107 protein-coding genes, 1 tRNA gene, 1 pseudogene, 1 riboswitch and 1 other annotated feature (2 of these 111 cut by a window edge) are annotated in these 115343 nt (G+C 41.2%); of the genes and pseudogenes, 102 read left to right on the top strand and 7 right to left on the bottom strand.

Annotated elements, in window-relative coordinates:
• From ldcB to A6J31_RS01355, 7 genes are all read left to right on the top strand, one after another.
• Window positions 1-2523: the 3' portion of an LD-carboxypeptidase LdcB/DacB gene (gene ldcB / locus A6J31_RS01325; protein WP_080610293.1), read on the top strand. It extends 1557 nt beyond the left edge of the window; 2523 of the gene's 4080 nt are visible here — the last part of the coding sequence; its start codon lies beyond the left edge, outside the window; the stop codon is at window positions 2521-2523.
• 132 nt (window positions 2524-2655) lie between these two features.
• On the top strand, window positions 2656-3438 hold the full coding sequence (locus A6J31_RS01330) for a carbon-nitrogen family hydrolase (RefSeq protein ID WP_080610294.1): 783 nt from the start codon (window positions 2656-2658) through the stop codon (window positions 3436-3438).
• A gap of 9 nt (window positions 3439-3447) precedes the next feature.
• A complete protein-coding gene (locus A6J31_RS01335; protein ID WP_080610295.1) occupies window positions 3448-4629 on the top strand; it encodes a pyridoxal phosphate-dependent aminotransferase in 1182 nt (393 codons plus the stop codon).
• A 126-nt stretch (window positions 4630-4755) separates the two neighbouring features.
• Entirely contained in the window at window positions 4756-5778 is a 1023-nt protein-coding gene (gene argC, locus A6J31_RS01340; RefSeq protein WP_080610296.1) for an N-acetyl-gamma-glutamyl-phosphate reductase, read from the top strand.
• A 28-nt stretch (window positions 5779-5806) separates the two neighbouring features.
• Window positions 5807-7000, top strand: coding sequence for a bifunctional ornithine acetyltransferase/N-acetylglutamate synthase (gene argJ / locus A6J31_RS01345; protein WP_080610297.1), 1194 nt, complete (start codon window positions 5807-5809; stop codon window positions 6998-7000).
• Between the two features lie 26 nt (window positions 7001-7026).
• Window positions 7027-7764, top strand: coding sequence for an acetylglutamate kinase (argB, locus tag A6J31_RS01350; RefSeq protein ID WP_070654859.1), 738 nt, complete (start codon window positions 7027-7029; stop codon window positions 7762-7764).
• A 3-nt stretch (window positions 7765-7767) separates the two neighbouring features.
• Window positions 7768-8898, top strand: coding sequence for an acetylornithine transaminase (locus tag A6J31_RS01355; protein ID WP_070654861.1), 1131 nt, complete (start codon window positions 7768-7770; stop codon window positions 8896-8898).
• Between the two features lie 40 nt (window positions 8899-8938).
• Here the strand turns inward: A6J31_RS01355 and A6J31_RS01360 are convergent, their stop codons facing one another.
• Entirely contained in the window at window positions 8939-9817 is an 879-nt protein-coding gene (locus A6J31_RS01360; RefSeq protein WP_080610298.1) for a polysaccharide deacetylase family protein, read from the bottom strand.
• A 174-nt stretch (window positions 9818-9991) separates the two neighbouring features.
• Here A6J31_RS01360 and A6J31_RS01365 point away from each other — a divergent pair, with 174 nt between their 5' ends.
• The 33 genes from A6J31_RS01365 to A6J31_RS01535 all read left to right on the top strand — a co-directional run bounded on the left by A6J31_RS01365 (window position 9992) and on the right by A6J31_RS01535 (window position 41921).
• Entirely contained in the window at window positions 9992-11278 is a 1287-nt protein-coding gene (locus A6J31_RS01365) for a homoserine dehydrogenase (RefSeq protein ID WP_002885943.1), read from the top strand.
• Between the two features lie 83 nt (window positions 11279-11361).
• Window positions 11362-12222 carry a homoserine kinase gene (thrB, locus tag A6J31_RS01370; protein ID WP_080610299.1) on the top strand — a complete coding sequence of 287 codons (861 nt, stop codon included), beginning with the start codon at window positions 11362-11364 and terminating at the stop codon, window positions 12220-12222.
• A complete protein-coding gene (gene rarD, locus A6J31_RS01375) occupies window positions 12215-13099 on the top strand; it encodes an EamA family transporter RarD (RefSeq protein WP_080610300.1) in 885 nt (294 codons plus the stop codon). The genes thrB and rarD overlap by 8 nt, the downstream gene beginning before the upstream one ends.
• Before the next feature lie 112 nt (window positions 13100-13211).
• Window positions 13212-13829 carry a PepSY domain-containing protein gene (locus tag A6J31_RS01380; protein WP_080610301.1) on the top strand — a complete coding sequence of 206 codons (618 nt, stop codon included), beginning with the start codon at window positions 13212-13214 and terminating at the stop codon, window positions 13827-13829.
• Window positions 13830-13961: 132 nt separating this feature from the next.
• The gene (locus A6J31_RS01385; protein WP_002886082.1) at window positions 13962-14165 is read left to right on the top strand and encodes a hypothetical protein; all 204 of its coding nucleotides are present in this window, start codon (window positions 13962-13964) and stop codon (window positions 14163-14165) included.
• Window positions 14166-14619: 454 nt separating this feature from the next.
• Entirely contained in the window at window positions 14620-14898 is a 279-nt protein-coding gene (locus A6J31_RS01395) for a hypothetical protein (protein ID WP_142390723.1), read from the top strand.
• Window positions 14899-15294: 396 nt separating this feature from the next.
• On the top strand, window positions 15295-15873 hold the full coding sequence (locus tag A6J31_RS01405) for a flavin reductase family protein (RefSeq protein WP_080610304.1): 579 nt from the start codon (window positions 15295-15297) through the stop codon (window positions 15871-15873).
• Window positions 15860-16420 carry a GNAT family N-acetyltransferase gene (locus A6J31_RS01410; RefSeq protein ID WP_080610305.1) on the top strand — a complete coding sequence of 187 codons (561 nt, stop codon included), beginning with the start codon at window positions 15860-15862 and terminating at the stop codon, window positions 16418-16420. The genes A6J31_RS01405 and A6J31_RS01410 overlap by 14 nt, the downstream gene beginning before the upstream one ends.
• The gene (locus A6J31_RS01415) at window positions 16420-16998 is read left to right on the top strand and encodes an AAA family ATPase (RefSeq protein ID WP_073950242.1); all 579 of its coding nucleotides are present in this window, start codon (window positions 16420-16422) and stop codon (window positions 16996-16998) included. The genes A6J31_RS01410 and A6J31_RS01415 overlap by 1 nt, the downstream gene beginning before the upstream one ends.
• Complete coding sequence (locus A6J31_RS01420) at window positions 16991-19639, top strand: valine--tRNA ligase (RefSeq protein WP_080610306.1); 2649 nt, start codon at window positions 16991-16993, stop codon at window positions 19637-19639. The genes A6J31_RS01415 and A6J31_RS01420 overlap by 8 nt, the downstream gene beginning before the upstream one ends.
• 133 nt (window positions 19640-19772) lie before the next feature.
• Window positions 19773-21509, top strand: coding sequence for an ATP-dependent nuclease (locus tag A6J31_RS01425; protein ID WP_080610307.1), 1737 nt, complete (start codon window positions 19773-19775; stop codon window positions 21507-21509).
• Between the two features lie 759 nt (window positions 21510-22268).
• Window positions 22269-22466, top strand: coding sequence for a F0F1 ATP synthase subunit C (locus tag A6J31_RS01430; RefSeq protein WP_002890193.1), 198 nt, complete (start codon window positions 22269-22271; stop codon window positions 22464-22466).
• A 32-nt stretch (window positions 22467-22498) separates the two neighbouring features.
• Window positions 22499-23206, top strand: coding sequence for a F0F1 ATP synthase subunit A (gene atpB, locus A6J31_RS01435; protein ID WP_080610308.1), 708 nt, complete (start codon window positions 22499-22501; stop codon window positions 23204-23206).
• Between the two features lie 20 nt (window positions 23207-23226).
• The gene (atpF, locus tag A6J31_RS01440) at window positions 23227-23724 is read left to right on the top strand and encodes a F0F1 ATP synthase subunit B (RefSeq protein WP_014634008.1); all 498 of its coding nucleotides are present in this window, start codon (window positions 23227-23229) and stop codon (window positions 23722-23724) included.
• On the top strand, window positions 23724-24260 hold the full coding sequence (locus tag A6J31_RS01445) for a F0F1 ATP synthase subunit delta (protein ID WP_080610309.1): 537 nt from the start codon (window positions 23724-23726) through the stop codon (window positions 24258-24260). Before atpF ends, A6J31_RS01445 begins: the two co-directional genes overlap by 1 nt.
• A 15-nt stretch (window positions 24261-24275) precedes the next feature.
• Entirely contained in the window at window positions 24276-25781 is a 1506-nt protein-coding gene (atpA, locus tag A6J31_RS01450; protein ID WP_002885972.1) for a F0F1 ATP synthase subunit alpha, read from the top strand.
• 18 nt (window positions 25782-25799) lie between these two features.
• On the top strand, window positions 25800-26678 hold the full coding sequence (locus tag A6J31_RS01455; protein ID WP_002886026.1) for a F0F1 ATP synthase subunit gamma: 879 nt from the start codon (window positions 25800-25802) through the stop codon (window positions 26676-26678).
• Window positions 26679-26755: 77 nt separating this feature from the next.
• Window positions 26756-28162 (top strand): F0F1 ATP synthase subunit beta, encoded by a 1407-nt coding sequence (atpD, locus tag A6J31_RS01460; protein WP_002885994.1) that lies wholly within the window; start codon window positions 26756-26758, stop codon window positions 28160-28162.
• Window positions 28163-28174: 12 nt separating this feature from the next.
• Window positions 28175-28591: a F0F1 ATP synthase subunit epsilon gene (locus A6J31_RS01465; protein ID WP_002890211.1), complete on the top strand. Its 417-nt coding sequence runs from the start codon at window positions 28175-28177 to the stop codon at window positions 28589-28591.
• A gap of 260 nt (window positions 28592-28851) precedes the next feature.
• A complete protein-coding gene (gene ftsW, locus A6J31_RS01470; protein WP_037620423.1) occupies window positions 28852-30132 on the top strand; it encodes a cell division peptidoglycan polymerase FtsW in 1281 nt (426 codons plus the stop codon).
• A gap of 237 nt (window positions 30133-30369) precedes the next feature.
• Window positions 30370-31566 carry an elongation factor Tu gene (gene tuf, locus A6J31_RS01475; protein WP_002886182.1) on the top strand — a complete coding sequence of 399 codons (1197 nt, stop codon included), beginning with the start codon at window positions 30370-30372 and terminating at the stop codon, window positions 31564-31566.
• A 254-nt stretch (window positions 31567-31820) separates the two neighbouring features.
• Window positions 31821-32579, top strand: coding sequence for a triose-phosphate isomerase (gene tpiA / locus A6J31_RS01480; protein WP_002885895.1), 759 nt, complete (start codon window positions 31821-31823; stop codon window positions 32577-32579).
• Between the two features lie 265 nt (window positions 32580-32844).
• Window positions 32845-34830 carry a transketolase gene (gene tkt, locus A6J31_RS01485; protein WP_080610310.1) on the top strand — a complete coding sequence of 662 codons (1986 nt, stop codon included), beginning with the start codon at window positions 32845-32847 and terminating at the stop codon, window positions 34828-34830.
• Between the two features lie 93 nt (window positions 34831-34923).
• Window positions 34924-34996: transfer RNA gene (locus tag A6J31_RS01490), tRNA-Thr, on the top strand.
• Between the two features lie 122 nt (window positions 34997-35118).
• Window positions 35119-35748, top strand: coding sequence for a dTMP kinase (gene tmk, locus A6J31_RS01495; RefSeq protein WP_070576472.1), 630 nt, complete (start codon window positions 35119-35121; stop codon window positions 35746-35748).
• A gap of 8 nt (window positions 35749-35756) precedes the next feature.
• Window positions 35757-36632, top strand: a complete 876-nt coding sequence (locus tag A6J31_RS01500; RefSeq protein WP_080610311.1) for a DNA polymerase III subunit delta' — start codon at window positions 35757-35759, stop codon at window positions 36630-36632.
• Window positions 36629-37435 (top strand): regulatory iron-sulfur-containing complex subunit RicT, encoded by an 807-nt coding sequence (gene ricT / locus A6J31_RS01505; RefSeq protein ID WP_049545797.1) that lies wholly within the window; start codon window positions 36629-36631, stop codon window positions 37433-37435. Before A6J31_RS01500 ends, ricT begins: the two co-directional genes overlap by 4 nt.
• Window positions 37422-37742 carry a DNA replication initiation control protein YabA gene (gene yabA / locus A6J31_RS01510; protein ID WP_002887582.1) on the top strand — a complete coding sequence of 107 codons (321 nt, stop codon included), beginning with the start codon at window positions 37422-37424 and terminating at the stop codon, window positions 37740-37742. Before ricT ends, yabA begins: the two co-directional genes overlap by 14 nt.
• A 2-nt stretch (window positions 37743-37744) precedes the next feature.
• Window positions 37745-38611, top strand: coding sequence for a 16S rRNA (cytidine(1402)-2'-O)-methyltransferase (gene rsmI, locus A6J31_RS01515; RefSeq protein WP_049545796.1), 867 nt, complete (start codon window positions 37745-37747; stop codon window positions 38609-38611).
• Window positions 38612-38747: 136 nt separating this feature from the next.
• Window positions 38748-39983 carry an ammonium transporter gene (locus A6J31_RS01520; protein ID WP_080610312.1) on the top strand — a complete coding sequence of 412 codons (1236 nt, stop codon included), beginning with the start codon at window positions 38748-38750 and terminating at the stop codon, window positions 39981-39983.
• Window positions 39984-39993: 10 nt separating this feature from the next.
• Window positions 39994-40335: a P-II family nitrogen regulator gene (locus A6J31_RS01525; RefSeq protein WP_080610313.1), complete on the top strand. Its 342-nt coding sequence runs from the start codon at window positions 39994-39996 to the stop codon at window positions 40333-40335.
• 90 nt (window positions 40336-40425) lie between these two features.
• Window positions 40426-41082: a glucosaminidase domain-containing protein gene (locus A6J31_RS01530; RefSeq protein ID WP_080610314.1), complete on the top strand. Its 657-nt coding sequence runs from the start codon at window positions 40426-40428 to the stop codon at window positions 41080-41082.
• A gap of 17 nt (window positions 41083-41099) precedes the next feature.
• Entirely contained in the window at window positions 41100-41921 is an 822-nt protein-coding gene (locus A6J31_RS01535; RefSeq protein WP_080610315.1) for a Cof-type HAD-IIB family hydrolase, read from the top strand.
• A 17-nt stretch (window positions 41922-41938) separates the two neighbouring features.
• Here A6J31_RS01535 and A6J31_RS01540 read toward each other — a convergent pair whose 3' ends face one another.
• Complete coding sequence (locus tag A6J31_RS01540; RefSeq protein ID WP_105291386.1) at window positions 41939-42448, bottom strand: YgjV family protein; 510 nt, start codon at window positions 42446-42448, stop codon at window positions 41939-41941.
• A 224-nt stretch (window positions 42449-42672) separates the two neighbouring features.
• Between A6J31_RS01540 and A6J31_RS01545 the strand changes: the two genes are divergently transcribed.
• The 8 genes from A6J31_RS01545 (at window position 42673) to A6J31_RS01580 (ending at window position 53644) form a co-directional block, all read left to right on the top strand.
• Window positions 42673-43749, top strand: a complete 1077-nt coding sequence (locus A6J31_RS01545; protein WP_037599645.1) for an SH3 domain-containing protein — start codon at window positions 42673-42675, stop codon at window positions 43747-43749.
• Window positions 43750-43886: 137 nt separating this feature from the next.
• Window positions 43887-45518, top strand: coding sequence for a Na/Pi cotransporter family protein (locus A6J31_RS01550; RefSeq protein WP_080610316.1), 1632 nt, complete (start codon window positions 43887-43889; stop codon window positions 45516-45518).
• An 84-nt stretch (window positions 45519-45602) separates the two neighbouring features.
• Complete coding sequence (gene nagA, locus A6J31_RS01555; RefSeq protein WP_080611228.1) at window positions 45603-46751, top strand: N-acetylglucosamine-6-phosphate deacetylase; 1149 nt, start codon at window positions 45603-45605, stop codon at window positions 46749-46751.
• A gap of 105 nt (window positions 46752-46856) precedes the next feature.
• Complete coding sequence (locus A6J31_RS01560) at window positions 46857-48101, top strand: hypothetical protein (protein ID WP_080610317.1); 1245 nt, start codon at window positions 46857-46859, stop codon at window positions 48099-48101.
• 456 nt (window positions 48102-48557) lie between these two features.
• The gene (glyQ, locus tag A6J31_RS01565) at window positions 48558-49475 is read left to right on the top strand and encodes a glycine--tRNA ligase subunit alpha (protein WP_002886077.1); all 918 of its coding nucleotides are present in this window, start codon (window positions 48558-48560) and stop codon (window positions 49473-49475) included.
• 283 nt (window positions 49476-49758) lie between these two features.
• Window positions 49759-51795 carry a glycine--tRNA ligase subunit beta gene (glyS, locus tag A6J31_RS01570; protein WP_014634025.1) on the top strand — a complete coding sequence of 679 codons (2037 nt, stop codon included), beginning with the start codon at window positions 49759-49761 and terminating at the stop codon, window positions 51793-51795.
• Between the two features lie 33 nt (window positions 51796-51828).
• Window positions 51829-52086 carry a DUF896 family protein gene (locus tag A6J31_RS01575; RefSeq protein ID WP_002886085.1) on the top strand — a complete coding sequence of 86 codons (258 nt, stop codon included), beginning with the start codon at window positions 51829-51831 and terminating at the stop codon, window positions 52084-52086.
• A 169-nt stretch (window positions 52087-52255) separates the two neighbouring features.
• Complete coding sequence (locus A6J31_RS01580; protein WP_037599650.1) at window positions 52256-53644, top strand: amino acid permease; 1389 nt, start codon at window positions 52256-52258, stop codon at window positions 53642-53644.
• Window positions 53645-53713: 69 nt separating this feature from the next.
• On the opposite strand, the gene A6J31_RS01585 is transcribed toward A6J31_RS01580, so the two are convergent.
• Entirely contained in the window at window positions 53714-54349 is a 636-nt protein-coding gene (locus A6J31_RS01585) for a nucleotidyltransferase (RefSeq protein WP_080610318.1), read from the bottom strand.
• A 306-nt stretch (window positions 54350-54655) separates the two neighbouring features.
• On the opposite strand from A6J31_RS01585, the gene A6J31_RS01590 reads away from it, so the two are divergent.
• Entirely contained in the window at window positions 54656-56557 is a 1902-nt protein-coding gene (locus A6J31_RS01590) for a beta-glucoside-specific PTS transporter subunit IIABC (protein WP_037599652.1), read from the top strand.
• Window positions 56558-56593: 36 nt separating this feature from the next.
• Here A6J31_RS01590 and A6J31_RS01595 read toward each other — a convergent pair whose 3' ends face one another.
• On the bottom strand, window positions 56594-57352 hold the full coding sequence (locus A6J31_RS01595) for a peptidylprolyl isomerase (RefSeq protein ID WP_037599655.1): 759 nt from the start codon (window positions 57350-57352) through the stop codon (window positions 56594-56596).
• 287 nt (window positions 57353-57639) lie between these two features.
• Between A6J31_RS01595 and A6J31_RS01600 the strand changes: the two genes are divergently transcribed.
• From A6J31_RS01600 to A6J31_RS01720, 25 genes and pseudogenes are all read left to right on the top strand, one after another.
• Window positions 57640-59007 carry a hypothetical protein gene (locus tag A6J31_RS01600; protein ID WP_037599657.1) on the top strand — a complete coding sequence of 456 codons (1368 nt, stop codon included), beginning with the start codon at window positions 57640-57642 and terminating at the stop codon, window positions 59005-59007.
• A gap of 55 nt (window positions 59008-59062) precedes the next feature.
• Window positions 59063-59848 (top strand): hypothetical protein, encoded by a 786-nt coding sequence (locus tag A6J31_RS01605; protein ID WP_037599658.1) that lies wholly within the window; start codon window positions 59063-59065, stop codon window positions 59846-59848.
• Window positions 59849-60245: 397 nt separating this feature from the next.
• Complete coding sequence (locus A6J31_RS01610) at window positions 60246-60482, top strand: hypothetical protein (RefSeq protein WP_037599660.1); 237 nt, start codon at window positions 60246-60248, stop codon at window positions 60480-60482.
• Window positions 60483-60503: 21 nt separating this feature from the next.
• Entirely contained in the window at window positions 60504-60971 is a 468-nt protein-coding gene (locus tag A6J31_RS01615) for a helix-turn-helix transcriptional regulator (protein WP_037599662.1), read from the top strand.
• 86 nt (window positions 60972-61057) lie between these two features.
• Window positions 61058-61387, top strand: coding sequence for a hypothetical protein (locus A6J31_RS01620; protein WP_048790465.1), 330 nt, complete (start codon window positions 61058-61060; stop codon window positions 61385-61387).
• Window positions 61388-61605: 218 nt separating this feature from the next.
• On the top strand, window positions 61606-62844 hold the full coding sequence (locus tag A6J31_RS01625; protein ID WP_037599664.1) for a CD20-like domain-containing protein: 1239 nt from the start codon (window positions 61606-61608) through the stop codon (window positions 62842-62844).
• A gap of 115 nt (window positions 62845-62959) precedes the next feature.
• Window positions 62960-63865 (top strand): LysR family transcriptional regulator, encoded by a 906-nt coding sequence (locus A6J31_RS01630; protein WP_002886225.1) that lies wholly within the window; start codon window positions 62960-62962, stop codon window positions 63863-63865.
• Between the two features lie 8 nt (window positions 63866-63873).
• Window positions 63874-64335: a signal peptidase II gene (gene lspA / locus A6J31_RS01635; RefSeq protein ID WP_014634033.1), complete on the top strand. Its 462-nt coding sequence runs from the start codon at window positions 63874-63876 to the stop codon at window positions 64333-64335.
• Window positions 64319-65209 (top strand): RluA family pseudouridine synthase, encoded by an 891-nt coding sequence (locus tag A6J31_RS01640; protein WP_002886027.1) that lies wholly within the window; start codon window positions 64319-64321, stop codon window positions 65207-65209. The genes lspA and A6J31_RS01640 overlap by 17 nt, the downstream gene beginning before the upstream one ends.
• A 220-nt stretch (window positions 65210-65429) precedes the next feature.
• The gene (gene pyrR / locus A6J31_RS01645) at window positions 65430-65951 is read left to right on the top strand and encodes a bifunctional pyr operon transcriptional regulator/uracil phosphoribosyltransferase PyrR (RefSeq protein WP_002886175.1); all 522 of its coding nucleotides are present in this window, start codon (window positions 65430-65432) and stop codon (window positions 65949-65951) included.
• A gap of 305 nt (window positions 65952-66256) precedes the next feature.
• Complete coding sequence (locus A6J31_RS01650) at window positions 66257-67534, top strand: uracil-xanthine permease family protein (RefSeq protein ID WP_037599667.1); 1278 nt, start codon at window positions 66257-66259, stop codon at window positions 67532-67534.
• 24 nt (window positions 67535-67558) lie between these two features.
• Window positions 67559-68485, top strand: a complete 927-nt coding sequence (locus tag A6J31_RS01655; protein WP_002890256.1) for an aspartate carbamoyltransferase catalytic subunit — start codon at window positions 67559-67561, stop codon at window positions 68483-68485.
• 162 nt (window positions 68486-68647) lie between these two features.
• A complete protein-coding gene (locus tag A6J31_RS01660; protein ID WP_002885900.1) occupies window positions 68648-69736 on the top strand; it encodes a carbamoyl phosphate synthase small subunit in 1089 nt (362 codons plus the stop codon).
• Between the two features lie 230 nt (window positions 69737-69966).
• Entirely contained in the window at window positions 69967-73146 is a 3180-nt protein-coding gene (gene carB / locus A6J31_RS01665) for a carbamoyl-phosphate synthase large subunit (protein WP_080610319.1), read from the top strand.
• A gap of 118 nt (window positions 73147-73264) precedes the next feature.
• A complete protein-coding gene (locus tag A6J31_RS01670) occupies window positions 73265-74020 on the top strand; it encodes a class I SAM-dependent methyltransferase (RefSeq protein WP_080610320.1) in 756 nt (251 codons plus the stop codon).
• 63 nt (window positions 74021-74083) lie between these two features.
• Window positions 74084-75337 carry an efflux RND transporter periplasmic adaptor subunit gene (locus tag A6J31_RS01675; RefSeq protein ID WP_080610321.1) on the top strand — a complete coding sequence of 418 codons (1254 nt, stop codon included), beginning with the start codon at window positions 74084-74086 and terminating at the stop codon, window positions 75335-75337.
• 10 nt (window positions 75338-75347) lie between these two features.
• Window positions 75348-76034, top strand: coding sequence for an ABC transporter ATP-binding protein (locus A6J31_RS01680; protein ID WP_282184555.1), 687 nt, complete (start codon window positions 75348-75350; stop codon window positions 76032-76034).
• A gap of 9 nt (window positions 76035-76043) precedes the next feature.
• Entirely contained in the window at window positions 76044-77252 is a 1209-nt protein-coding gene (locus A6J31_RS01685; RefSeq protein ID WP_080610323.1) for an ABC transporter permease, read from the top strand.
• A 121-nt stretch (window positions 77253-77373) separates the two neighbouring features.
• Window positions 77374-77510 (top strand) — a sequence feature (ribosomal protein L10 leader region).
• Window positions 77511-77541: 31 nt separating this feature from the next.
• On the top strand, window positions 77542-78045 hold the full coding sequence (gene rplJ / locus A6J31_RS01690; protein WP_003095623.1) for a 50S ribosomal protein L10: 504 nt from the start codon (window positions 77542-77544) through the stop codon (window positions 78043-78045).
• Window positions 78046-78119: 74 nt separating this feature from the next.
• Window positions 78120-78488: a 50S ribosomal protein L7/L12 gene (gene rplL, locus A6J31_RS01695; RefSeq protein ID WP_004183006.1), complete on the top strand. Its 369-nt coding sequence runs from the start codon at window positions 78120-78122 to the stop codon at window positions 78486-78488.
• A 208-nt stretch (window positions 78489-78696) separates the two neighbouring features.
• Entirely contained in the window at window positions 78697-78819 is a 123-nt protein-coding gene (locus A6J31_RS11765) for a hypothetical protein (protein ID WP_002269975.1), read from the top strand.
• Between the two features lie 116 nt (window positions 78820-78935).
• Complete coding sequence (locus A6J31_RS01705) at window positions 78936-80489, top strand: BCCT family transporter (protein WP_037605638.1); 1554 nt, start codon at window positions 78936-78938, stop codon at window positions 80487-80489.
• Between the two features lie 9 nt (window positions 80490-80498).
• Window positions 80499-80654: pseudogene (locus tag A6J31_RS11715) on the top strand (LysR family transcriptional regulator); the annotation flags it as partial.
• 196 nt (window positions 80655-80850) lie between these two features.
• A complete protein-coding gene (locus tag A6J31_RS01715) occupies window positions 80851-82587 on the top strand; it encodes an ABC transporter ATP-binding protein (RefSeq protein ID WP_080610324.1) in 1737 nt (578 codons plus the stop codon).
• Between the two features lie 12 nt (window positions 82588-82599).
• The gene (locus A6J31_RS01720; protein WP_080610325.1) at window positions 82600-84387 is read left to right on the top strand and encodes an ABC transporter ATP-binding protein; all 1788 of its coding nucleotides are present in this window, start codon (window positions 82600-82602) and stop codon (window positions 84385-84387) included.
• Between the two features lie 96 nt (window positions 84388-84483).
• On the opposite strand, the gene queA is transcribed toward A6J31_RS01720, so the two are convergent.
• Window positions 84484-85527 carry a tRNA preQ1(34) S-adenosylmethionine ribosyltransferase-isomerase QueA gene (gene queA, locus A6J31_RS01725; protein ID WP_080610326.1) on the bottom strand — a complete coding sequence of 348 codons (1044 nt, stop codon included), beginning with the start codon at window positions 85525-85527 and terminating at the stop codon, window positions 84484-84486.
• 151 nt (window positions 85528-85678) lie between these two features.
• On the opposite strand from queA, the gene A6J31_RS01730 reads away from it, so the two are divergent.
• Window positions 85679-86380, top strand: coding sequence for a glucosamine-6-phosphate deaminase (locus A6J31_RS01730; protein WP_080610327.1), 702 nt, complete (start codon window positions 85679-85681; stop codon window positions 86378-86380).
• Window positions 86381-86545: 165 nt separating this feature from the next.
• Here the strand turns inward: A6J31_RS01730 and A6J31_RS01735 are convergent, their stop codons facing one another.
• A complete protein-coding gene (locus A6J31_RS01735; protein ID WP_080610328.1) occupies window positions 86546-87841 on the bottom strand; it encodes a GHKL domain-containing protein in 1296 nt (431 codons plus the stop codon).
• A complete protein-coding gene (locus tag A6J31_RS01740; RefSeq protein WP_080610329.1) occupies window positions 87841-88551 on the bottom strand; it encodes a LytR/AlgR family response regulator transcription factor in 711 nt (236 codons plus the stop codon). Before A6J31_RS01740 ends, A6J31_RS01735 begins: the two co-directional genes overlap by 1 nt.
• 154 nt (window positions 88552-88705) lie before the next feature.
• Between A6J31_RS01740 and A6J31_RS01745 the strand changes: the two genes are divergently transcribed.
• The 27 genes from A6J31_RS01745 to A6J31_RS01875 form a co-directional block, all read left to right on the top strand.
• Window positions 88706-89617, top strand: a complete 912-nt coding sequence (locus A6J31_RS01745; RefSeq protein WP_080610330.1) for an ABC transporter ATP-binding protein — start codon at window positions 88706-88708, stop codon at window positions 89615-89617.
• A 1-nt stretch (window position 89618) separates the two neighbouring features.
• A complete protein-coding gene (locus tag A6J31_RS01750; protein ID WP_080610331.1) occupies window positions 89619-90341 on the top strand; it encodes an ABC transporter permease in 723 nt (240 codons plus the stop codon).
• 189 nt (window positions 90342-90530) lie between these two features.
• Entirely contained in the window at window positions 90531-91514 is a 984-nt protein-coding gene (locus A6J31_RS01755) for a rhodanese-related sulfurtransferase (RefSeq protein ID WP_021152191.1), read from the top strand.
• A 178-nt stretch (window positions 91515-91692) separates the two neighbouring features.
• The gene (locus tag A6J31_RS01760) at window positions 91693-91890 is read left to right on the top strand and encodes a helix-turn-helix transcriptional regulator (RefSeq protein ID WP_004182985.1); all 198 of its coding nucleotides are present in this window, start codon (window positions 91693-91695) and stop codon (window positions 91888-91890) included.
• Between the two features lie 13 nt (window positions 91891-91903).
• The gene (locus tag A6J31_RS01765) at window positions 91904-92398 is read left to right on the top strand and encodes a DUF6773 family protein (protein ID WP_080610332.1); all 495 of its coding nucleotides are present in this window, start codon (window positions 91904-91906) and stop codon (window positions 92396-92398) included.
• Between the two features lie 78 nt (window positions 92399-92476).
• Window positions 92477-93247 (top strand): nucleoside phosphorylase, encoded by a 771-nt coding sequence (locus A6J31_RS01770; RefSeq protein ID WP_013990974.1) that lies wholly within the window; start codon window positions 92477-92479, stop codon window positions 93245-93247.
• A gap of 90 nt (window positions 93248-93337) precedes the next feature.
• On the top strand, window positions 93338-94021 hold the full coding sequence (locus A6J31_RS01775; RefSeq protein ID WP_013990973.1) for a VIT family protein: 684 nt from the start codon (window positions 93338-93340) through the stop codon (window positions 94019-94021).
• A 132-nt stretch (window positions 94022-94153) separates the two neighbouring features.
• Window positions 94154-94873 carry a 16S rRNA pseudouridine(516) synthase gene (locus A6J31_RS01780; RefSeq protein ID WP_013990972.1) on the top strand — a complete coding sequence of 240 codons (720 nt, stop codon included), beginning with the start codon at window positions 94154-94156 and terminating at the stop codon, window positions 94871-94873.
• Between the two features lie 245 nt (window positions 94874-95118).
• Entirely contained in the window at window positions 95119-96264 is a 1146-nt protein-coding gene (locus tag A6J31_RS01785) for an amidohydrolase (RefSeq protein WP_080610333.1), read from the top strand.
• 467 nt (window positions 96265-96731) lie between these two features.
• Complete coding sequence (gene ald / locus A6J31_RS01790) at window positions 96732-97844, top strand: alanine dehydrogenase (RefSeq protein ID WP_037601550.1); 1113 nt, start codon at window positions 96732-96734, stop codon at window positions 97842-97844.
• Between the two features lie 210 nt (window positions 97845-98054).
• Window positions 98055-98417 (top strand): hypothetical protein, encoded by a 363-nt coding sequence (locus A6J31_RS01795; protein WP_225791443.1) that lies wholly within the window; start codon window positions 98055-98057, stop codon window positions 98415-98417.
• Between the two features lie 36 nt (window positions 98418-98453).
• A complete protein-coding gene (locus A6J31_RS01800; protein WP_070439151.1) occupies window positions 98454-99254 on the top strand; it encodes an alpha/beta fold hydrolase in 801 nt (266 codons plus the stop codon).
• Window positions 99255-99417: 163 nt separating this feature from the next.
• Window positions 99418-99978, top strand: coding sequence for a PepSY domain-containing protein (locus A6J31_RS01805; protein WP_037602048.1), 561 nt, complete (start codon window positions 99418-99420; stop codon window positions 99976-99978).
• A gap of 102 nt (window positions 99979-100080) precedes the next feature.
• On the top strand, window positions 100081-100755 hold the full coding sequence (locus tag A6J31_RS01810) for a response regulator transcription factor (protein ID WP_037602124.1): 675 nt from the start codon (window positions 100081-100083) through the stop codon (window positions 100753-100755).
• Window positions 100727-102070 (top strand): sensor histidine kinase, encoded by a 1344-nt coding sequence (locus A6J31_RS01815; protein ID WP_037602050.1) that lies wholly within the window; start codon window positions 100727-100729, stop codon window positions 102068-102070. Before A6J31_RS01810 ends, A6J31_RS01815 begins: the two co-directional genes overlap by 29 nt.
• A 180-nt stretch (window positions 102071-102250) precedes the next feature.
• Complete coding sequence (locus A6J31_RS01820; protein ID WP_002890311.1) at window positions 102251-103567, top strand: FAD-containing oxidoreductase; 1317 nt, start codon at window positions 102251-102253, stop codon at window positions 103565-103567.
• 242 nt (window positions 103568-103809) lie between these two features.
• Window positions 103810-104688, top strand: a complete 879-nt coding sequence (gene mvk / locus A6J31_RS01825) for a mevalonate kinase (RefSeq protein WP_080610334.1) — start codon at window positions 103810-103812, stop codon at window positions 104686-104688.
• Window positions 104670-105614: a diphosphomevalonate decarboxylase gene (mvaD, locus tag A6J31_RS01830; RefSeq protein ID WP_080610335.1), complete on the top strand. Its 945-nt coding sequence runs from the start codon at window positions 104670-104672 to the stop codon at window positions 105612-105614. Before mvk ends, mvaD begins: the two co-directional genes overlap by 19 nt.
• On the top strand, window positions 105607-106602 hold the full coding sequence (locus A6J31_RS01835) for a phosphomevalonate kinase (protein ID WP_080610336.1): 996 nt from the start codon (window positions 105607-105609) through the stop codon (window positions 106600-106602). Before mvaD ends, A6J31_RS01835 begins: the two co-directional genes overlap by 8 nt.
• 49 nt (window positions 106603-106651) lie before the next feature.
• On the top strand, window positions 106652-107656 hold the full coding sequence (fni, locus tag A6J31_RS01840) for a type 2 isopentenyl-diphosphate Delta-isomerase (protein ID WP_080610337.1): 1005 nt from the start codon (window positions 106652-106654) through the stop codon (window positions 107654-107656).
• A gap of 149 nt (window positions 107657-107805) precedes the next feature.
• Complete coding sequence (locus tag A6J31_RS01845; RefSeq protein WP_080610338.1) at window positions 107806-108645, top strand: ABC transporter ATP-binding protein; 840 nt, start codon at window positions 107806-107808, stop codon at window positions 108643-108645.
• The gene (locus tag A6J31_RS01850) at window positions 108638-109357 is read left to right on the top strand and encodes an ABC transporter permease (protein ID WP_080610339.1); all 720 of its coding nucleotides are present in this window, start codon (window positions 108638-108640) and stop codon (window positions 109355-109357) included. The genes A6J31_RS01845 and A6J31_RS01850 overlap by 8 nt, the downstream gene beginning before the upstream one ends.
• A 188-nt stretch (window positions 109358-109545) precedes the next feature.
• Window positions 109546-109701, top strand: a riboswitch (M-box (ykoK) riboswitch).
• 224 nt (window positions 109702-109925) lie between these two features.
• On the top strand, window positions 109926-112586 hold the full coding sequence (gene mgtA / locus A6J31_RS01855; protein ID WP_080610340.1) for a magnesium-translocating P-type ATPase: 2661 nt from the start codon (window positions 109926-109928) through the stop codon (window positions 112584-112586).
• A 284-nt stretch (window positions 112587-112870) separates the two neighbouring features.
• Entirely contained in the window at window positions 112871-114253 is a 1383-nt protein-coding gene (glmU, locus tag A6J31_RS01860) for a bifunctional UDP-N-acetylglucosamine diphosphorylase/glucosamine-1-phosphate N-acetyltransferase GlmU (protein WP_080610341.1), read from the top strand.
• A 75-nt stretch (window positions 114254-114328) separates the two neighbouring features.
• Window positions 114329-114877: an NUDIX hydrolase gene (locus A6J31_RS01865; RefSeq protein WP_080610342.1), complete on the top strand. Its 549-nt coding sequence runs from the start codon at window positions 114329-114331 to the stop codon at window positions 114875-114877.
• A gap of 3 nt (window positions 114878-114880) precedes the next feature.
• Window positions 114881-115141: a cell wall synthase accessory phosphoprotein MacP gene (gene macP / locus A6J31_RS01870; protein ID WP_080610343.1), complete on the top strand. Its 261-nt coding sequence runs from the start codon at window positions 114881-114883 to the stop codon at window positions 115139-115141.
• A 66-nt stretch (window positions 115142-115207) separates the two neighbouring features.
• Window positions 115208-115343, top strand: the start of a protein-coding gene (locus A6J31_RS01875; protein WP_080610344.1) for a 5'-methylthioadenosine/adenosylhomocysteine nucleosidase. The gene runs 557 nt beyond the window's last position; 136 of the gene's 693 nt are visible here — the first part of the coding sequence; it begins with the start codon at window positions 115208-115210; its stop codon lies beyond the right edge, outside the window.

Consider the following 115343-nt stretch of genomic DNA (forward strand, 5'->3'; position numbering starts at 1 on the left):
GAAACTAAAGCTACAGTCCCTCAATCTACAGAATCTCAAGTTACAGGGAAATTGACCATCAACAATCAAACCTCTAATGGCTTTGATGTAGTCGTAACCAATGTTTCAGGTGGCGGCAAGGCAGTCCAAGAAGTGCGTGTTCCAATTTGGTCAGATAAAAATGGCCAAGACGACCTTACTTGGTATCATGCCGATAAACAGTCAGATGGAAGCTACAAGGTTCATGTAGACACAGCTAGTCATAAGGGGGATGCTGGTACTTATTCTGTGCATCTTTACTATATGTTAGATGGTAAGAGAACCTATATCACAGAAACTAAAGCTACAGTCCCTCAATCTACTGAAACTCAAGTTACAGGGAAATTGACCATCAGCAACCAAACGTCTAATGGCTTTGATGTAGTCGTAACCAATGTTTCAGATGGTGGCAAAGAAGTTAAAGAAGTCCGTGTTCCAATCTGGTCAGATAAGAATGGTCAAGATGATCTTACATGGTATCATGCCGACAAACAATCAGACGGAAGCTATAAGGTTCATGTCGACACAGCTAGCCATAAGGGCGATGCTGGTACTTATTCTGTGCATCTTTACTATATGTTGAATGGTAAGAGAACCTATATCACAGAAACCAAAGCTACAGTGCCTCAAGCTACGGAATCCCATGTAACAGGAAAATTGACCATCAGCAACCAAACGTCTAATGGCTTTGATGTAGTCGTAACTAATGTTTCAGGTGGCGACAAGGAAGTTAAAGAAGTGCGTGTTCCAATCTGGTCAGATAAGAATGGCCAAGACGATCTTACATGGTATCATGCTGATAAACAATCAGATGGAAGCTACAAGGTTCATGTAGACACAGCCAGTCATAAGGGTGACGCTGGTACTTATTCTGTGCATCTTTACTATATGTTGAATGGTAAGAGAACCTATATCACAGAAACTAAAGCTACAGTCCCTCAATCTACTGAAACTCAAGTTACAGGGAAATTGACCAATAACGGTTCTTACTACAGTGTTCGTGGTAAATACGATGATATTATCATTGTCAATAAGAAACATGGTCTTTCTAAGGACTATAACCCAGGTGAAAATCCTACAGCTAAGGCAGCCTTTGTTCGTCTTCGTGACGATATGATTAACCAAGGTTTGAATGTTGGACGTTCATACAGTGGTTTCCGTTCTTATGACTATCAAAAGACTCTTTACGACAACTATGTTAGCCGTGATGGTCAGGCAGCTGCGGACCGTTACTCAGCTCGTCCTGGATATAGCGAACACCAAACTGGATTAGTCTTTGATTTGACCGATAAATCTGGTAATTTGCTTGAAGATTCACGTGCTAGTCAATGGCTTAAAGACAATGCACATAACTATGGCTTTATCGTGCGTTTCCAAGCAGGTAAAGAAGCTTCAACTGGCTACATGCCAGAAGCATGGCACATCCGCTATGTGGGTAAAGAAGCTAAAGACATCCACGATTCAGGTTTGAGTTTGGAAGAATACTTCGGTATCGAAGGTGGAGATTATTCTGCTAGCAGCAAACCTGCTGAAAGCAAACCAGCCACTACAGGTGCTGTCAACCTTCCAGCGACAGGAACTTATACTTTCACAGGTCGTGCGTCAATCAAGGCGGAAGCCAAGGTTTCAAGCCCAGAGTTGGCCTACTATGACAAGGGCATGAGTGTAAACTACGATAAGGTTTTGACAGCCGATGGTCATCAATGGCTTTCATATGTGACAACAAGTGGTGCGCGTCGTTACGTTGATATTGCAACAGTTAAAGCGACAGAAACTAAACCAGAAGTTAAACCAGTTGCTAAGCCAGCGGATAAACCAAATCTCCCTGAATCAGGAACTTATACCTTTACAGGTCGTGCCTCAATTAAGGCAGAAGCTAAGGTTTCAAGTCCAGAGTTGGCCTACTATGACAAAGGTATGACTGTTAACTATGATAAGGTTCTCACAGCCGATGGTCGTCAATGGCTCTCATATGTAACAGCAAGTGGTGCTCGTCGTTACGTTGATATTGCAGCAGCCAAGTCAGAAGCTAAACCAGAAACAAAACCAGTTGCGAAACCAGCGGATAAACCAAGTCTGCCAGAATCAGGAACTTATACCTTCACAGGTCGTGCGTCAATCAAGGCAGAAGCCAAGGTTTCAAGCCCAGAATTGGCTTACTATGACAAGGGCATGACTGTTAACTATGATAAGGTTCTCACAGCCGATGGCCGTCAATGGCTTTCATATGTGACAACAAGTGGTGCTCGTCGTTACGTTGATATTGCAGCAGCTAAGCCAGAAGCAAGTCAACCAGCCGCAAAACCAAGTCTCCCAGAATCAGGGCGTTATACCTTCACAGGACGTGCGTCAATCAAGGCAGAAGCTAAGGTTTCAAGTCCAGAGTTAGCCTACTATGACAAGGGTATGAGTGTTAATTATGACAAAGTTTTGACAGCCGATGGTCACACATGGCTCTCATACATGACAGTGAGCGGTGCTCGTCGTTACGTTGATATTGCTTAATGAAGGAATGAATCAGGTTGGACAATGTGTCCAGCCTTTTTTGATAGCCTTTCTTTATCATGAGATTGAATTTTTCAATTTTTGTGACGTCTTTTGGAGTGCTATAATGGTTAATATAGAATCGAGGTTACTATGAAAATCGCATTGGTACAGATGGATGTTGCTCACGGACAGCCTGTGGAAAATAAAAAGCACGTGAAAGAGATGTTGGAAAGGACGCTTGATGACAATCCCGATGTTATTGTGCTTCCTGAAATGTGGAATACAGGCTATGCTTTAGATGAACTGAATGGGCTTGCAGACAAGGAAGGTTTGGACTCTCAAGAACTCTTGTCTCATTTTGCTAGGAAACATGCTGTGGCTATTATCGGAGGGTCCGTTGCTATTGAGAAGGACGGCAAATTCTACAACACGACCTACGTCTACAATAAGTCTGGGGACCTAATCAATACCTACAGCAAGGTCCATCTCTTTGGCCTCATGGCAGAGGACCAGTACATGTCTGCTGGGTCTTCGGAGTCTGTATTTGAGCTTGATGCTGTGACAGCTGCTAGTGTCATTTGTTATGATATTCGTTTTCCTGAATGGGTGCGAACACAGATGGCACAAGGGGCCAAGGTGCTTTTTGTGGTAGCGCAGTGGCCAGAACCTCGTGTGCAGCAATGGGAGATTTTGTTAAAGGCGCGTGCTGTTGAAAATCAAGCTTTTGTAGTTGCTGTTAATCGTGTTGGAACAGGACCAGACGATGTCTTTTCAGGACATTCTATGGTTATTGATCCACTTGGAAATGTGGTCTTGCAATCCAAGGAGCATGAGGAGGGCATTTTTACGGCCGATATTAATCTTGAAGAGGTAGATAAGGTTCGAGGTCAGATTCCTGTTTTTGAGGATCGTCGCACGGACTTGTATCATTAAGGAGCGTTTATGTTATTTGAAGAATCGGACTTATTGAAGGCATTGCCAGAACAGTTTTTTGCAGGTTTGGTTGCTAAAGTTAATGCCAAGGTAGCGGAAGGAGCAGATGTGATCAATCTCGGTCAGGGCAATCCCGACCAACCGACCTATGACCATATTGTTGAGGCGCTGTGCGTCTCAGCGAAAAATCCTGCTAGCCATAAGTATTCACAGTTTCGAGGCAATCGTCCCTTTAAGGAAGCAGCTGCTAGTTTTTACGAAAAACATTATGGGGTCAATTTAGACGCAGAGCGTGAGATTTGTGTCATGGGTGGAGCTAAAATTGGACTAGTGGAATTGCCTCTAGCTTTGATGAATCCTGGCGACCTCCTGCTCTTGCCTGATCCAGGTTATCCAGATTACTTGTCAGGAGTGAGTTTAGGCCGTGTGACCTATGAAACCTTTCCTTTGACGGCTGAAAATGATTTCTTGCCAGATTTGGATGCCATTCCTGAGGAGACAGCTCGCCGAGCTAAGTTTATCTATATCAATTATCCGAATAATCCGACGGGGGCTGTGGCGACTAAGGCTTTTTATGAAAAGTTAGTTGCCTGGGCGAAGACCTACGAAGTAGGAGTGGTGAGTGATTTGGCTTACGGAGCTTTGGGTTATCAGGGCTATGAGAATCCTAGCTTTTTATCAACGCCTGGTGCTAAAGATGTGGGCATTGAGTTCTATACTTTCTCGAAAACTTTTAATATGGCTGGTTGGCGTCTGGCCTTTGCGGCTGGGAATGAGCAAATGATTGAAGCCTTGAATCTGATTCAAGACCATCTTTTTGTGGGAATCTTTCCTGCCTTGCAGGAGGCTGGGATTGCAGCCCTCTTAGACCCTAAATCTGAGGAGGCTGTTGCTCAACTGAATGCGACTTATGATGGCCGTCGAGATGCTTTTGTCCAGGCAGCTGCTAAGATTGGCTGGCAGGCCTTTCCATCCAGAGGTTCTTTCTATGCTTGGATGCCTGTTCCAGAGGGGGACACCAGTGAGAGTTTTGCGGATCTTTTGCTTGAGAAGGCCCATGTTGCTGTGGCACCAGGTAAAGGCTTTGGTCCCGCGGGTGATGCTTATGTTCGTATTGGGCTTTTGGTAGAGCCAGAGCGTCTAGTCGAAGCAGTCAATCGTATTGCCAACTTGCATTTATTTAATAACTAGATAACAATCATGAAACAAGTAGTTGAAAAAGACTGCTTGTTTTTTCATATTAATTTCAATTTCTCCTTGACAAATGAATAAAAATGCAATAAACTAGTTACATATTTATACAAAAGGAGTGCATAAATGAAAGTTTCAATCGTTGGTATCACTGGTTATAGTGGTTTAGAGTTAGTTAAAATTTTGAATAATCATAAAAAAGTGGAACTTGTTTCTATTCACGCAACCAAGGAAGTGGGCCGACGATTGTCTGATGTGTATCCCTATCTGAAAGGTGTTTGTGACTTAGACATTGAAGCTTATGATGCGGAGAAGATTATGAAAAAGGCGGATTTGGTTTTCTTTGCTACACCTTCAGGAGTCGCTAGTTTGCTAGCAGAGGAATTTGTTCTGGCTGATTTTCCTATTATTGATCTGTCTGGGGATCATCGCTTGCTGGCAGATGTTTATCAAGAATGGTATAAAAAATCACCTGCCAAGCAGAGTGTTTTGAATAAATTTACATACGCATTATCAGAATATACAGATGTGAAGGATAAGAAATTTATTGCCAATCCTGGATGCTATGCAACAGCGACGGAGTTGGCCTTGCTTCCTTTGGTTGCTTCTGATCTGATTGAGACGGATAGTGTCATTGTGGATGCCAAGTCTGGTTTAACTGGTGCGGGTAAGGCTTTGAGTGAGTCTAGTCATTTTGTCAATGTTCATGATAATTACGTGACTTATAAACTTAATCATCATCAGCATATTCCTGAGATTGTTCAAACCTTGCAGACCTTTAATCCGGAAATGCCTGAGATTCAGTTTTCAACGTCGCTTTTACCAGTTAATCGCGGAATCATGGCTACGGTTTATTGTAAGTTGAAGAAGGACGTGACTGTAGCTGATGTGACTTCAGCATTCACAAAGGCTTATAGCGATAAACCCTTTGTACGTGTTCAAGATAGCTTGCCAGAACTGCACAACGTTATCGGATCGAATTTTACAGATATTGGCTTTGCCTACAATGAAAAAACCAATGTTCTGACAGTTATTTCGGTTATTGATAATCTGCTTAAAGGAGCAGCTGGACAGGCAGTGCAAAATCTCAACCTCATGCAGGGATGGGATGAGACGGAAGGTTTGCTTATGACACCGTCATACTTGTAGATGAAAGCATAGAGTTAGGAGAAAAAATATGAAAGTCATAGATGGAACAATTGCTAGTCCGCTGGGGTTCTCAGCAGATGGGCTACATGCCGGATTTAAAAAGAGAAAAATGGATTTTGGTTGGATTGTCTCTGAAAAGCAAGCCAGTGTGGCAGGAGTTTACACGACCAATAAGGTGATTGCAGCTCCTCTGATTGTGACCAAGACCTCAGTTAAAAAGGCTGGAAAAATGAAGGCTATCGTTGTTAACTCAGGTGTAGCCAATTCTTGTACAGGGACTCAAGGTTTGGAGGATGCTTACACCATGCAGGAGTGGACCGCTGAAAAGCTAGGTGTTGAACCAGACTTGGTTGGTGTAGCTTCTACAGGGATTATCGGTGAGTTGCTACCAATGGATACCTTGAAAAATGGTCTTTCCAAGATAGTGGTTAATGGTAATGCTGATGATTTCGCCAAGGCGATTTTGACGACTGATACAGCGACTAAGACTATTGCTGTGACGGAGACCTTCGGACGTGATGTGGTCACTATGGCTGGTGTCGCTAAGGGTTCAGGCATGATTCACCCTAATATGGCGACCATGCTTGGATTTATCACTTGTGATGCTAATATTTCTAGTGACACCCTTCAATTGGCCTTGAGCCAAAATGTGGAAAAGACCTTTAATCAGATTACGGTTGATGGGGATACTTCGACTAATGATATGGTTCTTGTTATGTCAAATGGCTGTACCCTCAATGAAGAGATTCTGCCAGATACACCAGAGTTCGATAAATTTTCGAAGATGTTGAATTTCGTGATGCAAGAGTTGGCTAAGAAAATTGCCAAGGACGGTGAAGGTGCCAATAAACTCATCCAAGTTGATGTAGTCAATGCCCCTAATGCCCTTGATGCACGTATGATGGCCAAATCTGTTGTTGGTTCAAGCCTGGTTAAAACAGCTATCTTTGGTGAAGATCCTAACTGGGGACGTATTTTAGCCGCTGTTGGCTATGCTGGTGTGGATGTCCCTGTGGATAATGTTGATATTATGCTTGGCGGTCTGCCAGTTATGTTGGTCTCTAGTCCTGTTTCCTTTGATGATGAAGAAATGAAAGACATCATGCATGATGATGAAGTCACTATAACGGTAGATCTTCATGCTGGACATGAAAAAGGAACTGCATGGGGGTGTGATCTTTCCTACGATTACGTTAAGATTAATGCCCTCTACCATACTTAAGTTATCTATGACAAAGGAGTTAACTGATGACTACTGAATATATTGTAATCAAGATTGGTGGAGTAGCCAGTAAGCAGCTAACTCCTGAGATATTGGCTAAACTGTCAGAATGGCAGCAGGCTGGTCAAAAAATTGTTATTGTCCATGGGGGCGGTTTTGCTATTAATCAGCTGATGGAGGAGAATCATATTCCAATTCACAAGGTCAATGGTCTTCGTGTGACGGGTCAGTCAGATATGGCCTTGATCAAAGAAGCCTTGGTTGACATAGTTGGGAAAAACTTAGCAGATGAGCTGACAACTGCAGGTTTGCCAGCCTATCAGCTTGTAGATGAATTGCCAGACCTTGTCCATGCTGATTTCTTAGATCAAGAGACCTATGGTTTTGTGGGTGAAGTCAAAAACATCACTAATCAAACCCTAGTGAGCCTCCTATCTCAAGGCAAACTTCCCTTGATTCCTAGCCTAGGTTATAGTGAGCAGGGGGATTTGCTCAATATCAATGCCGATTACCTTGCCAGAGCTGTGGCGATTAGTCTAGGTGCCAAAAAACTTATCCTTATGACAGATGTCAAGGGCGTTTTAGAAAATGGTCAGGTTTTGGAACATCTGAACTTTGTGGACGTTCAGAAAAAAATAGATTCAGGTGTGATAACTGGAGGCATGATTCCTAAAATTCAAAGTGCTGTTCAGACAGTTCAAGCTGGTGTCGAGCAGGTCATTATTGGTGATAACCTAACAGATGGTACCATAATCAAGGAGTAAGAGATGACAAAACTATTTTCAAATTATAAACGGGCAGCGATTGATTTTGCTTCGGCTCAGGGCAATTATTTGATAGATACAACTGGCAAGACCTACTTGGATTTTTCATCAGGTATTGGGGTAACCAATCTGGGCTACCATCCCCATGTCAATCAGGCTTTGACAGAGCAGGTGGGCAAGATTTTGCACCAGCCTAATCTCTATCACAATCAGTTGCAAGAAGATGTTGCTGACCTTTTAATTGGTGATAAGGACTATCTGGCCTTTTTCTGTAACAGTGGTGCAGAGGCCAATGAGGCAGCCATCAAAATTGCCCGTAAGGCTTCAGGTAAACAAGAAATCATTACCTTCCAAAATTCCTTCCATGGTCGAACGTTTGGATCTATGTCTGCCACTGGTCAGGATAAAATCAAACAAGGTTTTGGTGAAGGTGTGCCCCACTTTAGCTATGCCGTTTTTAACGATATCGACAGCGTTAAGACCCTAGCTAGTGAAGAAACTGCAGCTATTATGCTAGAGTTGGTTCAAGGGGAATCAGGTGTGCAACCTGCGGATAAGGACTTCGTTAAGGCTTTGTCTGATTTTTGTAAGGAGACAGGTATTTATCTCATTGTAGATGAGGTTCAGACAGGAATTGGTCGTACTGGTAAGCTTTATGCTTATGAGCACTACGATATTGAACCAGATATCTTTACATTGGCCAAAGGTTTGGCCAATGGGGTACCAGTTGGTGCTATGCTTGCCAAGTCATCTCTTGGAGGGGCTTTTTCTTACGGAAGTCACGGCTCTACCTTTGGAGGAAATAAACTGGCTATGGCGGCGGCCAAGGCTACGCTTGAAGTTATGTTGGCTCCAGGTTTTCTGGATACTGCTCTTAAAAATGGAAACAAGCTACAAGAAAAATTGCAGGCAGCTTTATCTGATAAAGAGACGGTTACCACTGTGCGTGGCTTGGGTTATATGATTGGTATAGAGACCACTGGCAATCTGGGAGAATTGGTTCAGGCGGCTAGAGATAAGGGGTTAATTGTCTTAACTGCAGGGACAAACGTGATTCGTCTTTTGCCACCAATCACCCTAAGTGATGCTGAAATCGAAAAGGGTGTGGCTATCCTATCAGAAATATTTGACTAGAACATAAAAATCACTTGATTCAAGAATCAAGTGATTTCTTTTATTCATTGTCAGTAGCAATCTCGCTAAGAAGCCCTTTAGCTGTTGTCGTTGGCAGAATACGGACACGATTGAGTGAGAGGAGGCCATCCTTGGCACTAGCTAGCCCTTCGTTGGTTGTTAGTCCTAACTTGTATGTTTTCTTAGCTAGGTCCAGTGTCGTTTGATTGTAGCGACCTGATGGGTAAGCAATGGTATTGACCTTGGTATTGAGTTTGTTTTCAAGGAAGTCGATAGAATCCGTTAATTCAACCTTTTGTGTTGCCTTGTCAGTGGCTGACAAATCAGGGTGGTTAACCGTATGAGACTGGAAGCTCATGCCGTGCGCCATCATTTCTTTCATCTGCTTGACGGTAAGATTTCCAGCATTTCCCTTCTTAACAAAGCCAGTGATTACATTGTTGGTTGCCTTAGCTTTGTATTTTTTGAGAATCGGATAGGCGATGGTATAGAAATCTTCGTTACCATCATCAAAGGTCAGCCAAACAACCTTCTTAGCAGGCAAGGCATTTTCGGTAAAGGCTTTATAGGCTTCTTCAGGCGTTAGGAAATAGTAACCTGCCTTTGACAAAGCCTTGATTTGTGCCTCGAAGAGGTCTGGGTCAACGATAAGGTTGGCGTTAGAAGCTTCAGAGGGATCCATGACGTGTACGGCATGATACATCAGGATAGGGATTTGGACAGGTTCGTCATAGGTTTTCCATTTAGCTGTCGTCTTAGACTGACTGGTCTGAGTCTGTTGTTGTTTGCTTTTCGACTGGTTTGGGCGGTTTAACATAAAAACTGCCAGTAAGCCAAGAAGGACTAGGTTTAGTAAAAGCAGAAGAAGGTTCAGTTTCTTTCTGTTAGCGTTAGTTGATTTTTTCTTTTGAGAAGTCATTGTATCCCCTTTCAAATAGGTCTAGCTATTATTCTAACAAAAATGGAGTGGAAATGCACAGAATTTTCAGTAAAAAAAGAATACTTAGCTCCTTAAATGGCAACAATATTCTGTCAATTCCGATAGAAATATGTTACAATTAAAAAAATGTATGTTTTTAAGGAGAAATCGTAAATGTCTATTAAAATTGGATTGCTTGGCTTTGGTACAGTAGCTAGCGGTATTCCTTTCCTTTTGAAGGAAAATGGTGAAAAGGTTCTTGCAGCCTCACGTGACCAACTCGAAATTGCGAAGGTTTTGGTTAAAGATGACGAGGAAAAAAATCGTCTTATCGCTGCAGGTAACGACTACAATTTTGTCACAAATGTTGACGAAATCCTTAACGATGACGAGATTCAAATCGTTGTTGAATTGATGGGACGTATCGAGCCAGCTCGTACCTTTATCACAAAAGCACTTGAAGCAGGAAAAAACGTAGTTTCTGCTAACAAAGACTTGATTGCAACTCACGGCAAAGAGTTGATTTCTCTTGCCCAAGATAAGGGCGTGGCTTTCTACTATGAAGCTGCTGTTGCTGGTGGTATTCCAATTTTGCGTACTTTGGCTAATTCTTTGACATCTGACAAGGTGACACGTATCCTTGGTGTGCTCAACGGAACATCTAACTTTATGATGACTAAGATGGTTGACGAAGGTTGGTCATATGAGGATGCTCTTAAGACTGCCCAAGAACTTGGTTATGCTGAGAGTGATCCAACCAACGACGTTGAAGGTATTGACGCTGCTTATAAAGCTGTTATCCTTAGCCAATTTGGTTTTGGTGCCACAATTGATTTCGACGATGTGACTCACAAGGGGATTACAAACATCTCTACTGATGATGTAGCTGTCGCTCAAGAATTGGGCTATGTCATCAAATTGGTTGGTGATGTGCGTGAAGTAGAATCAGGTATCTCTGCAGAAGTATCACCAACATTCTTGCCAAAAAATCACCCACTTGCTAGCGTCAACGATGTTATGAATGCAGTCTTTGTTGAATCTATCGGCATTGGCGAATCAATGTACTACGGTCCTGGTGCTGGTCAAAAACCAACAGCAACATCTGTTTTGGCAGATATTATCCGTATTGCTCGTCGTCTTTCAGATGGCAATGTTGGGAAACCATTCAACGAGTTCCGTCGTGACTTGCCATTGGCTAATCCAGCGGACGTTAAGAGCAACTACTACTTTGCCCTTGATACGCCAGATGAAAAAGGAAAAATCCTTCACTTGTCTGAAATCTTCAACTCAGAAGATATTTCATTTGAACAAGTCTTGCAACAAAAAGCAAATGGCACAACAGCTCGTATCGTTGTGATTACACATGCTATGTCTAAAACTCAACTTAAAGCTGTTACCGAAAAACTTGAAGCAGCAGAAGACTTCACAGTTGTCAACACATTGAAAGTTTTGTCTAATTAATTGATAAGCCCATACTGGTGCATATAAGAAAGGTATTCAAGGAGAAAAGTCGCTGATGGCTTTCCTCCTTTTGGTGTATTATTATGAAAATTACTGTCCCAGCAACATCTGCCAATATTGGTCCAGGTTTTGACTCTGTGGGTGTTGCGGTTTCTAAATATTTGACAATCGAGGTGCTTGAACCAGCGGATGCATGGCATATCGAACACGATTTGGGAGATATTCCTTCAGATGAAAATAACCTCCTCATTTCAACAGCCTTGCAAGTGAAGTCTGATTTGCAGCCTCATAAATTGGTGATGACATCAGATATTCCCTTGGCGCGTGGTCTCGGTTCTTCAAGTTCTGTTATTGTCGCAGGAATCGAGTTGGCCAATCAATTGGCAGACTTGAAGCTCTCAGACGATGATAAACTTGATATTGCGACCAAGATTGAAGGTCACCCGGACAATGTTGCCCCAGCTATTTTTGGGAATCTTGTTGTGGCATCTTATGTGGACGAACATGTTAATAGTATCGTTACAGATTTTCCAGAGTGTGCTTTTATAGCCTTCATCCCGAGCTATGAACTTAAGACGTCTGATTCACGTGGGGTGCTTCCAAGTGACTTGTCTTACAAAGAAGCTGTAGCTGCATCATCTATTGCCAACGTTGCCATTGCTGCCCTCTTTGTAGGTGATTTGGTTAAGGCGGGACGTGCTATCCAAGGAGACATGTTCCACGAACGCTACCGTCAAAAACTGGTTAAAGAATTTGCGACTATTAAGGAACTGTCAGGTCAATATGGTGCCTACGCTACCTATCTCTCAGGTGCTGGTCCAACAGTTATGACCTTGACGCCAAATGATCAGGCTGAAGCTCTTAAAACAGCTATCGATGGTCTTGGTTTAGATGGTGAAACCTTCATCCTATCTGTGGATAAAGCAGGTGTTGTCGTTGACTAGAAAAAATCAAGGGCTACTCTTTGGTCTAGCGACTTATATTCAATGGGGATTTTTATCCCTTTTTTGGAAGCTTTTAGCAGGTGTTTCGGCTTATAATACCTTCTCATGGCGGATTGTTTTTACTGTAGTGACTATGTTGCTCTATGCCCTAGTTGCTAAGCAAAATGCACGTTTTAAAGATGAGTTAGTCGAGCTTTGGGAGGATAAGAAAGCCTTACTTCGCATGCTGCTTGCCAGTTTTCTCATAGCAGCTAACTGGTTGATTTATATCTATGCTGTGGGTCATGGTCAAGCGACGCAGGCTAGCCTGGGCTATTACATTATGCCTATTGTTTCTATCCTGTTTGCCCTCATTTCTCTTCGTGAATCATTGAGTAGGACCATGTGGGCAGCAGTAGTATTGGCCTTTATAGGAGTACTGGTTCTTGTTGCCAATACAGGAAAACTTCCCATGGTTTCATTGGGGTTAGCTCTGAGCTTTGGTTTCTATGGTCTAATCAAAAAAGGGGTTAGGCTCTCCAGTGACGTAGCCATGCTAGTAGAAAGTGGCTTGCTACTACCTTTTGTAGCTATCTATCTCGTTTTCTTTTCTCCAGAATCATTTTCTTCCTATTCGAGCATGGAAATGTTTCTCCTAGCCATATCCGGTGTGGTGACGGCTGTTCCATTGCTTTGCTTCTCAGAAGCAGTCAAAAGGGCACCGCTTAACCTTATTGGTTTCATCCAGTATCTTAATCCTACGATTCAACTTTTCGTAGCCATCCTCATTTTTGGTGAGACGGTCAGCTTTGGAGAGTTGAAAGGCTTCCTCTTTATCTGGATGGCCATACTAGTCTTTATAACTGGCCAAATAGTAACATTTCGTAGAAGTTCCTGATAGCTATCGGGAACTTTTTATGATATTGTCCTAAAAATGAGCCAAGTTTATCTGACAATTTTAGAACTTTAAGATATAATAGTAGTATTAGATTAAAATAGCGGAGAATTTTATGCGAAAAATGAAAAAGCTAGCGGGCTATCTGCTTCTGCTCGCTATCCCAGTTGCCATCGCTGCAGGCTTGTTTATCTTTAACGGTTCAGGTTATCGCTTGTCAGAACAAGATGCGGCAGACATTGCTTACAAAAATGCAGGTGTCAAAACTTCTGAGATTTCCCAATCAACAGTTTCGAAAGCACGTTCTGGGCTTCACGGAAGTTATGAGATTAGTTTCACAACGTCAGACAACCATTTTGAGTATACAATTGATGGTCAGTCAGGATCTATTTTGAAACATAAGAGTGACCATCCAACAACTAAGGATGAGGATGACGCTCAAAAAAGTGAAGAACCTAAAGACGAGACTCAACCTAGTGAAAGCAAGGAAGAGACAGCTGTATCAAAAGAGACTGCGCAAACAACAGCTCTTAACCATGCTGGCCTAGCTGAAGGTTCTGTGACAAACTTGAAAACGGATTTGAAGACTGAAGGAGACGGTAAGGTCTACAATATCAGCTTTGACTATGCTGCTAGCGGTCTACGTTATAAATACGCGGTAAATGCTGATTCGGGTGCTATCGTAGCCTATACGACTGAGTATCTCACAGGGGCTGCGGCTCCTGCTCAGTAGGTCGCAGATAGAGTGAAAGCCCTCCTTATTATTAAGGAAAATCCTTGCAATTTCTCTGAAATGGTGTAAACTTAAAGTGAAAACGGTAACAGTAGCTGTAGAGGTTGCCGTAGAATCAAGGAGGCTTTGACCATGAAAGAATTCCAAGCATTTAAAGACACGCTTAGCAATAAGGCTCTCAAAGCCATTTACGAAGAAAGTAAATTGGAAGTCCAAGACGAAACAACTGAAGGTACAGAAGCCTTCTCACTAGCCTTGGCAACCCAAATGGCTATCAATCTACTCGAAAGCTATGAAAAATGGCTAAAAGAAGAAAGAGCTAAGGAAGAAAAATAAGATGAAATCCTTGTCGGAAGACAGGGATTTTTCTAATGGAAAATAAAGTTATCTAGAATGTAGATTATCTGTCTTGAAATATATATAATACCATCATTCATGTACTCATAATAAAATAAATGATTTTACTTATGATAAATGAGCCATTTCTTGTGAAAAAGGTCTCGATTTTAGCCGATGTTTTGTTACAATGGTTTCAGCAAGTTCCTTAAGAGAGGAGTAGAGAGATGATTTTCTTGGTGGTTAGGATAATTACTATGATGTTAGGGGTTATAGTTACTTACCTGCTATTGTGTTATTTTATTAGTCATACACAGTCCGAACATGTTTTAATAAGAGCACATCAAAGACGAGTTGCAGCTGGGAAAAAGCTCAAAGATGTTTGTGGGCTTGAATTAAAAGTTCATAAAGAACATTTTCAGAAGGATTTTGAAGGAAAGTGATGGTGAACTTCATGGAGTTAATTAAATCATTTCTTGTGGCGCCCTATTTTCTTGGGATGATTCTTGGTGGTGTATTTTTAGGGATTTATGTGTTGATAGATAAGATTATTAAGAATCCGATAAAAGATATCGATTATTACAAAAAGTTTGTAGAATCTTACAAAGAAGAAGCAGATTTTTATCAAATGTCCTCCGAAGAGTATAAAACGATGGCAATAACTTACCGTAAGAGATATTTGGAAAGCCAAGCAAAGTTAGAACTTGTCATGAAAGGCAATAGTAGCCATTGAAAATTGTAAGGAAAAGTAAGACGGAGGACATACTTTCAAATTCAAAAATCAATAAGATTTCCATCATAATTTCATTTGTCTTGGTCTTAAAATTGTGATAAAATAAGACCATTCAGAGGTGCTTTGAAGCCCATTTGTCACAGGAAGCGGTGGTACTGAGAAATCCGCACAAATGTCAAAGCTGGTTGCTGATGGTCAAATTGAATCAAGAAAGCTGTGAGTGGTTGCCACTCAAAATTGGGTGGTACCGCGGATACACATTCGTCCCTGTCATAGTTATGGCAGGGATTTTCTATAGCTTTTAAATAACCAAGACCGAAGGTCACAGGTGAATTTAGAGATATTGATGCAGACGGAGCGCAAGCGAGGTCTACGTTCCTATTAAAGGAGGGTGACATGAAGCAATCTTTTGAGACCAGTAAATTGTACTATGGTTTTCCAATTTTTATCTTGGGTTACCAGGACCAGACACATGGCTATAATGTGACGACTTGTAGTTCTTCCTATAGTCTAGGAGATTGGCTCGTAATCGGGGTTGGTAGCGAGGAAAATGCGGCAGACCAGATTAAACATTATCAGAAGTTCACAGTGAATATACCTGATGAGGGTTTAATGCTTGAGATGGAACAGGCTGGTTTTATTAGTCATCGGGAAAAGATTGCTAAACTCGGCTTAGATTTCCAACCTTCTAAACTGACACAAGCACCTATACTGGATGCTTGCCCAGTCGTATTGGATTGCCAGGTAGATCGGATTATCGAGGAAGATGGCATCTGTCATATCTTTGCTAAGATCCTAGACCGCCTTGCTGATCCTGGTTTGCTAGATGACAAGGGACATTTCCGTAATGATTCTTTTGCACCGACTTACTTTATGGGAGATGGTCATAAACGTGTCTATCGCTATCTAGATAATCGTGTCGACCCCATGGGAAGCTTTATCAAGAAAGCGAGGAAGAGGGATGAAAAGAGCTGAGTTGCTAGAACGAATCGAGACGGAGCGACTGGTCTTGCGAGTCCGTACAGTGGCGGATGCAGAGGCAATCTTTGACTTTGCCAGTCGTCCAGAAGTCTCCTACCCAGCTGGTTTTCCACCAGTCAAGACCTTGGAAGATGAAATCTATTACCTAGAACATCTCCTTCCCGAGCGCAATCAAAAAGAAAATCTTCCAGCAGGCTATGGGATTGTGGTCAAAGGGACTGATAAGATTATCGGCTCTGTTGATTTCAACCATCGACACGAAGACGATGTGCTTGAGATTGGCTATACCTTGCACCCAGATTATTGGGGCCGAGGTTATGTACCAGAAGCAGCACGTACCTTGATTAATCAGGCTTTTAAAGAACTGGGGCTTCATAAGATTGAACTGTCTTGCTTTGGTTACAACCTTCAAAGTCAACGAGTCGCTGAGAAACTTGGCTTTACTCTCGAAGCTCGCATCCGAGACCGCAAAAATGCCCAAGGCAATCGCTGCGACAGTCTGATATATGGCTTGCTGAAGAGTGAGTGGGAGGTGGATTGATGCATGTTTTTATCATTGGAGCTCCAGCCTCAGGGAAAATGACCATTGGTCAGGAACTTTCGAAACTCACCGATGCGACTCTCTTTTTCAACCATCAACCAATTGATTTCGCACTCGAAATCTATCAAGATTTTACAGAGGAAATGTGGGAATTTGTTCGTGGAATTAACTTTTCTTTTCTTGGAACAAGCGCCAGGAATCATCGGTCGGTGATTTTAACAGGCGTAATTGACTTTTCAAATCAATACCAACTGATGTATTTGAAGAATATTCAAGATTTGTTAAATGAGTATCATCAAGAGATTCTTTTTGTTGAATTAGAAACGTCTCTTGAGGAGCGCTTACGTCGAAATCGGACGGAGAATCGGTTGAAGTATAAGCCCTTGAAACGGTATGTTGAGGTATCTGAAAGAGAGATTTTAGAGACTGATAAAATGAATCAACTTAATTCTCAAAAGCGACCGAGAGGTCTTCACCACTACCTTAAAATTGATAATACGAATCTGTCCGCAGAAGAAGTTGCAAAGCAGATTCAAGAAAAAATGAAAACAATAGAGAAAGGACACACACATGTCTAAAGAACTTTCACCTAAATACAATCCAGCCGAGGTTGAGGCTGGTCGTTACCAAAAATGGCTTGACGAAGATGTTTTCAAGCCTTCAGGCGATAAAAAGGCTAAGCCTTATTCAATCGTCATTCCACCACCAAACGTAACTGGTAAACTTCACCTTGGTCACGCTTGGGATACAACTCTTCAAGATATCATCATCCGTCAAAAACGTATGCAAGGTTTCGATACGCTTTGGCTTCCAGGTATGGACCACGCAGGTATTGCCACTCAAGCTAAGGTTGAAGCGCGTTTGGCTGAAGACGGCATTTCTCGTTATGACCTTGGCCGTGAAAAATTCCTTGATAAAGTTTGGGAATGGAAAGACGAGTATGCCTCAACTATCAAGCAACAATGGGGTAAGATGGGGCTCTCTGTAGACTATTCTCGTGAGCGTTTTACCCTTGATGAAGGTCTATCAAAAGCTGTTCGTAAGGTCTTTGTAGAGCTCTACAAAAAAGGTTGGATTTACCGTGGTGAATTTATCATCAACTGGGATCCAAAAGCTCGTACAGCCCTTTCTGATATCGAGGTTATTCACAAGGATGTGGAAGGTGCCTTCTACCACATGAACTACATGTTGGAAGACGGTTCACGTGCCCTTGAAGTGGCAACAACACGCCCTGAAACCATGTTTGGGGATACTGCCGTAGCGGTTAACCCAAACGATGACCGTTATAAAGATTTGATTGGTCAAAATGTTATCTTGCCAATCTTGAACAAGCCAATCCCAATCGTTGGGGACGAACACGCAGACCCTGAATTCGGTACTGGTGTGGTGAAAATCACTCCTGCTCATGACCCTAACGACTTCTTGGTTGGTCAACGTCATAACTTGCCACAAGTCAATGTCATGAACGATGATGGTACCATGAATGAATTGGCTGGTGAATTCAACGGCATGGACCGCTTTGAAGCACGCAAGGCCGTTGTTAAGAAATTGGAAGAAATCGGTGCCCTTGTTGAAATTGAGAAAATGACTCACTCAGTTGGTCACTCAGAGCGTACAGGTGTGCCTGTTGAGCCACGCTTGTCTACACAATGGTTCGTTAAGATGGATCAATTGGCTAAAAATGCTATTGCCAACCAAGATACAGACGACAAGGTTGATTTCTACCCACCTCGTTTCAACGATACCTTCCTTCAATGGATGGAAAATGTCCACGATTGGGTTATTTCTCGTCAGCTCTGGTGGGGTCACCAAATCCCTGCTTGGTACAATGCTGAGGGTGAAATGTACGTTGGTGAAGAAGCACCAGAAGGTGACGGATGGAAACAAGATGAAGATGTTTTGGACACTTGGTTCAGTTCTGCCCTTTGGCCATTCTCAACTATGGGTTGGCCTGATGTGGAAGCAGAAGACTTCAAACGTTACTTCCCAACGTCAACCTTGGTAACAGGTTACGATATCATCTTCTTCTGGGTGTCTCGTATGATCTTCCAATCATTGGAATTCACAGGACGCCAACCATTTAAGAACGTCCTTATCCATGGTCTCATCCGTGACGAGCAAGGGCGTAAAATGTCTAAATCTCTCGGAAACGGGATTGACCCAATGGATGTTATTGAGAAATACGGTGCTGATGCCCTCCGTTGGTTCCTTTCAAACGGTTCTGCACCAGGACAAGACGTGCGCTTCTCTTACGAAAAAATGGATGCGTCTTGGAACTTCATTAACAAGATCTGGAACATCTCTCGCTATATCCTTATGAACAATGAAGGTTTGACCTTGGATGTAGCACGTGAAAATGTAGCTAAAGTGGCTGCTGGTCAAGCAGGTAACGTGACAGACCGTTGGATTCTTCACAACCTCAACGAAACTATTGGAAAAGTGACTGAAAACTTTGACAAGTTTGAATTCGGTGTGGCTGGTCACATCCTCTACAACTTCATCTGGGATGAGTTTGCGGACTGGTATGTTGAGTTGACTAAGGAAGTGCTTTACAGCGACAATGAGGACGAAAAAGTCATCACTCGTTCGGTTCTTCTTTACACCTTGGATCAAATCTTGCGTCTCCTTCACCCAATCATGCCATTCGTGACTGAAGAAATCTATGGCCAAATCTCTGAAGGAACAATCGTGACTGCTGAATACCCAGTGGTTCGTCCAGAGTTTGAAAACGAAGCAGCAGCAGCTGGTGTAGAAGCTCTTAAAGACGTGATTCGCTCCGTTCGTAACTCACGTGCTGAAGTGAATGTAGCACCAAGCAAGCCAATCACCATCTTGATCAAGACTAGTGATAGCAAGCTCGATGCCTTCTTCAATGACAATGTCAACTACATCAAACGCTTCACAAACCCAGAACACTTGGAAATTGCAGCAGATGTCGAAGTACCTGACTTGGTTATGTCAAGCATCATCACAGGCGCAGAAATCTACTTGCCACTCGCTGACCTTCTTAATGTCGAAGAAGAATTGGCCCGTCTTGAAAAAGAATTGGCTAAATGGCAAAAAGAACTGGCTATGGTTGGTAAGAAACTCTCTAACGAGCGCTTCGTAGCCAATGCCAAACCAGAAGTCGTCCAAAAAGAACGCGACAAACAAGAAGATTACCAAGCTAAATACGATGCGACAGTCGTACGTATTGAAGAAATGAAGAAATTGGTGTAATATTTTAATGATATAAAGTGACCATTTAGTCTAATCGCTTGTGAGTTTGACTTGCAATGTATACTAAATGGTTTTTTTAGTTAAATTTTATATAATCAGATGTTAATTAAGCCATCTTTAGGAGTGAGTTTTAATGTTAGAAAAAATTCAATTTATAAATTATAAATGTTTTGAAGATGCAACAATTCCTTTAAGAGAAATTACAATTGCTGTGGGGAAAAATAATGCTGGTAAATCTACTATGATAGAGGGGTTGAGATTGATTGCATTAGCAATAAAAAGTGGTAAAAAACATAATTATAAAGATTTACCTCCTATTTTTCAGCAGAGAAACAAGAAGTCGAAGAAACTTAATTTAGATTCTTTAAAAATTGATCTACGTACAGTGTCTCATTTTTACAAAGAAGATATTATTTCAAAAATAATAGGATATTTTAATGATAAAAATAAGATTGAAATTTATATTTCAGATGATGTTGCTTATGCTTGTTATTATGATAAATCGGGAAGAAATATAAAAAGCGCAAATAAATTTCTAGTAAGTAGCTTTTCAAGAGTTGAGATATTACCTCAAATTGGATTAATTAAAGAAGAAGAAAGACAGTTAGCTGGAAGTACAATTGTTAATGGTCGAGATACTTATTTGTCTAGTAGGCATTTTAGAAATGAGATATTAGATGAGAAAACAAAGGATATAACAGTTTACGAAGAATTTTGTCAGTTAGCAGAGCAAACTTGGCAAGGGTTGAAAGTAAAAGAATTGATTGCACCGTCGAGAGGATTTATAGGGGATAGCACTCCTCCAATCCAATTAATGATAGAAGCAGATAGATTTACTTCGGAGATAGGCTATATGGGGAGTGGTCTTCAAATGTGGCTTCAGATTATTTGGTTTATTTGCAAATCTGCAGAGTCAGAGACTGTGATACTAGATGAACCTGATGTTTATATGCATCCAGACCTACAGAGGAGTTTAGTAAAAATTGTAAAGAATAGATTTAAGCAGGTAATTATTGCTTCACATTCAGTAGAAATTTTATCAGAGGTTAATCCCGAAAATGTACTAATGATTGATAAATCTAAACAAACCATGAAATTCTCTTCAGACATCATTTCTGTACAAAATACATTGGAGGACTTAGGCAGTTCGCAAAACATTACATTGTTAAGGATTGCGAATTCTAAAAAATGCATTTTTGTCGAGAATTCAAGTGATTTAAAAATCTTAAATAAAATTTATGAAAAATGTTACCCAGAAAATAACGATTCACTACTAACACTTCCATTCGTGGAATTAAAAGGAGCAAGTAATCTACCACAAGCTTTTGGGTTATCAAAACTATTTGCGGGTGAAACTAAAGGTAGTATACAAGTAAAATGTATTTTAGATAGAGATTATTTCCCGCAAACTTGGTTAGATAAAAAGATATTTGAAGCAAAAGATGCTGACTTAAATTTAAAATTCTGGAATAAGAAAGAAATTGAAAATTACTTTCTTATTCCAAAAGTTTTATTTGCCATCTCAGGGATGGAAAATGAAATAATTTTTTATCAATATTTGGATAAAAAAATTGATGAAAACTTCAAAGATGAAGTGGCAGATTCATTGTCAACAAAACTAAAAGAATTAAATAGTAAGTGGGACATTGTTAAGGCTAATTCTGAAGCAAGAAAAATACGTGATAAATCATGGAATACTTTAGAAGAAAAGTTATCTATTATTGGTGGAAAGAAAGCCTTAACAATGATAAGAGCTTGGTTCCAGAGTGAGTTTAAAAGGTCCTGCTCGATTGATGATATAATAAAAAACGCTCAAAAAGAAGATTTTGATAAAGAAATTATTGAAATGATTGAATGGCTTAGAGAATAGATTATGGTTTTCACAATTGAATTTATTATAATTAACAATTGAACTCTGGTACTCCTTAGTTTTCAAGTATAGTGGAAGAAGTTTATTACTATTAAAAAACTAACTTACTCATCTTTTTATTAATTTCTATTTTCAAATTACTATTTAATCGTATTGGAAGAAATAGATATTTCAGTAAGCATAGTACCGGATGATAGATTCTATAAATTTATGTCAATTTGAGGAGGATAAAAGTATTGCTTGTTTCTCAGGTGTCTAGAATAGTTAGTTGGCTTTATAAGGCTATGATTTTGAGATATTTTAGGTTTTTAGTGTCACGATTATCATAAAGTTTTCGAAGATTGTAGAAAAAATTCCCTTTAGATACTTTGTATGAATGTAGAGCGCAATCCTCGTTTGATTTTCGTTGAAAATATAAAATCCCCTTCAGTTTTCTTTAAGCAACCAAAGCTATACTATAGTCATCCTAATAAGTATTACTGAACGTCGTTCGGTAGCGCTCACATGTTCTGGTTTTAAGTCAGACAGTGTATCTTTCTTTTTTCATAAATCTCCCAAACAAGTCTAATCTCACAAGGTTAGGCTTGTTTTTATGAAATAAGCAGAAAGTTTTTCATTAAAAGTAAACGCCTGTGTAAGTAAAATGAAAACGTTAGGCAAAGTCAGTGAAAACGTCTAAAAAACCGTCAATTCATTGACTTTCGTGGAAAATAGGACTAAAATAGCAGGGTAAAAATAATTAAAAAGGAGAATTCTACTATGAATCTAACTATCTTAGCCCTCGGTTTGGCCGTTATGGGTGTATCTGTTGGTGAGGGTATCCTCGTTGCCAATATCGCTAAAGCTGCAGCTCGCCAACCTGAGATGTTTAGCAAACTTCAAACATTGATGTTTACTGGTGTTGCCTTTATCGAAGGTACCTTCTTCGTATTGTTTGCCCTTAGCTACATTGTCTAATAGACAAATAAAAGATGAAGGAGGGATGAGCAGTGGAAACTACAAGTAATCCAACCGTCTCATTATTTGGGATTGATTTTGACTTGACTGTCCTTGCCATGTCTCTCTTGACAGTAATTATCGTTTTTGGAGTGGTTTTTTGGTCAAGTCGTAAGATGACCATTAAACCAAAGGGAAAACAAAATGTGCTTGAGTTCATCTATGAGTTTGTGAACAGTACCATTTCTCAAAGTCTTGGGAAATTCACGAAGAATTATAGTTTGCTCTTGTTTGTAATTTTCACCTTTGTTTTTACAGCAAACAACTTAGGTTTGCTTGTGTCTATAAAAAGTGAGCATTACAATTTTTGGACTTCTCCAACATCGAACTTCGGTGTTACTATCACTCTTTCTTTGATTATTACCCTCATTAGTCATATTGAGGGGATCCGTAAAAAAGGGTTTAAAGGCTATCTAAAGGGCTACCTTTCACCATACCCAGCTATGCTCCCAATGAACATTTTGGAACAATTAACCAACCTTGCTTCATTGGCCTTGCGTTTGTTTGGTAACATTTATTCTGGTGAGGTACTTACTGGCTTGATTCTTCAATTGGTGACCTGGTCTGCTTTTGCAGCACCTGTATCCTTTGCTTTGAACCTTGTCTGGGTTGCCTTTTCAGCCTTTATCGGCTTTATCCAAGCCTATGTCTTTATTATCCTAAGTTCAAACTATATTGGTGATAAAGTCAACGAAGAATAATTAAGAAAGGGAGAAATGAAATGTCAATACTTATTAATAGTACGACACTTGGTAATATCATTATCACACTCGGCTCAGTTTTTCTCTTGTATTACCTCATCCGTAAATTCGCATGGGATCAAATTACAGGAATCTTTGCTGCTCGTGAAAAGAAAATTGCCACAGATATTGATAGTGCTGAAAATGCTCGTCAAGAAGCAGAAAGCTTGGCACAAAAACGTCAAGATGAGTTGGCAGGTGCTCGCACTGAGGCAGCTCAAATTATTGATGGGGCCAAGGAAACTGGTAAAACTCAAGAATCAAAAATCATTGCAGAAGCACATGATGAAGCTAAACGCTTGAAAGAAAAAGCAAATCAAGACATCGCCCAAAGCCGTGTGGAAGCACTTGCTGGCGTTAAAGGTGAAGTTGCAGACTTGACTGTCCTCTTGGCGGAAAAAGTTATGAAACAAAACCTTGATGCTAAAGCGCAATCTGACTTGATTGATAGCTATCTTGATCAATTAGGAGATGCTTAATGGATAAGAAAACACAAGCTCTTGTTGAGCAGTATGCCAGAAGCCTGGTAGAAGTCGCTTTTGAACAAGACGCCGTGTCAACAATCCAAGAAGAAGTAAGGCAAATCCTAACAGTTTTTGCTGAAACAAATCTAAAAACCTTCTTGTCGCAGGAAAATGTGACAAGTGAAGCTAAAAAAGAAAGTTTGAGCTTGTTTCAAGAGTCTTGTTCAGTGTATATGAACAATTTTCTTGAGGTAATCTTACTCAATGACCGTGCCAACATTCTCTATGATGTGTTGAAATTGGTCCTTGAGCTCTTTGAACAAGAAGACAATACTTACGATGTTACAGTGACATCAGCAAGTCCCTTGTCTGAGGAACAAAAAGCCCGACTTTTGGCGATTGTTTCACAAAAATTTGAGATTAAGACACGTCGTTTAGTAGAAAAAATTGATGAGGACCTCATCGGAGGATTCGTCATCAAAGCAAAAAATAAGGTTGTTGACACGTCAATTCGCAGTCAATTGCAAACCTTTAAAACGAATTTGAAATAGAAAGTGGTGTGACTTTTGGCAATTAACGCACAAGAAATTAGCGCTTTAATTAAAAAGCAAATTGAAAACTTCCAGCCAAACTTTGACGTCACTGAAACTGGTGTCGTTACCTATATCGGTGACGGTATCGCACGTGCTCGTGGTCTTGATAACGCTATGAGTGGTGAGTTGCTCGAATTTGAAAATGGTGCCTATGGTATGGCCCAAAACCTTGAAACTAATGATGTCGGTATCATTATCTTGGGGGATTTCGTAGCAATTCGTGAAGGCGATATTGTTAAACGTACTGGAAAAATCATGGAAGTTCCAGTTGGTGAAGCCCTTATTGGTCGTGTAGTAAACCCACTTGGGCAACCAGTTGATGGTCTTGGTGACATCGAAACAACAGGTTTCCGTCCAGTTGAAACACCTGCTCCAGGTGTTATGCAACGTAAATCAGTTTCTGAGCCATTGCAAACTGGTCTTAAGGCCATTGATGCCTTGGTTCCAATTGGACGTGGTCAACGTGAGTTGGTCATCGGAGACCGCCAAACTGGTAAAACTTCAGTAGCCATTGATGCTATCTTGAACCAAAAAGGACAAGATATGATCTGTATTTATGTGGCTATTGGTCAAAAAGAATCAACAGTTCGTACACAAGTAGAAACTCTCCGTAAACATGGTGCTCTTGATTACACAATCGTTGTGACTGCCTCAGCATCACAACCATCACCATTGCTTTACATCGCACCTTACGCTGGTGTTGCAATGGCTGAAGAGTTCATGTATAACGGAAAACACGTCTTGATTGTTTATGATGATTTGTCTAAACAAGCCGTGGCCTACCGTGAACTTTCATTGCTTCTCCGTCGTCCACCAGGTCGTGAAGCCTACCCAGGGGATGTCTTCTATCTCCACTCACGTCTTTTGGAACGTTCAGCTAAAGTTTCAGATGATCTTGGTGGTGGTTCAATTACTGCCTTGCCAATCATCCAAACGCAAGCCGGAGATATCTCAGCTTATATCGCAACAAACGTTATCTCAATCACAGATGGACAAATCTTCTTGCAAGAAAACTTGTTTAACTCAGGTATTCGTCCAGCCATTGATGCGGGTTCTTCCGTATCACGTGTAGGTGGATCAGCGCAAATTAAAGCGATGAAGAAGGTTGCTGGTACACTTCGTCTTGACTTGGCTTCATATCGTGAACTTGAAGCCTTTACGCAATTTGGTTCAGATTTGGATGCTGCGACTCAAGCGAAATTGAACCGTGGTCGTCGTACAATCGAAGTTTTGAAACAACCGCTTCATAAACCACTTCCAGTTGAGAAACAAGTTGTTATCCTATACGCTTTGACACACGGTTTCTTGGATAGTGTTCCGGTTGATCAAATCTTGGACTTTGAAGAAGCACTCTATGACTACTTTGATAGTCACCATGAGGATATCTTTGAAACTATTCGTACAACTAAGGATCTTCCTGAGGAATCTGTACTTAATGAAGCTATCCAAGCTTTCAAAGATCAGTCAGAATACAAATAGAAATAGGGAGGACAGCATATGGCAGGCTCTCTAAGAGAAATCCAAGCAAAAATTGCTTCAACAAAGAAAACGAGTCAAATCACAGGAGCCATGCAAATGGTTTCTGCCTCAAAATTGACACGTTCTGAGCAAGCTGCTAAAGATTTCCAAATCTATGCCTCAAAAATTAGACAGATCACAACAGATCTTCTACATTCAGAATTGATTAATGGTTCGTCAAATCCAATGTTGGACGCACGCCCAGTTCGTAAGACAGGTTACATTGTCATTACTTCAGATAAGGGACTAGTTGGGGGTTATAACTCAACAATTCTTAAAGCTGTGTTAGACATGATTAAACGTGACCATGATTCTGAAGATGAATATGCTATCATTTCTATTGGTGGAACAGGTTCAGATTTCTTCAAGGCTCGTAACATGAATGTTGCTTTTGAACTTCGTGGCCTTGAAGATCAACCTAGTTTTGAACAAGTCGGAAAAATCATTTCTAAAGCTGTAGGAATGTATCAAAATGAACTTTTTGATGAACTCTATGTGTGCTACAACCACCATGTTAATAGTTTGTCTAGCGAAGTTCGCGTGGAACAAATGCTTCCTATCGCTGATTTGGATCCCAATGAATCAGAAGGTCATGTGTTGACCAAGTTTGAATTGGAACCAGATCGTGACACTATTTTGGATCAACTCTTGCCACAATATGCTGAGAGTCTTATCTACGGTGCTATCGTAGATGCCAAAACAGCTGAGCACGCAGCTGGTATGACTGCAATGCAGACAGCCACTGATAATGCTAAGAATGTGATTAACGATTTGACAATCCAATATAACCGTGCGCGTCAAGCTGCCATCACTCAGGAAATTACTGAAATCGTTGGTGGTGCAAGTGCACTTGAATAGCTAGAGATTTGTCTTAATTAGACACACATGAAAAAAAGGATGATTGTCATCCAGAAAACTATCATAAGGAGAAAACAATGAGCTCAGGCAAAATTGCTCAGGTTGTTGGTCCTGTTGTAGACGTAGCGTTTGCAGCTGGTGATAAACTTCCTGAGATTAACAATGCATTGGTCGTTTATACTGATGAACAAAAGTCTAAACGTATCGTGCTCGAAGTAGCTCTTGAACTTGGAGAAGGTGTGGTTCGTACCATTGCCATGGAATCTACTGATGGATTGACTCGTGGACTAGAAGTTCTGGACACTGGTCGTCCAATCAGCGTTCCTGTTGGTAAAGATACCCTTGGACGTGTCTTTAACGTTCTTGGTGATACCATTGACTTGGAAGCACCTTTTGCAGACGATGCAGAGCGTGAACCAATTCACAAAAAAGCACCAACTTTCGATGAATTGTCAACATCTACTGAAATCCTTGAAACAGGGATTAAAGTTATTGACTTGCTAGCCCCTTACCTTAAGGGTGGTAAAGTCGGACTCTTCGGTGGTGCCGGTGTTGGTAAAACCGTTCTTATTCAAGAGTTGATTCACAACATTGCCCAAGAGCACGGTGGTATTTCCGTGTTTACAGGTGTTGGTGAACGTACACGTGAAGGTAATGACCTTTACTGGGAAATGAAAGAATCTGGCGTTATCGAGAAAACAGCCATGGTCTTCGGTCAAATGAATGAACCACCTGGAGCACGTATGCGTGTTGCCCTTACTGGTTTGACAATCGCGGAATACTTCCGTGATGTCGAAGGTCAAGACGTGCTTCTCTTCATCGATAACATCTTCCGTTTCACTCAAGCAGGTTCTGAGGTTTCTGCCCTTCTTGGTCGTATGCCATCAGCCGTTGGTTACCAACCTACACTTGCTACTGAAATGGGTCAATTGCAAGAACGTATCACATCAACTAAAAAAGGTTCTGTTACATCAATCCAAGCTATCTACGTTCCAGCCGATGACTATACTGACCCAGCGCCAGCTACAGCATTTGCTCACTTGGATTCAACAACCAACCTTGAACGTAAGTTGACACAAATGGGTATCTACCCAGCCGTTGACCCATTGGCATCAAGCTCACGTGCCCTTTCACCTGAAATTGTTGGTGAAGAACACTATGCTGTTGCGACTGAGGTTCAACGTGTGCTTCAACGTTACCGTGAATTGCAAGATATTATCGCTATCCTTGGTATGGATGAATTGTCAGACGAAGAAAAAACATTGGTTGGACGTGCTCGTCGTATCCAATTCTTCTTGTCACAAAACTTCAACGTTGCTGAACAGTTTACAGGTCAACCAGGTTCTTATGTTCCAGTTGCTGAAACCGTTCGTAGCTTTAAGGAAATCCTTGAAGGTAAATATGACAATCTTCCAGAAGATGCCTTCCGTAGCGTAGGTCCAATTGAGGATGTAGTAGCTAAAGCTAAAGCTATGGGCTACTAATGAGGTGAAGATATGGCACAAATGACCGTACAAGTGGTAACTCCGGATGGTCTCAAATATGACCACCATGCCAGCTTTATCCACGCGGTTACTAAAGATGGTCAAATTGGTATCTTGCCAGGCCATATTAACTTGATTGCGCCACTTGAAGTGGATGAACTCAAGGTTCGTCGTGTGGATGACGAGAGTCACGTCGATTGGATTGCCGTAAACGGTGGTATCATCGAAGTTAAAGATGATTTTATTACTATCGTTGCCGATTCAGCAGAACGTGAACGCGACATTGACGTTTCTCGTGCCGAACGTGCCAAGCAACGTGCCGAACGTGACTTGGAAGAAGCAACTAAATCTGACCGTATTGATGAAGTTCAACGTGCTCAGGTTGCTCTCCGTCGAGCACTTAATCGTATCAGTGTCGGTACAAAATAAGATAAACAAAAAACGAGACTTAGGTCTTGTTTTTTGTTTGTCTTAAAAGAAAACATAAGAAGTAGCAAGGTTTTCAAAGAAAGCTCATTGTAAAACCTATCTGAAGGTAAGTTAAAAAAATAGATTTCCAGTCTTGAAAACGGTTAATTTAGCTTTTACTTTAGTTTAAGGTATCAAAGTGTTATAATATAAGCTGTTAGCTTTATATTTTTAGAAAGAATGTAGAGTAACGTAATAGAAAGTATGAGTTTTTTAAAGATATGAAAATTGAAAAGAAGCATCTTTTAGATTACACCATCTTGATACCTTATTTAATCTTATCCGTGGTTGGTTTAATAGTAGTGTATTCAACAACAAGTGCTCGTTTAGTAGCCTTGGGAGCCAATCCCTTTGCATCTGTTATAAACCAAGGAGCCTTTTGGTTGGTATCCTTGTTCTCTATTTTTTTCATCTATCGACTGAAGTTGAACTTTCTCAGGAAAGATAAGCTTTTGGGTGTTGTTATTGCCTTTGAGATTTTACTTTTGGTCATTGCCAAATTTTTCACCAGGGAAATCAATGGTGCCAATGGTTGGATTGTGCTTGGTCCCTTGTCTTTCCAACCAGCAGAGTACCTTAAGATCATTGTTGTCTGGTTCTTGGCACACACTTTTTCAAAAAAACAGTCTGCTATAGAACGTTATGACTACCAAGCCTTGACGAAGAATAGATGGATTCCAAGGAATGGTAAGGAGCTGAATGACTGGCGTGTTTATTTGCTCGTTATGATTGGTTTGGTTGCTATCCAACCTGACTTGGGTAATGCGGCCATTATTGTATTGACTACGGTAGTTATGTTTTCAATTTCTGGTGTCGGATATCGCTGGTTCACGGCCTTATTTGCCGGTATTGTAGGAGTTTCATCTGCCTTCCTAGGTTTAATTGCCTTGGTAGGGGTACAAACCATGGCTAAGGTACCTATCTTCGGTTATGTTGCCAAGCGTTTCGCGGCTTATTTTAATCCTTTTAAAGATTTGACAGGATCAGGTCTACAGCTATCTCATTCTTACTATGCTATGAGTAATGGGGGGTGGTTTGGTCTTGGGCTTGGAAATTCGATTGAGAAAACTGGCTATCTTCCAGAAGCTACAACAGACTTTGTGTTTTCGATTGTTATTGAAGAATTAGGTCTTATCGGAGCTGGCTTGATTTTGGCTCTCCTCTTTTTCCTCATTCTTCGTATTATGATTGTGGGAGTTAAGGCCAGAAATCCATTTAACTCTATGATGGCGCTTGGTGTAGGGGCTCTCATGCTTATGCAGGTCTTTGTTAATATCGGAGGAATCTCAGGACTGATTCCATCAACAGGGGTTACCTTCCCCTTCCTTTCACAAGGTGGTAACTCGCTTTTGGTAACTTCAGTTGGGATAGCCTTTGTCTTGAACATCGCTGCTAATGAAAAGCGTGATAATATTGTTCAAGCTATTGAGGAAGAATTGTCTCAGACTCAAGAATTAGAAAGTCAAGATGAAAAAATTGTACCTTTAAGAAGAAGTCGTTAATTCGGCTTCTTTTTTTACTTGATAGCGTTTTGCATTAGTAAAGGTAATACTAAAAGCTTGTAGAAGTAGTAGAAATAGAAATACTGAAAGAAATATTTGTGATTACTCTAAAGAAAAATTGAAAACTATATAAAATACTTGCAATTCTATGACATTTTGATAGAATAGTAGAGTAAAGTTAGACTGTATTGCCTACTGTCTATCTATAAAATATATTTTATTGGAGGCTTTTCCTAAATGGCAAAAGAAAAATACGATCGTAGTAAACCACACGTTAACATTGGTACAATCGGACACGTTGACCACGGTAAAACTACTTTGACAGCTGCTATCACAACTGTATTGGCTCGTCGTCTTCCTAGCGCAGTTAACACACCAAAAGACTACGCTTCAATCGACGCTGCTCCAGAAGAACGTGAACGCGGTATCACAATCAACACTGCACACGTTGAGTACGAAACTGAAAAACGTCACTACGCTCACATCGATGCGCCAGGACACGCGGACTACGTTAAAAACATGATCACTGGTGCCGCTCAAATGGACGGTGCGATCCTTGTAGTAGCATCTACTGACGGACCAATGCCACAAACTCGTGAGCACATCCTTCTTTCACGTCAGGTTGGTGTTAAACACCTTATCGTCTTCATGAACAAAGTTGACTTGGTTGACGATGAAGAATTGCTTGAATTGGTTGAAATGGAAATCCGTGACCTTCTTTCAGAATACGATTTCCCAGGTGATGACATTCCAGTTATCCAAGGTTCAGCTCTTAAAGCTCTTGAAGGTGATTCTAAATACGAAGATATCATCATGGACTTGATGAACACTGTTGACGAATACATTCCAGAACCAGAACGTGACACTGACAAACCATTGTTGCTTCCAGTCGAAGACGTATTCTCAATCACTGGTCGTGGTACTGTTGCTTCAGGACGTATCGACCGTGGTGTTGTTCGTGTTAATGACGAAGTTGAAATCGTTGGTCTTAAAGAAGATATCCAAAAAGCAGTTGTTACTGGTGTTGAAATGTTCCGTAAACAACTTGACGAAGGTATTGCCGGAGATAACGTCGGTGTTCTTCTTCGTGGTATCCAACGTGATGAAATCGAACGTGGTCAAGTATTGGCTGCACCTGGTTCAATCAACCCACACACTAAATTCAAAGGTGAAGTTTACATCCTTTCTAAAGAAGAAGGTGGACGTCACACTCCATTCTTCAACAACTACCGTCCACAGTTCTACTTCCGTACAACTGACGTAACAGGTTCAATCGAACTTCCTGCAGGTACTGAAATGGTTATGCCTGGTGATAACGTGACTATCGACGTTGAGTTGATCCACCCAATCGCCGTTGAACAAGGTACAACATTCTCTATCCGTGAAGGTGGACGTACTGTTGGTTCAGGTATCGTATCTGAAATCGAAGCTTAATTAATATTAAGTTCCCAATACAATTATTCGTCAGACAATAATTGAGAGAGTCGAGTTTACTCGGCTCTTTTTGGTGTTTGAAAATACTCGTAATATTATATTTTTGAGGTGTTTTAGATGCTTAATTTAAGTTTTGATTGTGATAAATAGACATAAAGGAGGTTGAGTTTTCGGAATTTTCCTAAAATCCTAGTAATAGTAAGGGATTTGTGATAAAATAAACGAGTAAATAAATAAAAGAAGAGGTATGTGAAATGTCACGTAAACCATTTATCGCTGGTAACTGGAAAATGAACAAAAATCCAGAAGAAGCAAAAGCATTCGTTGAAGCTGTAGCATCAAAACTTCCTTCATCAGATCTTGTTGAAGCTGGTATCGCAGCTCCTGCAGTTGACTTGACAGCTGTACTTGCTGCTGCTAAAGGTTCAGACCTTAAAGTTGCTGCACAAAACACTTACTTTGAAAATGCTGGTGCCTTCACTGGTGAAACTAGCCCACAAGTTTTGAAAGAAATCGGTACTGACTACGTTGTTATCGGTCACTCAGAACGTCGTGACTACTTCCACGAAACTGATGAAGACATCAACAAAAAAGCAAAAGCAATCTTTGCTAACGGTATGCTTCCAATCATCTGTTGTGGTGAATCACTTGAAACTTACGAAGCTGGTAAAGCAGCAGAATTCGTAGGTGCTCAAGTTTCAGCTGCTCTTGCTGGATTGACTGCTGAACAAGTAGCTTCAACAGTTATCGCATACGAACCAATCTGGGCTATCGGTACTGGTAAATCAGCTTCACAAGACGACGCACAAAAAATGTGTAAAGTTGTTCGTGACGTTGTAGCTGCTGACTTTGGTCAAGAAGTTGCTGACAAAGTACGTGTTCAATACGGTGGATCAGTTAAACCTGAAAACGTTGCTGAATACATGGCTTGTCCAGACGTTGACGGAGCTCTTGTTGGTGGTGCTTCACTTGAAGCTGAAAGCTTCTTGGCATTGCTTGACTTCGTTAAATAATTTTAGATAAAGTCGAGGTTTTCCTCGGCTTTTTTGTTTTTTGATGAATAGCTTTATAAATAATTGCTTGGGATAAGACAAATGGTGCAGGTTTGTAAATACGAACGCTTTAGGTGCTCTATTTTATAGGTTTAGGGTTTGACAAATAGAATTGGATTGCCCAAAGAGACAGATAATATGCTATAATGAAAGTAGTATAACTAGAGCTCAGATGCTAATAGTCTGTATGCTCCGCATTTTTTTCCAAAAAAGGAGAGTTAGAATCATGACTTTTGATGCAATTGACCAAATGGCGGTCAGCACTATTCGTTCGCTTTCGATCGAGGCAATTCAAGCCGCGAATTCTGGGCACCCAGGTCTTCCTATGGGTGCAGCGCCGATGGCTTATGTGCTTTGGAACCATGTGATGAATGTTAATCCAAAGACTAGCCGCAACTGGACAAACCGAGACCGTTTTGTTCTTTCTGCAGGTCATGGTTCTGCCTTGCTTTATAGTCTCTTGCACCTTTCTGGCTACGACGTGACAATGGACGACTTGAAGAACTTCCGTCAATGGGGATCTAAGACTCCAGGTCACCCTGAAGTTAACCATACAGATGGTGTTGAAGCGACTTCAGGACCTCTTGGTCAAGGGATTGCTAATGCTGTAGGTATGGCAATGGCTGAAGCGCACTTGGCAGCTAAATTTAACAAACCTGGTTTTGATATTGTTGACCATTATACTTATGCCCTCCATGGCGATGGTTGTTTGATGGAAGGTGTTTCTCAAGAAGCTGCTAGTCTTGCTGGTCACCTTAAACTTGGTAAGTTGGTACTTCTTTACGATTCAAATGATATCTCACTTGATGGACCAACTTCAATGGCTTTCACAGAAGATGTTAAGGCTAAGTTTGAAGCTTATGGTTGGCAACACATTCTTGTTAAAGATGGTAATGATTTGGAAGCTATTGCTAAAGCTATCGAAGAAGCTAAAGCTGAGACAGATAAACCATCTATTATCGAAGTTAAAACAATCATTGGTTACGGAGCTGAAGGACAAGGAACATCAGCTGTCCACGGTGCTCCAATTGGTCAAGACGGCATTGATCATGCAAAAGGTGTTTATGGTTACGATGCACCAGCATTTACAGTTCCAGATGAAGTCGCACGTCGTTTCGAAGTTGGTATTAAATTCCGTGGTGAAGCTGCTGAAAATGCTTGGCAAACTAAATTTGCAGAATATGAAGCTGCTTATCCAGAATTGGCTGCGGAATACAAGGCTGCCTTTGCAAATGAACCTGTACACGTTGACTTGAATGCTCATGAATTGGGTTCAGCAGTAGCTAGCCGTGTGTCAAGCCAACAAGCTATCCAACAGATTTCTGAACAAGTTCCTTCATTCTGGGGAGGTTCAGCAGACCTTTCAGCTTCTAACAATACTATGGTTAAGGCTGAGTCTGATTTCCAAGCAGATAACTATGCTGGACGTAATATTTGGTTTGGTGTACGTGAGTTTGCTATGGCAGCAGCTATGAATGGTATTGCTCTTCATGGTGGTACTCGTGTTTATGGTGGTACTTTCTTCGTCTTCTCAAACTACTTGCTTCCAGCAGTACGTATGGCAGCTCTTCAAAACTTGCCAGTAACTTATGTTATGACACACGACTCAGTAGCAGTTGGTGAAGATGGACCTACTCACGAACCAATCGAACAATTGGCAAGTGTGCGTTCAATGCCTAATCTTAACGTTATCCGTCCTGCAGATGGTAATGAAACTAATGCTGCGTGGAAACGTGCCTTGGCTGAGACTGAACGTCCAACAATGCTAGTTTTGACACGTCAAAACTTGCCAGTCCTTGACGGTACAGCTGAAAATGCTGAAGCTGGTGTTAATAAAGGGGCTTACATCATCTCAGAAGCTAAAGGTGATCTTGATGGTATCATCATTGCGACTGGTTCTGAAGTGAAATTGGCTCTTGATACTCAAGCAGCTCTTGAAGCTGAAGGCGTGCATGTCCGTGTTGTTTCAATGCCATCACAAAATCTCTTTGATGAACAAGATGCTGCATATAAAGAAGAAGTTCTTCCAGCAGCTGTGACAAAACGTTTGGCTATCGAAGCTGGAACTAGCTTTGGTTGGGGCAAATACGTTGGTCTTGCAGGTAAAACACTTACTATTGATACTTGGGGCGCCTCAGCACCTGGTGACCGTATCTTTAAAGAATATGGTTTCACTGTTGAAAATGCCAGTCAACTTTACAAATCATTGTAAGAAAAGAAAGAGCTTGGTTAGTCCAAGTTCTTTTTTTGTAAATGTTATACAGAACTTGACTTTTTAGGGCATAGTGTTAGAATGACTGTGTCAGCCGATTTAGCTCAGTTGGTAGAGCAACGCACTCGTAACGCGTAGGTCACAGGTTCGAAACCTGCAATCGGCATGGTCAGAGGTATTCAGATAGAAACAGGGTTTTTTAGAAACCTCTGTTTTCTTTTGTCCTTGATTGTTCTTTTAAGCTAAAATTTGATAAAATAGAAGATGAAAAAAAATAAAGGAAGTATCATGTCAAAAGGGTTATTAATCTCAATCGAAGGGCCAGATGGTGCTGGAAAGACTACAGTTTTGGAGGCTCTTTTACCACGTTTAAGAGAGGTTTATCCAGCTCAGGTTGTGACGACACGTGAACCAGGAGGAGTAGCTATTGCAGAGCAAATCCGTGAGGTTATTCTGGATGTAGATAATACGGCTATGGATGCTAAGACAGAGCTCTTGCTCTATATTGCTGCTCGCCGTCAACATCTGGTTGAGAAGGTTTTGCCAGAGCTTGAAAAGGGCAATATGGTCATCATGGATCGCTTTATTGATTCATCAGTTGCCTATCAAGGTACTGGTCGTGGCTTGGATCAGGATGAGATTGCCTGGTTAAATGCCTATGCGACTGATGGGTATAAACCTGATGTGACCCTATTGTTTGATGTGGATTCTGAGACTGGTTTGGCCCGCATTGCAGCTAGCAGCGAACGTGAAGTCAATCGGTTGGATTTAGAGAAACTTGACCTACATCAGCGTGTACGTCAAGGTTATTTAGATTTAGCACAGGCTGAACCAGAACGTATCAAGCTAATCGATGCTTCACAGGATTTTGAGGATGTTGTAGAGCAAGCTTGGAATGTAATTAAAGACTATTTATAAGGAGCAAGATGAAGTTAGCTGAAAGTCAAAGCAAACTATTTGAAGAGTTTTCACAAATTATCAGAGAAAATCGTTTGAGTCATGCTTATTTGTTTTCGGGTGATTTTGGAAGTCTCGACATGGCTATTTGGCTAGCACAGAGTCGGTTTTGTCTGACTCCTGAGGATGGTCTACCTTGTGGCCACTGTCGTCCCTGTCGCTTGATTGCACAGGGGGACTTTTCTGATGTTAAATTAGTAGAGCCACAAGGACAGATTATTAAGACGGACACGATTCGTCAGTTGACTAGAGAGTTTAGTCAATCGAGTTTTGAGGGGCAGGCTCAGGTTTTTATCATTCGGGATGCAGATAAGATGCACGTCAATGCTGCTAATAGTCTATTAAAGTTTATTGAAGAGCCTCAAAGTCAGATTTATATTTTTCTTTTGACAGCTGATGATAGTCGTATGTTACCGACGATTAAAAGCCGAGCTCAACTCTTTTATTTTCCAAAGAATCGGGCTTATCTGGAAGAGTTGTTGCAGAAGGAGGGTTTGTTGCTGACACAAGCCAAAGTGTTGGCGGACTTTGCTAAAGATGATGTTCAGGCTTTAGACTTAGCTAAAGATAATAAGATTCTTGATCTGATTACTACAGTAGAGCGTTTCACACAGTCCCTGCTATCTAATCAAGATCTGCTTTATTTGGACGTTGCAAAACTGGCTGTCCAGTGTAGTGAAAAGTCGGAACAAGAGATGGTCTGGGCTTTTTTAACTTATCAATTGGGGAAGGATATACAAAATCCACAAGCAAGGCGATGGCTAGACTTAGTTTATGAGGCACGAAAAATGTGGCTAGCTAATGTCAGCTTTCAAAATGTAATGGAGTATATGGTATTATCATGACAGAAGTCATTGGAATAAAATTTGAAGAAACTGGAGCAGTAGAATACGTTGTTCCTGATAAAAATTACGCCAAAGATGACTTTGTAGTCGTTTTGGAGAAAAAAGATACGCGCCTAGCCCAGGTTGTCATGGAAAACACTGATTTTCCTGAGCTTAGTTTGCCTGCGGATTTGAATCGGGTTGAAGGATTGGCAGGAGAGAAAGATTTTGCTAGATATGAGGAAAATCTTTTGAAGGCTGAAAAGAGTATGGGAGTAGTGGCTGAATTAATTGCTCAAAATCAGCTAGATATGAAGGTGGTTGATATTGTCTTTCCGCTAAATAACTCTTATGTGTTAATCAGTTTTGTAGCTGAAAAAAGAGTCGATTTTCGTCAGTTACTCAAAGATCTGGCTTCTTACTTTAAGACACGTATTGAGTTGCGTCAAATTTCAAGTCGTGAGGAATCAAAAATCTATGGCGGCTTAGGACCTTGTGGACGGGCACTTTGTTGTTCTAGTTTTTTGGGTGAATTCCCACCAGTATCGATTAAGATGGCTAAAAATCAGAGTTTATCTTTGAATTCTGGTAAGATGAATGGGGTCTGTGGTCGACTTATGTGTTGTCTCAGTTATGAAGATGACTTTTACCGAGATAGCAAGGCTAGTTATCCTGATTTGGGTGATGAAATTGAAACCAAGGATGGCACGGGTCAGGTCGTTGCCATTGATGTGATTGCAGGGACCATTAAGGTTGTATTTGAAAAAGGGCGTGCGCCCCTAACTTATGGAGTGGAGGAAGTTCAGCTAAATGGAAAAGCGTGAATTGTATGATAAATTCGAGGAATTATCACAAAATTTGATGTCTATGTTGGCAGAAGTGGAAGCAATTAAGGCGAACTTCTCAGGGATTCTGGATGAAAATACGGCCCTCAAGTTGGAAAACGACAAGTTACGTGAGCACTTGAGTCAAGTGGTTCAGGAGGAGACAGGGACTAAAATGTCTCATGGTAAGGTGAACCTCGAGGCTATTTACGATGATGGGTTCCATATTTGTCCAGATTTTTATGGCCAACGTCGTGATAATAATGAAGCTTGTGGCTTCTGTGCAGAATTGTTGTACGGAGACTAAATATGCAGGTTCAAAAGAGTTTTAAGGGGCAATCTAGCTACGGTACCCTCTATCTGGTTCCCACTCCTATTGGGAATTTGCAGGATATGACTTTTCGTAGTGTGCAAATCCTGAAAGAGGTGGATCTTATTTGTGCGGAGGACACGCGCAATACGGGTCTCTTACTCAAGCATTTTGAGATTGAAACCAAGCAGTATTCTTTTCATGAGCACAATGCCTATGAGAAAATTCCAGATTTACTGGAGCGTTTGAAGTCAGGTCTTTCTTTGGCTCAGGTTTCTGATGCGGGTATGCCTTCCATTTCGGATCCTGGGCATGATTTGGTCAAAGCCGCCATTGCTGAGGATATTCCTGTGGTGGCCTTACCGGGAGCATCAGCTGGTATTACAGCCTTGATTGCTAGTGGTTTAGCACCCCAACCTCATATTTTTTATGGCTTCCTGCCTCGTAAAAAGGGACAGCAGATTGATTTCTTCAAGGAAAAAGTATCTTATCCTGAGACACAGATTTTTTACGAGTCACCTTACCGTGTGGCGGATACCCTCGAAAATATGTATGAGGTCTATGGCAACCGTCAAGTAACGCTAGTTCGAGAATTAACCAAGCTTTATGAAGAGTACCAGCGAGGGTCAATTTCAGAAATTTTAGATTATATTGCTAGTAATCCTCTCAAGGGAGAATGTTTACTGATTGTGGCTGGAGCTTCTGAAAATGATAGGGAAGAAAATCTAACATCAGATGTTACGCCAGTGGAGGCTGTTGAAGCTTTAATTGCTTCTGGTATGAAACCTAATCAGGCTATAAAAACCGTTGCTAAAGAGCGAAAAATAAACAGACAAGAGCTTTATAACCTTTTCCATGGGGTTTAAGAGACTCTTTTTTTGTGGCGACATAAGATGTCAGAAAAGAAAGAATTATCAAAAAATTCCGTAGATACGCTTGTTTATCTCATGTTTTTGTGTTATATTATCTGACATAAAATAATTTGAGAATTGGAGTGGTTTCATGGATACAGGTAGCAGTGCCTTTATATTGATTTGTTCTGCCATGGTTTGTTTGATGACACCAGCCTTGGCCTTCTTCTATGGTGGGCTTGGACGTCGTAAGAATGTTATCAATACCATGATGATGTCTGTTCTTCCCTTAGCTATAGCTTCTCTCTTGTGGATTGTTGCTGGCTACTCGCTTTCTTTTGGCGGTCATGGGAATTTCTTCGGTAATTTCAGTCACCTTTTTTTAAATGGTGTGTCTGAAACGGCCTCAAGCCGTGGTTTAACCATTTCTGATATGCTGTTTGCCGCTTTTCAGATGATGTTTTCGATTATCTGTGTGGCGATATTGACGGGTTCAGTGGTAGGACGGATGCGCTTTACACCTTTAGCCATTTTTGTTGTCTTTTGGTTACTTTTTGTCTATTATCCATTTGCACATATGGTTTGGGATGAAGGGCTCCTTGCAAAATGGGGGACGATTGACTTTGCAGGTGGTGATGTGGTTCATATTACCTCAGGTGTATCAGCCCTAGTTTTGGCAATCGTTGTTGGTAAACGGCGTGATTTTGGCATTTTAGAACACCGTCCTCATAATGTTCCTTTTGTCCTATTGGGAGCGGGTCTCTTATGGTTTGGTTGGTTTGGCTTTAATGCAGGATCAGCCTTGGCTGCCAATGGTTTGGCAGTTCACGCGCTAGTAACCACTCATGTGTCAGCTGCTGCAGCCATGTTTTCATGGTTGGCAATTGAAAAACATGTCACAGGACATCCATCCTTGGTTGGTGGTTCAACCGGTTTGGTAGCAGGTCTAGTTGCAATCACACCTGGAGCTGGTTTTGTTTCAATTTGGAGTGCTATTCTAATTGGTCTTATGGTTAGTCCGATTTGTTTCTATGCTATTTCAGTCTTGAAGAAACGTTTTGCCTATGATGATGCTTTGGACGCTTTTGGTTGCCATGGTGTTGGAGGTATCTTTGGTGGTTTTGCCACTGCGATTTTTACGACACCAGATTTAGCCCTAGATAAGGCCAATATTGGCTTGATTTATGGAAAGGCGCATCTGTTTATTGTGACATTTTTGGCTATTATTTTTACAGCTATTTGGTCTGCTCTTGTGACCTATGGTATTATTAAAGTAATTGCTCATTATATGCCTTTACGTGTTAGTGACCGTGATGAAGCTATTGGTCTTGATGACTGTGAACACAAGGAAACAGCCTATCCAACCTTTATGGGCTTAGATTCGTAGGAGAATTCAGATGAAAAAAGTAGAAGCAATTATTCGTTCAGATAAATTAGAAGATTTGAAAAATGCCTTGACTGGTAGTGGCTTGGCCAAGGGAATGACTGTGAGTCAAGTACTAGGTTATGGTAATCAACGTGGCTTTGCAGAGTTTGTTCGTGGACAGCGCATTGTTCCTACCTTATTAGCTAAGGTTAAGGTTGAAATTGTAGTCAAAGATATGGCAGTTGACGAAGTTGTTGATGCTATTTGTAGCGCCGTAGCGACAGGAGAAGTTGGTGATGGGAAGATTTTTATTGTTCCTATTGATGATGTTATCCGTATTCGTACTGGTGAACGTGGTGGAGACGCCATTTAATATAATGAAGGCTTAAACCGGTTGGTTTGGGTCTTTTTTAGTGAATTTTGATATACTTAGAGAAGTTAGTATGATTGAGGGGGTGACCAATTGGCAAAAGGAAAAAAGAAAAGCAAGTCGAAAGCTAGACCTAAGAAAACTAAAAAGAAAAAGAAGTCTTTCTTGCTCTTTCCTAAATTTTTCCAGAAGTGGAGTCTGATTTTTATTGGCCTATTTGCCTTATTGGGACTCCTTTCTAGTTTAAATTTTCCAAGGTTGACCATGGAAAAGAACATGACATCTACGGATGAGACGACGGTTGCTTTTATTGCCGAGATTGGCGAGACGTCCCGCTATTTGGCGGCTAGAAACGATCTTTATGCATCTGTCATGATTGCTCAGGCCATCTTGGAATCTGACTCTGGACAATCTACTTTGAGTCAGAAGCCGTCCTATAACTTCTTTGGAATTAAGGGGGACTACAATGGTCAAAGTGTAACCCTACCAACCTGGGAGGATGATGGTAAGGGCAATCCTTACTATATTGATGCAGCTTTTCGTTCTTATGGCTCTGTGGAAAATTCTTTACAGGACTACGTAGACTTCCTTGAGGGTAGCTACTATGTAGGGGTACACCGTTCCAAGACTAAGAATTATAAGGATGCGACAGCTGCCCTAACAGGGGTCTACGCTACGGATACAACCTATGGAGAAAAATTAAATAGCATCATTGAACAATACCAGTTAACCATTTATGACACTTATTAGGGTCGAAGGAGAGTAAAATGAATCAGAATCAAGTGAAACTCATTGCAATTGACATGGACGGGACGCTCTTAAATAGCCAAAAAGAGATTCCTGAAGAGAATATCAAGGCTATTCAAGAGGCGGCTGCGGAAGGTATCAAAATTGTCCTTTGTACAGGACGCCCACGTTCAGGCATTCTTCCTCATTTTGAGAAATTAGGACTGAGTGAAGAAGAGTATATTATCATGAACAATGGTTGTTCAACTTATGAGACAAAAAATTGGACCTTGCTGCAATATGAAAGTTTATCTCGCACTGAGATGGAAGAACTCTTGCAGGCTTGCGAAGACTTTCCAGAGGTGGCTCTAACCTTGACTGGAGAAAAGACTTACTATGTTGTGGGCGATGAGGTGCCTGAGTTAGTCGCTTATGATGCTGGCACTGTCTTCACAGAAGCGAAAGCTAGGAGTTTGGAAGAAATCTTTGCGGAAGGTCAAGTGATTTTCCAAGCCATGTATATGGCTGATTCTGAACCTTTGGACGCCTTCCAAAACGCAGTGCAAGATGGACTTAGTCAGAGCTATAGTACAGTTCGTAGTCAAGACTATATCTTTGAAATCATGCCACAAGGGGCAACAAAGGCTAGCGGGCTTAAACATTTAGCAGAAAAGCTTGACATTAACCCAGATCAAATCATGGCTCTAGGCGATGCTGCTAATGACCTTGAAATGCTTCAATTCGTCGGTCAAAGTGTTGCCATGGGTAATGCTAGTGACGACATTAAAGATTTGTGTAAGTATGTGACCTTGACAAATGACGAGGCAGGTGTGGCACACGCCATTCGTACCTGGGCTCTATAAGAAAAAGACCTTTAGCTTTATTGTTTGCTAAAGGTTTTTCGATTTTTAATAATGGCGATGAGTGTGGTTAGTGTGATAGTGACGTCAGTGATGGCAGCTGGGTAAGCCTGAATGGTCAAATCGTAAATGAGCCAGAGTAACATATTTTCAATAATGACCCAGCGAAGCCACTGAAGGTTTGGTGTGGTAGCAATCGCTAGGCTATAGGAGACGGAGGAAATTATAGGTAAATAACCAATAATCCCCAGTTGATTGAGATAGGTTCCGACGATGATTTGAATAATGATGAGGGTGGTCAAGATAGTTTTGGTCATCTTCTTTTTGACCATCAAGCTATTACGAATGATGGAAATACTAATGGTTAAAGCACCCGTATAGCCCCCTAGAAGTAGGTTGGCAATAGCAGTAAAAATATAGTCGGTAATTTGCCAGACCAGCATTTTATGTTTTGATTTTGCAAAAGAGGATATGGCGACACAGAGAGCTCCGATGGCTGAGAATACTTGTGCTAGAAGATAGATTGTCATGGTATAACTTTCAATTTTTGTCTCCATTATATCACAAGGATTCAAGAGATTTTCATCTCATTTTTAGAATTTACAGCCCTAATATGTTGGCGTTTACATTAGAAAATGATATAATAAAAGTGTAGAAAAGATTGTTCCCTTAATAGTAGAGAGAACCCTATGTTGCCTTGTAACATAGGTCCTTTCTTTACTTTTTACGATAGACTAGAAATGAGGAAATAATTATGAAAAACAAATTTTCCCAAGCAATCGTGCTTTCCATGGTTACCCTTTCCTCAGTGGTTTTGTTGACAGCCTGTTCCAGCCATAAGGAATCGAGTTCAGCAGATAAGACGCCTAAGAGCAGCCAGGTGACCTCATCAAGTAAGGCTAAAACATCCAGTAAAGATAGCGGTAAGACTAGCAAATCTAGTGCTAAGGTCAAGGAATCTTCGGGTTCAAAGACGGAGTCTTCAAGCACGCAAAGTAGTCAAAAGGCTTCTGTCCCAAGTTCGAGTAGTAGTCAGGCTCAGTCATCATCTTCAAAGAGTTCATCAGTTCCCTCAAGTAGCCAGTCCCAAGCACCTAAATCATCAAACGAGAGCCAATCTTCAGCCAGTCAATCTCAAGTGCCAAAGAGCTCAAGTGATAGCCAAGCTTCAAGTAGCCAATCTAGCAGCCAAGCTCAATCTAAAACGGATACGCAAGTAACCACCGTGGATATGGATGTGAGTGCTGTAGCGCGTGGTCAGTTTGATAGTATTGCTGGTACTTGGAAGTCCAGTGATGGCAGTCGTCTGGTCTTTAATAACACTAGTCTAGTAGGAGATATCACTGCCCAAGGTCAAGCGACAGTTCACAATTATGTGCACCCGAAAGATAATTATCAAGAAGGCTCAGGTAAGTATGATGCCACTCTTTCAAGAGATAGGGGTGACACCTCTGGTATTGTTGGCGATATTAGTTTTGTTTCTAAAAAGGCAGCTATTTCTGGTCCTAGCTATGAACAAGATACCATTCAAGTAACCAGTACTGGTGGAACAAAGGTCTACTTTAAAGAATCAGACAATGTGACGCTACCTAAAGATGTGACAGTTACTGACAATCAACTTCCAATTGATGGTGGTATAGCAGAATCTGGCAGTTACACGCTTACCAAACGCACAGTTGTCAAAAATACTCCTAGTGATACAGCTCCAGTTGAATTTTACTTAGAAGCAGGCGATAAGATTAACTTTGATATGAAGGTTACTCAAGACGGTCATAGTTGGATTTCTTACATCAGCTATAGTGGTGTTCGCCGTTATGTTCAAGTGGATTAAATAAGATATCTAGAAAGGTCAGAATTTCTTCTGATCTTTCTATTATTTTGTGGAAAAAGCCTTGTCTATTCCCTAATAAATCGATACAATAGAAAGGTCGGTTTAACCGAAAATTTTTAAATAATGAGGACAAAAATGTGTCAGTAAATTGGCAAGATATTGCGTTTTCTTTCCTCGGTGGTTTGGGGCTTTTCCTCTTTAGTATCAAGTATATGGGAGATGGTCTTCAACAAGCAGCCGGAGATAAGTTGCGCTTTTACATCGATAAGTATACCAGCAACCCGTTTTTAGGGGTTTTGATTGGTATTGTCATGACGGCCTTGATTCAATCGAGTTCAGGGGTTACCGTTATTGTCGTCGGTCTGGTTTCGGCAGGGCTTTTGAGTCTTCGTCAGGCTATTGGTATTGTCATGGGGGCAAACATCGGTACAACCGTAACTTCCTTCATGATTGGTTTCAAGCTTGGTGACTATGCCCTTCCAGTGATTTTCCTGGGGGCTGCGCTTCTCTTCTTTACAAGCAATAAGAAGCTCAATAATCTAGGACGTATCTTGTTTGGTGTTGGGGGGATTTTCTTTGCCCTTAACCTTATGGGAGATGCGGTAGAACCTTTGAAGTCAGTTACAGCCTTTAAGGACTACTTGGCAACCTTGGGTGATCGCCCAGTCATGGGGGTTATCATCGGTGCTGGCTTGACCATGTTGATTCAATCGTCAGCAGCGACCATCGGTATTCTTCAGAGTCTCTACTCAGGTGGTTTGCTTGATCTGCAAGGTGCCCTTCCAATCCTCTTTGGGGATAATATCGGAACAACAATCACAGCGGTACTAGCAGCTCTTGGTTCGAACATTGCGGCTAAACGTGTGGCAGGGGCTCACGTCCTGTTCAATGTTATTGGGACGGTCTTGTGTTTGATTCTTTTGGTACCATTCACAGCCTTGATTCAATGGTTTAAGTCTGTGCTTGGATTGACACCTGAGATGACCATCGCCTTTGCTCACGGTACTTTTAACATTGCAAATACTATCGTTCAATTCCCATTCATCGGAGTTCTAGCTTACCTTGTAACTAAGATTATTCCTGGTGAGGACGAAATTAACAAGTACGAAGCACTTTACTTGGACCGTTTGCTTATCACACAGGCACCAGCTATCGCCCTTGGTAATGCCAAGAAAGAATTGGTGCACTTGGCGTCATACGCCATCCAGTCTTTGGAAGCTTCATACGCTTTCTTTGCTAAGGGAGATGAGAAATACTTCGACAAGGTTGAGAAGTATGAAACAGCTGTTAACAGTATTGATGAAGAGTTGACAACTTACTTGATCGATATTTCAAACGAATCTCTTAGCGTTTCTGAAAATGAAGTTTTGGCAAGTGTGCTTGATTCTGTTCGTGACTTGGAGCGTATGGGTGACCTTGCTCTTGCAAGTGCTAATCTTTCACAACACATTCATAGTAAGGGAATTGAATTCTCTGATACTGCCAAGGCTGAGCTTGCGGATGTTTACAATCGTACTCACCGCATCGCTCTTGATAGTATTCGTGTGGTTGTAGATGATGACAAGGTACTTGCAGGTCAAGTCATCCTTCGTCATGAAGAGTTGGAAAAACTTGAAAAACAATTGCGTAAAACACATACCAAACGTCTTAACAATGGTGAGTGTACTGCGCAAGCAGGTATCAACTATGTTGATTACCTCTCACATTACACACGTATCGCAGACCATGCGATTAATCTTGTTGAAAAGGTTACAGAAGGTGTGATTTAATAGAGAAAGTCGAGAAAATTTCTCGGCTTTTTTGATATAATGAAAGCGTATTAAGAATATAGAAAAATGATGAGAGGTGGTCTTATGACCTATTATATTTCAGCCAAACGTTTTTACTTTGAAAATAAAATCAAGGAAGGTGGCTACCTAGAGGTTGTGGATGGTCATTTCGGTGACTGGACAGAAAAGGTACCAGAAGGTGCAGAAGTACTGGATTACAGTAATTATCAGATTGCTCCGGGTCTTGTAGATACTCATATTCATGGATTTGCGGGTTATGATGTCATGGGTAATTCTGAGGAAAGTCTTCTAGGCATGAGTCAAGCCTTGCTATCAGCAGGTGTGACCTCTTTCTTACCGACAGCCCTAACAGCGCCATTTGAAGAGCTGAAGGCTATTTGCCAAACAACAGCTAATACGGTTGGTAAGGAAACTGGTGCCAAAATTCAAGGGCTCTTCTTTGAAGGACCTTATTTTACTGAAACCTATAAGGGAGCTCAAAATCCTAAATACATGGGCAATCCAAGTGTGGAACAATTGAAGTCATGGCAGGAGGCAGCTCAAGGAAAATTGATTAAATTGGCTCTTGCTCCTGAACGTGAGGGAGTAGCTGAATTTATCCAAGAAGCAACCAAGCAAGGCGTCACTATTGCTCTAGGTCATTCCAATGCCACATATGAAGAAGCCATGGCAGCAGTGGAAGCGGGGGCGTCCGTTTGGGTTCATGTCTACAACGGAATGCGTGGTTTTACACACCGTGAGCCTGGTATGGTTGGTGCAGCCTTCGATAGTCCTGAAACGATTGGTGAGCTGATTGCAGATGGGCATCACGCAGTCCCTGCAGCTTGTAAGGTTCTTATCAAGCAAAAGACACCTCAAGGAGTTGCCCTTATTACGGACTGTATGTCAGCGGGAGGACGTCCTGATGGCGACTATATGCTGGGTGAACTTCCTGTCATCGTTGAAAATGGTACCGCCCGTCTCAAAGAAGGTGGTAACCTAGCTGGATCTATCCTTCAACTTAAAGACGGTGTTAAACATGTGGTTGATTGGGGACTTGTGACGGTTGCTCAAGCTCTGCAGATGGCAACTAGTGTTCCAGCTAAATCGGTTGGGCTTGAAAATACTTGCGGAAGCCTAAAAGCAGGTTTACCAGCTGATTTTATCGTCTTAGATGACTCCTTGGACTTACAAGCAACCTATGTTGATGGACGAAAAGGTTGGGAAAAATAAGAGAATAAGTAGCACTTTCTTATGAAGGTGCTGTTTTTGATTGATTTTTACAAAGGTGTCAGAGTAGTGTAAAATAGAAATACTTTGTATTTTACAGGAGGTAATATGTCAAAACGTATTTGGAGCATTGCCCTGGCCTATGTCGGTGTAATGATTGGTGCAGGGGTGTCTTCAGGACAGGACCTCTTACAGTATTTTGTTAGTTTTGGAGCTTGGGGACTGATAGGTGTCATGGTTCTAGGAATCTTGCATGTTGGCTTTGGGCGACTCATGATTGCTCTGGGAAGTTATTACCGCTCAGATGATCATTCGGTAGTCCTGGCAGAAATCAGTCATCCTGTGATTTACCGTATTCTGGATATCGCTTTGATTATCACTTGTTTCCTGTTTGGTTTTGTGATGACAGCAGGTGCAGGGGCTAACCTAAACCAACAGTTCGGCTTTCCGATTTGGGTAGGTGCTTTCCTTTGTACAGCTCTGACTATCTTTGTGAGTTTCCTAGATTTCAAAAAAATCATCGGTGTTATTGGAGTTTTTACCCCTATGATTTTGGTTATGATTGCCATGATATTCGTGACCAATGTTTTAGGACGTCACTGGGATTTTGCTGAGATGGATAAGGTGTCGCAAACCATTCAATCTCCTTTTCCGAGTATTTGGCTGTCTGTGGTTAACTATTTTGCCGTTTGTGTTATGTCAGCCATAGCCATGGCCTTTGTGATGGGTGGCTCTATTCTTAAAATCAATGAAGCTGAAAAGAGTGGAGCCTGGGGAGGATTTATGGTTGGTGTGATTTTCTTCGTCACGACCTTGATTCTCTTTGCTAACAGTGATAAGATTGCTAGCTCGGATGTCCCTATGTTGGCTATTGCTAAGGAAGTGAACCCTATCTTTGCGACGCTCTACGCCTTGGTCATCTTTGGGTTGATTTTTAATACCGTCTTTAGTCTCTATTATGCTCTTGGGAAACACTTCTCAGCAGGTAGTGATAAACGCTTCAAGTTCTTCGTGGCTACATTTGCCCTTGCTGGTTTCGCTATTTCCTTCATGGGCTTCCGTCAACTGGTAGCGGTTATGTATCCTATTATCGGTTATTTAGGAATGCTGATGTTGGTTGTGCTGGTTGTGGCTAGCTACCGCAAAAAAGCCAAAATTTGTAAGGAAAAGGAAATTCGAAATCATCTCTTGTCTATCGTTGAGAAAGCGTATGATCCCAATCAAGACTTAACCCATCAGGACAAGAAAAAGGCCAAAGAACTTCGAGAAGCCTCAATTATTGATAATGACATTCTCCATGAAGATTCCCATGCACATGTTCGTCAGGAAATGGGAATCAGTGAGAAGGATTAGAATTTTATTTTACAAGTTTCCCTATTTCTGCTATAATACTGACAAGAAAGAAGGGCTTATGGCGTTTTTCTAGCGAGCTTGGGATAGTGAAAGCCAAGTAGAGCAAAGTAAGCAAGTGGCGCTTTCTCTCAGCAAAGAGCTGAGTACAAACAGATAAAATGAAGTAATAAATTAGGGTGGAACCGCGTTTCTGACGCCCCTAGGTCGAACGACTTAGGAGCAGAGACACGGTTCTTTTTGCATCCTGAGTCACAAGAAACTTTATGAATAAGGAGTAAATAATGTCTAAAAAATTGACTTTCCACTGCGTCAGTGGTAGAGACCTCCTTATAGTCGGACTGCCCCACGCTCAGCACTAGGGTGCCTGAGCTAAACGCAGTACTAACTCGTCTTGCCTCGTAAAATCGACGAGGCAGACTCGTGTCGCAAGAAATCATTTAAATCAAGGAGTATTTAATGTCTAAGAAATTAACATTTCAAGAAATTATTTTGACTTTGCAACAATACTGGAATGACCAGGGTTGTATGCTCATGCAGGCTTATGATAATGAAAAAGGTGCGGGAACCATGAGTCCTTACACTTTCCTTCGTGCCATTGGTCCTGAGCCATGGAATGCGGCTTATGTAGAGCCATCTCGTCGTCCAGCGGATGGTCGTTACGGGGAAAACCCAAACCGTCTTTACCAACACCACCAATTCCAAGTTGTTATGAAACCATCACCATCAAACATCCAAGAACTCTACCTTGAGTCATTGGAAAAATTGGGTATCAATCCTTTGGAACACGATATTCGTTTCGTTGAAGATAACTGGGAAAATCCATCAACTGGTTCAGCTGGTCTTGGTTGGGAAGTTTGGCTCGACGGTATGGAAATCACTCAGTTCACCTACTTCCAACAAGTTGGTGGATTGGCAACTGGCCCGGTAACTTCTGAGGTCACTTACGGATTGGAACGTTTGGCTTCTTACATCCAAGAGGTAGACTCAGTTTATGACATCGAGTGGGCTCCAGGCGTTAAATACGGAGAAATCTTCCTTCAACCAGAATATGAACACTCAAAATACAGCTTTGAAGTTTCTGACCAAGATATGCTTCTTGAAAACTTCGAAAAATTTGAAAAAGAAGCAGGACGTGCTTTGGAATTGGGCCTTGTTCACCCTGCCTATGATTACGTTTTGAAATGTTCACACACCTTCAACTTGCTTGACGCTCGTGGTGCTGTTTCTGTTACAGAACGTGCCGGCTACATTGCCCGCATCCGTAACTTGGCCCGTGTCGTAGCCAAAACCTTCGTCGCAGAACGTAAGAAACTTGGTTACCCACTTCTCGACGAAGCCACACGCGCAAAACTCCTAGCAGAAGAGGAAGAATAAAAAAGAGTTACAAGAATGGAAAATGGGCAAACAAAGTGAGCCCACATGGCTACCCAGAGGCAAGTCGAAGACTTGCTAAAGGGATAGGCATCGCCGTACTGGTATATGGGGATTTTTGAAACGTTAGGTTCAAGAATCAGTTGGTTAAATCCACTTTGATGAGACTGTTGGAAATCGATGTGGAGAAGACAGAAGATTTCCCTACAGCCTCACAAAGTTAGTTAGCAACGTCCCCAGTACCTAAGATGCCTATCAAAAAGAAGAATTTTGTAAAGGAAAAAACATGACAAAAAACTTATTAGTAGAACTTGGACTTGAAGAGTTGCCAGCCTACGTTGTCACACCAAGTGAAAAACAACTCGGTGAGAAAATGGCAGCCTTCTTAGATGACAACCGTCTTTCATACGAAAGCATTCAAACCTTCTCAACACCACGTCGTTTGGCAGTCCGTGTGATTGGTTTAGCTGACCAACAATCGGATTTGACTGAAGATTTTAAAGGACCTTCTAAGAAAATCGCCTTGGATGCAGATGGAAACTTCTCAAAAGCAGCTCAAGGATTCGTCCGTGGGAAAGGTTTGACTGTTGATGATATCGAATTCCGTGAAGTCAAAGGTGAAGAGTACGTTTATGTCACTAAACACGAAGCTGGAAAACCAGCTAAAGAAGTTTTGGCTGGCGTTCCAGAAGTGCTTGCTTCATTGACCTTCCCTGTCAGCATGCACTGGGCTAACAATACATTTGAATACATTCGCCCAGTTCATACCTTGACAGTTCTTTTGGGTGACGAAGCGCTCGACCTTGATTTCTTGGATATCAAGTCAGGTCGTGTGAGTCGTGGACACCGTTTCCTTGGACATGAAGTGGAAATTACTAATGCGGATTCTTATGAAGAAGACCTTCGTACCGTTTACGTGATTGCGGATAGCAAAGAACGTGAAAACATGATTCGTGAGCAAATCAAAGCCATCGAAGCAGAACAAGGTGTTCAAGTTCAAATCGAAGAAGGACTTTTGAATGAAGTCTTGAACTTGGTCGAATACCCAACTGCCTTCATGGGAAGTTTTGATACTAAGTATTTGGATGTTCCAGAAGAAGTCTTGGTGACCTCAATGGAAACGCACCAACGTTACTTTGTTGTACGTGACCTTGATGGTAAACTTAAACCAAACTTCATCTCAGTCCGTAATGGTAACGCTGAGCACTTGGAAAATGTTATCCGAGGAAATGAAAAAGTATTGGTTGCACGTCTTGAAGATGGTGAATTCTTCTGGCGTGAAGACCAAAAACTTAAGATTGAAGACCTCGTTGCTAAATTGGCGAACGTAACCTTCCATGAAAAAATTGGTTCTCTTTCAGAACACATGGCGCGCGCTGGTGTCATTGCAGCGTCACTAGCTGAGCAAGCTGGTTTGACTGCAGAAGAAACGGCAGCAGTAGCTCGTGCAGCTGAAATCTACAAATTTGACCTCTTGACTGGTATGGTCGGAGAGTTCGATGAATTGCAAGGAATCATGGGTGAAAAATACGCCCTTCTCGCTGGTGAAGATGCTGCGGTAGCGACAGCTATCCGTGAGCACTACCTTCCTGATTCAGCAGATGGTGCCCTTCCAGAGACTAAGGTTGGTGCTATCCTTGCGCTTGCAGATAAATTGGATACCCTCCTTTCATTCTTCTCAGTTGGCTTGATTCCATCAGGTTCAAATGACCCTTATGCGCTTCGTCGTGCAACACAAGGGATTGTTCGTATCTTGGATGCCTTTGGTTGGCACATCCCTATGGATGAGTTGATTGACAGCCTCTACGGACTTTCATTTGATAGCCTTTCATATGACAATCAAGCAGAAGTCATCAACTTCATCAAAGCGCGTGTGGACAAGATGATGGGACGCACTTCAAAAGATATCAAAGAAGCCGTTCTTGCTGGTTCAAACTTTGTCGTGGCTGATATGCTTGAAGCAGCTGACGCCCTCTCAGAAGCTGCTAAGGCTGATGGTTACAAAGCAGCTGTTGAATCACTCTCTCGTGCCTTCAATTTGGCAGAAAAAGCAGATGCTTCAGTAGCAGTCGATGCCAGTCTCTTTGAAAATGATCAAGAAAAAGCTCTTGCTAAAGCGATTGAAGAGCTAGAATTGACTGGTTCAGCTAGCGACAAATTGGCTCAACTCTTTGCTCTTAGCCCAGTCATCGATGCCTTCTTTGACAACACCATGGTCATGGCAGAAGATGAAGCGGTTAAAAACAACCGTTTGGCCCTTCTTGCAGGTCTTGTAGCGAAAGCTAACGCTGTTGCAGCCTTCAACCAATTGAACACAAAATAAGTACCTGGTAACAGGTAGAAAGTAGGTTTTATTATGACACCTGAAAAAATCGCTCGTATCAATGAGCTTGCTAAAAAGAAAAAAACAGAAGGTTTGACTCCAGAAGAAGAAGTGGAGCAAGCAAAACTTCGTGAAGAATACATTGAGGGCTATCGTCGCTCAGTTCGTCACCATATCGAAGGAATTAAAGTGGTTGACGAAGAAGGTAACGATGTGACACCTGAAAAACTACGCCAAGTGCAACGTGAAAAAGGTTTGCATGGCCGTAGCCTTGATGATCCTGAATCATAATAACGATGAACAAGGGTTTGGAATTTTTCCAAGCCCTTGTTTTGAAGTATAAAATTCTGAATATTCTGTATAAAAATTGACCAATTATTTCAAAAATGGTAAAATATAAGTTATGTTAAAAAATGGCATGATTCAATGAGTCGTGCTCAATAGAATTGGAGTGAAAAAAATGTCGCAAAAGCAACATCATAAAGACGACAACCAGACTGAGAATGGGATGGTGCGTGGTCTTCAAAACCGTCACGTCCAGCTGATTGCCATCGCTGGTACAATCGGTACAGGTCTCTTCCTCGGGGCAGGGCGTTCTCTCTCCCTAACAGGACCTTCAATCATCTTAGTATATATACTAACTGGTATCTTCATGTATCTTATGATGCGAGCGATCGGTGAGATGCTCTATATGGATCCTGACCAGCACACCTTTATCAACTTTATTACCAAATACCTTGGTAAGGGCTGGGGATTCTTCTCGGGTTGGTCTTACTGGGTATCACTGATATTCCTCGGGATGGCAGAAATTACGGCAGTATCAACCTATGTGCAATATTGGTTCCCAAGTTGGCCTGCCTGGCAGATTCAGATTGTCTTCTTGATTATCCTGAGCTCGGTTAACCTGATTGCGGTTAAGATTTTCGGGGAAGTTGAGTTTTGGTTTGGGATGATTAAGATTATCACCATTCTTGCTCTTATCGCAACAGGTATCTTCATGGTAGCAACCAACTTTGAAACGCCTGCTGGACATGCTAGCCTTGCCAATATTACACACGGCTTTCAGATGTTCCCTAAAGGTTGGGTAAGCTTTGTTATGACCTTCCAAATGGTCTTCTTTGCTTACCAAGCCATCGAATTTGTAGGGATTACAACTTCTGAGACAGCGAATCCACGTAAGGTCTTACCAAAGGCAATCAAGGAGATTCCGATTCGTATTGTCATCTTCTATGTGGGTGCCCTCATTGCCCTCATGGCTATCTTCCCATGGCAAAAACTTCCAGTTAATGAATCACCGTTCGTAACGGTCTTCCAAATGGCTGGTATCAAGTGGGCAGCAGCCTTCATTAACTTTGTTGTCTTGACAGCAGCGGCTTCATCATTGAACTCAACACTTTACTCTACAGGTCGTCACCTCTTCCAAATTGCTAAGGAAACACCAAATAGTAAAGTCATGAAAGCTTTGAAGCTAGATACTTTGTCACGTAATGGTATTCCTTCACGTGCTATCATTGTTTCAGCCATTGTAGTATGTGTTTCAGCCTTCATCAATGTCTTGCCTGGTGTATCTGATGCCTTCGCTTTGATTACCGCATCATCATCAGGGGTCTACATTGCCATCTATATCTTGACCATGCTTGCTCATCTCAAGTACCGTAAATCTCAAGAGTTCATGGCAGATGGTTTCCTTATGCCAGCCTACAAGATTCTCAATCCATTGACTATCCTTTTCTTTATCTTCGTCTTTGTTTGTCTCTTCTTGCAAAAGTCAACAGTTGTCGGAGCTATTGGGGCAGCCATCTGGATTGTGGTATTTAGTATCTATAGTAACTGGAAACATAGTAAATAAATCAATCTAGCTCACCTTTATGGTGAGTTTTTTGTTGCAAAAAAGGACACAAGGTGTCCCAGTTATTAGTTATGCAATACTTTCTTGATTTCCGTGGTGAAAGAAGCCACCTAAGAGGCCTTTGCTACGATGAAAAATAGCAGGCTTATGATCGTTGTGTGAACGACCATTAACATCAAGTTTAGCCCATTCAAGAGCCTGGTAGGCATTTCGGTCTGAAACTGTAGATGTCCCAATATAGCTATAAATACCTGCCTGAGCAAGAATAAACCCTTGTAGTTGACGAATATGCTCATCATTGAGTGCTTCAGAAAAATGGATTTTAACTGTCTTATAAATCAAGGCTTGGACAGACTCAACGATAGGTGATTCTGCTAGGAGGTGCAAAAGTTCTTGATGCTTAGTAAAGTACTTATCATAGTCCATTGGAAGAATAATAGTATGGGCAATCCAATCTTCCAAGTTGGCTTTGGCTTTCTTACTGAGACCTTTTGCTGTGATACTGAGATTATCTATATTGAAAGGAAGCTGGTCGATGTGAGCAGTGTTCGAACCATATGCCTTTCTGAAAAGCGGTGTACTTGATAGAATATGTCCAGTAGGGGAAATAATAGCCAAGGCAGTTTCCTTGGTTTGGTAACCAAGCTTGTGGCATTCCATGCTAGCGTATGTATCTTTAAATTCAATAATTGCTCTTGTTTTCATCGTGTAACTCTCTTTCTGTTAGTTTATAAACTAACAATAGTTTATCATGACTTATGCTCTTGGTCAAGAATTTACCTCGAAAAACAAAAAACAATTATGTAAGGGCTTGCAAAAATGTTTGGACTCTGATAAGATAGAACCATAGCAAAAGGATTGTTACTGGTCAGCAGGCAAAACCTAGATAAATACGAAAAACTAATGGGAGTAGTGTATGCTTATCCCAATTGGTTCTTGGTATTTATTTAGGTTTTTTTCGTTGAAAAAGCCTCAAAGAAAACTAGAATCCTAGACAAGAAAGGAGCCCTTATGGCTAAATATACTGAATTAGCTGAGGACATTCTCAAACACGTTGGTGGCAAGGAAAATGTCAATAGCTTGAAACACTGTGTGACACGTTTGCGTTTTGATTTGAAAGATGAATCTAAAGCAGATGATGACTACCTTAAGAACCGTGACGGAGTTGTTACGGTGGTTAAGGCAGGTGGACAATATCAGGTGGTTATTGGTAACCATGTGCCTGACGTCTATGCGGAAGTCCTCCAAGTTGGTGGTCTTCCAGCAGGTGGAAGTCTTGATCTCGATGAAGGGGATGCACCTAAGGGAAATCTCTTTGACCGCTTTGTATCTATGGTCTCTAGTATTTTCCAACCCTTCCTTGGTCCATTGGCTGCGGCCGGGATTATCAAAGGGGTAGTCGCTATCATGGCGGCATGTGGCCTGTCAGCTGCGACAAGTCCTATGTATGTTATCTTGAATGCGGCGGGAGATGGTTTCTTCCAGTTCTTGCCAATCTTGATTGCCTTGACATCTGCTCGTCGTTTCAAGGTTAATGAGTTTACAGCTATTGCGATTGCAGGAGCACTTGTCTACCCAGATATTGCTACAGCGGTAGCAGCGCTTCAAAAGGCTGGCCATGGTCATGTTCTAGGAGCCATTCCATTTACGCTTCCAGCAGGGGGCTACCTCTCAACTGTAATGCCTTCTATCTTGGCCATCTGGGTAGCTTCTCACATTCAAAAATTCTTTACTAAGATTATCCCAGATGTCATTAAAGTCTTTGCGGTACCTTTCTTTACATTACTCATTACTGTCCCATTGACATTCTTGGTGGTAGGACCAGTTGCTAATACTTTCTCTGATGGATTGACAAGCCTTTTCCAAGCAATCATGAACTTTAGTCCGATTGTCTTTGGTCTTATACTCGGTATCTCGTGGCAAGTCTTGGTTATGTTCGGAATGCACTGGGCGCTTGTTCCCCTTGCTATCCTAGATGTGGCAACAAACGGAAGTTCTATTATTCTTTCGGCAGCTATTCTTCCATGTTTCACGCAAACAGGTGTGTTGGGAGCTATCATGCTTAAAACGAAAGAAGAAAAAGTCCGTACCATCTCTATGCCAGCCTTCATTTCATCTATTTTTGGGGTTACAGAACCTGCTATCTATGGGGTAACCCTTCCAATGAAAACGCCATTCTACATTTCATGTGGTGTTTCAGGACTTATGGGGGCTGCCATGATGGCCCTAGATATTAAGACGTATTCAATAGGTGGTCTGGGTGTCTTTGTCTTCCCAAGCCTTATTGGGCCTGACGGTAACCTTTCTAAAGTTATCTTTGCCATTATTATTGCCATTGTGGGTGGTGTTCTTGCCTTCCTCATCCAACTTTTTGTCCGAGTACCAAATCTATACGGTGGTGGGGCAGCTAAGGTTGAGGAAAAAGCTGAAGAAGCTGCACCCGCTCCTAAGGAAATTCAACAAGAAATTATTGCAAGCCCACTTATCGGGAATGTTGTCCCACTTGACCAAGTTCCTGACCAAGTCTTTGCCTCAGGAGCTATGGGTAAAGGTATCGCTATTGACCCTACTGATGGGGTAGTTGTCGCACCAGCTAAGGCAACTGTTAATTTAGTCTTCCCTACTGGTCATGCGATTGGTTTGACAACTGAAAATGGTGCAGAGCTTCTCATTCATATTGGTATGGACACTGTTTCTCTTGCTGGTAAAGGTTTCAAGACCTATGTGGAAGCAGGTGAAGTCGTAGAAGCAGGACAGAAACTTATAGAATTTGACCTAGCAACTATCCGAGATGCTAAATTACCAGTTATCACGCCAGTCATTGTGACCAATACAGCTGACTTTAATGATGTCTTAACGACTAAAGAAGCTCGTGTTAACACTGGCGACTATCTCCTCACTGCTGTTAAATAAAAAAGAAATCCGAGAATCAACTTCTCGGATTTTTGTTTATTTGAATTTGTAGTCTTTCACAACTTCAACGGAATTAACCGTTACATTTTCTTTTGGTTTGCTGTTGTCATCGACTTCAAGGTTTGCAATGGTATCAACGACATCCATGCCTTTGATGACTTGTCCAAAGACAGTATATTTGGTATCACCAGCTGGGTAACCACCTTTTTTGTAGGCGTCAATGATAGGTTTTGGATAGCCAGCATTTCCTAGTTGCTTGCTTTGATCGTCCTTGTTTTGAACAATGTAGAATTGGCTGCCATTTGAATTCTTAGCACCAGTATTGGCCATAGCAAGTGCGCCACGGATGTTGTAGAGGAATGGTGTAGGCTCAACAGCGAAACCTTTCTTCCAGATAGATTCTCCGCCAGTACCGTCACCCTTAGGGTCACCACTTTGAATCATGAAGTCCTTGATGACACGGTGGAAGGTAAGACCATCATAGTATTTGTCCTTGGCATGTTTCAAGAAGTTTTCAGAAGCCTTTGGAGCAAGTGTAGGGAAGAGTTTGACTGTGATATCACCCTTTGAAGTGTGGAGGATAACTTCAGCTTCGTCCTTACCGACCTTGTCAGACAACTGTGGAAAGGCATCTTTTCCAGATTTTTGGGCTTTTTCTAATTGTTTAGTGAATATCTTATTATCAACATAAGCATCTCCACGAACGACGCGTGCGATGTTCTCACGAAAGGCAAAACCTAGGCCTGCGATAACAAGTACAATAATTAATGGAATGTACTTTTTAATGTTTTTCATATATAACTCCTTTGGTGCATTATACCTACTATTGTAGCAGAAAAAAACCTTTTGGGAAACGGTTAACAGAGGTCTTTAAATATGGTAGAATGGAACTATCAACAAGAAAATGAACATGGGACTAGATATAGGGAAAGGTTGCCTCAGGCTAAAAAGTGAGGGCTGACTTTTGGAAGGACGCATGCTACTTGCTCTTATCAGAGATAGGTGTCTAAATTCTAACTATAGAAAACTTCGCTAAGCTGAAGGGGCCTCTTGTTTGGATTTCTTGAAAAAAGGAGATTTTTATGTCAACTAAAGCAGAATGGGCTGAACTCTTTGAGTCGGTACACGGGCGTAAGCCTAGCCCCCAAGAATTTTTGGATGCTAAAGCAGCTGACTTTGATACAAGTGCTTTGGCTGCTCAAGCAGCATCTGTAGAAGCACCAGCTAATGAACCTGTCGCTGAAGAAGTAGCTCCAGAACCAGTTGCTACTGAAGAAGTCACAGAACAAGATGACATCGCAGATGTAGCTGAAACAGCTGAGGATGCCGTCGCAGAACAAGCAAGCAGTGAATCACCATTTGGTGCAGAAGCTTTCTCAGAAGCACCTGTGCAACAACCAACACCACAATTTGATTCAAGCATGTTTGAAAAGGCACCTATCTCATCAGCTCAAGGATTTGGAACAGTTCCTAATCCAGCAGCAGCTGGCTCAGCAGATAAACCTCTTTTCAATCTTATCTTGCCAATCGTTGCGATTGCACTTTCAGTAATCTTTGCAGTCTTGGCATGGTTTGTAGGTCCTGCTTGGCTCTTCATCATCTTGACAGTCCTCGCAGTTGCGGTGGCAGTTGTTTCACTTGTCTTTAGCCTTAAATCAAGCAAGAAATTGCTTTCAATCATTGCAACAGGTGTTGCTGGTCTCATGCTCTTTGTGTCTATTGGTGGTTTGATTTTCCAAATCTCTCAAAACGCTAGTGATAACACAAGCTCAAGCAAGACATCAAAAGTTGCTGATAAAGACGATGATGCTGACAAGAAAAATGATGACAGCGATTCAAAATCTGACTCTAAATCTGATTCAAAAGGTGATAGCACTGACGTCAACGATTACATTGACAAAAATGCTAAATTTGACTGGAATGAATCTAAGTTCCAGAAATTGAAAGTCGGTAAAGATACCGTTAAGTCTATCATCAAGACTTATGGTAAGGCTTCTGATGCACAAATCTCTGGCGATGAGATGAAGTTGAACTACTCTGGTAAAGACTATGGTGAAAGTGTTTACCTAACCTTTACGAAACAATATGATGGTACATTTATCTTGTCATATGCTTCAGGTAGATTCCCTCAAGATAAGGTAGAAGTTGATAAGTCTTATAAAGCTGACTGGACAAAAGAACAGTTTGATGCTCTCAATAAGGGGGATTACACTGATCCATCAAACGGTACAAAACTTGAAGATGTCGTTAAGGATCACCCTAAAGCTTCAAGTGCAGAATACACGATTTCAACATCTCGTCAAGGTGAATTCAAAAAAGAAATGACTATTTCTTATAGTGATTATAAGGCTGAAGATGGCAAACTCAAGAGTGTTTACTTGTCATTTGATACCAAAGAAGGTGAAGATACATTCTACCTTACTTATAAATCAGGTCCAGATGAGGATTAATTAAGGGACAGGAGGGGAAACCTTCCTTTTTTTTCTTGATAAAAGGAGAAAGCTATTGAAATTCTTAAATTATACATTCGAGCAAAGTCAGTCTCTTGTCACTAAGGAGACCGTAGAAAAGCTCAATCAAAAAGGAAGCTGGAAACGATTTATTGGCTTGTTAATCACTTCAATTGTTATTTATTTCTTCTCCATTGCTATGCCCATGTTTATAAAAGGATTGACAGTTGATCAAAATCCAACATTTTCTTGGATTCAGTGGCCAGTCATTCTCTTGTATGTAGTCATGTATCTGATCTATCTTTTCTTTTCAATAAAGTACAGAAGAAGCCCGATGAAACTAAAATTCTGCACCTACTTTTATATGGTCGTCTTACTCGCTATCTTTACAGTATGTGCTGGTATAATGATGATGACACGACGAAATATTGTCAGTATACTATCGGGGGCTATGTTTCTTCTGTCCATTTATTATTTGATTCGAACGGTTCCCCGTAAACTGAGAGAAGCCGTTCAAAATCAGACAGAGTTTAGCCCTATGGTAGCTCTTGTAACCGAAAAAATTTCAGATGGCTTGGTCTTTTTAGGAGGAACGGGGATTACAGCTGGACTGGTACTGTTTGACCGCTCTACCGGGAGCGACATCAGAGGGAGTATTGATGCAGTTTTGATGCCCCTAATGCCTGCTATTTTTGTCTTTGCGACTTATGTCTTTTCCATTGATTTGCTACGAGGCTATTACCTCTTCAAATACTCCGAGCGATATAGAGAGCAGTTTGGCTACTCAGCTAAGGACTGGTATGGCGAGAAGTCGAAGGAGTATAGGAGGATGCAGGGGTAAGGTGCATAGAGAAGACCAACAGGTTTTGAAGTTAATTATAAGATTGATGGAAACGTAATAAAGATGATTAAAGTTAATGAAAGTGTAACTACAAAAGTAGAAGCTTCAAAAATATGAAGGTCGTAGTCCAACGTTTTGGTCTCGAAGACAAACAAAAGTTTATGAAAATATAGACTTTAAAATAGTACAGCTTAATTATTATAAAATTTCACTGTCTTTAGATTCTAATGTACTGCCATTTCGTACTTTTAAGAGGTAATATTCTCCTCGTTGCGTAATGACTTGGAGCGTTGCATCCTAGTTTCTAAGGACGTTGCGCATATTTTACTATTCGTTGTGTGCTTTTAGTCATGGGTCTTGATAAATTTAAAGTAACAAATCTGAGGAGGTATTCTTAATGTTACAATTTATTAAGAAAAACAAAACTAATTTTATATGGGTGCTTGCTTTTGGATTAATGGGGTTGATACTGAAACCTTTAGTTAATTTATTGGTCAGTTTATCAAACAAATATCCGTGGGTTACGAGAATGTTATTGTTTCTATTACTCGTTGCTACTTACTTTATTTATAAACTTCCTCTCTATATAATATTAATAGCAATTTTGTTGATAGAGCCTTTTATCGAAGAATAGAAATAAGCTAGGGGTATTAAAATGGACATTGCTACGTTGATTAAAGAATATAGAACTAAAACAGGTATGACTCAGCAAGAACTTGCAGATAAAGTATTTGTTACTCGTCAGACGATTTCTAAATGGGAATTAGGAAAAAGTGAACCTGATAATGTTTCACTGGAACTATTATTTAAAGAGATGAATATTGAAAAAGAATCTCAAAAAGGCATTAAAGCTAATTTAATTAGCAGAAAAAATATTTTACTTACAATCATTGCCGTTTTATTCTCTCCATCGATACTTATCATTAGACTATTGGTACTTAAAATAGGCAAGATAGAAAATAAAAGATTAGTCATTTTGATCAATACCTTTCTCTTTATAATAATTGGCATTTATCTGAAGAGTTTAAAGGATAATGTATACTTTGGTTTCTTGGGAATCATTGCAATTGCTTATAGCCTTTATAGTTTTTATAAGCTTAGTTTGGAGATTAAAAAAGACTAGATACATAGCTATACATTTAAATATAAAAAACTAGTCTTACTAATACTAGACTGTATATATGTGCAAGATTTCTAAAGGATGAAGTTATGTCAGTAATCTACTCAAAAGTAAAAATGTCAAATAATATTTTTGAAGCTTGTAAATTGGTAAGAAACTTTATGACTATACCAATTAGTGAGATAAAAAATAGGATTCAAAAGGGAGAAGTTTTATTAGAATGTAATTATCTAGATTTAGAGGAATTGATAAAAATGAGGACCCTCCTAGAAAGTCTTGAAACATTAGGTGCTCAAATATATTTATATGAAGGAGATTACGAGGTAAGTATGGAATTCCTTAGTAATACAATCGAGTCATATAAGGGTATTGCTGAAGATAGAGAAAAGATAGATGAATTGATGTTTTCTGATGAGTAATAAATAAACCATAATGTGAACTGCCCCCAAAAAGTGTGATAGAGAAAATCTAACTTTTGGGTGCAGTTTCTTTTCTTCTTCCATCCATTTTCATGAGATGGCTTGTCACTTAAGCACCTAAGGTAGTCTCAAAAAATTCTCTCTTATATCCGATTTTATTTTCATAAGACGAGATTAAAGTATGATAAAATAAAGAAAAAGAGATAAAGGAGTCAGCTATGGCAACTAGAGAAGAATGGGTGCGTCACTTTGAGGACGTCAATGGACGTAAACCAAGTCCTGAGGAGTTTATGGAAGCTAAGAAAGAGGGTTTTGTCATTGCTTCGGAGGAACCAAGTGCCCAAGTGTCTGAGCAGGTTGAGGCTAAGCAGGTGGATAGTTCTGAAGCTACTGAAGAGGTGACAGCTGACTCAGTAGCAGATACGCAACCAGAAGAGGCTCAGGTGGCATTAGAGGAGGAAGCTCCTAAGCCAATGCCTGAGTTGAATATGGAGAAAGAGCAAGAAAAAGAAACTCCAAAGGCAAGTCAGATACCTTTGGAAAACCCTTATTACAAACCAAAAGTAACCAAGAATAATGCTTTTGTTAATATTGCTTTGCCGATTATTATCCTAGTTTTGGGGATTCTATTCGTCATTTTGTCTTGGACGCTTCCTTTCGGTTTTGTCTTTACTTTCCTTGCTTTCTTCCTTATCATTCTAGCTATTGTGACTTTGGTTTTGAGTCTGAAGTCGACACGCAAGGCACTTTCTATTATTGCCCTAGTCATGTCAATCATCTTCTTCATGACTTCGCTTGCTGGAGCAGGCTATCAAGCAGTGAAATTTGTCATGAACCATGCTGAGCAGTTCCAAAGTGATGGTCACGATAGAGCTTATCTGTACATCGATGAGAATTATAAGTTTGACTGGACTGAGGATCAGTTTAAGGAGTTGAAGGTTGGTACTTTGACATTGGACGAGGTCTTGGATACTCACGGTAAGGCGACTGATGCCGAGTATAGTGATGCTTACGAGGAAGATAAACCAGATTTACTAGATCTTACCTATAGAAAAGAAAACACAGATGGAAACAACTATGTTCGTTTGACTTTTGAGAAAAAAGACGATGTTTATGTTTTGAAATCTGCCTCAGCAACCTTCGACTATGATAAGGTCAAAGAAGTTGATGACTATCATAGCAACTGGACAAAAGATGACTATGAAAAGTTGTCTGTAGGTACACAAGCTGATTTGCTCAAGGGGACACGACTTTCTGAGGTGGTTGAAAAACACCCAGAGGCTAGCTTCACTTATCATGAAATGACACAAACTGAACAAGGCGATCTCACTCAGTCAGTCAGTCTTAGCTACCGTGATTATAATCCAGAAAGTGGAAAGGTAGATGCTGTTCGTTTGACCTTCGACTATGACAAACGTGAAAACGAGTACTTCTTGACAGACAAATCAGACGAATAAGACTACATTTTAATTAATTCAAGCTCAGGGTTGCCTGGGCTTTTTAGTATCAACAAAAGAGGATAAAATCTGGTATAATAGAAATGATTGATTTTTCAAGAAAGAAGTGTCACACATGAACATACAACAACTACGTTATGTCGTAGCCATTGCCAATAGCGGAACCTTCCGCGAGGCAGCCAGCAAGCTCTTTGTGAGTCAGCCTAGCCTTTCGGTGGCTATCAAGGATTTGGAGCAGGAGCTGAATTTCCAAATTTTCACCCGTACAACGACGGGGGCTGTCTTGACCAGTCAGGGCATGACTTTTTACGAGCGTGCGCTTGAGGTGGTACGCAGTTTTGATAGTTTTGAAAATCGCTATCTCAATGCTTCTGAAAAGGGCAACCAGTTTTCAATTGCCAGTCAGCACTATGACTTTTTGCCACCTTTGATCACGACTTTTTCAGAGCGTTACCCTGATTACAAGGATTTTCGTATCTTTGAGTCTACGACCATTCAGATTTTGGATGAGGTAGCCAAGGGGCACAGTGAGATTGGGATTATCTATTTGAACCGTCAAAATAGTAAGGGAATCCATCAAAATATGGACAAGCTTGGGCTTGAGGCTATTGATTTGATTCCGTTTAAAACGCACATTTATCTCCGTAAGGGGCATCCTCTGGCTAAAAAAGAAAGTCTTGTTATGGAGGATTTGGCGGCCTTGCCTACAGTACGTTTCACTCAGGAGAAGGACGAGTACCTTTACTATTCTGAAAACTTCGTGGATACATCAGATTCGTCTCTGATGTTTAACGTGACAGACCGTGCGACTTTGAACGGTATCTTGGAACGTACGGATGCTTATGCGACGGGATCTGGTTTCTTGGATGCACAAAGTGTGAACGGGATTACGGTTATTCCGCTTGAGGATAATTTGGATAACAAGATGGTTTATGTCCGTCGTAAGGGGATTAACTTGTCATCTTGTGCTCTTAAGTTTGTCAATGTTATGTTTGACTACTTTGATACATACAAACCATAGGAGGACTTATGCGTAAGGTTGCGATTCCTTTGGCTATCTTGGCTCTGATTGGTTTGGATCAGTGGGTTAAGCATTGGGTTGTGGCAAATATTGCCCTTAACCAAGTTATCAAGGCTATTCCTGGACTTTTCAGCTTGACCTATCTACAGAACCGTGGTGCTGCCTTTTCGATTTTACAGGATCAGAAATATTTCTTTGTGATTTTGACGGTTCTAGTGATTGGTGCGGCTCTGGTTTATCTGGTTAAAAATTACCAGAAGAGTCTTTGGTTGGTGCTATCTTTGGTTTTGATTATCTCAGGTGGTATTGGTAACTTTATTGACCGTGTGCACTTGGGTTACGTGGTTGATATGGTTCAGCTTGATTTTATTGATTTTGCAATATTTAATGTGGCAGACTCCTATCTAACGGTGGGGGTACTGCTCTTGATTTTAATCTTATGGAAAGAGGAAAATGGAAGTCATCATTAAAGAGGCGGGAAACCGTCTGGACAAGGCTTTGGCAGATTTGACAGAATTGTCACGTAGTCAGGCCAATGAAGCGATTAAGGCTGGAACGGTCTTGGTTAATGGTAAGTCGGCAAAGGCCAAGTATGCGGTTAAAGAGGGTGATGTCATCACCTATGAATTGCCAGAAGAAGAGGTCTTGGAATACAAGGCTGAAGATATTCCTTTGGATATTATCTACGAAGATGCGGATGTGGCAGTAGTCAACAAACCTCAAGGCATGGTTGTCCATCCATCAGCTGGTCACACGTCTGGTACCTTGGTCAATGCTCTGATGTACCATGTCAAGGACCTCTCGTCTATCAATGGTGTGGTTCGTCCAGGAATTGTTCACCGTATTGACAAGGACACGTCTGGTCTCCTTATGATTGCTAAGAATGATAAGGCTCACAATGCTTTGGCGGCTGAGCTTAAGGATAAGAAGTCCCTTCGTAAGTATGTGGCTATCGTGCATGGCAATCTACCTAATGATCGAGGCGTGATTGAGGCTCCGATTGGGCGTTCGGACAAGGATCGCAAGAAGCAGGCAGTTACAGCTAAAGGAAAACCTGCAGTTACACGATTTACCGTTCTTGAACGTTTTGGCAACTATACTTTGGTAGAGTTGCAGCTGGAGACAGGTCGCACGCACCAGATTCGTGTGCACATGGCTTATATCGGTCACCCGGTGGCGGGAGATCCTCTTTATGGTCCACGTAAGACCCTCAAGGGCCATGGACAATTTCTACATGCTAAGACTCTCGGTTTCACACATCCTACGACTGGAGAATTGGTCGAATTTACAGCGGAAGAACCTGCTATTTTCAAGGAAACCTTGGAGAAGTTGAGAGAAGCGTAACAGTTATTAAACGGATAGTCTTTCTTGGGAGGGGCGTCCGTTTTTTCCTTGTAAAAGAGTCTGAAATTTGCTATAATTTACCTAATTAAATAAGTCCTTTAATCACTGTCCAGAGAGGCAGGCAAGGAGCCATGAGAAGTGTACGGGTGAACTGTACTCATATTTTTGTGTATCTCCTTGTTTTCGAGGGGATTTTTTTGTATTTAGAAAGGTTCTTTTTATGAAGAAAAAAGAGATCGTCGATGACGTAACCATGAAACGTGCCATTACACGTATCACTTATGAGATTATTGAGCGTAACAAAAATCTCGACAAGATTGTCTTGGCTGGTATTAAGACACGTGGTGTTTATATTGCACAGCGTATCCAGGAGCGCTTGAAACAGTTGGAAAACCTTGATGTGCCATTGATTGAGCTTGACACTAAAGCTTTCCGTGATGATGTTAAGGCTGAACAAGACACATCTGTTTTCCCTATTGAAATTGATGGTACAGATGTTATCCTTGTGGATGATGTGCTTTACACAGGTCGTACGATTCGTGCAGCTATTGATAATATCGTTAGCCATGGACGTCCAGCGCGTGTTGGTTTGGCTGTCTTGGTTGACCGTGGTCACCGTGAATTGCCAATCCGTGCGGACTATGTTGGTAAAAATATCCCAACTAGTGAGTCAGAAGAAATCGAAGTTTTGGTCGCAGAAGTTGATGGCAAAGATAGCGTCAACATTATTGATCCAAGCTAAGTTGACTGACGGATAGGGTAATATGCCCTTTGTATCTTGTTAATTGAACACGCCCTAAGCCTTGTGCAAAAAAGATAAATATTCTTAGGAGCTGGCGCTCCGTCATCATATTTCCTATTTTTGCTTTAGGCTTTAGACGGGCTTTGTATCTTGTTTAATTGAACACGGGACTCATTTCTTAGGAAAAAAGATAAGTCTCCTAGCACTCTTTGGAGTGCCTTGTCGACTTCCTATTTTTCTACAGAAATGTTTAGCTACGCTAAAACGTCCCTTTGTATCTTAATTTTAAGGAGTCCTTTGATATCGTGAATAACGTAAAATATGATGTGAATGATATGCCAAAACCTGGTTTATTGGTTGGTTTGTCATTCCAGCACTTGTTTGCCATGTTTGGTGCGACGGTGCTTGTGCCGATTTTGGTTGGGATTGATCCCGCTATTGCTCTTTTCTCATCTGGTTTGGGAACTTTGGCTCACTTGACGGTGACCAAGTACAAAATTCCAGCTTACATGGGGTCTAGTTTTGCCTATATTGCGGCTATGCAGACACTTATGAAGACTGATGGCATTGCGGCAGTGGCTCAAGGTGCCATGGCAGGTGGTTTGGTTTACTTGCTTGTGGCTCTGATTGTTAAGTATGCGGGTAAAGACTGGATTGATAAGGTCCTTCCACCAATCGTGGTTGGTCCCATTATCATGGTGATTGGTTTGAACCTTGCAGCCAATGCAGTCAATGATGCGACAACTTTAAATAAAAGCTATAGTATCTATGCTCTATTGATTTCGATGGTGACCCTCTTTGCGGTTATCCTCTTTAACATGTATGGCAAGAAGATTGTCGGTGTCATCCCAATTTTGCTTGGTTTAGTTGTGGGCTATATTTTCTCAGCGGTTCTTGGTTTGCTGACAGGACATAGTTTTATCAATTTCTCAGAGGTAGCTGCGGCACATTGGATTCAAGTTCCCAACTTTGACATTCCATTTGTGGATTATAGTTTTAAGCTTTATCCAAGTGCGATTTTGACCATGGCTCCGATTGCCTTTGTGACGATGACTGAACACTTTGGTCACGTCATGGTTCTAAACAGTTTGACTGAGCGTGATTACTTCAAAGATCCAGGACTTGACCACACCCTTACTGGTGATGGTTTGGCACAGATTATCGCTGGTTTCTTTGGAGCTCCTCCGGTAACTTCTTATGGTGAAAATATTGGGGTTATGGCCCTCAGTAAGGTCTACTCAGTTTACGTTATTGCGGGCGCAGCAGTGATTGCGGTCTTGATGAGCTTTATTGGTAAGCTATCAGCACTCTTGCATTCTATTCCAACTCCTGTATTGGGTGGATTATCTATTGCCCTCTTTGGGGTTATCGCTGCTAGCGGTTTGAAAATTTTAGTTGAACATAAGATTGATTTTGATAATAAAAAGAATCTCTTGATTGCTAGTGTTATCTTGGTATCTGGTATCGGTGGTTTGATGATTGACCTTGGTGGTCTTCAAATTACGGGTGTGGCAAGTTCAACCATTCTTGGTATCTTGCTTTACCAAATCTTGCCAGATCCTAAAAAAGGTAGCAAAGAATAGTCAATCAATTTAAAAGGAAAAACTATGGCGATTGCAGATGGAAAAGTGTCACTGAAACATTTGGTGACAATGGAAACCCTCACGAATGAAGAGGTCTTGGGCCTGATTCGTCGAGGTGGAGATTTTAAAAATGGCAGAGCTGATTTCCAGCTGGATCGACAGTATTTCGCTGCCAATCTCTTTTTTGAAAATTCAACACGAACGCACAAGTCCTTCGAAGTGGCGGAGAAAAAACTTGGCCTGGATGTGATTGAGTTCGATGCTGGAACTAGCTCGGTGAACAAGGGTGAGACCCTCTATGATACGATCTTAACCATGTCTGCTTTGGGCGTTGACATCTGTGTGGTCCGCCACTCGGAAGTCGATTACTACAAGCAGTTGATTGATAGTAGGACCATCCAGACCTCTATTGTCAATGGTGGTGATGGTTCAGGGCAACACCCAAGTCAGTGTTTGCTTGACTTGATGACCATTTACGAAGAGTTCGGAACCTTTGAAAATCTTAAGATTTGTATTGCAGGTGACATTACGCATTCGCGTGTCGCTAAGTCAAATATGCAGATTCTCAAGCGTTTGGGTGCTCAGCTTTATTTTGCTGGTCCGGCAGAGTGGTACTCGAATGAGTTTGATGTTTATGGTCAGCATGTGGCCATTGACGACGTCATTGAGGACTTGGATGTTCTCATGTTGCTTCGTGTTCAGCACGAGCGTCATGGGGATGACAAAGGATTTTCAAAAGAAGACTACCATGCTCTCTATGGTTTGACTGAAGAACGTTATGCCAAGTTAGCTGATCAGGCGATTATCATGCACCCTGCTCCGGTTAATCGTGATGTGGAGATTGCTGATAGTCTGGTTGAGGCGCCTAAGGCTCGTATCGTTGCTCAGATGCAAAACGGGGTCTTTGTCCGTATGGCAATTATTGAAGCTATTTTAAATGGCAAAGCGTAAACAACGTTAATCGATTCCTGAGAGAATCAGACGAAAAAGAACATGGGCTAAATCTTTGAAAAGAGACAAATCTTCCTAGAGGCTGGAGCTTCTCTGTCAGATTTGATTTTCATTCAGATTTTAACGCCCTTTGTATCTTAGTGAAAGGAACAATTTACTATAATGGCAAAACGTTTACTTATTTTGGAAGACGGCACTATTTTTGAAGGTCAGGCCTTCGGTGCTGATGTGGATGTGACGGGTGAAATCGTCTTTAATACTGGTATGACAGGTTATCAAGAATCTATCACAGACCAGTCTTATAATGGTCAAATTTTGACTTTTACTTATCCACTTGTTGGTAACTACGGTGTTAACCGTGACGACTATGAGTCAATTAAGCCAACGACTAAGGGTGTCGTTGTGTCAGAGGCTAGCCGTCGTGCCAGCAACTGGCGTAACCAAATGACCTTGGATGAGTTTTTGAAGGCGAAAAACATCCCTGGTATCTCTGGTATTGATACACGTGCCTTGACTAAAATTATCCGTCAACACGGTACCATGAAAGCCACTTTGGCCAGCCCTGGTGACAGTATTGAGCACTTGCAAGATCAATTGCGTGCGACTGTTTTGCCAACCAACAATATTGAGCAGGTATCAACTAAGACAGCTTACCCAGCACCGGGTGTTGGTAAAAATATCGTTTTGGTTGACTTTGGTCTCAAGCACTCTATCTTGCGTGAGTTTTCAAAACGTGATTGTAACGTGACTGTTGTGCCACATGATATCACTGCTGAAGAAATTCTCCACCTCAATCCAGATGGTGTGATGTTGTCAAATGGTCCAGGTAACCCTGAAGATGTACCGTACGCACTTGATATGATTCGTGGCATCCAAGGTAAAATTCCAATCTTTGGTATTTGTATGGGTCACCAGTTGTTTAGTTTGGCTAATGGTGCCAAGGCCTACAAGATGAAGTTTGGTCACCGTGGATTTAACCACGCGGTTCGTGAAATTGCGACTGGTCGTGTTGATTTTACAAGCCAAAACCATGGTTATGCCATTGACCGTGAGTCACTTCCAGATTGCCTCATGGTAACACACGAAGAAATTAACGATAAGTCAGTTGAAGGTGTTCGTCACCGTGACTTCCCTGCATTCTCAGTGCAATTCCACCCAGATGCAGCACCTGGTCCACACGATGCTAGCTATCTCTTTGATGAGTTCTTGGAATTGATTGATGCTTTCCAAGCTGAAAAAGCACGTCGTTAATTGCAACTGTCTAGTGACTATAGTGGGGTGTGACTCTTGTTCGCCCCAGTCTACTACCTTATTTAATGACAACCAGAGAGTTGTCAAATAGAAAGGAGAAGATACAGGTTCACGGAAGTGAACACGCCCTAAGGACTGTGTGAAAAAGATAAACGGTGACTAGACGCTTGAGCGTCGTCGTCACGTTTCCTATTTTCACTGGGTCCTTAACGGGCTTTGTATCATAAATTATGCCTAAACGTTCTGATATTAAAAAAATTATGGTTATCGGGTCTGGTCCTATCATCATTGGTCAGGCTGCTGAGTTCGACTATGCTGGTACGCAAGCGTGCTTGGCCTTGAAAGAAGAAGGTTACAGTGTTGTCCTTGTCAACTCTAACCCTGCGACAATCATGACTGATAAAGAAATCGCAGACAAGGTTTACATTGAACCAATTACGCTTGAATTTGTCACACGTATTCTTCGTAAAGAGCGTCCTGATGCTCTCTTGCCAACACTTGGTGGACAAACTGGTTTGAACATGGCAATGGAATTGTCAAAAGCTGGCATTCTTGAAGAGCTTGGAGTAGAGCTTTTGGGAACAAAATTGTCTGCCATTGACCAAGCCGAAGACCGTGACCTCTTCAAACAATTGATGGAAGATTTGGAACAACCTATTCCAGAATCTGAAATCGTCAATACGGTTGAAGAAGCAGTTGCCTTTGCGACAGAGATTGGCTACCCAGTTATCGTTCGTCCAGCCTTTACCCTTGGTGGTACTGGTGGTGGTATGTGTGCCAACGAAGAAGAACTTCGTGAAATCGCTGAAAATGGCTTGAAATTGTCACCAGTAACACAATGTTTGATTGAACGTTCTATCGCTGGTTTCAAGGAAATCGAATACGAAGTTATGCGTGATGCCGCAGACAATGCTCTTGTGGTATGTAACATGGAAAACTTTGACCCAGTTGGTATCCACACAGGGGACTCAATCGTATTTGCCCCAACGCAAACCTTGTCAGATATTGAAAACCAAATGCTTCGTGATGCCAGCTTGAAGATTATTCGTGCCCTTAAAATTGAGGGTGGTTGTAACGTACAGTTGGCTCTTGACCCTAATAGCTTCAAGTACTATGTTATCGAAGTAAACCCACGTGTGTCTCGTTCATCAGCCCTTGCCTCAAAAGCAACTGGTTACCCAATCGCCAAATTGGCAGCCAAAATTGCTGTTGGTTTGACACTTGATGAAATGATTAACCCAGTCACTGGTACAACTTACGCTATGTTTGAGCCAGCTCTTGACTATGTGGTTGCTAAGATTCCGCGTTTCCCATTTGATAAATTTGAACACGGGGAACGTCGTCTTGGTACTCAAATGAAAGCAACTGGTGAAGTTATGGCTATCGGTCGTAACATCGAAGAGTCACTTCTTAAAGCCTGCCGTTCACTTGAAATCGGTGTTTACCACAATGAAATGCCTGAACTTGCGGATGTCACAGACGACGCCTTGGTTGAAAAGATTGTCAAAGCTCAAGACGACCGTCTCTTCTACCTTTCTGAAGCCATCCGTCGTGGTTATACTATTGAAGAATTGTCAGAGTTGACTAAGATTGATATTTTCTTCCTCGACAAATTGCTCCATATCTTCGAATTGGAACAAGAATTGGCTACTCACGTAGGCGATGTTGATGTTTTGAATGAAGCTAAACGTAACGGTTTCTCTGATCGTAAGATTGCTGATCTTTGGAATCAAACAGCTGACCAAGTTCGTGCGACACGTTTGGAGAATAACATTGTTCCTGTTTACAAGATGGTTGATACCTGTGCGGCTGAGTTCGAGTCATCAACACCATATTTCTACTCAACTTATGAGTGGGAAAATGAATCAATCAAATCTGATAAAGAATCTGTCATCGTTCTTGGTTCAGGACCTATCCGTATCGGACAAGGCGTTGAGTTCGACTATGCGACAGTTCACTCTGTGAAAGCTATCCAGGCTGCAGGTTACGAGGCCATCATCATGAACTCTAACCCTGAGACGGTTTCAACAGACTTCTCAGTTTCAGATAAACTTTACTTCGAACCATTGACCTTCGAAGACGTGATGAACGTTATCGAATTGGAACAACCTAAGGGTGTCGTGGTTCAGTTTGGTGGTCAAACAGCCATCAACTTGGCAGAGCCATTGTCTAAAGCTGGAGTGAAAATCTTGGGTACACAGGTTGCTGACCTTGACCGTGCCGAAGACCGTGACCTTTTTGAACAAGCCCTTAAAGACCTCGATATCCCACAACCACCAGGACAAACAGCGACAAATGAAGAAGAAGCGGTTGAAGCAGCTCGTAAGATTGGCTTCCCAGTTCTTGTTCGTCCATCATACGTTTTGGGTGGACGTGCCATGGAAATCGTTGAAAATGAAGATGACCTTCGTTCTTACATGCGTACAGCCGTTAAGGCAAGTCCAGACCACCCAGTCCTTGTTGATAGCTATATCATTGGACGTGAGTGTGAAGTGGATGCCATCTCTGATGGTAAGGATGTCTTGATTCCAGGTATTATGGAACACATCGAACGTGCAGGGGTTCACTCAGGGGACTCAATGGCAGTTTACCCTCCACAAACTCTCTCTAAGAAAATCCAAGAGACTATCGCTGATTACACTAAACGCTTGGCTATCGGTCTTAACTGTATTGGTATGATGAACATTCAGTTCGTTATTAAGGACGAAACTGTCTATGTTATCGAGGTTAACCCACGTGCCAGCCGTACGGTACCATTCTTGTCTAAAGTGACTGATATCCCAATGGCACAAGTTGCTACTAACTTGATTCTTGGTAAATCATTGGCTGAACAAGGTTACAAAGATGGTCTTTACCCAGAAAGCAAGCATGTCCATGTTAAAGCACCAGTCTTCTCATTCACAAAATTGGCTAAGGTAGATAGTCTCCTTGGACCTGAAATGAAATCAACTGGTGAAGTTATGGGTACAGATGCGACTCTTGAAAAAGCCCTCTATAAAGCCTTTGAAGCTTCTTATCTCCATTTGCCAACCTTTGGTAATGTCATCTTTACTATTCATGATGATACGAAAGAAGAAGCCCTTGATTTGGCTCGTCGTTTCGATGCTATCGGTTACGGTATCTACGCCACTGAAGGAACAGCTAAGTTCTTGAATGAACATGGAGTTCACGCAACGCTTGTTAACAAATTAGGTGAAAATGACGACAACGACATTCCAGCCCTTGTTCGTACAGGTAAAGCGCAAGCTATTATCAATACGGTTGGTAACAAACGTACTTATGACGAAGATGGAGCAGCAATCCGTAGCTCTGCTATCGAAGCAGGAATCCCACTCTTCACAGCGCTTGATACAGCAGATGCCATGGTGCGTGTGCTTGAAAGCCGTAGCTTTACAACAGAAGCTATCTAATTTTAAAACAGAGTCTCAGCCTTGCTGGGACTTTTTTCTTACACAAATGTAAGCTAACAAATTAAAATGAAAGCTAAGACGATGGTTTTGTTTCCGAAGATTCTGCTATACTAGAAACATGATTATTACCACATCTTTACGTGAAAATGAGGCCTTGATTGCGCGTGCCCAAGAACTAGCTCTCGAGCTAGGAGCTGACTACCAGCCTCGGCGCAAGTTGTCCTTGGCAAAATGTTTAGAGCGCTTTGGACCTTTCTATCTCCTATATAAAGACAGATTGTCTTTTGTTAATGCGGATACTAGTGAATTGACCTTCCATCCAGATACGGCTGCTCTCAGGATTAAGGCCCCCCATGACGCTTTAGTCAGTCTTTTAGGCAAGTCTCCCAAGACTATTCTTGACACGACCATGGGTTTGGCTTCTGATAGCTTAGTGATGGCAGCAGCGGGAAATCAGGTGACTGCCCTTGAGAGTCAAGATGTGATTTTTCAGGTGGTTTCTTGTGGTCTTGCCTCTTATCAGACAGATGATAAGCAGCTTGAAAAGGCCATGCGTTCTATTAAAGCTATTAAGAGCGATAGCTTGTCTTTTTTGAAGGCTCAAGCTGACAATTCCTTTGATATCATCTATGCCGATCCTATGTTTTCAGAGATTATCAAGGAATCGGAAAATCTAGAGGCTATCAAGCCTCTGGCCAATGGTAGCCGTCTGACAGAAGAATGGCTAAAAGAAGCTAAACGTGTTGCACGGGAAAAAATTATCATCAAGGCACATTTTCGAGATACCGTTTTTGAAGAACTTGGTTTTGAACGCCAGGTTCGGCCCAATCAAAAGCTGCATTATGGTGTCATGGATGTAAGCGAAGGCCATTGACACTGAAAGTTAAAAGTATTACAATTGTTTCATCCATGTGATACAAAAAGAAAAGAGAGACATATGCGAAAGAAAATCAGTCCAAAGTTATTTAAAAATAAAAAAAGAGTTTGGATCATTGGAGGAATTGGCTTCCTTGTCCTTTTGGTCCTAGGCTTTAACCTTTTTGCAGGTGGTGGCAAGAATGATAAGGCTTCTGAGTCCCCTACAGCAAGTAAGGTAACTAAGGGGCAGCTGGCCTCGTCCACCCTTTTGACTGGCATGGTGAAGGCTCAGTCGGAACAGTATGTTTATTTTGACAATACCATTGGACGCAATGCCACTGTGACAGTCTCTGTTGGTGAGGAAGTTAGCGTCGGTCAGCAACTGGTCCAATACGATAGCACCTCAGCCCAAGCGGCTTATGATACGGCTAGTCGTGCCTACAATAAGGCAGTTCGTGACCGTAATTATTTCCAACAGTATGGGACGGCTCCTGCGGCTTCAGCACAAACAAGTAGTGATTCGGATGAGGATGATTCGACAACTACCGTTAGTCCTCAACAGCGTCAGCAAACCGAGGCAAGTAATTACCAAACCTTGCAAGATTATAATGATGCCATTGCCAATGCAGCATCAGAGCTAGAAAAGGCACAAGATGTTCTCAACCAAACAGTGATTGTTTCAGATGCTAATGGAACAGTCGTAGAAGTCGCGGACTCTGTGGACCCTGCTTCAAAAGAGAGCCAAACCCTAGTTCATGTGACAAGTGAAGGCCAATTTGAGATTCAAGGAACCTTAACAGAATATGACATTCCAAATATTTCAGTGGGGCAAAAGGTCAAGATTACTTCCAAAGTATACCCAGACCAAACTTGGACGGGGAAAGTCAGCTACGTTTCCAATTATCCTAAGCAAAATGCCAACCAGTCAACGGGGACATCTGGCAACTCAGGTCAGTCAGGTTCTCAGTATGAATACAAGGTTCAATTGACCAGTCCAATCGGAAAACTGAAGCAAGGTTTTAATGTATCACTTGAAGTGACAAAAGATGATGATGCCTTGTTGGTTCCTGTAACTGCTGTGACTAAGAAAGGCTCTGACAACTATGTCTGGGTTTACGATGATGAAACTCAGAAAATCAAGCAAGTCAAGGTCAAACTTGGCAATGCGGATGCCAAGCAACAGGAAATTGCTTCAGGACTTAAAGAAGGTCAAAAAGTTATCACCAAGGCAGATAAATCCTTTAAGGATGGCGAAACCCTAAAAGATGTGATGGATGCCGATAGCAAAAAATCAAAAGACACTAGTGGAGAAGAGGTGAGGTCTAGTGACTAAGCCAGCACTTATGGTCTTAAAAGGCATCACCAAGTCTTTCAAAAATGGTCAGGAGTCCTTGCAGGTCCTTAAGGGAATTGACTTATCAGTTGAAGAAGGTGACTTCGTGGCAATCATGGGCCCTTCTGGTTCAGGTAAATCAACTCTCATGAATATTATTGGACTTCTTGATCAACCAACTACAGGTTCCTATCAACTCGAGGGCGAGGATGTGGCTGATCTCTCTGAAAACCGCCTGGCCAAGGTAAGAAATGACCAGATTGGCTTTATCTTTCAGCAGTTTTTTCTCTTGCCAAAGTTAAGTGCCCAAAAGAACGTAGAGCTTCCCTTGATTTATGCGGGGAAATCGCCACGTGAACGTAAGCAAAGGGCACAACAATTCTTGGAAAAAGTCGGCTTGTCAGAACGTAGCCATCATTTGCCGTCAGAGCTGTCTGGTGGACAGAAGCAGAGGGTGGCTATTGCGCGTGCATTGTCTAACGATCCGGCAATCATTTTGGCGGATGAACCTACAGGTGCTCTTGATACCAAGACAGGGATGCAGATTATGGAGCTCTTAACCCAGCTGAACCGTGAAGGAAAGACTATCATCATGGTTACTCATGAGCCAGAGATTGCAGACTATGCCCGACGTAAGATTGTCATCCGCGATGGGGAAATTACCCAGGATACGACTGATAGCGTTCGGATTGACTAGGAGGTAAGAATGGAAAATTGGAAATTTGCTCTTAGTTCTATCCGTTCACACAAGATGAGGTCCTTCCTGACCATGTTGGGAATCATCATTGGTGTTGCTGCGGTAGTACTTATCATGGGGCTAGGAAATGGAATGCGTCAGAGTGTTACTGATAGTGTGACAGGTGATAAGGATACTGTTCAAGTCTACTATGAAGCCAAGGGTGAGGAGCTAGATCCTGCTTATGCAGATCTGGCACAACCTACCAAACCGGTTAAAGAAGTTTGGTTGGAGCAAGTAGCAAAGCAGACGCCTGGTATTGATAGTTATTTTGTGACCAACAGCCTAACTTCCTCGATCTCCCTCCAAAAAAAGACTGTGAAGAATGTTAATATTACAGGTGCCAGTCAGGGCTACTTTAAAGCTAAAAAGTTAGAAATGTTGACTGGACGTTCCTTGCAAGACAATGATTATAAAAACTTTTCACGAGTTATTGTCATTGATCAGATGGTGGCTAAAAAACTCTTTGAGACGAATGGGGATGCCCTTAACCAAGTGGTTACTATTGGGAACAATGATTATCGTGTGATTGGTGTTTATAAGAATAAAGACACAGCAATCGGTGCCTATGGTGAAATTGGAACAGCTCTTGTGGCCAATACCCAGTTAGCGGCAGAAAATAACACTGATGCTATTGGCCAGATTTTTTTCCATGTGACCGATGTAAAAAATAGTAGTAGCGTTGCTAAGGATGCTGCTAAACGCTTGACCCAGTTGGCCCAAGATGACAATGGAGAATATAAGGCAGCAGATATGAGTTCGGCCCTAGATCAGGTGAACACGATCTTTGGAACCATTACCACCGTTGTCGGAGCTATTGCTGGGATTTCATTATTGGTTGGCGGAATCGGTGTTATGAACATCATGTTGGTTTCGGTAACTGAGCGGACACGAGAGATTGGTCTTCGTAAGGCTTTAGGTGCTACACGTCGTAAAATCTTGACCCAGTTTTTGATTGAGTCGATGGTTCTGACCATTCTGGGAGGTTTGATTGGGCTAGGCTTTGCAGCCCTAGTCGTTGGTCCAATTGGGAATGCCATGGACCTTAAAGCGACGGTTTCTCTTGGTGTAGCCATGGGAAGCATAGCCTTTTCAGCAGCTGTAGGGATTATCTTTGGTCTCCTACCGGCTAATAAAGCTTCGAAACTCGATCCTATCGAAGCTCTTAGGTATGATTAGAAATAACCTCTTGAAATCTTTAGATTTTGAGAGGTTTTATGGTCTTCGAAAAAAGATAGAGAAAAAATAAAAAAATTGCATTTTTTTCTTGACGTCTGATTTAGGTCATGATATTATAAATAAGGTTTGAAAAAACTGACCTAAGACAGTTGGGGAGCAAGACTCGTAAACATCCAACCGAGGCACAAAACGTAACTATTTTTTTGTAACGTATTGTACTTTCGTGTCTAGGTTTAGGTGCGATTTTTTTGTGCCTAGCCCAAAAATAAAAACGGAGGTAAAACTACTAATGAGTGAAGCTATTATTGCTAAGAAAGCTGAACAGGTTGCTATCGTCGCTGAGAAAATGAAAGCAGCAGCATCTATCGTTGTTGTTGACTCTCGTGGACTTACAGTTGACCAAGATACAGTTCTTCGTCGTAATCTTCGTGAATCAGGCGTTGAATTTAAAGTTATCAAAAACTCTATCTTGAGCCGTGCAGCTGAAGAAGCAGGTCTTGAAGACCTTAAAGAACTTTTTGTTGGTCCATCTGCAGTAGCATTCTCAAACGAAGATGTTATCGCACCAGCAAAAGTTATTAGCGAATTTGCTAAAGACGCAGAAGCTCTTGAAATCAAAGGTGGTGTTGTTGACGGTGCGTTCACTTCAGTCGAAGAAATCAACGCTCTTGCATCACTTCCAAACAAAGAAGGTATGCTTTCTATGCTCCTTTCTGTACTTCAAGCGCCAGTGCGCAACGTTGCATACGCTGTCAAAGCGGTTGCAGAAAGCAAAGAAGACGGTGCTGCATAAGCCCATCTTCACAACTCGTAGCCTAAGCTACGTTTAAAACACTATATTAAAAAACACATTTGGAGGAAATCACAATGGCATTGAACATTGAAAACATTATTGCTGAAATTAAAGAAGCTTCAATCCTTGAATTGAACGACCTTGTAAAAGCTATCGAAGAAGAGTTTGGCGTAACTGCTGCTGCTCCTGTAGCTGCTGCTGCAGCTGGTGCTGCTGACGCTGGTGCTGCTAAAGATTCATTCGACGTTGAATTGACATCTGCAGGCGACAAAAAAGTTGGCGTTATCAAAGTTGTACGTGAAATCACAGGCGAAGGTCTTAAAGAAGCTAAAGCTATCGTTGACGGTGCACCATCAGTTATTAAAGAAGGTGTTGCTGCAGCTGAAGCTGAAGAAATCAAAGCTAAACTTGAAGAAGCTGGAGCTTCAGTTACTCTTAAATAATAAGGTAACGACTCAAGTCGCTTAATAAAGAAAACCAGGGCATAAGCTCTGGTTTTTTATTGCGATAAGCGATTATGAGAAACTGATAAATTAATTTGGTTTCCTGCCAAAAATCCTGCCAAAAATTCTTTGGCAGTTTTTTGTTTTAATAAACTTTCGGGGGTAGATACTAGATTGTCTACCCTTTTTTTGCGTTTCGGAGGTAATTATGCAAAAGGAAGAACAGTCATCACGTCAAATCGTGAAGAGCCATATCATGACCATCATGGGAGTTGATAATCTAAAAGCAACTCAACTGGTAAATGAAATGGAACAAACAGGTTTAATCTGATTTGATGAATTCGGTTGTTATATGTATAAATTAAACAATTGTGTTACAATGAAACCATATAGAATTTTAAGTTTTCTCAAAAACTTTCTATAACTAAGAACACATAAGGAGGTAAAATGGTGAAGCATTCTAAAATAACAAAAGTTTTTCAGCTTTCGCTCGTCATCATATTTATTTTAGTCTTGTTAGGGCTCTTTGTTCCCCAGCAGTTTCAAAATATTAGTTTTTACTTAAAAAATCTCTTAACAACTAGTGTTGGCTGGTTTTACTTGTTATTGGTTACGGGGATTTTAATTTTTTGTGTCTTTTTAATTGTAAGTCCGATAGGGCAGATTCGCTTGGGTAATCCCACGAGTCGGCCAGAGCATTCGACGACGTCATGGATTGCCATGATGTTTTCTGCTGGAATGGGGATTGGGCTGGTCTTTTATGGGGCAGCAGAGCCTTTGAGTCACTTTGCTATCTCGACGCCCAATGCAGAAATAGGCAGTGCGGATGCTCTCGCAGATGCTTTTCGTTTTACTTTTTTTCACTGGGGATTTCATGCTTGGGCGGTCTATGCCCTGGTGGGATTGTCTTTGGCTTATTTTGGCTTTCGTAAACGGGAGAAATATCAGCTCTCAGTCGTCTTTAAGCCTCTTTTTGGAAAATATGCGGACGGACCAATAGCAACCATTATCGATACCATCACCATTATTGCGACAGTGATTGGGGTAGCGACAACGCTCGGCTTTGGTGCCTCACAAATCAATGGTGGTCTCTCCTATGTCTTTGGTATTCCTAATAATAGTCTTGTGCAAGTCATCATTATCATCATTGCGACAATTCTTTTTCTTATTTCTGCCTTATCAGGTTTAGGAAAGGGTGTTAAAATCCTATCTAATACAAACTTGATTTTAGCTATTGTCTTGCTTGCTGGAGTCATAGTTTTGGGGCCAACGGTTAAGATATTTGACACCATGACAGACTCTATCGGCCTTTATTTTCAAAACTTCTTCCGTATGAGTTTTCGGGCGGCGGCTTTTGATGAGACCAAGCGGGCTTGGATTAACCAATGGACCATTTTTTACTGGGCATGGTGGATTTCCTGGTCACCTTTTGTGGGCGTCTTTATTGCCCGTATCTCAAAAGGTCGGACTATTCGCGAATTTTTGACAGTAGTGCTTTTGGCACCAACAGTCCTTAGTTTTATCTGGTTTTCTGCTTTTGGTACCTTATCTACTTCACTACAAGATTCGGGGGTTAATTTGATACGTTTTGCCACAGAAGAAATTCTTTTTGCCTCTTTTAATGAATATCCTCTGGGAAGTGTCCTTTCACTCCTGGCAATTATTTTAGTTTTAACCTTCTTTGTGACCTCGGCGGATTCTGCCACCTATGTTTTGGCCATGTTGTCTGAAGATGGCAATCTAAATCCAAGTAATCGTAAAAAGGTGATTTGGGGTGTCATGCTGGCCTTGATTGCTATTGCACTCATGTTTTCTGGTGGATTGACAGCTTTACAAAACACGCTCATTATTGTCGCTTTTCCATTTTCTATAGTACTAGTGTTGATGATGTGGTCGCTTATGAAAGAGTTATATCACGAAAAAGAGCAAATGGGACTCGCCATTACACCAGACCGATATCCTGAGAAGAATCAACCGTTTAAATCTTATGAGGAAAATTAGGAGGATGGCATGGAGTTAAGAGTGCTTCGTTATTTTATTACTATTGCTGAGGAGGGGAGTATCTCCAAGGCAGCTGAGAAGCTGATGATTACTTAGCCGACACTCAGTCGTCAGTTAAAAGATTTGGAGCAGGAACTTGGTGAACCTCTTTTTATCCGTGAACATATCAAGTCGCTTAATAAAGAAACCAGGGCATTAGCTCTGGTTTTTTCTATTGCTTTTAATATTTTCATTTGTTAGAATGTAGGTAATGTGCGTGCTTGTCACGCCCTTTTTCTGTGTTTTTTTTGGCTTTAGTGGTTGTCAACAACTATAAAAATCCTAAAGGCATGGTAAACGCTAAAAAGAAAAGGAGAAATTTATGGCTTATATTTGGTCTTATCTCAGACGTTATCCTAAGTGGCTAGCAATGAATTTTACGGCGGCCATTTTATTTGTTATTGCTAACTTGGGTTTGCCGACGGTTCTTGCCAGAATGATTGATGAGGGAATAAACCGTGGTGATGTTGATAAGCTTTACGCTTATGCTTGGGTCATGTTTGGTGTAGTTTTGACTGGGATTGTTGGTCGTATACTTCTGTCCTATGCGGTTGGTAAGTTGACGACCACAATGGTGCAGGTCATGCGTAATGACATTTATGCTAAGCTTCAGGAGTATTCCCACCACGAGTATGAGCAGATTGGGGTATCCTCTTTGGTGACTCGTATCACGTCGGATGCTTTTGTTCTCATGCAATTTGCAGAACAGATTCTAAAGATGGGTGTCATTACTCCTCTGATGATGGTTTCCAGTGTCTTCTTGATTTTGACGACAAGTCCATCTTTGGCTTGGATTGTGGCAATCTCCTTGCCTTTCCTAGCCGTAGTAGTCTGGTATGTGGCGGTAAAAACGCGTCCGCTTTCTGAGAAACAACAGGCAACTCTAGATAAGATTAACCAGTACGCTCGTGAAAATCTGACTGGACTTCGTGTCATCCGAGCTTTCGCTAGAGAAGATTTTCAAGAGAAGAAGTTTGCTTCTCAAAATGCTGTCTATGCGGATAATTCAAACAAGCTCTTTAAATTAACTGGTTTGACTGAGCCACTTTTTGTGCAAATCATCATCGCCATGATTGTGGCAATTGTTTGGTTTGCCCTTGAGCCATTAGGATCTGGGACTTTGGCAATCGGGGATTTGGTTGCCTTTATTGAGTACAGTTTCCATGCGCTATTGTCTTTCCTTTTCCTAGCCAACCTCTTTACCATGTATCCTCGTACGGCGGTATCTAGTGAGCGTCTGCAGGAAATTAGGGACATGCCTATTTCTATCAATCCAAATGAAGATGGAGTGACAGAGACTGAGACTAAAGGATATTTGGAGTTTGACAATGTGACTTTTGCCTATCCTGGTGAAACTGAGAGTCCTGTCCTACACAATATTTCTTTCAAGGCTAAACCCGGTGAAACCATTGCCTTTATCGGATCTACGGGTTCAGGGAAATCATCACTTGTGCAGTTGATTCCACGCTTTTATGATGTAACACTTGGACGCATTCTTGTTGATGGTGTGGATGTCCGTGACTATAATCTTAAGGCTCTGCGTCGTAAGATTGGCTTTATTCCACAAAAGGCCCTGCTCTTTACAGGAACCATCGGTGAAAATATCCGTTATGGTAAGGAAAATGCCAGTCATGAAGAATTGAATCAAGCTACGGATGTCGCTCAGGCTAAGGAATTCATCGAAAGTAAGGAAGAACGCTATGACTCTTACTTGGCTGAGGGTGGTAGCAACCTTTCTGGGGGACAGAAGCAGCGTTTGTCAATTGCACGTGCAGTTGTTAAACGTCCTGACCTTTACATCTTTGATGATTCCTTCTCTGCCTTGGATTACAAGACTGATGCGACCTTGCGTCGTCGTCTGAAAGAAGTGACCCAGGATGCGACAGTCTTGATTGTGGCTCAACGTGTAGGGACTATCATGGATGCAGACCAGATTATCGTTCTTGATAAGGGTGAAATCGTTGGTCGTGGCCGTCACGAAGAGCTTATGGAAAGCAATGATATTTACCGTGAAATTGCTAATTCTCAATTGAATCAAAAGAGTCTTACAGAAGACTAGAAGGAGGTCAAAATGAAAAAAAATATAATGAAAACAAGTCATTCCTCAAGTTTTGGCCGCCTTTGGTCCTACTTGCAGGCTTATCGTTTCCCACTTTACCTAGCCATTTTCTTGAAAATTGTTAGTGTTATCATGAGTGTCCTTGAGCCAGTGGTCATTGGTTTAGCCATTACCGAGTTAACTAAAAATACGCTGGATATCATGAAGGGTGTGGAAGGTGCTCGTATCAACGTCTCCTATGTTGGTTGGGTTCTAGTTGTTTATCTCTTGCGTGGTCTTATTTATGAGTTGGCCGCCTACTATTCCAACTATTTCATGACCAATGCTGTGCAAGCAACGGTTCAAGATATGCGTAATGAGATGACTGAGAAAATCAATCGTACCTCAGTGTCATACTTTGATAAGCACCAGTTTGGGGACCTCTTGGGCCGCTTTACTAGTGACGTCGAGACAGTATCTAATGCCTTGCAGCAGTCATTCTTGCAGGTTGTTAATGCCGTCTTTACTCTAGCCTTGGTTATTGGAACAGTGCTTTACCTTAATCTTCAATTAGGAACTATAGTTGTCATCACTATTCCGATTACTTTCTTTGGTGCCCGCTTTATCATGAGTAAGTCTCAGCCCTACTTTAAACAGCAGGCTGATGCCCTAGGTACTCTTAATGGTTTTGTTCAGGAAAATCTGACCGGCTTCAATGTGCTTAAGCTATTTGGCCGTGAGGATAGATCCTTGGACGACTTTAAAGAAATCACGGAAGACCTTCAGAAGGTAGGCTTTAAGGCTAATTTCATTTCAGGACTTATGATGCCGGTTCTTAACGGTTTATCTGACTTGACCTATCTAATTGTCGCTGTTTTAGGTGGTCTGCAAGTTTTGGCTGGTCGCCTGACGATTGGTAATATGCAGGCCTTTGTTCAGTACGTTTGGCAGATTAACCAACCTATTCAGAACTTGACTCAGTTGGCTGGACAATTGCAAAGTGCTAAATCTTCTTTAGACCGTATTTTCCAACTGATGGATGAACCAGACGAGGCTAATGATGCTACTGAAGTGCTAGAGGGAGATTTGACTGGGCAAGTTAGCTTTAAGCATGTGGACTTCCAGTATGTGGCTGATAAACCTTTGATTCGTGACTTTAATCTTGAGGTTAATCCTGGCGAAATGGTGGCCATTGTCGGTCCTACCGGTGCTGGGAAATCAACCATTATCAATCTCCTCATGCGTTTCTATGATGTGACTGCTGGTTCTATTTCAGTTGATGGTCACGATATCCGTAACCTGTCACGTCAGGATTATCGTAAACAGTTTGGTATGGTGCTTCAGGATGCTTGGCTCTTTGAAGGAACTATCAAGGAAAATCTTCGCTTCGGTAATCTTGAGGCGACTGACGAGGAGATTGTTGAAGCCGCTAAGGCTGCCAATGTGGACCACTTTATCCGTACACTACCTGGTGGTTACAACATGGAAATGAACCAGGAATCAAGTAACATTTCACTAGGACAAAAGCAACTTTTGACCATTGCGCGTGCGCTTTTGGCTGATCCTAAAATCTTGATTTTGGACGAGGCAACCTCATCGGTTGATACCCGTCTGGAACTCTTGATTCAAAAAGCCATGAAGACCCTTATGCAAGGTCGAACAAGTTTTGTCATTGCCCACCGTCTGTCGACTATTCAAGAAGCAGACAAAATTTTGGTCCTTAAAGATGGTCAAATCATCGAACAAGGGAACCATGAATCCCTCCTTGCAGATAAAGGCTTCTATTACGACTTGTATAATAGCCAGTTTGCGGAGAAATAAACAAAAAATCCATCAGTTCATAACTGGTGGATTTTTTCTGAATGTGGAGATCAATAAAAGAGACTTCTCCTATAGAGGCAAGTCTCAAAATCAATATTATTTCTCAGCACGTCGTGTGACAAACATGGCATCTCCGAAACTGAAGAAGCGGTAGCGTTCTTGGACGGCGTGTTTATAGGCATCAAGGACGAATTCACGGCCAGCAAAGGCTGAAACCAACATCACCAAGGTTGATTTTGGAAGGTGGAAGTTGGTTGAAAAGGCATCTACGACTGTGAATTGGTAGCCTGGTTTGATAAAGATATTGGTCCAACCTGAGTCGGCTTGGAGTTGACCATCGTATTTATTGCCGATTGTTTCCAGTGTTCGGATAGAGGTTGTTCCAACTGCAATGATGCGTCCTCCAGCGGCTTTGACACTATTGAGTGTATCGGCAGCGTCTTGGCTGAGGGTGTAAAATTCTGAGTGCATTTCATGTTCGTCGACATTATCGACAGAAACAGGTCGGAAGGTTCCCAGTCCAACGTGGAGGGTGAGGTAGACCAATTTTACGCCTTTAGCTTCAATCTTTTGAAGCAATTCAGGAGTGAAATGGAGACCAGCTGTTGGTGCAGCGGCAGAGCCATTTTCCTTGGCATAGACTGTTTGGTAACGGTCACGGTCTTCCAATTTTTCATGGATATAAGGTGGCAATGGCATCTCGCCCAAACTTTCCAAGACCTCAAGGAAGATACCGTCATAGCTAAATTCTACGATACGGCCACCGTGATCTAGTTCCTCAGTGACAGTGGCAGTCAAACGGCCATCACCAAAACTGACTCTAGCACCTACTTTAAGGCGTTTGGCCGGTTTGGCCAAAACTTCCCATTGATCGCCTTGTGTATTTTTCAAAAGGAGAAATTCCACATGGCCGTGGGTATCAGGCTTTTCACCGTAGAGGCGGGCAGGAAGCACGCGCGTATTGTTCATGACCAAGGCATCGCTAGGGTTAAGCTGGTCGATGATGTGGTCGAAGTGGGTATCAGTCATTTCCTTGGTTACAGGATCAATGACCAAGAGTTTAGAGGCATCACGTTGTTCCAATGGGGTTTGGGCAATCAGTTCCTCTGGCAGTTCAAAATCAAAATCGTTTGTATTCATTTCTTTCCTCGTTTAAAAATGTTCAGCCTTTTTATTATAGCACGATATAGGGCGACCGTCATTAAACTTATCGAGTGAAAGCGCTTGACAAAAGTGTTAAAAAAAGAGATAATAAAGAAAAATGGTATATACCAATATCGAGGTGAATAGAATGAAAAAGATTATAGTTGAAAATCAAGTTGAGGGAGGCAAAGTTGCCTTTGATCTTCTTAAAGAGAGCCTTGCAGCGGGTGCTCAGACATTGGGATTGGCGACAGGTAGTTCACCTATCGCCCTTTACCAAGAGATGGTTGAGAGTGACGTGGATTTTTCGGAACTTTACAGCGTCAATTTGGATGAATACGTCGGACTAGCACCAGACCATGAGCAGAGCTACCATGCCTTTATGAGAGCCCAACTCTTTGATGCTAAGCCATTTAAAGAGAGCTTCTTACCTGACGGCATGGCTGAAGATTTAGAACAGGCGGCCAAGGATTACGATGACATCTTGTCCCAACATGTCATTGACTTGCAAATCTTAGGTATCGGAAGTAATGGGCATATTGGATTTAATGAGCCAGGTACGTCTTTTGATAGTCAAACCCATGTGGTTGACTTGACGGACAGCACCATTGAAGCCAATAGCCGTTTCTTTGCCAGTCGAGACCAAGTCCCTACAAAGGCTATTTCAATGGGGATTGCTTCCATTATGGCTGCCAAGAAGATCATTTTGTTTGCCTATGGTGACAAGAAGGCAGATGCCATTTTCAAGATGGTTAAGGGGCCAGTGACAGAGGGAGTGCCAGCCAGTGTCTTGCAACATCATCCAGATGTGACTCTTATCTTAGATGAGGCTGCTGCTGCGAAATTGTAGAAGAAAACATGAGTCGAGCAGATGCGAGTTAGGTAATTAGAAAGTTATAGAAAAAAACAGGTTGAGCTAGTGCTACTCAACCTGTTTATTAATGAATAAACATAATATAGATTTTGACTTCAAATATTTACGTTACCTAATTAGTACTCATTTTTCATCAATTACCTAAAATTCTTTAGTCGGAATAGTCCCTATTTTTATTGGTAATAAAATCTCTATTTGATATTGTCCATCGTTTATAAAGCGTTTGATATTACCTTGATATTCTTGAACAAGAGCATCAATATTTCGCAACCCCCAGCCATCTTTTTGACGGGATTTACGAGTAGATTTTTCTTTCTCATCAAAATTATTTCTAATATTGATAAAAAGATTTTGTTGAAAGTATCGGATATTAAGTGATAAGTTTCTTTCTTTATTTGGTAGTCTGAGACAAGCTGCAATACTATTGTCTAGGCAGTTTCCTAATATAACAGCTAAAATATCTGGTTGAATAGATAATTCTTGTGGTACAAAGCAATCAATTTCCATTTCTATCTCATCTTTTAAATGATGTAGTTTTTGATTAAGTAAAAAATTAATAGTTTGATTTTTAGAGTAGAAAGTTTGTTCACCTACTATACTATCTGTTAATGAATAAAGATAATCTTTTGCCTCTTCAGGATTTTTCTCTAAAAGCGATAAAAGAGTCAAATGTTTATTTTTTAAGTCATGCCGAAGTCTTTGGAGACGTTGATATTCTTCTTGAGATTGTTGTATTTCTCGAACTTGGAACTGTAACTGTTCTTTTTCCAATTGGTTTTGGTAATATTGCTGCTGTTGACGAGCAAGGTACAGATTAAAATAAAGAGAGGAGAGAGTTAATACAATGAGAGATGAGAGAGAAATGATTGACAGGTAATCTGCTTCAAATACCCCTCCTTGAATGGCAGATATTGTAAAAGCAAAGAAAATAGATAAAAGAGGCACGATAAACTGATAAAGCCAGTTTCCCTTAGAAGTAGCAATACGAAGCCTTTGATGGGATAGGAGAAGCTTTCGTAAAATAAGAGTTATTCCTGTAGATAAGAAGAAACTTATTCCGAGATACAAACTAATAGCTTCTAAATTTTTTGATAGTTCCCATAAAGGTAAAATTAGTTGGATTCCTTGGTTTAGGACAGCCCCTGCTAACAAACTTAGACTAGTTTGTAAAAGAATCCAAAAGGAAGACTGGCGAATAGGATAATCAAAATTGAGGCCGATTAGATAGTATTCTAAAATGTTTAGAAGGAGATTACTGACCAAAAAAATACGACTTTCAGAGAATAGGAACACGAGTTCCCCATGAAAAATCAATATGAAAAAAAGGGCTACTAAAGGCTTCTTTTTCATATTGATTTTAGACAATGGTCTATAAAATAACATACTTGCTAGAAATAAATCGTACAAGATACTGATTATTCGTAATCCTACTAACATTAAAAATGCCTTTCACTTAGATAGCTGTAATATTTTTCTTTAAAAGAAAACTGAAACTTTCTACTAATTGGGAGTAGGTGTTCTTCAGTCCCATTTAGTAAAATAGTAACTGTTTTTGAATCAAAGTCTTTGATGTATTTGGGGTTTAAAATATAGGAAGCATGAATTTGAATAAAATAATTAGGGAGTTTTTCCAAAATCTCTTTTGTTTTTAGTAGAGACTTGTAGGTACCTGTCTTTGTGTATATAAATACTGAACGTTTATCTTTCTCAAAAAATACAATATCGCTTGAGGGGACAGAGTAATTGTGTTTACCAAATGAGAAGGTGAAAAGTGCTTGGCCTATATCCAAAAAACGCAAAATACGATCCAATACTTTCGTTAACTTTTGAGGTTCTATCGGTTTTACGATATAGTCAAAAGTCTGAACTTCGAAGACTTGTTCCATATAATCACGATAACTTGTCACAAAAATAATTGGAATGAAAGGATTAAATTTTCTAATCTTCTGTGCTACGTCAATTCCATTGATTCCTGGCATATTGATATCCAAAAAGACACAGTGGATGTCTGGCGTCAGCTGATCTAAGAGTTTTTGTGGATTTGTATAAAGTTTTGTTTCTAGAGGAAATTTATCATAAGAAAGTAAATAATGTTCTAATTGGCTAGCATCTCTATCAGAGTCATCACAAATAGCAACTTTTAACATTGAAAACCTCCTCACTCATTTCTGTATGTTAATTATAACGTTAAAATGGTCAATTATGACATAATCATAAGACTCTCTTAAGGCTATTATACAATAACCCTATAAAAAATGAAGTATGCTGAGAAATCTTTTCTCAATACGGAGAAATAAAATTATGACTTTTGAGACGCTCACCATTGAAAATCTAACAAAATCATTTGATAAACAACATTTTGCTAATAACCATATCTTCTTAGAGCTAGAAGCTGCAAAAATCACAGCTCTTTTAGGGCATAATGGTGCTGGTAAATCAACCCTTTTAAAGCAAATGATTGGCTTTATTAAGCCTGATCAGGGAGATGTTCACTACGGAGATATTTCTTTTATACATAACCGTAAACAAGCTCGAACAATGATGAGTTATATGTCACAACAGTATGCACCACTTGAAAAGTTAACTGTTGAGCAAAATTTAGAGATGATTGGAAGAATGAGAGGGTTAAGCACCTCAGAACTCCAAAAAGAAATTGATTGCCTTCTAGCAGAACTAGAAATAGAAGAATACCGTGATAAACAAGGGAAGAATCTTTCAGGAGGCCTAAAACGGCTTACATCTTTTGCCATGGCATTAATTGGCTCTGCTGATATCATGCTTCTTGACGAACCAACCAACGATGTTGATCCTGTACGTCGTGAGAAACAGTGGCAATTATTAAAAAAGCTGGCTTATAAAGGACACACTATTATCATTGTTACCCACAATCTACTAGAGGTCGAAAAATATGCGGATAATTTTGCTCTTTTTAACCATGGTAAATTATTAAAATCTGGTCCAGTACACCAAATGTCTTATAAAAATCATTATCAAATTTCTTTCAATTTTGTTAGTAAAGAATTTTTAAGTCTATTCGAACATTTTACGATGGTCAATGGTTGTGTTTGTCAGATGGAAATTGAAGAAAGTGAATTAACCCGAATACTCATTCAAGTTAAGGAAGGTCTAGAAAAAGGGCTTATTTCAAACCTTTCAGTTAAGATGAAAACATTATCTATTTCCAATCTTTATAAAGAGGAGCTTGTTAACTGATATGACTCAATTTTTTTACTTACTTCGTTGGAACTATCTTCGACAAAAAAATCTATTCATTCTATTCACACTAGCTCAAGTGCTTTTGTCCGTTTCACTTCTTTTTGGGTATCCGTTGATAATTGGTAAGCTGGACACAACAACTGCTTACTATCTTGCCTCTGGATCAGTTTTAATAGGAGTTATTTCTATTGGCTGTACGATTTCATCTCCTGTTATAGCCAATGCCAAGTCAGAAGGTCATGTGGACTATATTCGGGCTTTACCTATTCCTAGAATTCTAATTTCTTTAGCTGACCTATGTATATGGTTAATTGCTATTTTACCAGGTGTATTCTTCTCTTTTTTATTAGGCTGTCTTCGCTTTTCTGTCCAATTAAATTTGTCAATTTTGTCTGTTTTTGTGATGTTGCTTATTTGCCTAACAATGATTAGTCTAGGATTTTCAATTGCTTATATATTTCCCCAAAATATTGTCACGCTAATGTCTCAGCTTATTTTAATGATTGGTCTTATGTTTTCACCAATCATGTACCCGGCAGGTCGTCTTCCAGATTGGTTAGATCAACTTTATTTTCTACTTCCATTTGTCCCTTCTTCGAATCTTCTTAGAGCTAGCTTTTATAGACATGGAACTGTTTCGCTTGTAGATATAGGAGTTCTTATTTTCTGGATTTTTCTGACACAACTGCTTATCTTAGGGACACTACAGAAAGAGTTGTAATACTATCTTATGGAAAACAATCTTACGAAACTCAGGTTGAGGCATCTGGTACTCAGCCTTTTTCTTTTGTGACAATTCTCCTCCAAACAAATCAATTGCCTAGTCCTCTTTGATAGCGCTATAATAGTTAAGTTGACTTTGACTATCAAACAACAGATATAGATATTTCATAAAGAAAGAGGACATACAATGGCAAAACCTATTCGAGTATTGCTTTATTATAAATACCTTCCGATCGAAAATGCTGAGCAATTTGCGGCAGACCACTTGGCTTTCTGTAAATCAATCGGCCTCAAAGGACGTATCCTAGTCGCTGACGAAGGAATCAATGGAACGGTTTCTGGTGACTATGAAACCACTCAAAAATACATGGACTACGTTCACAGCCTTCCAGGGATGGAGGACCTCTGGTTCAAGATTGATGAGGAAGAAGAGCAAGCCTTCAAGAAGATGTTTGTTCGTTATAAGAAGGAAATCGTCCACCTTGGTTTAGAGGATGACAACTTTGACAGCGACATTAATCCACTTGAAACTACAGGTGCTTACTTGTCACCAAAAGAGTTTAAAGATGCTCTTTTAGATGAGGACACTGTTGTCCTCGATACACGTAACGACTATGAGTATGACCTTGGTCACTTCCGTGGAGCCATTCGTCCAGACATTCGCAACTTCCGTGAATTGCCACAATGGGTTCGCGACCATAAGGAAGAGTTCATGGACAAGCGCGTGGTTGTTTACTGTACTGGTGGTGTCCGCTGTGAGAAATTCTCAGGTTGGATGGTCCGTGAAGGCTACAAAGATGTTGGCCAATTGCACGGTGGTATCGCAACTTACGGAAAAGATCCAGAGGTTCAAGGGGAGCTTTGGGATGGTAAGATGTATGTCTTTGACGAGCGTATTGCTGTTGATATCAACCATGTAGACCCTATCGTTGTCGGTAAGGACTGGTTCGATGGCACGCCTTGCGAACGCTATGTCAACTGTGGTAACCCATTCTGTAACCGTCGTATCCTTGCTTCAGAGGAAAATGAAGACAAATACCTCCGTGGCTGCTCACATGAATGTCGTGTTCACCCACGTAACCGTTATGTCTCTGAAAATGGTTTGAGCCAAGAAGAAGTTGTCTCACGCCTTGCGGCTATTGGTGAGAGTTTGGATGTAACACCAGCCTAAGTTTAAATAGAGAAGAAGCTGAGAGCAATCTCGGCTTTTTATTTTGCAATTTATTTCTAAAATTACGACACATATATATTGCAATTAGAAATATATAGTGTATAATTAAGATGAAAATAGCTGGTGAACCTAATCAATTTCGACGATAATATCAGATATGATGTAAAGGAGGGAGCATGTGGCAAAGAATTTACGTTTAAAAGCAGCTCGAGCAGAGCATGATATGACCCAGGGTGACTTGGCAGAAGCTGTAGGTGCAACAAGACAAACCATAGGTTTGATTGAAGCTGGAAAGTACAATCCTAGCCTAGCCTTATGCATTGCCATTTGCAAGACACTGGACAGGACCTTGGATCAACTGTTTTGGGAGAATTAGGAAGGAAGTAAAGATGATGAAATTCAAACTGATTAATAATGAGGTTACAGATGAACGCGAAGAAGCTCTAACTAATAAAGTTGCTACCGAATGCTATTACATAATGATTGCAGGGACGCTTGTATGCTTACTTTATGGCTCCCTCTTTAACAATGGTGTCATCACCTCTAATTACTTAATTTTTCCAATATTAATTGCATGGGTTTGGTCTGTTTATAGAGCTGAACGTCTTGCTGTAAGTGCTTTTGGAGGTTCGAGTATGACAGTCCTAGGTTGTTTACTGGTGACTGGGCTTATCATCCTTAAAATAATGATAGTTAACTATCAGTCATACCACAATGTCTATCATAATAATCCATTGGATCCTAGATATCTCATGGCTTGGGCAGTTACTTATATGTTGTATGCTCCCTTTGTCTTTTTTATGAATTGGGCTATTGCTGCATTGGGAAGATATGAGAGAAGACGTCTTGAAAAACAGCTAGACGATTTGGAAAATGAAGAATAGATAGTGAGAGAATCAGACCGTTCTTTTTGGTCTGTTTTTTTTGTGTTATAATGGGTCCTAAAACTAAGGAGGTCACGTATGCTACTAACTGAATTTGATGATAATAGACAAGCGATTATCAATCCCGAGGACTTGAATGAGCCTCTTGAGGGTTTTCCTAAAATAGCTGTATCCTGTTTTTCTCGTTCGACCTTTCAACGAATGCTTGAGATGTTTCCTCATGAACTTATCTATGAAACGTCCATGGCGAATGTGGCTATTCCGATATATAAGCTTGTTATTGATGAGCAGGAGTTGGCTCTTTTTAATGCACCTGTAGGTGCCTCTGCCTGTGTGGCTATTTTAGAGGATATTTTTGCTTTGGGAACTGATAAACTGGTGCTCTTTGGTACTTGTGGGGTACTTGATGAAGATATAAAAGAGACTTCTATTATTATCCCTAGTCATGCTCTTAGAGATGAAGGAACGAGTTTTCACTATGTGGAAGCTAGCGATGAGATTGCGGTAAATGTGGGTGTTTTAGATCGTTTTCGTTCCTATCTCAATGAGCGTCAGATTTCTCATAAGGAAGGCAAGGTATGGACAACTGATGGTATTTACCGTGAAACGAGTGCTAAACTCAAGGCTCGAAAGGAAGCAGGAGCCATTTGTGTGGATATGGAGTGCTCTGCAGTTGCAGCTTTAGCAAAGTTTAGAGGTGTTGACATCTGCCATTTTTTCTATGCTGCGGACCACCTTTCTGAAGGTAATTGGGATGCCCGTAACTTGATGAATCATATGGACTTGGATGAAAAGGACAAGGTAGCTTTATTAGCTTTGGAGTTTGCGTGTGACTGGAGTAAACCTTAAAAATTCTACTTTTCAAACTTCTTATTTGTAATCATTCTAAATAACTGCTATAATACTTTTTAGAATCATTCTAAATAAGGAGTAAGAGAATTGGAAGATAAGAATTTTGCAGAACGTTTAAATATTTTGAGAGCTGGTGTTTTGGGGGCCAATGATGGCATCATTTCCATTGCGGGAGTGGTTATCGGTGTGGCCAGTGCGACATCAAACATCTGGTTCATCTTGATTTCTGCCTTGTCAGCGATTTTTGCCGGTGCCTTTTCGATGGCAGGTGGTGAATATGTCAGTGTGTCAACGCAAAAAGATACTGAAGAAGCTGCTATCGCTAAGGAACAAGCCCTCTTGGACCGCTCTCCTGAGGCGGCTAGAGAGAGTTTGTATCAAACCTTCCTAAGTCAGGGGGATTGTGAAACGGCAGCTGAAGTCAAGGTCAATCAAGCCTTCAGTAAAAATCCTATCAAGGTCTTAGTTGAGGAAAAATATGGGGTGGATTTGGATGAAATTACGAATCCATGGCATGCTGCTGTATCTAGTTTTCTGGCTTTTTCAGTTGGTTCCTTGCCACCAGCCCTAGCTATCATGTTGTTCCCAGAGCCTTACCGTATTCCTGTAACAGTGGTCGTGGTTGCTCTTACCTTGCTTTTGACTGGTTATATCAGTGCTAAGCTCGGAAAAGCACCTGTAAAACAAGCGATGTTGCGTAACTTGACAGTAGGACTCTTGACCATGCTTGTGACCTTCTTGGTCGGACATATCTTCCACGTGAATGTGTAAGTGTTAATGATGTGATAAGTCTATCTTTTGAGGTAGACTTTTTGTTTTATCCAGAATTCTTTTGAGACCTTTCTTATGTCGTCCTTTCTTTTTAGTCTGCTAGACCAGGCTTATCCGTGGTACAATAAGGTTATGCGTTTAGACAAATTATTAGGACAGGCAGGCTATGGTTCCCGCAATCAGGTCAAAAAGCTCATTCGTAGTCGTCAAGTTTATGTAGACGGTGTCTTGGCGGATCGAGATAATCTTAATGTGGATGCTAGTCTTCAAACCATCACGGTTTCTGGTAAGGAACTGGAGCATACGCCAGAAGTTTACTATCTAATGAATAAGCCAGCAGGTGTAGTGTCAGCTCGAAAGGACAAGGAACACCAGACAGTCATTGATTTGATTAAGCCTGAAGATCAGCGAGACGGTCTTTATCCTGTAGGCCGATTGGATAGAGACACGGAGGGTTTGGTGCTGATTACTAACAATGGGCCTCTGGGCTTTGCCATGCTTCACCCACGCTATCATGTGGCTAAGACTTATTATGTTGAGGTCAATGATGTTCTTGGGTCTGATGCACCTACATTTTTTGAGTCGGGTGTTGTCTTTGAGGATGGTACTGTTTGTAAATCAGCTCAGCTAGAAATTCTAAGTTCTGCGAGTGACAAGAGTAGTGCCTACATTACGATTTCGGAAGGGAAGTATCATCAAGTGAAAAAGATGTTCTTGGCTTATGGGGTCAAGGTGACCTATCTTAAGCGGATTTCTTTTGGAGCGTTTACGCTTGATGAAGGGATAGCAGTAGGTTCCTATCGAGCGTTAACGGAAGCGGAAAAAGTGATTTTACGTACTTATTTGGGCTAGTCATTTCTTCTTATTAGGGTATGATAGGAACTTTCAATCTCCTGATAGGTCCATCCTATCACTAGGCTAATACTGTAAGGCCTATAAGGACGGTCTTTTCTAGGGGTATAAGTAAAACTTATGACATTCTATAAGTTTTTTTAATTTTTCAAGTCATGCTTCTGGTGGTATGATGGTATCAATTCGATTGAGAACTTAAGTAAGTCAGGGCAATGAGCAGGTCTAATCAGAGAGGGAGGTTCATTATGACAGAAGCATTTTATGATCATTTAGCAAAGACACGTCATCAGATTCACCAACATCCAGAGGTTTCTGAAGAGGAGCATGAGACGACAGTCTTTTTGAAAGGTTATTTGAAAAATCTAGGTATTGAGCCTTTAAATTATCCCTTGAAGACGGGACTCATCGCTGAGATTGGGTCAGGTTATCCGATTATTGCTTTGCGTGCTGATATTGATGCCCTACCGATTAAGGAAAAGACAGGACTTCCTTATGCCAGCAACAATGGGGCTATGCATGCTTGTGGTCATGACTTTCACCAGACCTCTCTGCTTGGAGCTGCTCAGCTTTTAAAAGAAAGAGAAGCAGAGCTTAAGGGGACCGTTCGCTTGATTTTCCAACCAGCCGAGGAAAATTTCCAAGGGGCCTATCAGGTCATTGAAGCGGGTGGTCTTGACGGTGTGTCAGCTATCATCGGTTATCACAATAATCCTCACTTGAAACCGGGTCAGATTGGACTTCGTTCAGGTGCTATCATGGCTGGTGTGGAGCAGTTTAGGGTTGATGTTAAGGGTGTTTCCTCCCATGCAGCTCGTCCTGATTTGGGTGTAGATACGGTCTTGGTTACTACGACCATCATTAACAATTTGCAACAGATTGTGGCTCGTACGGTATCGCCCTTTGAATCAGCAGTATTGTCAGTTACTCATATCGAAGTTGGAAATACTTGGAATGTTCTTCCAGCAGCAGGATTTTTCGAAGGAACGATTCGTACCTTTGAGCCTAAGGTTCGTGAAGATGTCATTGCTCGTTTTGAAAAGGTCGTTCAGGCGACAGCAGACCAGTTCGGTGCTCAAGTTGACATTACTTGGGGCAATTCACCTTACGTGACCTACAATGACCAGACGATCACACCTCTCATCTTTGAAAATTCTAAGGCCTTCGCAGAAGTGATTGCAACCTTGCCATCAACAGGGGGCGAAGACTTTGCGGCCTATCAAAAGGAAATACCAGGAGTCTTTGCCTTTGTTGGCTCAAATGGTGAAGAAAATGCACCAGACTGGCACCATGATGATTTCCTTGTGAAAGATGAGGCCTTGCCAGTAGCTGTGAATTACTATGTGGAAAACGCCCTTTTCCTACTTGACTATTTTAAGGAGAAAGGCAAATGACCATTCCCTTAATCGGTATTACCAGTAATGAAAAACTTGTTAGTGTTAGGGAGTTGAGAGCTTCACTGACGCCCCATTTATAGGTGTTCAGTGGTATGCTGAGTTTCTCTTGGGACATAAGCTCTTAAAAGACCAAGGACTCTTTGATTATTTTGTTAAGAGTTTTAAATAAAGCTTAAGAACTTTAAATTGGTACTACTTTTGATATTGAAAAGGAGGACGTGCTTAAGGAGAAAAAATCTTTTGATCATTTAGTTTACACTTAAGAACCCAGCCGATTGGTTGGGTTCTTTTGTCGTATTTTAGAAGCAAGATTTCAGGACTTAGAAAGGGAGGGAAGATTTTTCACTTGCTATTTTTGAGTTTTTTAGATAAAATGAAAGCGTTATCATTTCAAAAATAGATAGGGAGTGGTCAAGTCATCTTTTTGATGTTTGACCTTATAACTTCCGAATAAGGAGAAACGTATGTTAATTGGTATTCCAAAAGAAATCAAAAATAACGAAAACCGTGTGGCTCTAACGCCTGCAGGTGTCCAAAGTCTTGTGGCTAAGGGACATGTCGTGTTAATCGAAACAAATGCAGGCCTTGGCTCTGGTTTTGCGGATGCAGATTATGCCAATCAAGGTGCTAAAATCGTTGCAACTGCTGCAGAAGCATGGGCAGCTGAGCTTGTGGTTAAAGTTAAGGAGCCTCTTGCAGCAGAATATGGCTTCCTTCGTGAGGATCTTTTACTCTTTACCTACTTGCACATGGCAGCAGCTCCAGAATTGGCAGATGCTATGGTCAATGCTAAGACAACAGGTGTGGCCTATGAAACAGTACGTAGCCAAGAAGGTCACCTACCACTTTTGGTTCCAATGAGTGAAGTTGCAGGACGTATGGCCGTTCAAATCGGTGCTCACTTCTTGACCAAACAAGAGGGTGGCTCTGGCGTTCTCCTAGGTGGGGTACCTGGTGTTCCTAAAGGGAAAGTGACTATTATCGGTGGTGGTGTCGTAGGGACACATGCAGCCCGCATTGCCCTTGGACTTGGAGCTCAAGTGACTATCCTTGATATCAGTGCTAAACGTTTGTCTGTCCTTGAAGAGGTCTTTGGTAGCCAAATTCAAACACTTATGTCAAATCCGCTCAATATTGAAGCGAGTGTCCGAGATGCTGACGTGGTTATCGGTGCTGTTCTTATCCCAGGTGCTAAAGCACCGAAACTTGTTACTAACGATATGGTTAAACAAATGCGTCCAGGTTCAGTTATTGTTGACGTTGCCGTTGACCAAGGTGGGGTTGTTGAAACTGCGGATCGCGTGACCACTCACGATGAGCCCGTTTATGAAACACATGGTGTTCTTCACTATGCCGTTGCCAATATCCCAGGAGCTGTAGCACGTACATCAACTATTGCCCTTACCAATGTCACTTTGCCTTATATCGAAGCCCTTGCAGGAAAAGGATTCAGAAAAGCCATTAACGACGACGAAGGTCTGCGTCAAGGGGTTACAACCTACCAAGGTCATATTACTAGCAAACCGGTTGCAAAGGGCTTAGACAGAGAGTATACATCAATTGATGAATTGGCATAAATAGATTATTTAGCATAAACAAAGAGGAGTCGCACCATGATTTGGTTGACTCTTTTTTTGTGGTCTGAGACAAGAAATGCTACAAAGCCGAAACTGTTAGATTTTTTCTAATTTTGCTCTTATTTTATGCTATAATGAGTAGACATATTAAGGGCAGTAATGAGTATCTATAAGGTATTTTATTCATGTTTGCCATTAGGAGGTTTTATCGTGGCCAACCATATTCGTGTGATCACAGTAATTATTTTCTCTCAGCTTGTCGTTCTTTATTTTGGTTTTCGTATGGATGTCTCTTTGACCGAACTGCTAACTACAGTAGCTGTGGCATCTCTGGTTGAGATTATTTATCATGTGAAGTTTGTTCGTAAGATAGGAGCCAATATTTCTTTTGAGACTTTTTGGAAAAACTGTGACCAACTTTTTAGAAAAAATGCTGTGCTGTTGGCTATTTTACTTTGTGATCTGCTTATTTTTAAAGGTGGGGATTTCTTGGCCTTCATTCTTTGGCAAGTTACCTTTGTTGTCTTGGTAAGTATTATCATCATGGCATCAAATAATGCACCGAACGCATGATACTACTTAAATCTTACAATAGAAAGTGTGTAGATAATGTTTACCATTCAAAGAAATCATTTGTCGGACCCAGGTGTAGATTATGTCACTTTGGGTAAGGGAGACAAAACTCTTATTATCATTACGGGATTAAGTTTGCAACGATTAGGCGATATGTCCAACCTGACTATTTATTCACTATTTTATCGATACGCTAAGGAGTATACGGTCTATATTTTTGATAGAAAGGATCATATCGAAGAAGGCATTACTATTGAGAATATGGCGGATGACCTTTATCATTCTTTGGAAGTATTGCATATTGCTAATGCCTCTATCATAGGCATATCACAGGGAGGTATGATTGCTCAGCTATTTGCTATCAAGTATCCTCAAAAGGTGAAGAAGCTAGTATTAGCTCTGACACTTTCTCGCAATAATGCCGTCAGTAGAGAAACCATCGGAGGGTGGATAGAGATGACTGAAAATAACGATATGGACCAACTAAATAAGGATTCGATGAGTAAATCATTTTCGTCACCTGTTTTAAAGAAATTATATGTGATTAACAGATTATTTTTGAAGTCTGTAAGCAAGGAAAAACGCAATCGCTTTGTCTGTTTAGCCAAGTCTATTCTTGAGTTTGACTGCTATAAGTCGCTTGATAAAATCACTTGTCCGACCCTTGTTCTGGGAGCCAAAAACGATTTAGTTCTGGGTGTGGGTGGTGCAAGGGAACTTGCAAATAGCATTCCAAAAGCCTCCTATTATGAGTTTAGCAAACAGGGGCACGCGGCCTTTATTGAAAGTAATCAATTTAATAAAATGATATTAGAATTTCTGCGAAAGAATGCTTAGGCAGCAAACTCATAAAAATAAATCTAACCACTTACTCTCTCTAAAAAAATCAAAAAAAATAGTAAAAAAGTTATTTATTCATTTTAGATTCATCTTTCTTAGCTAAAATAAAATCATCAAGAGAAACTTGATAAGTTAATAAAAAAGAAAGTTGGAACATATCATGAAAAAAACAATTAAACAAAAAACAGTTATCACACTTGCATCACTTGGTCTCGCATGTAGTTCAGTAGTAGTGTTTGCTAATACTGCTAAAGCTACTAAAAGTACTGGGTCAACTACCCAATCAAGTTTGACGGTAGACCAAGCCAAAGAAAAAGCTCTCAATGAATCAAAAAGTGGTCAGGTAATCGGTTATGAGCAAGAGGCTAAGTTTGGAAAAACTGTTTTTGAAATTACTATTCTTGATGGTCAAAATGAGAAGGAGTACAAAATTGATGGTCAGACAGGGGATGTCTTGAAGTCTAAAACGAAAGACTTGACCAAGGATAAGGATGATAAGCAATTGATTAATGCTAGTTATAAGATTGATTTAGCTGGTGCTGAAAGTCAGGTTAAATCTAAATATCCTAAGTCTACTATTGAAAAATTGCAATTAGATGTTGAGAATAATACACTTGTCTATGACGTTAGTCTAACTGAGGGCAAGAAAGAGATTGATCTTGAACTTGATGCTAATACAGGCCAAATTGTAGAAGAAGACATTGAAACAGAAAAAGATTAATTTTAGTTATTAAAAATCTAAATCTCGACTAGTCCTTTACTAGCCGAGATTTTTCATACGAACATGATATAATATGGGATAAGAGAGTGAGAGTAGATGTCTATGAAAATATTAGTAATTGAAGATGAAGTTGACTTGAACCGAAGCATAGTGAAATTATTAAAGACACAAAAATACAGTGTTGATTCGGCTTATGATGGTCAAGAGGCATTGGATTACATCAAAGTTTCACAGTATGATGTGATTATTTCAGATATTATGATGCCTAAATTAGATGGTTTGGGGGTATTGTCCTACTTGAGAAATCATCATATTAAGACACCGATTTTGTTGTTAACGGCAAAAGATACACTAGAAGACAAGGTGACGGGTTTGGATGCTGGTGCAGATGACTATCTCGTAAAACCTTTTGAATTCGATGAATTGTTAGCTAGAATTCGTGTCATGCTTCGAAGAGATAATAGGGAAAATCTAACCAGTAGTGTGGTTTTTGGAGACTATTGTCTAGATTTTGTGAAAAAAACGTTGACTCAAAATGGCCAGCTGATTGACTTAACCTCTAAGGAATTTGAACTTCTTGAATGCCTGGTTAGACACCCGAATATTGTTTTAAGTCGGGAGCAAATTAGAGAGCATATTTGGGATTTTGATTATGTGGGAGAATCGAATATCATTGATGTGCTAGTCAAGAATATTCGAAAGAAATTGGGGAATCCGTCAATTATTCAGACAAAGAGGGGCATGGGCTATGTTTTCAAAAATGAAGAATCAGACTAAACAACTCTCTATAATTTCGAAGGTAACACTTTGGTATACAGTGTTTGTCTCCTTACTATTCATTGTCATGTTTGTAGCCTCTTTTATCATATCAGGAACTTGGTCTGACTATGAATCACGAAGTGAGTTGGAACAAGAAACGGTAGAATTGTCTACGGATCTTGATGATTTTGAATCCTTTGATGATGGTATCTATTTTGCACTCTACAATCAAAATAAGGAGTTTGAAAAAGGGGCACTCCCAAGTGATTTTGATGCGAATGCTTCCTTTAAGTCTGGTAAATTATCTACCTATAGCAGTTCACAAATGAACTATTATTATTACGATGTTTATAATGCCAAGAAAGGAAAGTGGATTCGTGGTGTGCGAACCGCATCTGGACTGAGTAAGGAATTAACCTTGTTTTTAATTTCGATAGCTATTCTTGCTCCCATTTCAATTCTTGGTATGGCATGGGTAGGACGTCGAATTTTAAAACGTGCATTTGTGCCAATTAAAGATGTGACTCAGATGGCGGAAGAGATTACAGAAAGTAGAGACTACACTAAACGTGTTTCCTCTTCTTATAAGCTGTCTTATGTTGAAACGACACGATTGACCAAAGTTTTTAATGACATGATATCATCGGTCCAGTCGACTTTTGAGAAAGAAAAGCGGTTTAATCAAAATGTTTCTCATGAACTTAGAACACCACTTTCTGTCATCTTGTCTGAAAGTGAGTTTGGTTCGAAATATGCTGATAGTCTGGAAGAATCCAAAGAATCCCATACTATCATAAACCGTCAGGCGAAATTAATGAAAAATATGACGGAGCAAATTTTGGAGTTGTCTAAAACTCAGAAGCTTAATTGGAATGATTTAGAAAGATTATCGTTGTCAAGCCTGATATCAGAATATTGCCAGGCACAAGAAAGAAAGTGGGCAGAATCAGCTATTGATTTTAAAGTAGCTATTGAACCCAATTTATGGATAAAGGGTGAGAAGTTACTTGTCATCCGAATGCTAGATAATCTGCTGAGTAATGCTATGAAATTTACTCGTACTAGTATTTCCATTACTCTTGAAAGGGTGGACAATCAGGCTCTTTTAAAAGTGGCAGATGATGGTATTGGTATCTCAGAAGACCAGCTCAATAAAATCTGGGACCGTTTTTATCAGGTCGAAGATTCTCGAAACAAATCGCTCAATAGTGGTGTTGGGTTAGGTTTATCCTTTGTCAAAGATATTGCAGAGTTACACCGGGCAGAACTTGATATTCAGTCTAAAGAAGATGTTGGGAGTAGCTTTATGATTCGTTTCCCTCTATGTGATTAGGAAAATGGGGTGAGTCTAAAAAGTAGTTATTTCTAGCTAGACTATTTTAAAGTCTTACAGTTTAGCTTCTATATTGAACTAGGGGGAGGTTACTAAACTTCCCCTTTTTGATTTACGGATCAGATATGTGCAGTCTGAAAAATTAAATGATAGAATGGCAATAGATAGGAGGATACAGAAATGTTAAACTATGATTTGATTGTTATCGGTTTCGGTAAAGCCGGTAAAACTCTGGCTGCTAAGATGAATGCAGCTGGTAAGAAAGTTGCTGTCATCGAGCGCAGTAAAGCGATGTATGGTGGTACTTGCATTAATATTGCGTGTATCCCAACCAAGACTATGATTGTTGCGGCTGAGAAGGGCTGGTCATTTGACGACACCATGAAAGAACGTGGTGCGGTGACTGGTCGTCTTAATGCTAAGAATTATAAAATGTTGGCAGACAATGGCGTTGATGTCATTGATGCAGAGGCACATTTTGTGTCAAATAAGGTCATCGAAGTGGTGGCAGGTGATGACCGTCAAGAGCTTACAGCTGAGACTATTGTCATCAATACTGGTGCTGTATCTAATGTCTTGCCTATTCCTGGTTTGACAACAACTGAGCATGTCTACGATTCAACTGGTATTCAAACCATTGAAGCCTTGCCAAAACGTCTGGGTGTCCTAGGTGGTGGTAATATCGGTCTTGAATTTGCTGGCCTTTATAACCGTTTGGGAAGCCAAGTGACTGTCTTGGATGCTGCGACTAGCTTCTTGCCACGTGTGGAGCCATCTATTGCTAAGTTGGCCAAGGAATACATGGAAGAGGACGGTATTGTCTTTGAGCAAGGTGTTAAAACTTCCGAAGTAAAAAATGATGGTGATGAAGTTGTCGTTGTTACTGACAAAGGTGAATTTCGTTTTGATGCTCTCCTCTATGCGACAGGACGCAAGCCTAATATCGAACCCCTTCACTTGGAAAATACCGATATTGCCTTGACAGAACGTGGCGGTATTCAGGTTAATAAGCATTTAGAAACAAGTGTTCCTGGTGTCTTTGCGGTGGGTGATGTTAATGGTGGACTTCAATTCACTTATATTTCATTAGATGATTTCCGTATTGTCTTTAATTACTTGACAGGGGATGGTAGCTATAACCTTGAAACACGTGGAGCAGTTCCAACTGCCATGTTCCTCAACCCACCTTTGGCACAGGTTGGTCTTACTGAAGACCAAGCCAGAGCAGCAGGTGGACCAGTTGCTGTCAAGGAACTTCCAGTTGCTGGCATGCCTCGTGGTCATGTTAACGGTGATTTGCGCGGTGCTTTCAAAGCTGTGGTAAATCCTGAAACTAAGGAAATTTTGGGAGTGACCCTCTTTGGTCAAGAATCCCATGAAATTATCAATCTAATTACCCTAGCGATGAATCATCACATTCCATACACAGATTTGGCTAAACAAATCTTTACTCACCCAACTATGGCTGAGAACCTAAATGATTTGTTTGCGATTTAAAATGAAAAGAGCCGAGAGGCTCTTTTTTTGAAAACATATCTCTAATACAAAGCGACACTCTAGGTTAGATGTCGCTTTTTTTGCGCTTTGATGATAAGATAGAAGTGCTATAAGAAAATTCTTTAGATTGGTGCTCTTTGTCTCCTTTGAATGCTTGATTGACCTTGAGTCACCACTAGAATCTGTATGAAAAATCTAGAAAGACACTCGCCTGCAAATTCGTCTGTGAGTGTGTGTAATTTATGACTAAGAAAGTAGGAGTGGGCAAGGCTCACAGTAAGATTATTTTGATGGGGGAGCACTCGGTCGTTTATGGTCATCCTGCCCTTGCCCTCCCTCTTAAGGATATTGAGGTTGTCTGTCAGATTCAGGCGGCTGAGACTCCTTTGACGCTCAGGGCTCAGGATCCCTTGACGACAGCCATATTTTCAGCCCTTAACTATCTAAAAATCAAGAATCAGCCTATCAGCTATGCTATTAAGTCTAGTGTCCCTGAAAAGCGTGGCATGGGGTCGTCTGCGGCTGTAGCCATTGCGGCAATTCGAGCGGTCTTTGATTATTTCGATCAGGAGCTTAGCCAGGAGACCTTGGAAATGCTAGTTCATCAGGCGGAGACCATTGCCCATAGTAAACCTAGTGGTTTAGATGCAAAGACCTGCTTGAGTGACAAAGCCATTAGCTTTACGCGTAATATCGGTTTCAAGGAAATCGAGGTCAATTTAGGTGCCTATCTGGTCATTGCTGATACGGGTATCCATGGAAATACCCGTGAGGCTGTGGAAAAGGTTGAGGCCATTGGTTTAGATGCCTTGTCAGATCTCAACCAACTGGGCGAATTAAGTCAGCAAGCTGAAGGATCCCTCAAAGCCAAGAATCAAAAGCTTCTTGGTCAGCTCATGTCTCAAGCCCATAATCACCTTAAATCTTTAGGGGTGTCTTGTGACTTGTCGGATCTTCTAGTAGCAACTGCTCTGGAGCATGGTGCACTGGGTGCCAAGATGTCAGGCGGAGGACTGGGTGGCTGCATTATTGCCCTAACAAGTACCAAGGATCAAGCCCAAACGATTGCTAAAAAACTTCAAGAAAAAGGAGCCGTAAACACGTGGATAGAAAGCCTGTAAGCGTCAAATCGTACGCAAATATTGCTATTGTCAAATACTGGGGTAAGGCAGATGCGGAGCGTATGATTCCTTCAACCAGCAGTATCTCACTGACTTTGGAAAATATGTATACGGAAACCAAGTTGTCTTTTCTGCCTGAGGATGCGACTGGTGATGTCATGTATATCGATGATGAGCTCCAAGGGGAAAAAGAAACAACCAAGGCCAGCAAGGTCTTGAATCTCTTCCGTACCAATCCTAACCAACATGTCAAGATTGAAACTTGGAACAACATGCCGACAGCTGCAGGTTTATCATCAAGTTCCTCTGGTCTTTCTGCCCTAGTTAAGGCAGCTAACGAACTTTTCCAAGTAGGAAAAATGCAGTCTGAATTGGCTCAAATTGCCAAGTTTGCTTCAGGTTCCTCATCCCGGTCTTTCTTTGGTCCATTGGCAGCTTGGGACAAGGATAGCGGTGAGGTTTACCAAGTTGAAACAGACCTCAAATTAGCCATGATTATGCTGGTTTTGACAGATCAAAGGAAACCCGTATCAAGCCGTGATGGTATGAAGTTGTGTACCGAAACATCAACCTCCTTCCCAGAGTGGATTAAACAGTCCGAGCAGGATTACAAGGATATGTTAGGCTACCTCAAGGCTAATGATTTCCAAGCGGTCGGTGAGCTTACTGAAGCCAATGCCCTTCGTATGCACCAAACCACAAGTACGGCAAACCCTCCATTTTCATATCTGACGGATGCTTCCTATCAGGCTATGGACAAGGTTAAGGCCCTTCGTGCTTCTGGTGAGCAATGTTATTTCACAATGGATGCAGGACCAAATGTTAAGGTGCTTTGTCTGGAAGAAGACCTGGACCGCCTAGCAGACCATTTCCGTAAGGACTATCAGGTCATCGTTTCACGCACCAAGGAGTTGCCAGATGCCTAAGCAGTCGGTCAATCAGGTCACAGTAAAAACAGGTGGGAAACTCTACATTGCTGGAGAATATTCAGTTCTAACACCTGGACAGACAGCCCTAATCCAGTTTATCCCTATCTTCATGACAGCAGAGGTCAAGGAAGCACCAAGCACACAGCTATCTTCTGATATGTTTGACTATAGTGTTAGCCGTGAGCCAGACGCAAATTATACCCTCATTCAAGAGGCCTTGAATACTTTTGAAGCCTATTGTGGTGAGAATTTGCCCGCTCTGGACCTTTCAATTACTGGAAAGTTGGAGCGAGATGGGGTTAAGTTTGGCATTGGCTCATCTGGTTCAGTTGTGGTATTGACCCTCAAGGCCTTGGCAGCGGCTCTGCAGAAAGACTTGTCCGAAGACATTCTCTTTAAATTAGCTAGTTACACCCTCCTCAAACAAGGAGACAACGGTTCTATGGGGGACCTAGCTTGTATCGTATACGAGAATCTGGTTTCCTATCGCTCTTTTGACCGTGCAAAAATAGCAGAGCTTATAGACCAAATGCCTCTATCAGAGCTTTTAGAGAAAGACTGGGGCTATCGTATCAGACCTGTAGTGTCAGCTCTCAAAGCTCATTTTTTGGTGGGGTGGACCAAGCAAGCTGCTATCTCAAAAGACATGGTTAAGATGGCCAAATCTCGTATATCAAGCAAGTATCTAGGTGAAACCGAAGTGGCTGTTCAAGCTGCCATCAAGGCTCTGGAAACAGGAGATAAGAACTTGCTTAGGAGCAGCCTTCAAACTGTCAGTGACCAGTTGGAATCACTGAGTCCAGATATTTATGTGGACAAGCTGAAAAAACTCAAAGAAGCAGAGCAAGGACTCGATGTCATTGCTAAGTCCTCTGGAGCTGGGGGTGGCGACTGTGGTATCGCCTTTGCCTTTGACCAATCAAGCCGAGATGCTCTAGTTGAGCGTTGGCAGCAGGTAGGAATAGAGCTCTTGTATGAGGTATAGGAATCAGCTTAGTAGATAATAATCACGCAAGAAAGTAAAGAAATAACCTATGACAAATCGTAAAGACGATCACATCCGTTATGCCCTCAAGTACCAGTCGCCCTACAATAGTTTTGATGATATGGAACTTATCCACAAATCTCTACCAACTTATGATTTAGATCAGATTGACTTGTCCACACATTTTGCAGGACGAGATTGGAACTTTCCCTTTTATATCAATGCCATGACAGGTGGTTCTGCCAAAGGTGGTGCAGTCAATCGTAAATTGGCTGAGGTGGCCAGTCGAACAGGTATTCTCATGGTGACGGGTTCCTACAGTGCTGCTCTAAAGGGAGAAGCACCAGAATCCTTTGACTATCGCAAAGAGTTTCCAGACTTAGACCTAGCGACTAATATCGGTGTGGATAAGTCTGTGGACTTGGGGATTAAGACGGTGGAAGCCATGAATCCAGTCTTTTTACAGCTCCATGTTAACCTTATGCAGGAGCTTCTCATGCCTGAGGGAGAGCGTATTTTCCACACTTGGAAGGAAAATGTGGCGGCTTATGCACAGAACATAGAGGTTCCACTTGTGCTTAAGGAGGTCGGCTTTGGTATGGATGTGGAAACCATTCGTTATGCCATGTCTCAAGGCATCAAGACTGTGGATATCTCAGGTCGTGGTGGGACTAGCTTCGCCTATATTGAAAATAGTCGAGGTGGTAACCGTGATTACCTCAATGACTGGGGACAAAGCACCGTTCAGACCCTCTTGCAAGCCCAAGACCTTCGTGATGATGTGGAAATCCTAGCCTCTGGTGGTGTGCGAAACCCACTCGATATGGTCAAATGTCTGGTCCTGGGAGCAAAAGGTGTTGGCCTCTCACGAACTGTCCTTGAATTGGTGGAACGTTCCCCTGTGGATAAGGTTGTAGCTATCGTTAATGGCTGGAAGGACGACCTTCGTCTTATTATGTGTGCCCTCGATTGTCGGACCATTGATGAGCTCAAATCTGTGGATTACATCTTACATGGTAAGCTACAAGGGACATATATCAAGCAAGGAAAGTAGGAAAGAGCCAAGTGCTCTTTTTTTCTTTTTCTTATTATGTTAAAATATTGTAATGTAAATCGATATATTTTTCAGTTAACGCACGCTTGTTTTCAGGAAAACATGTAGAATGATAGGTGTTAGGTTAAAGAAATATTAAAGGAGTAACTATGTCTCAGCAGGTTATTAAAGCGGACAATTTAAGCAAAAGCTTTGGGTCTTTTAAGGCCATAAGTTCCCTCACTTTCGAGGTCAATAAGGGAGAAATTTTAGGTTTTCTTGGGCCGTCTGGATCTGGTAAAACGACCACAATCAATATTCTCACAGGTCAATTGACACCAGACAAAGGGCAATCATCAATTCTAGGTAAGTCCTCTACCAAACTGAACGAGGAAGACCTTACCAATATCGGTCTAATTACGGAAAATAGTGGCTATTATGAAAAGTTGAGCCTTTATGACAATCTCCTCTTTTTTGCAAAGCTCTATGATGTTCCACAAGGGGACCTTGATGATTTGATGAAGCGTGTAGGTCTCTATGACAGACGTAAGACCCTGGCTGAAAAGTTATCAACAGGGATGAAGCAACGTATGTTACTCGTCCGTGCCATTATTAACAAACCTCAAGTTCTCTTTTTGGATGAACCGACTTCAGGCTTGGATCCGTCAACCTCCCAGTCTATTCATGAACTTATCAAGGAGTTGCAAGCAGAAGGAACGACCATTTTCCTAACGACCCATGACATGCACGAGGCGAATATCCTCTGTGACAAGATTGTCCTTCTTAATAAGGGACAAATTGTGGAAGCGGGGACTCCAAGTGATCTGATTCAAAAGTACAATACAGCTAGACGTGTCAAAATTACCTATCAATCTGGTGAGGAGAACTACCTATCGTTTTCAGAGTTGGGACAGATCAGCCAGACTGATGATATTCTAACCATCCATTCTTGTGAACCAACCTTGGAAGATGTCTTTATCCAACTAACAGGAGGTAAGCTCAATGCGTAAGCAGTTAAAATCACTTATGTGGCTCAGACGCCGAATTATCTTATCAAATAAAAGTCTTTTGCTTCAAGTCTTGCTACCATTTGGCTTTCCCTATCTATACAAAAAGCTCTATGAGGTACAAGGAACATTAAATACAGAGACAAAGTTCAATCTTCTAGCGACTTGTTTGTCTATGGCTCTTTCCCTTGGTGTAGGAAATATAATTAGTACCATTGTGTCTGAGGAAAAAGAGAAAAAGACCCTCCGAACTCTCCTTCTGAGTGGTGTTAAGACGGAAAATTACATAATCTCTACCCTTGTTTTCCCATTCGCCATTAGTCTTGCTTCAGCACTTTTCATTCCTAAAATTCTAGAGATTGACTTGGGTAAACAGTCAGATGCTTATTATCTCATTGTTTTATTAACTGCGGTAGCAATCATGCTTATCTATCTATTAATTGGTATGGTGTGTAAGACTCAAGTTTCTTCACAAATTGTTAGCTTACCAGTAATGATGATTAGCCTTTTCATTCCAACATTTTCAGGTATGAGTGACACTTTTGATACCGTTATAAAATATAGTCACATGGGACTTTTCACAAATGCACTCAGTGATTTGGACCACTTTAAGTGGCAGGACCAAAAAGCTAGTTTAATAGCCCTAATCGTCTGGATTCTAGTCTTCGCATCGCTTGTCTTCGTGCAGGCTAAGAGAATACGAAAGATTTCTTAATTCGTCTATTGATAAGATAAGTTCCTGTTTTGACTACGACGTCCGCACTCACTTCAGGAAAGTCTCAAAAAATCTATTTTTCAAAAGAATATCTTACAAAAAAGAGCGTAAGCTCTTTTTTATTATCCAATCAAGCAAAAAGTCAACTTTTCCCCTTGACAAGTTACTGCCTTAGGAGTATTATTTTCAGTGAAATACGGTAGGTGAGGCTACCACAAGGATACGGATGACTACCGCAAAGCAGTGGAGACACTACTCGTTGGTCAACAGTCCTGATCGCCAAGGTCAAGACTAAGCTCATTTCATCGCCTTGCGGAGCTAAAGCTCGAACGGTCCATTTTTTGACAGAATCTATTAAAAAATCAACCTCGAGTTTATAGAGTCTTACCTGTATATGGGTAGGACTCTTTTCTTTTGTCTGAGGTCCACCCACTATGTAAAAAAATGAAAGGAGAAACCTATGAGACTAATCGACGATCACCCCGAACCGCACCTAACCAGTCAATCGCTGATTAGTGTCTTAGGGACTCCATAAGTGATTGGCTCCTGATTAAATAAGGAGATTCCAATGTCAACAAATAAAGAAAGACTTATTGCTGCTCTTCAAGAGCCACTTGAAACAACCCTTACTCGCTACAAGACTCATTTGGATGGCTTGAAGGAAGACCAAGTAGAAGAAAACCGTGACCTTTATGGGGAAAATGTCATAACCAAAGGACAAGAGGATTCTATCATCAAAAAGATTTATGAATCTATCATCAATCCCTTTACTGTTATTCTCTTAGTCATTGCTCTGGTTTCCTTTATCACCAATGTCTGGCTTGCTAAACCGGGTGAAGAAGACCCAACGACTTCTATCATCATTGTCACTCTAGTTTTGATATCTGGTGGTATCCGTTTTATTCAAGAACTTCGTAGCGACAAGGCTGCCAGTAATTTGTCTCGCATGATTGTCAATACAGCAACAGTACTTCGAGATGGCAGTGAGCAAGAAATCCCAATTGATGAAATTGTGGTTGGAGATGTGGTCAAACTAAGTGCGGGAGATATGATTCCGGCTGATGTGGTCTTACTAGATTCTCGTGATTTCTTTGTTCAACAGTCTGGCTTGACAGGTGAAAGCGATGCTGTGGAAAAAGCTTGTCTGGCTAAAGCAGATGGTCAAAATCTAGAGAGCCTGCTTGAAAGTGAGAGCCTTGCTTTCATGGGAACTAATGTTATCTCTGGTCGTGCAACAGCCTTGGTTTTAGTTGTTGGTGATGAAACCATGATGGGAGCAATTGAGCAGACCATCAATACTTATGACGAACCAACTTCATTTGAACGTGAGATGAATTCCATTTCTTGGCTCTTGATTCGACTCATGTTGGTTATGGTTCCTGTTGTTTTTGTGATTAACGGTTTAACAGATGGGGACTGGCTTGAAGCCGGCGTCTTTGCCCTTAGTGTGGGAGTCGGTTTGACCCCAGAAATGTTGCCGATGATTATCACAGCCAGTCTTGCCAAGGGTTCTATCATTATGGCCAAGGAAAAGGTGGTCATCAAAAAACTTAATGCTATTCAAGACCTAGGGGCTATCGACATCCTTTGTACGGATAAGACAGGAACCCTGACTCAGGATGAAATCGTTCTTGAGTACCCTCTTGATATCCATGGTGACCTTGACCTTTCAGTGCTTCGGAGAGCCTATCTTAACTCTTATTTCCAAACTGGCTTGAAAAATCTTATGGACCGTGCCATTATTAGTCGAACTGAGAGAGAAGCTAAGAAACACGAGATTGTTCGTAATCTTGACCAAACCTTCCACAAGATTGATGAGCTCCCTTTTGATTTTGAACGCCGTCGCATGAGTGTCATTGTTCAAGACACTGATGGATTTGTTAGCATGGTGACAAAAGGTGCCCTTGAAGAAATGCTCTCTGTTTCTAACTATGTGGAATACAAGGGAGACATTATCCCATTGACTGACGATGTTCGTGAGGAAGTCCTTGCGGAAGTTGCACAGTTGAATGAACAAGGTTTGCGTGTTCTCGGTGTTAGCTACAAATCACAACTTAATGAAAATGACGTCTTTAGTGTTGAAGATGAAAGTGATATGATTTTGACGGGATATCTTGCCTTCCTTGACCCACCAAAACCATCAGCAGCACCTGCTATCAAGGCTTTGGCGGAATATGGTGTGACCACAAAAATTTTGACTGGAGACAATGATAAGGTGACACAGGCTGTCTGTGAAAAAGTTGGTCTAGATGTGACGCACATTCTACTTGGAAGTGATCTTGATACCATGTCAGATCAAGATTTGGCTAAGGCTGTGGAAACGACAACAGTCTTTGCTAAGTTATCCCCAGACCAAAAGGCACGAATTATCCTAAGCCTTAAGGAAAATGGGCATAAGGTAGGCTATATGGGTGATGGTATCAACGATGCCCCATCCATGAAGGTGTCAGATGTGGGGATTTCTGTGGATACAGCTGTTGATATCGCCAAAGAAACTGCAGATGTTATCTTGCTTGATAAGGATTTAATGGTCTTGGAAAAAGGTTTGGTTGAAGGACGGAAGGTCTATGCTAATATGACCAAATATATCAAGATGACCGTTTCTTCAAATTTCGGGAATATCTTTTCTCTCCTCTTTGCCAGCATTTTCTTACCATTCCTACCAATGGCACCTGTGCATTTGATTGTCCTAAATCTTGTCTATGATATCTCTTGTATCGCCCTTCCATTTGACAATGTGGACAAGGAATTTCTTAAAGAGCCACATATCTGGGAAGCCAAATCAATCATGCGTTTCATGGCTTGGATAGGACCTATTTCGTCCGTATTTGATATTTTGACATATATCTTGCTCTATTTCATCATTGTGCCAATGATTTTGGGGCATGGCTATGTTCATGGTTCACCAGAAGCAGCAGCCTTTATCATTATTTTCCAAACAGGTTGGTTTATCGAATCTATGTGGTCTCAAACCATGGTTATCCACATGTTACGTTCACCAAAACTACCATTTATTCAAAGTCACCCAGCACCATCAGTTGTTGTGACAACCTTATTTGCTGCTTTCTTTGTGACTTCTCTTCCATACAGTCCATTGGCTAGTCTCTTAAAACTCAGCCATCTAAACGGTCTCTATTTCATTCTCTTGTTTATCATCATTACTTTGTATATGCTTAGTGTTACCTTTGTGAAGCATATCTATATTAAGAAATACAAAGAATGGTTATAGGATAACTATACTTAGAAAAAGAGCATAAGCTCTTTTTTCATTACCTTTCATTCTGCCAAAACCTTTTCATTTATGGTATAATAGGGCGATTATAGATAATCAGAGGCCCTAAAAAACGTCTGTTATGAGGACATCTTTTCTAAGAAATGAGAGACTATGTTTTCAAGGCCCCTTTCTTTCGTAGGCTATCCCAGTGGGAGGTGGAGGCCCTGAGATTTGGGGCTCAAGGCTAAGACCGTCTCGAAGGAAACCATCACAAAAAAATCTTAAGAAGGAAAAAGAAAATGAGTAATTACGCTATTATCCTTGCTGCGGGTAAAGGAACTCGCATGAAATCAGATCTTCCAAAAGTATTGCACAAGGTTTCAGGCATCACTATGCTTGAGCACGTCTTCCGTGCAGTTTCAGCTATCGAACCAGCTAAAAACGTTACTGTTATTGGTCACAAGGCTGAGCTTGTTCGTGAGGTTTTGGATGGTCAATCTGCCTTCACCATGCAAACTGAGCAGTTGGGGACTGGTCACGCAGTAATGATGGCTGAAGAAGAGTTGGCTGGACTTGAAGGTCAAACGCTTGTTATTGCTGGTGACACGCCTTTGATTACTGGTGAAAGCCTTAAAAACCTTATTGATTTCCATGTTAATCACAAAAATGTTGCCACTATCTTGACTGCAACTGCGGACAATCCATTTGGTTATGGTCGTATTATCCGTAACGAAAATGGCGAAGTGACTAAGATTGTTGAGCAAAAAGATGCCAACGAATTCGAACAACAGGTCAAAGAAATCAATACAGGGACTTATGTCTTTGACAATAAACGTCTCTTCGAAGCACTTAAAAATATCAACACTAACAACGCTCAAGGGGAATACTATTTGACTGATGTTATTTCTATTTTCCGTGAGAATGGTGAAAAAGTAGGTGCCTTCACTCTTCGTGACTTTGAAGAAAGTCTCGGGGTTAACGACCGTGTTGCCTTGGCTACGGCAGAAGATGTTATGCGTCGTCGCATCAACCAAGCTCACATGGTTAATGGTGTTACTTTCCAAAATCCAAACGCTACTTATATCGATGTGGATGTGGAAATTGAGCCAGACGTTGTCATTGAAGCCAATGTTACGCTTAAAGGGCAAACTAAAGTCGGTGCAGAGTCAGTGCTTACCAATGGGACTTATATTGTTGATTCAACTATCGGTGCCAATACTGTTATCACTAACTCTATGATTGAGCACTCAGTGGTTGAAGAAGGTGTTACTGTTGGTCCATTTGCCCATGTTCGTCCAGATTCAACCCTCAAAAAAGATGTTCATATCGGTAACTTCGTTGAGGTTAAGGGTTCTACTATCGGTGAAAATACTAAGGCTGGTCACTTGACCTACATTGGTAATGCGGAAGTTGGTTCTGACGTTAACTTTGGTGCTGGAACAATTACCGTTAACTATGATGGTCAACATAAATTCAAGACCCAAATTGCTAACAACGTCTTTATCGGAAGCAATTCAACCTTGATTGCACCGCTTGAAATTGGGGATAACGCCCTCACAGCAGCTGGTTCAACCATTACAGAGAATGTTCCAGCGGACAGCGTAGCCATTGGACGTGGCCGTCAGGTCAATAAAGAAGGTTACGCTACTAAGAAGCCTCATCACCCAAGCCAACAAAAATAGGCTTAAGGCTATCTGAGCTTGGTTGTTCTTATAAAACCAGCTTAGAATGAGGTCAGAAGTAAAAGGAGTCAATTCATGGAGTTTGAAGAAAAAACACTCAAACGTGAGTCAAAATTTAAGGGACATATTTTTGAAGTTGCAGTAGACGAGGTCCTCTTGCCAGACGGTAAGACGGCTGGTCGTGAGCTCATCTTCCACAAGGGAGCAGTAGCTGTTTTAGCGGTTACCCCAGAAGGAAAAATCATTATCGTCAAGCAATACCGTAAGGCTATTGAGGCGGTTTCCTACGAGATTCCTGCGGGTAAACTGGAAGTCGGTGAAGCTGGTGAAGAGATGGTTGCAGCAGCGCGTGAACTTGAAGAGGAGACTCAGTATAAGGGTGATCTCGAATTGATTCATGAGTTTTACACAGCCATTGGTTTCTGTAATGAAAAAATCAAGCTCTATGTGGCTACAAACCTCAAGCCTGTTGAAAATCCACGCCCACTTGACGAAGATGAGTTTCTTGAAATCTATGAGTTGACTTATGAGGAGTGTATGGAACTCGTAGCTTCAGGTGTAATTCAAGATGCTAAAACCATCATCGCTCTCCAATACTATGCACTTCATTTTGGAGGAAAATAAGTTATGAGTAAGCCACTTTTGACTGACGATGTCATTGAGCAGGCCAAGCGTGGAGAAATTGACTTAGAGGATCATCCTTATTATCAGGACTATGAGGAAGAGTTCTATGATGAGGACTATGAAGCTAATTATCAGCCCTCTGCTTACAAGAGCCGTCGGATTGAGAATGCTAAACGCAATCAATTTCAACACAAGCTTAATCGCATCCTCTTTTGGGTTGTCGTCCTCTTGATTATTCTCTTCATTGCTGTCTTTTATTTCTAATAAGTCTATGAGTCAGATAGCTCTGTCTACTGATTCAGACAAGATTACAAGCTGAAAAGGAACTATATGAAAATTGGAATTATCGCTGCCATGGAGCAGGAGTTAGTGCTTCTAGTGGAGCAATTGGAAAATAAGGTTGAAGAAACTGTTCTTGGCAATACCTACTACACAGGACGCTTGGGAAAACACGACGTCGTTTTGG

Origin of the sequence: Streptococcus sp. FDAARGOS_192, assembly GCF_002073815.2 — a bacterium.
GTDB classification, from domain to species: domain Bacteria; phylum Bacillota; class Bacilli; order Lactobacillales; family Streptococcaceae; genus Streptococcus; species Streptococcus salivarius_H.

Bases quoted from the DNA above. Each gene is read 5' to 3' on its own strand.
- A6J31_RS01330 (WP_080610294.1), top strand. From the start codon at position 2,656: ATGAAAATCGCATTGGTACAGATGGATGTTGCTCACGGACAGCCTGTG.
- A6J31_RS01335 (WP_080610295.1), top strand. From the start codon at position 3,448: ATGTTATTTGAAGAATCGGACTTATTGAAGGCATTGCCAGAACAGTTT.
- argC (WP_080610296.1), top strand. From the start codon at position 4,756: ATGAAAGTTTCAATCGTTGGTATCACTGGTTATAGTGGTTTAGAGTTA.
- argJ (WP_080610297.1), top strand. From the start codon at position 5,807: ATGAAAGTCATAGATGGAACAATTGCTAGTCCGCTGGGGTTCTCAGCA.
- argB (WP_070654859.1), top strand. From the start codon at position 7,027: ATGACTACTGAATATATTGTAATCAAGATTGGTGGAGTAGCCAGTAAG.
- A6J31_RS01355 (WP_070654861.1), top strand. From the start codon at position 7,768: ATGACAAAACTATTTTCAAATTATAAACGGGCAGCGATTGATTTTGCT.
- A6J31_RS01360 (WP_080610298.1), bottom strand. From the start codon at position 9,817: ATGACTTCTCAAAAGAAAAAATCAACTAACGCTAACAGAAAGAAACTG.
- A6J31_RS01365 (WP_002885943.1), top strand. From the start codon at position 9,992: ATGTCTATTAAAATTGGATTGCTTGGCTTTGGTACAGTAGCTAGCGGT.
- thrB (WP_080610299.1), top strand. From the start codon at position 11,362: ATGAAAATTACTGTCCCAGCAACATCTGCCAATATTGGTCCAGGTTTT.
- A6J31_RS01380 (WP_080610301.1), top strand. From the start codon at position 13,212: ATGCGAAAAATGAAAAAGCTAGCGGGCTATCTGCTTCTGCTCGCTATC.
- A6J31_RS01385 (WP_002886082.1), top strand. From the start codon at position 13,962: ATGAAAGAATTCCAAGCATTTAAAGACACGCTTAGCAATAAGGCTCTC.
- A6J31_RS01395 (WP_142390723.1), top strand. From the start codon at position 14,620: ATGGAGTTAATTAAATCATTTCTTGTGGCGCCCTATTTTCTTGGGATG.
- A6J31_RS01405 (WP_080610304.1), top strand. From the start codon at position 15,295: ATGAAGCAATCTTTTGAGACCAGTAAATTGTACTATGGTTTTCCAATT.
- A6J31_RS01410 (WP_080610305.1), top strand. From the start codon at position 15,860: ATGAAAAGAGCTGAGTTGCTAGAACGAATCGAGACGGAGCGACTGGTC.
- A6J31_RS01415 (WP_073950242.1), top strand. From the start codon at position 16,420: ATGCATGTTTTTATCATTGGAGCTCCAGCCTCAGGGAAAATGACCATT.
- A6J31_RS01420 (WP_080610306.1), top strand. From the start codon at position 16,991: ATGTCTAAAGAACTTTCACCTAAATACAATCCAGCCGAGGTTGAGGCT.
- A6J31_RS01425 (WP_080610307.1), top strand. From the start codon at position 19,773: ATGTTAGAAAAAATTCAATTTATAAATTATAAATGTTTTGAAGATGCA.
- A6J31_RS01430 (WP_002890193.1), top strand. From the start codon at position 22,269: ATGAATCTAACTATCTTAGCCCTCGGTTTGGCCGTTATGGGTGTATCT.
- atpF (WP_014634008.1), top strand. From the start codon at position 23,227: ATGTCAATACTTATTAATAGTACGACACTTGGTAATATCATTATCACA.
- A6J31_RS01445 (WP_080610309.1), top strand. From the start codon at position 23,724: ATGGATAAGAAAACACAAGCTCTTGTTGAGCAGTATGCCAGAAGCCTG.
- A6J31_RS01455 (WP_002886026.1), top strand. From the start codon at position 25,800: ATGGCAGGCTCTCTAAGAGAAATCCAAGCAAAAATTGCTTCAACAAAG.
- atpD (WP_002885994.1), top strand. From the start codon at position 26,756: ATGAGCTCAGGCAAAATTGCTCAGGTTGTTGGTCCTGTTGTAGACGTA.
- A6J31_RS01465 (WP_002890211.1), top strand. From the start codon at position 28,175: ATGGCACAAATGACCGTACAAGTGGTAACTCCGGATGGTCTCAAATAT.
- ftsW (WP_037620423.1), top strand. From the start codon at position 28,852: ATGAAAATTGAAAAGAAGCATCTTTTAGATTACACCATCTTGATACCT.
- tuf (WP_002886182.1), top strand. From the start codon at position 30,370: ATGGCAAAAGAAAAATACGATCGTAGTAAACCACACGTTAACATTGGT.
- tpiA (WP_002885895.1), top strand. From the start codon at position 31,821: ATGTCACGTAAACCATTTATCGCTGGTAACTGGAAAATGAACAAAAAT.
- tkt (WP_080610310.1), top strand. From the start codon at position 32,845: ATGACTTTTGATGCAATTGACCAAATGGCGGTCAGCACTATTCGTTCG.
- tmk (WP_070576472.1), top strand. From the start codon at position 35,119: ATGTCAAAAGGGTTATTAATCTCAATCGAAGGGCCAGATGGTGCTGGA.
- A6J31_RS01500 (WP_080610311.1), top strand. From the start codon at position 35,757: ATGAAGTTAGCTGAAAGTCAAAGCAAACTATTTGAAGAGTTTTCACAA.
- ricT (WP_049545797.1), top strand. From the start codon at position 36,629: ATGACAGAAGTCATTGGAATAAAATTTGAAGAAACTGGAGCAGTAGAA.
- yabA (WP_002887582.1), top strand. From the start codon at position 37,422: ATGGAAAAGCGTGAATTGTATGATAAATTCGAGGAATTATCACAAAAT.
- rsmI (WP_049545796.1), top strand. From the start codon at position 37,745: ATGCAGGTTCAAAAGAGTTTTAAGGGGCAATCTAGCTACGGTACCCTC.
- A6J31_RS01520 (WP_080610312.1), top strand. From the start codon at position 38,748: ATGGATACAGGTAGCAGTGCCTTTATATTGATTTGTTCTGCCATGGTT.
- A6J31_RS01525 (WP_080610313.1), top strand. From the start codon at position 39,994: ATGAAAAAAGTAGAAGCAATTATTCGTTCAGATAAATTAGAAGATTTG.
- A6J31_RS01535 (WP_080610315.1), top strand. From the start codon at position 41,100: ATGAATCAGAATCAAGTGAAACTCATTGCAATTGACATGGACGGGACG.
- A6J31_RS01540 (WP_105291386.1), bottom strand. From the start codon at position 42,448: ATGACAATCTATCTTCTAGCACAAGTATTCTCAGCCATCGGAGCTCTC.
- A6J31_RS01545 (WP_037599645.1), top strand. From the start codon at position 42,673: ATGAAAAACAAATTTTCCCAAGCAATCGTGCTTTCCATGGTTACCCTT.
- nagA (WP_080611228.1), top strand. From the start codon at position 45,603: ATGACCTATTATATTTCAGCCAAACGTTTTTACTTTGAAAATAAAATC.
- A6J31_RS01560 (WP_080610317.1), top strand. From the start codon at position 46,857: ATGTCAAAACGTATTTGGAGCATTGCCCTGGCCTATGTCGGTGTAATG.
- glyQ (WP_002886077.1), top strand. From the start codon at position 48,558: ATGTCTAAGAAATTAACATTTCAAGAAATTATTTTGACTTTGCAACAA.
- glyS (WP_014634025.1), top strand. From the start codon at position 49,759: ATGACAAAAAACTTATTAGTAGAACTTGGACTTGAAGAGTTGCCAGCC.
- A6J31_RS01575 (WP_002886085.1), top strand. From the start codon at position 51,829: ATGACACCTGAAAAAATCGCTCGTATCAATGAGCTTGCTAAAAAGAAA.
- A6J31_RS01580 (WP_037599650.1), top strand. From the start codon at position 52,256: ATGTCGCAAAAGCAACATCATAAAGACGACAACCAGACTGAGAATGGG.
- A6J31_RS01585 (WP_080610318.1), bottom strand. From the start codon at position 54,349: ATGAAAACAAGAGCAATTATTGAATTTAAAGATACATACGCTAGCATG.
- A6J31_RS01590 (WP_037599652.1), top strand. From the start codon at position 54,656: ATGGCTAAATATACTGAATTAGCTGAGGACATTCTCAAACACGTTGGT.
- A6J31_RS01595 (WP_037599655.1), bottom strand. From the start codon at position 57,352: ATGAAAAACATTAAAAAGTACATTCCATTAATTATTGTACTTGTTATC.
- A6J31_RS01600 (WP_037599657.1), top strand. From the start codon at position 57,640: ATGTCAACTAAAGCAGAATGGGCTGAACTCTTTGAGTCGGTACACGGG.
- A6J31_RS01610 (WP_037599660.1), top strand. From the start codon at position 60,246: ATGTTACAATTTATTAAGAAAAACAAAACTAATTTTATATGGGTGCTT.
- A6J31_RS01615 (WP_037599662.1), top strand. From the start codon at position 60,504: ATGGACATTGCTACGTTGATTAAAGAATATAGAACTAAAACAGGTATG.
- A6J31_RS01620 (WP_048790465.1), top strand. From the start codon at position 61,058: ATGTCAGTAATCTACTCAAAAGTAAAAATGTCAAATAATATTTTTGAA.
- A6J31_RS01625 (WP_037599664.1), top strand. From the start codon at position 61,606: ATGGCAACTAGAGAAGAATGGGTGCGTCACTTTGAGGACGTCAATGGA.
- A6J31_RS01630 (WP_002886225.1), top strand. From the start codon at position 62,960: ATGAACATACAACAACTACGTTATGTCGTAGCCATTGCCAATAGCGGA.
- lspA (WP_014634033.1), top strand. From the start codon at position 63,874: ATGCGTAAGGTTGCGATTCCTTTGGCTATCTTGGCTCTGATTGGTTTG.
- A6J31_RS01640 (WP_002886027.1), top strand. From the start codon at position 64,319: ATGGAAGTCATCATTAAAGAGGCGGGAAACCGTCTGGACAAGGCTTTG.
- pyrR (WP_002886175.1), top strand. From the start codon at position 65,430: ATGAAGAAAAAAGAGATCGTCGATGACGTAACCATGAAACGTGCCATT.
- A6J31_RS01655 (WP_002890256.1), top strand. From the start codon at position 67,559: ATGGCGATTGCAGATGGAAAAGTGTCACTGAAACATTTGGTGACAATG.
- A6J31_RS01660 (WP_002885900.1), top strand. From the start codon at position 68,648: ATGGCAAAACGTTTACTTATTTTGGAAGACGGCACTATTTTTGAAGGT.
- carB (WP_080610319.1), top strand. From the start codon at position 69,967: ATGCCTAAACGTTCTGATATTAAAAAAATTATGGTTATCGGGTCTGGT.
- A6J31_RS01670 (WP_080610320.1), top strand. From the start codon at position 73,265: ATGATTATTACCACATCTTTACGTGAAAATGAGGCCTTGATTGCGCGT.
- A6J31_RS01675 (WP_080610321.1), top strand. From the start codon at position 74,084: ATGCGAAAGAAAATCAGTCCAAAGTTATTTAAAAATAAAAAAAGAGTT.
- A6J31_RS01680 (WP_282184555.1), top strand. From the start codon at position 75,348: ATGGTCTTAAAAGGCATCACCAAGTCTTTCAAAAATGGTCAGGAGTCC.
- A6J31_RS01685 (WP_080610323.1), top strand. From the start codon at position 76,044: ATGGAAAATTGGAAATTTGCTCTTAGTTCTATCCGTTCACACAAGATG.
- rplJ (WP_003095623.1), top strand. From the start codon at position 77,542: ATGAGTGAAGCTATTATTGCTAAGAAAGCTGAACAGGTTGCTATCGTC.
- rplL (WP_004183006.1), top strand. From the start codon at position 78,120: ATGGCATTGAACATTGAAAACATTATTGCTGAAATTAAAGAAGCTTCA.
- A6J31_RS11765 (WP_002269975.1), top strand. From the start codon at position 78,697: ATGCAAAAGGAAGAACAGTCATCACGTCAAATCGTGAAGAGCCATATC.
- A6J31_RS01705 (WP_037605638.1), top strand. From the start codon at position 78,936: ATGGTGAAGCATTCTAAAATAACAAAAGTTTTTCAGCTTTCGCTCGTC.
- A6J31_RS01715 (WP_080610324.1), top strand. From the start codon at position 80,851: ATGGCTTATATTTGGTCTTATCTCAGACGTTATCCTAAGTGGCTAGCA.
- A6J31_RS01720 (WP_080610325.1), top strand. From the start codon at position 82,600: ATGAAAAAAAATATAATGAAAACAAGTCATTCCTCAAGTTTTGGCCGC.
- queA (WP_080610326.1), bottom strand. From the start codon at position 85,527: ATGAATACAAACGATTTTGATTTTGAACTGCCAGAGGAACTGATTGCC.
- A6J31_RS01730 (WP_080610327.1), top strand. From the start codon at position 85,679: ATGAAAAAGATTATAGTTGAAAATCAAGTTGAGGGAGGCAAAGTTGCC.
- A6J31_RS01735 (WP_080610328.1), bottom strand. From the start codon at position 87,841: ATGTTAGTAGGATTACGAATAATCAGTATCTTGTACGATTTATTTCTA.
- A6J31_RS01740 (WP_080610329.1), bottom strand. From the start codon at position 88,551: ATGTTAAAAGTTGCTATTTGTGATGACTCTGATAGAGATGCTAGCCAA.
- A6J31_RS01745 (WP_080610330.1), top strand. From the start codon at position 88,706: ATGACTTTTGAGACGCTCACCATTGAAAATCTAACAAAATCATTTGAT.
- A6J31_RS01750 (WP_080610331.1), top strand. From the start codon at position 89,619: ATGACTCAATTTTTTTACTTACTTCGTTGGAACTATCTTCGACAAAAA.
- A6J31_RS01755 (WP_021152191.1), top strand. From the start codon at position 90,531: ATGGCAAAACCTATTCGAGTATTGCTTTATTATAAATACCTTCCGATC.
- A6J31_RS01765 (WP_080610332.1), top strand. From the start codon at position 91,904: ATGATGAAATTCAAACTGATTAATAATGAGGTTACAGATGAACGCGAA.
- A6J31_RS01770 (WP_013990974.1), top strand. From the start codon at position 92,477: ATGCTACTAACTGAATTTGATGATAATAGACAAGCGATTATCAATCCC.
- A6J31_RS01780 (WP_013990972.1), top strand. From the start codon at position 94,154: ATGCGTTTAGACAAATTATTAGGACAGGCAGGCTATGGTTCCCGCAAT.
- A6J31_RS01785 (WP_080610333.1), top strand. From the start codon at position 95,119: ATGACAGAAGCATTTTATGATCATTTAGCAAAGACACGTCATCAGATT.
- ald (WP_037601550.1), top strand. From the start codon at position 96,732: ATGTTAATTGGTATTCCAAAAGAAATCAAAAATAACGAAAACCGTGTG.
- A6J31_RS01800 (WP_070439151.1), top strand. From the start codon at position 98,454: ATGTTTACCATTCAAAGAAATCATTTGTCGGACCCAGGTGTAGATTAT.
- A6J31_RS01805 (WP_037602048.1), top strand. From the start codon at position 99,418: ATGAAAAAAACAATTAAACAAAAAACAGTTATCACACTTGCATCACTT.
- A6J31_RS01810 (WP_037602124.1), top strand. From the start codon at position 100,081: ATGAAAATATTAGTAATTGAAGATGAAGTTGACTTGAACCGAAGCATA.
- A6J31_RS01815 (WP_037602050.1), top strand. From the start codon at position 100,727: ATGTTTTCAAAAATGAAGAATCAGACTAAACAACTCTCTATAATTTCG.
- A6J31_RS01820 (WP_002890311.1), top strand. From the start codon at position 102,251: ATGTTAAACTATGATTTGATTGTTATCGGTTTCGGTAAAGCCGGTAAA.
- mvk (WP_080610334.1), top strand. From the start codon at position 103,810: ATGACTAAGAAAGTAGGAGTGGGCAAGGCTCACAGTAAGATTATTTTG.
- A6J31_RS01835 (WP_080610336.1), top strand. From the start codon at position 105,607: ATGCCTAAGCAGTCGGTCAATCAGGTCACAGTAAAAACAGGTGGGAAA.
- fni (WP_080610337.1), top strand. From the start codon at position 106,652: ATGACAAATCGTAAAGACGATCACATCCGTTATGCCCTCAAGTACCAG.
- A6J31_RS01845 (WP_080610338.1), top strand. From the start codon at position 107,806: ATGTCTCAGCAGGTTATTAAAGCGGACAATTTAAGCAAAAGCTTTGGG.
- A6J31_RS01850 (WP_080610339.1), top strand. From the start codon at position 108,638: ATGCGTAAGCAGTTAAAATCACTTATGTGGCTCAGACGCCGAATTATC.
- mgtA (WP_080610340.1), top strand. From the start codon at position 109,926: ATGTCAACAAATAAAGAAAGACTTATTGCTGCTCTTCAAGAGCCACTT.
- glmU (WP_080610341.1), top strand. From the start codon at position 112,871: ATGAGTAATTACGCTATTATCCTTGCTGCGGGTAAAGGAACTCGCATG.
- A6J31_RS01865 (WP_080610342.1), top strand. From the start codon at position 114,329: ATGGAGTTTGAAGAAAAAACACTCAAACGTGAGTCAAAATTTAAGGGA.
- macP (WP_080610343.1), top strand. From the start codon at position 114,881: ATGAGTAAGCCACTTTTGACTGACGATGTCATTGAGCAGGCCAAGCGT.